Origin of the sequence: Shinella oryzae, from assembly GCF_023038235.1 — a bacterium.
Taxonomy (GTDB): domain Bacteria; phylum Pseudomonadota; class Alphaproteobacteria; order Rhizobiales; family Rhizobiaceae; genus Shinella; species Shinella sumterensis.
The window spans coordinates 688,533-801,451 of the sequence record NZ_CP081988.1; the positions used below are offsets into that span (position 1 = coordinate 688,533).

112 protein-coding genes (2 of these 112 cut by a window edge) are annotated in these 112,919 nt (G+C 61.1%); 42 read left to right on the forward strand and 70 right to left on the reverse strand.

Annotation, left to right across the window (positions count from 1 at the left end; genetic code table 11):
• Positions 1 to 723 carry the 5' portion of an S-methyl-5-thioribose-1-phosphate isomerase gene (mtnA, locus tag K6301_RS19350; RefSeq protein WP_247222179.1) on the reverse strand. It extends 372 nt beyond the left edge of the window, so the window shows 723 of its 1,095 coding nt (coding positions 1-723); its start codon is at positions 721 to 723; its stop codon lies beyond the left edge, outside the window.
• Positions 720 to 1,991 (reverse strand): S-methyl-5-thioribose kinase, encoded by a 1,272-nt coding sequence (gene mtnK / locus K6301_RS19355; protein ID WP_247222180.1) that lies wholly within the window; start codon positions 1,989 to 1,991, stop codon positions 720 to 722. Before mtnK ends, mtnA begins: the two co-directional genes overlap by 4 nt.
• Positions 1,992 to 2,137: 146 nt before the next feature.
• Between mtnK and K6301_RS19360 the strand changes: the two genes are divergently transcribed.
• From K6301_RS19360 to K6301_RS19380, 5 genes are all read left to right on the forward strand, one after another.
• Positions 2,138 to 3,652 carry a sugar ABC transporter ATP-binding protein gene (locus K6301_RS19360; protein WP_247222182.1) on the forward strand — a complete coding sequence of 505 codons (1,515 nt, stop codon included), beginning with the start codon at positions 2,138 to 2,140 and terminating at the stop codon, positions 3,650 to 3,652.
• A complete protein-coding gene (locus K6301_RS19365; protein WP_370340774.1) occupies positions 3,649 to 4,695 on the forward strand; it encodes an ABC transporter permease in 1,047 nt (348 codons plus the stop codon). The genes K6301_RS19360 and K6301_RS19365 overlap by 4 nt, the downstream gene beginning before the upstream one ends.
• A 51-nt stretch (positions 4,696 to 4,746) precedes the next feature.
• A complete protein-coding gene (locus tag K6301_RS19370; protein WP_247222183.1) occupies positions 4,747 to 5,790 on the forward strand; it encodes a substrate-binding domain-containing protein in 1,044 nt (347 codons plus the stop codon).
• A 97-nt stretch (positions 5,791 to 5,887) separates the two neighbouring features.
• Positions 5,888 to 6,163: a type II toxin-antitoxin system Phd/YefM family antitoxin gene (locus K6301_RS19375; RefSeq protein ID WP_247222184.1), complete on the forward strand. Its 276-nt coding sequence runs from the start codon at positions 5,888 to 5,890 to the stop codon at positions 6,161 to 6,163.
• Positions 6,163 to 6,486, forward strand: a complete 324-nt coding sequence (locus K6301_RS19380) for a type II toxin-antitoxin system RelE/ParE family toxin (RefSeq protein WP_247222185.1) — start codon at positions 6,163 to 6,165, stop codon at positions 6,484 to 6,486. Before K6301_RS19375 ends, K6301_RS19380 begins: the two co-directional genes overlap by 1 nt.
• A 36-nt stretch (positions 6,487 to 6,522) precedes the next feature.
• Here K6301_RS19380 and K6301_RS19385 read toward each other — a convergent pair whose 3' ends face one another.
• The 6 genes from K6301_RS19385 to K6301_RS19410 all read right to left on the reverse strand — a co-directional run bounded on the left by K6301_RS19385 (position 6,523) and on the right by K6301_RS19410 (position 13,709).
• The gene (locus tag K6301_RS19385; RefSeq protein ID WP_247222186.1) at positions 6,523 to 8,577 is read right to left on the reverse strand and encodes a bifunctional aldolase/short-chain dehydrogenase; all 2,055 of its coding nucleotides are present in this window, start codon (positions 8,575 to 8,577) and stop codon (positions 6,523 to 6,525) included.
• A gap of 54 nt (positions 8,578 to 8,631) precedes the next feature.
• Positions 8,632 to 9,627 carry a sugar-binding transcriptional regulator gene (locus K6301_RS19390; RefSeq protein ID WP_247222187.1) on the reverse strand — a complete coding sequence of 332 codons (996 nt, stop codon included), beginning with the start codon at positions 9,625 to 9,627 and terminating at the stop codon, positions 8,632 to 8,634.
• 107 nt (positions 9,628 to 9,734) lie between these two features.
• Positions 9,735 to 10,535, reverse strand: a complete 801-nt coding sequence (locus tag K6301_RS19395) for an ABC transporter permease (RefSeq protein ID WP_247222188.1) — start codon at positions 10,533 to 10,535, stop codon at positions 9,735 to 9,737.
• A 1-nt stretch (position 10,536) separates the two neighbouring features.
• Positions 10,537 to 11,400, reverse strand: coding sequence for an ABC transporter permease (locus tag K6301_RS19400; protein ID WP_247222189.1), 864 nt, complete (start codon positions 11,398 to 11,400; stop codon positions 10,537 to 10,539).
• Complete coding sequence (locus K6301_RS19405) at positions 11,387 to 12,478, reverse strand: ABC transporter ATP-binding protein (protein WP_247222190.1); 1,092 nt, start codon at positions 12,476 to 12,478, stop codon at positions 11,387 to 11,389. Before K6301_RS19405 ends, K6301_RS19400 begins: the two co-directional genes overlap by 14 nt.
• 79 nt (positions 12,479 to 12,557) lie before the next feature.
• Complete coding sequence (locus tag K6301_RS19410; protein ID WP_247222191.1) at positions 12,558 to 13,709, reverse strand: ABC transporter substrate-binding protein; 1,152 nt, start codon at positions 13,707 to 13,709, stop codon at positions 12,558 to 12,560.
• 365 nt (positions 13,710 to 14,074) lie between these two features.
• Between K6301_RS19410 and K6301_RS19415 the strand changes: the two genes are divergently transcribed.
• Positions 14,075 to 15,010, forward strand: a complete 936-nt coding sequence (locus K6301_RS19415; RefSeq protein WP_247222192.1) for a LysR family transcriptional regulator — start codon at positions 14,075 to 14,077, stop codon at positions 15,008 to 15,010.
• On the opposite strand, the gene K6301_RS19420 is transcribed toward K6301_RS19415, so the two are convergent.
• The 5 genes from K6301_RS19420 to K6301_RS19440 all read right to left on the reverse strand — a co-directional run bounded on the left by K6301_RS19420 (position 14,999) and on the right by K6301_RS19440 (position 19,426).
• A complete protein-coding gene (locus tag K6301_RS19420) occupies positions 14,999 to 16,486 on the reverse strand; it encodes an FGGY-family carbohydrate kinase (RefSeq protein WP_247222193.1) in 1,488 nt (495 codons plus the stop codon). The genes K6301_RS19415 and K6301_RS19420 overlap by 12 nt on opposite strands.
• Positions 16,487 to 16,574: 88 nt before the next feature.
• Positions 16,575 to 17,072: a secondary thiamine-phosphate synthase enzyme YjbQ gene (locus K6301_RS19425; protein WP_247222194.1), complete on the reverse strand. Its 498-nt coding sequence runs from the start codon at positions 17,070 to 17,072 to the stop codon at positions 16,575 to 16,577.
• A gap of 13 nt (positions 17,073 to 17,085) precedes the next feature.
• Positions 17,086 to 17,796, reverse strand: a complete 711-nt coding sequence (locus K6301_RS19430; RefSeq protein WP_247222195.1) for a triose-phosphate isomerase — start codon at positions 17,794 to 17,796, stop codon at positions 17,086 to 17,088.
• A 5-nt stretch (positions 17,797 to 17,801) separates the two neighbouring features.
• Positions 17,802 to 18,611 carry a sugar phosphate isomerase/epimerase family protein gene (locus K6301_RS19435; protein ID WP_247222197.1) on the reverse strand — a complete coding sequence of 270 codons (810 nt, stop codon included), beginning with the start codon at positions 18,609 to 18,611 and terminating at the stop codon, positions 17,802 to 17,804.
• Positions 18,612 to 18,649: 38 nt separating this feature from the next.
• Positions 18,650 to 19,426 carry an SDR family oxidoreductase gene (locus K6301_RS19440; RefSeq protein ID WP_134646532.1) on the reverse strand — a complete coding sequence of 259 codons (777 nt, stop codon included), beginning with the start codon at positions 19,424 to 19,426 and terminating at the stop codon, positions 18,650 to 18,652.
• A gap of 459 nt (positions 19,427 to 19,885) precedes the next feature.
• Between K6301_RS19440 and K6301_RS19445 the strand changes: the two genes are divergently transcribed.
• The 4 genes from K6301_RS19445 (at position 19,886) to dhaL (ending at position 25,161) form a co-directional block, all read left to right on the forward strand.
• The gene (locus tag K6301_RS19445) at positions 19,886 to 20,833 is read left to right on the forward strand and encodes a substrate-binding domain-containing protein (protein WP_247222198.1); all 948 of its coding nucleotides are present in this window, start codon (positions 19,886 to 19,888) and stop codon (positions 20,831 to 20,833) included.
• Positions 20,834 to 20,906: 73 nt separating this feature from the next.
• Complete coding sequence (locus K6301_RS19450; protein ID WP_134646524.1) at positions 20,907 to 22,406, forward strand: sugar ABC transporter ATP-binding protein; 1,500 nt, start codon at positions 20,907 to 20,909, stop codon at positions 22,404 to 22,406.
• Positions 22,396 to 23,358 carry an ABC transporter permease gene (locus K6301_RS19455; RefSeq protein WP_134646522.1) on the forward strand — a complete coding sequence of 321 codons (963 nt, stop codon included), beginning with the start codon at positions 22,396 to 22,398 and terminating at the stop codon, positions 23,356 to 23,358. The genes K6301_RS19450 and K6301_RS19455 overlap by 11 nt, the downstream gene beginning before the upstream one ends.
• Before the next feature lie 36 nt (positions 23,359 to 23,394).
• On the forward strand, positions 23,395 to 25,161 hold the full coding sequence (gene dhaL / locus K6301_RS19460; RefSeq protein ID WP_247222199.1) for a dihydroxyacetone kinase subunit DhaL: 1,767 nt from the start codon (positions 23,395 to 23,397) through the stop codon (positions 25,159 to 25,161).
• A gap of 6 nt (positions 25,162 to 25,167) precedes the next feature.
• Here dhaL and K6301_RS19465 read toward each other — a convergent pair whose 3' ends face one another.
• The 7 genes from K6301_RS19465 to K6301_RS19495 all read right to left on the reverse strand — a co-directional run bounded on the left by K6301_RS19465 (position 25,168) and on the right by K6301_RS19495 (position 31,415).
• Positions 25,168 to 26,169, reverse strand: a complete 1,002-nt coding sequence (locus K6301_RS19465) for a sugar-binding transcriptional regulator (protein ID WP_247222200.1) — start codon at positions 26,167 to 26,169, stop codon at positions 25,168 to 25,170.
• A 110-nt stretch (positions 26,170 to 26,279) separates the two neighbouring features.
• Positions 26,280 to 26,591, reverse strand: coding sequence for a hypothetical protein (locus K6301_RS19470; RefSeq protein ID WP_247222201.1), 312 nt, complete (start codon positions 26,589 to 26,591; stop codon positions 26,280 to 26,282).
• 88 nt (positions 26,592 to 26,679) lie between these two features.
• Positions 26,680 to 27,693, reverse strand: coding sequence for a proline racemase family protein (locus K6301_RS19475; protein ID WP_247222202.1), 1,014 nt, complete (start codon positions 27,691 to 27,693; stop codon positions 26,680 to 26,682).
• A gap of 34 nt (positions 27,694 to 27,727) precedes the next feature.
• Entirely contained in the window at positions 27,728 to 28,501 is a 774-nt protein-coding gene (locus K6301_RS19480) for an ABC transporter permease (protein WP_134646514.1), read from the reverse strand.
• Between the two features lies 1 nt (position 28,502).
• Positions 28,503 to 29,351 carry an ABC transporter permease gene (locus K6301_RS19485; protein WP_247222203.1) on the reverse strand — a complete coding sequence of 283 codons (849 nt, stop codon included), beginning with the start codon at positions 29,349 to 29,351 and terminating at the stop codon, positions 28,503 to 28,505.
• A 5-nt stretch (positions 29,352 to 29,356) separates the two neighbouring features.
• A complete protein-coding gene (locus K6301_RS19490; protein ID WP_247222205.1) occupies positions 29,357 to 30,370 on the reverse strand; it encodes an ABC transporter ATP-binding protein in 1,014 nt (337 codons plus the stop codon).
• A gap of 4 nt (positions 30,371 to 30,374) precedes the next feature.
• Positions 30,375 to 31,415 carry an ABC transporter substrate-binding protein gene (locus tag K6301_RS19495; protein ID WP_247222206.1) on the reverse strand — a complete coding sequence of 347 codons (1,041 nt, stop codon included), beginning with the start codon at positions 31,413 to 31,415 and terminating at the stop codon, positions 30,375 to 30,377.
• Positions 31,416 to 31,554: 139 nt separating this feature from the next.
• On the opposite strand from K6301_RS19495, the gene K6301_RS19500 reads away from it, so the two are divergent.
• Positions 31,555 to 32,553: a GlxA family transcriptional regulator gene (locus K6301_RS19500; RefSeq protein WP_247222207.1), complete on the forward strand. Its 999-nt coding sequence runs from the start codon at positions 31,555 to 31,557 to the stop codon at positions 32,551 to 32,553.
• A gap of 34 nt (positions 32,554 to 32,587) precedes the next feature.
• On the opposite strand, the gene K6301_RS19505 is transcribed toward K6301_RS19500, so the two are convergent.
• Positions 32,588 to 33,463, reverse strand: a complete 876-nt coding sequence (locus K6301_RS19505) for an AraC family transcriptional regulator (protein WP_160870364.1) — start codon at positions 33,461 to 33,463, stop codon at positions 32,588 to 32,590.
• A 170-nt stretch (positions 33,464 to 33,633) separates the two neighbouring features.
• Between K6301_RS19505 and K6301_RS19510 the strand changes: the two genes are divergently transcribed.
• A complete protein-coding gene (locus K6301_RS19510) occupies positions 33,634 to 34,389 on the forward strand; it encodes an SDR family NAD(P)-dependent oxidoreductase (protein WP_247222208.1) in 756 nt (251 codons plus the stop codon).
• Positions 34,390 to 34,474: 85 nt separating this feature from the next.
• Here K6301_RS19510 and K6301_RS19515 read toward each other — a convergent pair whose 3' ends face one another.
• From K6301_RS19515 to K6301_RS19540, 6 genes are all read right to left on the reverse strand, one after another.
• A complete protein-coding gene (locus tag K6301_RS19515) occupies positions 34,475 to 35,527 on the reverse strand; it encodes a carbohydrate kinase family protein (protein ID WP_247222209.1) in 1,053 nt (350 codons plus the stop codon).
• Entirely contained in the window at positions 35,524 to 36,555 is a 1,032-nt protein-coding gene (locus K6301_RS19520; protein ID WP_247222210.1) for a beta/alpha barrel domain-containing protein, read from the reverse strand. The genes K6301_RS19515 and K6301_RS19520 overlap by 4 nt, the downstream gene beginning before the upstream one ends.
• A gap of 49 nt (positions 36,556 to 36,604) precedes the next feature.
• The gene (locus K6301_RS19525) at positions 36,605 to 37,399 is read right to left on the reverse strand and encodes an ATP-binding cassette domain-containing protein (RefSeq protein WP_247222211.1); all 795 of its coding nucleotides are present in this window, start codon (positions 37,397 to 37,399) and stop codon (positions 36,605 to 36,607) included.
• Entirely contained in the window at positions 37,399 to 38,385 is a 987-nt protein-coding gene (locus K6301_RS19530) for an ABC transporter permease (protein WP_247222212.1), read from the reverse strand. Before K6301_RS19530 ends, K6301_RS19525 begins: the two co-directional genes overlap by 1 nt.
• A 150-nt stretch (positions 38,386 to 38,535) precedes the next feature.
• A complete protein-coding gene (locus tag K6301_RS19535) occupies positions 38,536 to 39,537 on the reverse strand; it encodes a substrate-binding domain-containing protein (protein ID WP_247222214.1) in 1,002 nt (333 codons plus the stop codon).
• A 174-nt stretch (positions 39,538 to 39,711) separates the two neighbouring features.
• A complete protein-coding gene (locus tag K6301_RS19540; RefSeq protein WP_247222215.1) occupies positions 39,712 to 41,259 on the reverse strand; it encodes an FGGY-family carbohydrate kinase in 1,548 nt (515 codons plus the stop codon).
• Positions 41,260 to 41,415: 156 nt separating this feature from the next.
• On the opposite strand from K6301_RS19540, the gene K6301_RS19545 reads away from it, so the two are divergent.
• The gene (locus K6301_RS19545; protein ID WP_247222216.1) at positions 41,416 to 42,645 is read left to right on the forward strand and encodes an ROK family transcriptional regulator; all 1,230 of its coding nucleotides are present in this window, start codon (positions 41,416 to 41,418) and stop codon (positions 42,643 to 42,645) included.
• Between the two features lie 60 nt (positions 42,646 to 42,705).
• Here K6301_RS19545 and K6301_RS19550 read toward each other — a convergent pair whose 3' ends face one another.
• From K6301_RS19550 to K6301_RS19565, 4 genes are all read right to left on the reverse strand, one after another.
• Entirely contained in the window at positions 42,706 to 43,596 is an 891-nt protein-coding gene (locus K6301_RS19550) for a LysR family transcriptional regulator (protein ID WP_247222217.1), read from the reverse strand.
• Positions 43,597 to 43,650: 54 nt separating this feature from the next.
• Positions 43,651 to 44,886: a M24 family metallopeptidase gene (locus K6301_RS19555; RefSeq protein WP_425475428.1), complete on the reverse strand. Its 1,236-nt coding sequence runs from the start codon at positions 44,884 to 44,886 to the stop codon at positions 43,651 to 43,653.
• A 293-nt stretch (positions 44,887 to 45,179) separates the two neighbouring features.
• Complete coding sequence (locus K6301_RS19560; protein ID WP_247222218.1) at positions 45,180 to 45,692, reverse strand: hypothetical protein; 513 nt, start codon at positions 45,690 to 45,692, stop codon at positions 45,180 to 45,182.
• 118 nt (positions 45,693 to 45,810) lie between these two features.
• Positions 45,811 to 46,476 (reverse strand): transcriptional regulator, encoded by a 666-nt coding sequence (locus K6301_RS19565; RefSeq protein ID WP_247222219.1) that lies wholly within the window; start codon positions 46,474 to 46,476, stop codon positions 45,811 to 45,813.
• A 307-nt stretch (positions 46,477 to 46,783) separates the two neighbouring features.
• Here K6301_RS19565 and K6301_RS19570 point away from each other — a divergent pair, with 307 nt between their 5' ends.
• Positions 46,784 to 47,665 (forward strand): alpha/beta hydrolase family protein, encoded by an 882-nt coding sequence (locus tag K6301_RS19570; RefSeq protein WP_247222220.1) that lies wholly within the window; start codon positions 46,784 to 46,786, stop codon positions 47,663 to 47,665.
• A gap of 87 nt (positions 47,666 to 47,752) precedes the next feature.
• Here K6301_RS19570 and K6301_RS19575 read toward each other — a convergent pair whose 3' ends face one another.
• From K6301_RS19575 to K6301_RS19635, 13 genes are all read right to left on the reverse strand, one after another.
• Positions 47,753 to 48,961, reverse strand: a complete 1,209-nt coding sequence (locus K6301_RS19575) for an MFS transporter (protein WP_247222222.1) — start codon at positions 48,959 to 48,961, stop codon at positions 47,753 to 47,755.
• A gap of 1 nt (position 48,962) precedes the next feature.
• Entirely contained in the window at positions 48,963 to 49,970 is a 1,008-nt protein-coding gene (locus K6301_RS19580) for a glycoside hydrolase family 3 N-terminal domain-containing protein (RefSeq protein WP_247222223.1), read from the reverse strand.
• Between the two features lie 14 nt (positions 49,971 to 49,984).
• Entirely contained in the window at positions 49,985 to 50,767 is a 783-nt protein-coding gene (locus K6301_RS19585; protein ID WP_247222224.1) for a DeoR/GlpR family DNA-binding transcription regulator, read from the reverse strand.
• A complete protein-coding gene (locus tag K6301_RS19590) occupies positions 50,764 to 51,393 on the reverse strand; it encodes an HAD family hydrolase (protein ID WP_247222225.1) in 630 nt (209 codons plus the stop codon). Before K6301_RS19590 ends, K6301_RS19585 begins: the two co-directional genes overlap by 4 nt.
• Positions 51,394 to 51,476: 83 nt before the next feature.
• Entirely contained in the window at positions 51,477 to 53,108 is a 1,632-nt protein-coding gene (locus K6301_RS19595; RefSeq protein ID WP_247222447.1) for a GMC family oxidoreductase, read from the reverse strand.
• Positions 53,109 to 53,122: 14 nt separating this feature from the next.
• The gene (locus tag K6301_RS19600) at positions 53,123 to 54,625 is read right to left on the reverse strand and encodes a GMC oxidoreductase (RefSeq protein WP_247222226.1); all 1,503 of its coding nucleotides are present in this window, start codon (positions 54,623 to 54,625) and stop codon (positions 53,123 to 53,125) included.
• A gap of 10 nt (positions 54,626 to 54,635) precedes the next feature.
• A complete protein-coding gene (locus tag K6301_RS19605) occupies positions 54,636 to 55,730 on the reverse strand; it encodes an ABC transporter ATP-binding protein (RefSeq protein ID WP_247222227.1) in 1,095 nt (364 codons plus the stop codon).
• Positions 55,731 to 55,734: 4 nt separating this feature from the next.
• Entirely contained in the window at positions 55,735 to 56,613 is an 879-nt protein-coding gene (locus tag K6301_RS19610) for a carbohydrate ABC transporter permease (protein WP_247222228.1), read from the reverse strand.
• Positions 56,603 to 57,499 carry a carbohydrate ABC transporter permease gene (locus tag K6301_RS19615; protein WP_247222230.1) on the reverse strand — a complete coding sequence of 299 codons (897 nt, stop codon included), beginning with the start codon at positions 57,497 to 57,499 and terminating at the stop codon, positions 56,603 to 56,605. The genes K6301_RS19610 and K6301_RS19615 overlap by 11 nt, the downstream gene beginning before the upstream one ends.
• Positions 57,500 to 57,580: 81 nt before the next feature.
• Positions 57,581 to 58,831, reverse strand: coding sequence for an ABC transporter substrate-binding protein (locus K6301_RS19620; RefSeq protein ID WP_247222232.1), 1,251 nt, complete (start codon positions 58,829 to 58,831; stop codon positions 57,581 to 57,583).
• Between the two features lie 73 nt (positions 58,832 to 58,904).
• Entirely contained in the window at positions 58,905 to 60,224 is a 1,320-nt protein-coding gene (gene hisD, locus K6301_RS19625; protein WP_247222233.1) for a histidinol dehydrogenase, read from the reverse strand.
• Positions 60,225 to 60,318: 94 nt separating this feature from the next.
• Positions 60,319 to 62,121, reverse strand: a complete 1,803-nt coding sequence (locus tag K6301_RS19630; RefSeq protein ID WP_247222234.1) for a thiamine pyrophosphate-binding protein — start codon at positions 62,119 to 62,121, stop codon at positions 60,319 to 60,321.
• A gap of 32 nt (positions 62,122 to 62,153) precedes the next feature.
• Positions 62,154 to 62,399, reverse strand: a complete 246-nt coding sequence (locus K6301_RS19635; RefSeq protein WP_247222235.1) for a hypothetical protein — start codon at positions 62,397 to 62,399, stop codon at positions 62,154 to 62,156.
• Positions 62,400 to 62,488: 89 nt separating this feature from the next.
• Between K6301_RS19635 and K6301_RS19640 the strand changes: the two genes are divergently transcribed.
• Positions 62,489 to 63,178 carry a hypothetical protein gene (locus K6301_RS19640; protein ID WP_247222236.1) on the forward strand — a complete coding sequence of 230 codons (690 nt, stop codon included), beginning with the start codon at positions 62,489 to 62,491 and terminating at the stop codon, positions 63,176 to 63,178.
• 12 nt (positions 63,179 to 63,190) lie between these two features.
• On the opposite strand, the gene K6301_RS19645 is transcribed toward K6301_RS19640, so the two are convergent.
• On the reverse strand, positions 63,191 to 64,018 hold the full coding sequence (locus K6301_RS19645) for a helix-turn-helix domain-containing protein (protein WP_134646457.1): 828 nt from the start codon (positions 64,016 to 64,018) through the stop codon (positions 63,191 to 63,193).
• A gap of 160 nt (positions 64,019 to 64,178) precedes the next feature.
• Between K6301_RS19645 and K6301_RS19650 the strand changes: the two genes are divergently transcribed.
• A complete protein-coding gene (locus K6301_RS19650) occupies positions 64,179 to 65,126 on the forward strand; it encodes a Gfo/Idh/MocA family protein (RefSeq protein WP_247222237.1) in 948 nt (315 codons plus the stop codon).
• A 21-nt stretch (positions 65,127 to 65,147) separates the two neighbouring features.
• Positions 65,148 to 66,032, forward strand: a complete 885-nt coding sequence (locus K6301_RS19655) for a sugar phosphate isomerase/epimerase family protein (protein ID WP_343298960.1) — start codon at positions 65,148 to 65,150, stop codon at positions 66,030 to 66,032.
• Between the two features lie 100 nt (positions 66,033 to 66,132).
• Here the strand turns inward: K6301_RS19655 and paoC are convergent, their stop codons facing one another.
• Genes paoC through paoA form a run of 3 tightly spaced genes read right to left on the reverse strand, consistent with a single transcriptional unit; the run spans position 66,133 to position 69,827 of the window.
• On the reverse strand, positions 66,133 to 68,331 hold the full coding sequence (gene paoC / locus K6301_RS19660) for an aldehyde oxidoreductase molybdenum-binding subunit PaoC (RefSeq protein ID WP_247222238.1): 2,199 nt from the start codon (positions 68,329 to 68,331) through the stop codon (positions 66,133 to 66,135).
• A 3-nt stretch (positions 68,332 to 68,334) separates the two neighbouring features.
• The gene (locus K6301_RS19665; protein WP_247222239.1) at positions 68,335 to 69,285 is read right to left on the reverse strand and encodes an FAD binding domain-containing protein; all 951 of its coding nucleotides are present in this window, start codon (positions 69,283 to 69,285) and stop codon (positions 68,335 to 68,337) included.
• Positions 69,282 to 69,827: an aldehyde dehydrogenase iron-sulfur subunit PaoA gene (gene paoA / locus K6301_RS19670; RefSeq protein WP_425475433.1), complete on the reverse strand. Its 546-nt coding sequence runs from the start codon at positions 69,825 to 69,827 to the stop codon at positions 69,282 to 69,284. The genes K6301_RS19665 and paoA overlap by 4 nt, the downstream gene beginning before the upstream one ends.
• Positions 69,828 to 70,053: 226 nt before the next feature.
• Here paoA and K6301_RS19675 point away from each other — a divergent pair, with 226 nt between their 5' ends.
• Both K6301_RS19675 and K6301_RS19680 read left to right on the forward strand, forming a co-directional pair.
• On the forward strand, positions 70,054 to 70,242 hold the full coding sequence (locus K6301_RS19675; protein ID WP_134646449.1) for a KGG domain-containing protein: 189 nt from the start codon (positions 70,054 to 70,056) through the stop codon (positions 70,240 to 70,242).
• A gap of 116 nt (positions 70,243 to 70,358) precedes the next feature.
• Positions 70,359 to 70,622 carry a DUF6894 family protein gene (locus tag K6301_RS19680; RefSeq protein WP_134646447.1) on the forward strand — a complete coding sequence of 88 codons (264 nt, stop codon included), beginning with the start codon at positions 70,359 to 70,361 and terminating at the stop codon, positions 70,620 to 70,622.
• Between the two features lie 153 nt (positions 70,623 to 70,775).
• On the opposite strand, the gene K6301_RS19685 is transcribed toward K6301_RS19680, so the two are convergent.
• Positions 70,776 to 72,035, reverse strand: a complete 1,260-nt coding sequence (locus tag K6301_RS19685; protein ID WP_247222241.1) for a diguanylate cyclase domain-containing protein — start codon at positions 72,033 to 72,035, stop codon at positions 70,776 to 70,778.
• 323 nt (positions 72,036 to 72,358) lie between these two features.
• Between K6301_RS19685 and K6301_RS19690 the strand changes: the two genes are divergently transcribed.
• The 3 genes from K6301_RS19690 (at position 72,359) to K6301_RS19700 (ending at position 73,748) form a co-directional block, all read left to right on the forward strand.
• Positions 72,359 to 72,598 (forward strand): DUF982 domain-containing protein, encoded by a 240-nt coding sequence (locus tag K6301_RS19690; protein ID WP_247222242.1) that lies wholly within the window; start codon positions 72,359 to 72,361, stop codon positions 72,596 to 72,598.
• 133 nt (positions 72,599 to 72,731) lie between these two features.
• Positions 72,732 to 73,127, forward strand: coding sequence for a DUF4142 domain-containing protein (locus tag K6301_RS19695; RefSeq protein ID WP_247222243.1), 396 nt, complete (start codon positions 72,732 to 72,734; stop codon positions 73,125 to 73,127).
• Between the two features lie 99 nt (positions 73,128 to 73,226).
• Complete coding sequence (locus K6301_RS19700) at positions 73,227 to 73,748, forward strand: sigma-70 family RNA polymerase sigma factor (RefSeq protein WP_247222244.1); 522 nt, start codon at positions 73,227 to 73,229, stop codon at positions 73,746 to 73,748.
• A gap of 173 nt (positions 73,749 to 73,921) precedes the next feature.
• Here the strand turns inward: K6301_RS19700 and K6301_RS25035 are convergent, their stop codons facing one another.
• A complete protein-coding gene (locus tag K6301_RS25035; RefSeq protein WP_281505906.1) occupies positions 73,922 to 74,053 on the reverse strand; it encodes a hypothetical protein in 132 nt (43 codons plus the stop codon).
• 218 nt (positions 74,054 to 74,271) lie between these two features.
• Complete coding sequence (locus K6301_RS19705) at positions 74,272 to 74,523, reverse strand: glycine zipper domain-containing protein (protein ID WP_134646443.1); 252 nt, start codon at positions 74,521 to 74,523, stop codon at positions 74,272 to 74,274.
• A 305-nt stretch (positions 74,524 to 74,828) separates the two neighbouring features.
• Between K6301_RS19705 and K6301_RS19710 the strand changes: the two genes are divergently transcribed.
• On the forward strand, positions 74,829 to 75,362 hold the full coding sequence (locus tag K6301_RS19710; RefSeq protein WP_247222246.1) for a DUF4142 domain-containing protein: 534 nt from the start codon (positions 74,829 to 74,831) through the stop codon (positions 75,360 to 75,362).
• Positions 75,363 to 75,609: 247 nt separating this feature from the next.
• On the opposite strand, the gene K6301_RS19715 is transcribed toward K6301_RS19710, so the two are convergent.
• Genes K6301_RS19715 through K6301_RS19755 form a run of 9 tightly spaced genes read right to left on the reverse strand, consistent with a single transcriptional unit; the run spans position 75,610 to position 86,126 of the window.
• Positions 75,610 to 76,746 carry a fumarylacetoacetate hydrolase family protein gene (locus K6301_RS19715; protein WP_247222247.1) on the reverse strand — a complete coding sequence of 379 codons (1,137 nt, stop codon included), beginning with the start codon at positions 76,744 to 76,746 and terminating at the stop codon, positions 75,610 to 75,612.
• Positions 76,733 to 77,212, reverse strand: a complete 480-nt coding sequence (locus K6301_RS19720; protein WP_247222248.1) for a RidA family protein — start codon at positions 77,210 to 77,212, stop codon at positions 76,733 to 76,735. The genes K6301_RS19715 and K6301_RS19720 overlap by 14 nt, the downstream gene beginning before the upstream one ends.
• Complete coding sequence (locus K6301_RS19725) at positions 77,209 to 78,783, reverse strand: GMC family oxidoreductase (RefSeq protein WP_247222249.1); 1,575 nt, start codon at positions 78,781 to 78,783, stop codon at positions 77,209 to 77,211. The genes K6301_RS19720 and K6301_RS19725 overlap by 4 nt, the downstream gene beginning before the upstream one ends.
• A 56-nt stretch (positions 78,784 to 78,839) precedes the next feature.
• Positions 78,840 to 79,589: an SDR family NAD(P)-dependent oxidoreductase gene (locus K6301_RS19730; RefSeq protein ID WP_247222250.1), complete on the reverse strand. Its 750-nt coding sequence runs from the start codon at positions 79,587 to 79,589 to the stop codon at positions 78,840 to 78,842.
• A gap of 15 nt (positions 79,590 to 79,604) precedes the next feature.
• Entirely contained in the window at positions 79,605 to 80,354 is a 750-nt protein-coding gene (locus K6301_RS19735) for an MBL fold metallo-hydrolase (protein ID WP_247222251.1), read from the reverse strand.
• 17 nt (positions 80,355 to 80,371) lie between these two features.
• Positions 80,372 to 81,577 carry an acetylornithine deacetylase gene (argE, locus tag K6301_RS19740; protein ID WP_247222449.1) on the reverse strand — a complete coding sequence of 402 codons (1,206 nt, stop codon included), beginning with the start codon at positions 81,575 to 81,577 and terminating at the stop codon, positions 80,372 to 80,374.
• Positions 81,578 to 81,579: 2 nt separating this feature from the next.
• A complete protein-coding gene (locus tag K6301_RS19745; protein WP_247222252.1) occupies positions 81,580 to 82,545 on the reverse strand; it encodes an ABC transporter permease in 966 nt (321 codons plus the stop codon).
• A complete protein-coding gene (locus K6301_RS19750; RefSeq protein ID WP_247222253.1) occupies positions 82,542 to 85,076 on the reverse strand; it encodes an ATP-binding cassette domain-containing protein in 2,535 nt (844 codons plus the stop codon). The genes K6301_RS19745 and K6301_RS19750 overlap by 4 nt, the downstream gene beginning before the upstream one ends.
• A gap of 15 nt (positions 85,077 to 85,091) precedes the next feature.
• A complete protein-coding gene (locus tag K6301_RS19755) occupies positions 85,092 to 86,126 on the reverse strand; it encodes a sugar ABC transporter substrate-binding protein (protein WP_247222254.1) in 1,035 nt (344 codons plus the stop codon).
• A 162-nt stretch (positions 86,127 to 86,288) separates the two neighbouring features.
• Between K6301_RS19755 and K6301_RS19760 the strand changes: the two genes are divergently transcribed.
• The 3 genes from K6301_RS19760 (at position 86,289) to K6301_RS19770 (ending at position 89,474) form a co-directional block, all read left to right on the forward strand.
• Complete coding sequence (locus K6301_RS19760) at positions 86,289 to 87,056, forward strand: IclR family transcriptional regulator (protein WP_247222255.1); 768 nt, start codon at positions 86,289 to 86,291, stop codon at positions 87,054 to 87,056.
• Between the two features lie 23 nt (positions 87,057 to 87,079).
• Positions 87,080 to 88,348, forward strand: coding sequence for an alanine racemase (locus K6301_RS19765; RefSeq protein ID WP_247222257.1), 1,269 nt, complete (start codon positions 87,080 to 87,082; stop codon positions 88,346 to 88,348).
• 79 nt (positions 88,349 to 88,427) lie between these two features.
• Positions 88,428 to 89,474, forward strand: coding sequence for an aldose epimerase family protein (locus tag K6301_RS19770; protein ID WP_247222259.1), 1,047 nt, complete (start codon positions 88,428 to 88,430; stop codon positions 89,472 to 89,474).
• Positions 89,475 to 89,833: 359 nt separating this feature from the next.
• Here K6301_RS19770 and K6301_RS19775 read toward each other — a convergent pair whose 3' ends face one another.
• Positions 89,834 to 90,778 (reverse strand): AraC family transcriptional regulator, encoded by a 945-nt coding sequence (locus K6301_RS19775; RefSeq protein WP_425475434.1) that lies wholly within the window; start codon positions 90,776 to 90,778, stop codon positions 89,834 to 89,836.
• A 141-nt stretch (positions 90,779 to 90,919) separates the two neighbouring features.
• On the opposite strand from K6301_RS19775, the gene K6301_RS19780 reads away from it, so the two are divergent.
• From K6301_RS19780 to K6301_RS19800, 5 genes are all read left to right on the forward strand, one after another.
• Positions 90,920 to 92,245 (forward strand): MFS transporter, encoded by a 1,326-nt coding sequence (locus K6301_RS19780; protein ID WP_247222260.1) that lies wholly within the window; start codon positions 90,920 to 90,922, stop codon positions 92,243 to 92,245.
• A gap of 21 nt (positions 92,246 to 92,266) precedes the next feature.
• Positions 92,267 to 93,316, forward strand: coding sequence for an aldo/keto reductase (locus K6301_RS19785; RefSeq protein WP_247222261.1), 1,050 nt, complete (start codon positions 92,267 to 92,269; stop codon positions 93,314 to 93,316).
• Between the two features lie 130 nt (positions 93,317 to 93,446).
• Complete coding sequence (locus K6301_RS19790) at positions 93,447 to 94,430, forward strand: SDR family oxidoreductase (RefSeq protein WP_247222262.1); 984 nt, start codon at positions 93,447 to 93,449, stop codon at positions 94,428 to 94,430.
• Between the two features lie 3 nt (positions 94,431 to 94,433).
• Positions 94,434 to 95,072, forward strand: a complete 639-nt coding sequence (locus K6301_RS19795) for a DedA family protein (protein WP_247222263.1) — start codon at positions 94,434 to 94,436, stop codon at positions 95,070 to 95,072.
• Positions 95,069 to 95,701, forward strand: a complete 633-nt coding sequence (locus K6301_RS19800) for a class I SAM-dependent methyltransferase (protein ID WP_247222264.1) — start codon at positions 95,069 to 95,071, stop codon at positions 95,699 to 95,701. The genes K6301_RS19795 and K6301_RS19800 overlap by 4 nt, the downstream gene beginning before the upstream one ends.
• Positions 95,702 to 95,732: 31 nt before the next feature.
• Here the strand turns inward: K6301_RS19800 and K6301_RS19805 are convergent, their stop codons facing one another.
• On the reverse strand, positions 95,733 to 96,398 hold the full coding sequence (locus tag K6301_RS19805; RefSeq protein ID WP_247222452.1) for a TetR/AcrR family transcriptional regulator: 666 nt from the start codon (positions 96,396 to 96,398) through the stop codon (positions 95,733 to 95,735).
• Between the two features lie 79 nt (positions 96,399 to 96,477).
• On the opposite strand from K6301_RS19805, the gene K6301_RS19810 reads away from it, so the two are divergent.
• Positions 96,478 to 97,218, forward strand: coding sequence for an SDR family oxidoreductase (locus K6301_RS19810; protein ID WP_247222453.1), 741 nt, complete (start codon positions 96,478 to 96,480; stop codon positions 97,216 to 97,218).
• A gap of 95 nt (positions 97,219 to 97,313) precedes the next feature.
• On the opposite strand, the gene K6301_RS19815 is transcribed toward K6301_RS19810, so the two are convergent.
• From K6301_RS19815 to K6301_RS19825, 3 genes are read right to left on the reverse strand one after another with little or no spacing between them, the layout of a single operon-like run.
• A complete protein-coding gene (locus K6301_RS19815) occupies positions 97,314 to 97,898 on the reverse strand; it encodes a dioxygenase family protein (RefSeq protein ID WP_247222265.1) in 585 nt (194 codons plus the stop codon).
• 41 nt (positions 97,899 to 97,939) lie between these two features.
• Complete coding sequence (locus K6301_RS19820) at positions 97,940 to 99,025, reverse strand: aldo/keto reductase (protein ID WP_247222266.1); 1,086 nt, start codon at positions 99,023 to 99,025, stop codon at positions 97,940 to 97,942.
• A 25-nt stretch (positions 99,026 to 99,050) separates the two neighbouring features.
• Positions 99,051 to 100,043: an MBL fold metallo-hydrolase gene (locus K6301_RS19825; RefSeq protein ID WP_247222268.1), complete on the reverse strand. Its 993-nt coding sequence runs from the start codon at positions 100,041 to 100,043 to the stop codon at positions 99,051 to 99,053.
• 168 nt (positions 100,044 to 100,211) lie between these two features.
• Between K6301_RS19825 and K6301_RS19830 the strand changes: the two genes are divergently transcribed.
• Positions 100,212 to 101,117 (forward strand): LysR family transcriptional regulator, encoded by a 906-nt coding sequence (locus K6301_RS19830; protein WP_247222270.1) that lies wholly within the window; start codon positions 100,212 to 100,214, stop codon positions 101,115 to 101,117.
• 47 nt (positions 101,118 to 101,164) lie between these two features.
• Here the strand turns inward: K6301_RS19830 and K6301_RS19835 are convergent, their stop codons facing one another.
• Both K6301_RS19835 and K6301_RS19840 read right to left on the reverse strand, forming a co-directional pair.
• The gene (locus tag K6301_RS19835; RefSeq protein WP_102761913.1) at positions 101,165 to 101,659 is read right to left on the reverse strand and encodes a lipocalin-like domain-containing protein; all 495 of its coding nucleotides are present in this window, start codon (positions 101,657 to 101,659) and stop codon (positions 101,165 to 101,167) included.
• A gap of 48 nt (positions 101,660 to 101,707) precedes the next feature.
• Positions 101,708 to 102,541, reverse strand: a complete 834-nt coding sequence (locus K6301_RS19840) for an SDR family oxidoreductase (protein WP_247222271.1) — start codon at positions 102,539 to 102,541, stop codon at positions 101,708 to 101,710.
• Positions 102,542 to 102,635: 94 nt separating this feature from the next.
• Between K6301_RS19840 and K6301_RS19845 the strand changes: the two genes are divergently transcribed.
• Entirely contained in the window at positions 102,636 to 103,535 is a 900-nt protein-coding gene (locus K6301_RS19845; RefSeq protein ID WP_247222272.1) for a LysR family transcriptional regulator, read from the forward strand.
• 103 nt (positions 103,536 to 103,638) lie between these two features.
• Here the strand turns inward: K6301_RS19845 and K6301_RS19850 are convergent, their stop codons facing one another.
• The 3 genes from K6301_RS19850 to K6301_RS19860 all read right to left on the reverse strand — a co-directional run bounded on the left by K6301_RS19850 (position 103,639) and on the right by K6301_RS19860 (position 105,776).
• The gene (locus tag K6301_RS19850; RefSeq protein ID WP_134646417.1) at positions 103,639 to 103,965 is read right to left on the reverse strand and encodes an Atu4866 domain-containing protein; all 327 of its coding nucleotides are present in this window, start codon (positions 103,963 to 103,965) and stop codon (positions 103,639 to 103,641) included.
• Positions 103,966 to 104,069: 104 nt separating this feature from the next.
• A complete protein-coding gene (locus K6301_RS19855; protein ID WP_247222273.1) occupies positions 104,070 to 104,624 on the reverse strand; it encodes a nuclear transport factor 2 family protein in 555 nt (184 codons plus the stop codon).
• Between the two features lie 93 nt (positions 104,625 to 104,717).
• Positions 104,718 to 105,776, reverse strand: a complete 1,059-nt coding sequence (locus tag K6301_RS19860) for an aldo/keto reductase (RefSeq protein ID WP_247222274.1) — start codon at positions 105,774 to 105,776, stop codon at positions 104,718 to 104,720.
• Positions 105,777 to 105,872: 96 nt separating this feature from the next.
• Here K6301_RS19860 and K6301_RS19865 point away from each other — a divergent pair, with 96 nt between their 5' ends.
• From K6301_RS19865 to K6301_RS19900, 8 genes are all read left to right on the forward strand, one after another.
• Positions 105,873 to 106,763: a LysR family transcriptional regulator gene (locus tag K6301_RS19865; protein WP_247222275.1), complete on the forward strand. Its 891-nt coding sequence runs from the start codon at positions 105,873 to 105,875 to the stop codon at positions 106,761 to 106,763.
• A gap of 100 nt (positions 106,764 to 106,863) precedes the next feature.
• Complete coding sequence (locus tag K6301_RS19870) at positions 106,864 to 107,313, forward strand: MarR family winged helix-turn-helix transcriptional regulator (protein ID WP_247222276.1); 450 nt, start codon at positions 106,864 to 106,866, stop codon at positions 107,311 to 107,313.
• Between the two features lie 4 nt (positions 107,314 to 107,317).
• The gene (locus tag K6301_RS19875) at positions 107,318 to 108,127 is read left to right on the forward strand and encodes an NAD-dependent epimerase/dehydratase family protein (RefSeq protein WP_247222277.1); all 810 of its coding nucleotides are present in this window, start codon (positions 107,318 to 107,320) and stop codon (positions 108,125 to 108,127) included.
• Between the two features lie 132 nt (positions 108,128 to 108,259).
• Positions 108,260 to 109,279 (forward strand): ABC transporter substrate-binding protein, encoded by a 1,020-nt coding sequence (locus K6301_RS19880; protein ID WP_247222454.1) that lies wholly within the window; start codon positions 108,260 to 108,262, stop codon positions 109,277 to 109,279.
• 62 nt (positions 109,280 to 109,341) lie between these two features.
• Complete coding sequence (locus tag K6301_RS19885; protein WP_247222455.1) at positions 109,342 to 110,334, forward strand: FecCD family ABC transporter permease; 993 nt, start codon at positions 109,342 to 109,344, stop codon at positions 110,332 to 110,334.
• Complete coding sequence (locus tag K6301_RS19890; protein ID WP_247222278.1) at positions 110,331 to 111,092, forward strand: ABC transporter ATP-binding protein; 762 nt, start codon at positions 110,331 to 110,333, stop codon at positions 111,090 to 111,092. Before K6301_RS19885 ends, K6301_RS19890 begins: the two co-directional genes overlap by 4 nt.
• 115 nt (positions 111,093 to 111,207) lie before the next feature.
• On the forward strand, positions 111,208 to 111,825 hold the full coding sequence (locus K6301_RS19895) for a helix-turn-helix domain-containing protein (RefSeq protein WP_247222279.1): 618 nt from the start codon (positions 111,208 to 111,210) through the stop codon (positions 111,823 to 111,825).
• 78 nt (positions 111,826 to 111,903) lie between these two features.
• Positions 111,904 to 112,919, forward strand: the 5' portion of a protein-coding gene (locus K6301_RS19900; protein WP_425475429.1) for an extracellular solute-binding protein. 22 nt of this gene lie beyond the right edge of the window; the window shows 1,016 of its 1,038 coding nt (coding positions 1-1,016); its start codon is at positions 111,904 to 111,906; its stop codon lies beyond the right edge, outside the window.

Sequence of the window (112,919 nt, forward strand, 5' to 3'; positions counted from 1 at the left end):
GACGATCACCATGTCGATATCGCCATGCTGCATCAGATGGCCGCCGGCATTGTCGACGATCAGCGTGTGCGGAACGCCGTGTCCATTCATTTCCCAGGCGGTGAGATAGGCGCCCTGGTTGCGCGGGCGGGTCTCATCAACATAGACGTGGACGGGGATGCCCGCCTCGACGGCCATGTAGATCGGCGCGGTCGCCGTGCCGTAGTCGACCGTTGCGAGCCAGCCGGCATTGCAATGGGTAAGGATGCGCACGGGCTCGCCCGGCTTCTTGTTGGCCGCGATCTTGCGGATGACATCGAGGCCGTTGGCGCCAATGGCGCGGTTGAGCTCGATATCCTCTTCGGCAATCTCGGCGGCGCGCACATAGGCGGCACCGGCGCGCTGGTCTTCCGGCAGCGGGGCGAGATGATCACGCATCGCATTGAGCGCCCAGCGAAGGTTGATGGCAGTCGGGCGGGTCTCGTTCAATTCTTCCCAGACAGCATCGAGATGCGCATCGGACGGATCCTGCGCCATGGCGATGGCGACGCCATAGGCCGCGGTGACGCCGATCAGCGGCGCGCCGCGCACCCACATATCCCGGATGGCGACGGCGACATCGGCAACCGTCTGGAGCGTGACGACACGGAATTCATGCGGCAGCCAGCGCTGGTCGATGATGTCGACGGAGCGGCCATCCTCGTTAAGCCAGATCGTACGGTAATGGCGTTCTTCGACTTTCACGCGATGATCTCCTTTTCAAGCCGCTCCACCGTCTCGCGGATATCGCGAAGACCGTGGATGCGCTGCCGGTTGACGGCGAGGTGACGCCCGAGCTTCAGGGCCTTGCTTTCGCCGGACGCGCGGCGGTCGGGGTCGGCGATGGTTTCGAAATCGGCATTGTGGGCAAGGCCGAGGATACGGCGGTGGATCTCGATGCCGGCAAAGCCCAGCATCTCGCACCAGATCTCATCGATGACGATGGTAAGCGCCTGTTCGGCGGCGAGTTGGTCGTTGCGATCCTCGAAGAGGCTGGCCTGATAGAGGATGCCCTTGCGCTCGGTGCGCCAGAGATGGGAAAATTCCGCGCGAAACGTCTCCCACAGCGTATCGATCGTATCGAGCAGGTAGGCGCGCATGCCGTCGCGCGCACCGGGGGATGCCTCGTGGCCGGCCTGCGAAAAATAGCTCATCCAGAAATTGGCGATCAGCATGCCGACGTCGAAGCTGATCGGGCCGTAGAAGGCGAACTCCGGATCGATGACGCGGGTCTCGTCGTCGGTCACCATGACGGAACCGGTGTGCAGGTCGCCATGGCAGAGCGTCTCGGCCTTGGCGGCGAACAGATGCTTCAGCCGCTGTGCTTCGACCTTGAGGTCACGGTCGGCGCGCAGTTCGGCGACTAGCGGATCGAGCTGCGGCGTTGTGTGGCGATTCAGTTCAGCTTCGAAATAGGGATCGGAAAAGACGAGGTTTTCCGTGATGTCGCAGAGCTCGACATTGTCGGAAAACAGCGCGACATCCGCCTTCTTCTCGCGTGTGACCATGGAAAGATCGGAGCCGCGGAACAGCGTGCGGGCGACGAACAGGCCGAGGTCCCGGCCGATCTTCGGCAGGGCGCGCCCGTCGATCAGCGCGCGGCGCAGGATGACATGCGGCGTCAGGAACTCCATGACGATGATGGCCTGCGCCTCGTCGAAGAACAGGATCTCCGGCACCATGCCGGGGTCGCGTGCGCCCTGGCGCTTCAACGCGTGATATTCGAAGAAGGAGCGCTTCAGCGGCAGCGGCCAGCTCTCGCCGACGAGGCGCACATAGGGCAGCGCCTGCTTGACGATGACAGCGCCCGTCTCTCCCGTGACGATGAAGACCAGATTGAGGTTGCCGTCGCCGACTTCCTTGATCGTCCAGCGCGACGAATCGTTGCCGATCCTCTCTTTCAGGGCGGCGTTGCCGCCAAGCCTTTCCGGCAATGTCTCGGCGCTCAGCGCCTCGAAGACGGGACTGTCCATGATGTTCTCCTCCTGCGCACGGGGCTGCCTCCATTGCCTGCCGCCATGCCGTCTGTGCCCACAGCTAAGGCATCATTCTGTCAATTGTCAACGGCCTTGACATTTGATGAGAGCCTATCCTAACGTGGCGTCAATGGGAGGATTGAATGAGCGAACAGGCAGTGTTTCGCATTGAGGGCGTGCGCAAATCCTTTGGCCCGGTTCCGGTGCTTCAGGGTGTGGACCTCGACCTCAAGGCAGGCGCAGTGACGGTTTTGATGGGCGCCAACGGCGCCGGCAAATCCACGCTCGTGCGCATCGTTTCGGGCGTCTACACAAAGGACGCCGGCACGATCACGCTGGCCGGTGCCGCCTTTGAACCGGCAACGCCGGCCGAGGCGATTCGCGCCGGTGTCGTCACCGTGCACCAGAATATCAATGACGGTGTGGTCGCCGATCTCGATGTCGCGACCAACCTGACGCTCGACCGGCTGAACGGGCGCGGCGCGCGGCTGTTCTTCAACCCGCGCCGGGTGCGCCGCGAGGCCGCCGCCGTCGCCTCCCGCATGGGCCTGTCGATCGACCTTGCCGCCAACATCAACGACCTGACGCTGGCCGACCGCCAGATGGTGGCGATCGCGCGCGCCATGGCGCATGAGCCGAAGGTGCTGATCCTCGACGAGCCGACCTCGTCGCTGTCGAGCGCGGAAGCAGACCGCCTGTTCGACCTCGTCGACCGCCTGAAGGCGCGCGGCGTCGCCATTCTCTATATCTCGCACCGCATGTCGGATATCCGCCGCCTTTCCGACAGCATCCTCGCATTGCGTGACGGCCGCATCACCGGCCGCTTCGAGGGGCCGGAACTCGACTACGAAGGCGCGGTCAATGCCATGCTCGGCCGCAAGGTCTCGGCCGGTGCCGTCGCGGTGCGCGAGGCGGGCCGTCCGGTCTTCAGCGTACGTGGCCTTAAACTGTCCGAGCAGACACGCCCCTTCGATTTCGATCTCGGTGACGGCGAGATCGTCGCCGTCACCGGCCTTGTCGGCGTCGGCAAGACGGCACTTGCGGAAACGCTTTTCGGCGTCCGCGCGCCAGCAGCCGGCGAGATGACGCTGGACGGCAAACGCTATGCGCCGAAGACGACAGGCCAGGCGATTGCCCAGGGCGTCTTCCTTGTCGCCAAGGACCGCGCGATCAGCGGCATCGTGCCGGACTTCAATATCTACGAGAATATCAGCCTGCCGTTCCTGCGCCGTCTCTCGTCCTTCGGCATCGCCAGCCGGCGCGCGGAAAAGACCAAGGCGCGCCAACAGATCTCGGCGCTCGGCGTCGTCTGCCGCAGCGAGCGCGATGAAATGCAGACGCTATCGGGCGGCAACCAGCAGAAGGTCATGGTCGGCCGGTGGCTGTCCGAACCGTCGCGTCTCTTGATCCTCGACGAGCCTTTCCAGGGTGTCGACATCGCCGCACGCCGGGATATCGGCGAAAAGCTGCGCGCCTCTGCCGCCGGGCGCTCCACCATTCTTTTCCTGACGGAACTCGACGAAGCCTTCGAGGTCGCCGACCGCATCTTCGTCATGTCTGAACAGACCATCGTGGGGGAGCATCGCAATGCCGACATCGATGTCGAGCGGCTGCTCTCCGAGATCGCCGGACAATTCTATCAACAGGTCAGTGCATGATGACGAGCCAACAGAGCAATTCCACCGGCGCCGTCCCGCCGGCTGCCTTCAACTTCCGGGAAACCGCGATCAAGTACGGCTTCCTCGTGCTGCTCGCCGGCATGGTGTTGTATTTCTCTCTCGTCACCGGCGGCTTCGCCTCGCCGCAAAGCGCGGTGTTCATCCTGCAATCCGTGTCGATCACGGGTATTCTGGCGCTCGGAGTCACCGCCACACTCGTGGTCGGCGGCTTCGACCTGTCGATCGGATCGGTTGCCACGACGGCCATGATGGCATCGTCCTATGTGATGGTCGTGATGGGCGGCGACGCCTTGACGGCGACGCTCGTCTGCCTTGCCGTCGGCGTGCTCGTCGGCCTCGTCAACGGCATCATCATCGTCTACATGCGCGTGCCGGATCTGCTGGCGACGCTCGGCATGATGTTCCTGCTGCTCGGACTGCAACGTATCCCGACCGAAGGGCGTTCGATCGCGACAGGCATGACACTGCCGGACGGTTCGACGGCGACCGGCGCCTTCAGCCCGGCCTTCCTGGCGCTCGGCCGCCACCGTTTCGATCTCATCCTGCCCAATCTCGTGCCGGTTTCGGTGGTCGTGCTGATCGTGCTCGCCATCGTCATCTGGTTCTTCCTCGAATACACCCGCTTCGGCCGCATGATGTATGCCGTCGGCTCCAACGAGCGGGCGGCGAGCCTCGCCGGCGCGCCGGTCAATGCCTACAAGATCTCGGCCTATATCATTTCCGGCGTCTTCGCTTCGATCGGCGGCATCCTACTCGCCGCCCGCCTCGGCCGCGGCGATATCGCCTCAGGCAACAACCTGCTGCTCGATGCCGTCGCCGCCGCGCTGATCGGTTTCGCCGTGCTTGGATCCGCCAAGCCGAATGCCTTCGGCACGGCCGTAGGCGCCCTCTTCGTCGGCATCCTGCTGCAGGGCCTGACGATGATGAACGCACCCTACTACACACAGGATTTCATCAAGGGCGCCGTGCTCGTCATCGCCCTGATCTTTACCTTTGCGCTCTCGAAAAGAGGCAAACGCTGAGGCGGGAGGCCTTGGCGGATAACCAAAGTTCACCAGTGGAGGAGACTGACCATGAATTTTACGCGTAGAACCCTGGGCAAGATGACGCTCGGGCTGATGGCAGCAGCGTCGTTCGCCGTGCCGTCCTTTGCGGCGGACATGCCCAAGCCGTTCGACAAGCCGGGCGACGTGAAGATCGCGCTCGTACGTTATCTCTCGACCGGCGACTTCTTCCAGTCCTACCTCGCCGGTGTGGAAGCGCAGGCCAAGGCGCTCGGCGTTCAGCTCCAGGTTTTCGACAGCCGCCAGGACGCGGCACTCCAGGCCGACATGGTCGATCAGGCCATCGCACTCGGCGTGCAGGGTATCATCATCCAGCATGGCCTGACGGAATCCATGAAGGAAGCCGCCCAGCGCGCGGTCGATGCCGGCATCAAGGTCGTCGCCTTCGACGTCAATGTCGAAAACGACAAGATACCGCAGGTCGAGCAGTCCGATCGTGACCTCGCCCGTCTCGCGCTGGAGCAGGCGATCAACGACAATGGCGAGAGCTTCAAAGCCGGTTACGTCTATGTCGCTGGCATCGCGCCGCTCGACCGCCGCGACGAGACCTGGAAGGAGTTCAAGAAGAAGTATCCTGGCATCAACGAGGCCGCCCAGTTCGGCACGATGGACAATCCAATCGCCAACTCGGTCGCCAATCAGGCGCGGTCGGTGATTTCAGCCAACCCCGACATCACCGTGATGTTCGCCCCCTATGACGAATTCGCCAAGGGCGTGAAGATCGCTGTCGATGAGGCCGGCCTTTCTTCCAGCGTCAAGATCTACTCGGCCGACATCTCGACCTCCGACATCGCGGCCATGCGCGAATCCGGCTCGGCCTGGGCCGCGACGGCCGCCACGAACCCGGCCGTGGTCGGCCAGGTCTCGGTACGCTCGCTCGCCATGCTGCTTGCCGGCGAAGACCCGGGCAAGCAGGTCATCGTGCCGCCGACCCTGATCACCCAGAAAGACCTGAACGATCAGGATATCAAGAACATGGAAGAGCTCGGCGCAAAGCTGCCGCAGTTCGCCCATGCCGACGTCGCCATGCCGGCATGGATGCCGAAGCCCTGATTTCGGCATTTGGGATGACAAAGGGGCGGCCCATCGGGCCGCCCTTTTTGTTGTGCTCGGGCTTTTAAAGGACTATATTTGGCCCGAAGGAGTTCTCATGAAGCTTTCCGAACAGGTCAGGCCGATCAGCTATCTCAAGGCGCATGCGCCGGAAGTCGTGCGTGCGCTCTCCGAAAACCGCCAGCCAGTGGTGTTGACCGTTCACGGCGAGGCCAAGGCTGTCCTTCAGGATGTTGGCCAATACGAGGAGACGCAGGAGACACTTGCGCTCCTGAAAGTGCTGGCACTGACGACACGCCAGATCGAGGACGGTAAGCTACGCCCTGCCGGTGAGGCTTTTGCTGGAATCCGCAAGCGTCTGTCGGCGGACTGATGAACTGGCGTGTTCTTCTCTCGCAAGACGCTGAAGGAGACATTGAGGATCTCTATCACTTCATTGCCCAGCGGGATGGAACAGGCACCGCAGAGCGTATCCTCGGTGAGATTGAAGCAGCGATCATGTGCCTCAATGAATTCCCCGAGCGCGGAAATGTCCCTAAAGAACTCGTCTCCATAGGTCTTAGCGAATATCGCGAGATCCATCACAAGCCGTGGCGTGTGATCTACCGCATCATGGGAAAGGATGTGGTGATCTATTGCGTTGTTGATGGAAGGCGAGACATGCAGTCGTTTCTGGAGCGCCGTCTTCTGCGCTAGAGCGGGTCGGCCAGTAGGCCAACCCGCATGTCAGCATCACCGCATTGCCGCTGCGATATTGCCGCCATCGACGGTGGTGACATCGGCGGTCGTGCGTTCGGCGAGCGCATGGTGCACGAAGGCGCGCGCCACGTCTTCCGCCGTGACCTCGAGGCCGAGCAGGTTGCCGCCCATATATTCCTTCACGGAAAGCCCACGCGCAGCAGCGCGGTTGGCGATCATCTCGTCATTCAGCAGGCCGGAACGGATGCGGTCGGCGTTGACGGCGTTGACGCGAATATTGTCGGCACCGTGCTCCAGCGCATATTGCCGCGACAGGAAGAGCGTTGCGGCCTTCGGCAGGCCATAGGCGCCGAATTTCGCACCGGGATTGACGGCCTGCTTGGAGGCATTGAACAGCAGCACGCCGCCGGTCTTCTGCGCCTTCATGATCCTTACGGCATTCTGCGCCACCGTCTGGTGAGCGAAGAAGTTCAACTCGAAACTCTTGCGCAGCAGCGCGTCGTCCATCGTGGCGATCGGGCTTTCCCAGGCTGCACCCGCATTGGAAACAACGATATCGACACCGCCGAAGGTGGCAACGGCTTTGTCGAACGCCATGCGGACGGAGACGGGGTCGGTGATATCGCAGGCGATGCCGATCGAGTTGTTGCCGGCCGCCTTGGCGACGGCCGCCGCCTTCTCGCCGTCGAGATCGAGGGCCACGACATGGGCGCCCTCGGCCGCGAAAGCCTTGACCACCGCGGCGCCGATGGCACCCGCCCCACCGGTAACGACCGCCACCTGACCGGTAAACGGCTTTGGCTTGGCGCCGGCGAGCTTCGCCTGTTCCAGCGACCAATACTCAAGATCGAAGAGATCGGGACGGCTGACCGGCTCGAAGCGGCCGACGGACTCTGCGTCACGCGCGGCTTCGATCCACATCTCGCCGACATCGACGGCAATGGTCGCATCCTTGAGCGTCCGACCGTGGCCGAACATGCCGAGGCCGGGCACCAGCGTCAGCCGCGGCATGGGATCGAGCATGATGCGCTTGACGTTGTCGCGGGCGTTGTTGCTGCGGAAATACTCGGTGTAGTCGGCGGCGAAGGCGGCGACGTGCTGATCGATGACAGCGCGGTAGCCGGCGAGATCATCGCTGGGGGGTGCCAGCAGCACCATTGGTCCGGTCTTGATGCGGATGGAGAGGTCGGGCGTCGAGACGCCGCGCGCCGCCATGTCCTGGACTTCCGCTGCGTTGACAAAATCGAGGATGGCCGGCGACGCGCGAAAGACGCTGACCATACGGTCGTAGCGGCCCTCGCCCTTGTCGACGGCGACGGCGCCGCGCAACATCGGGGCGATGTCGGCGGGGCTTGCGAGCTTTGCGGGCAGGGTGGCCGGCTTGAAGGGGTTGCGGCCGTTTTTCCTGACGTGATCCTCCGCGACTGTGACGTAATGGATCATCCGATCATAGGCTTCTTTGGCGGTGTCGCCGAAGGTGAAGATACCGTGTTTGTCGAGGATCAGGCCCTCGACCGTCGGGTCTTGCTCGAACACCTCGGCAGCGGCTTTGGCGAGCGCGAAACCGGGCATGATATAGGGCACGAAACCCATCTTCTTGCCGAAGAGTTCGAAGCTCATCTCGCGGCTCTTCGCCTGGTCGGCGATGGCGAGGATGGCGGTCGAGTGGGTGTGATCGACGAATTTGTGCGGCAGGAATGCATGCAGCAGCGCTTCAACGGAAGGATTTGGCGCACCGGGATCGATGAGATTGGCACGCAGCAACGTCACCATGTCCTCATCCGACAACCTGTCGAGCTTGCGGCTTTTGAGAAGCGGGGCGATCTTCACGGCGGGCAGGCCGGGCGGCTCGATTACGCCCATGTCCCAGCCGCTGCCCTTCACACAGAGCACCGCATGGGTGTCGCCGACGAGATCGGTCACTTCGGTCTTCACGGATGTATTGCCGCCGCCGTGCAGCACCAGCCGCGGCTCACCGCCCAGCAGCCGGGTCGTGTAGGTGCGCAGTGCCAGGTCGCGGTTCACGCCCTTGGATGCGTAGCCGGCGACGACTTTTTCCGCTTCGTCGTCGCGCCATAGATTTTCCATGTTCATCCTCCCGATAACCGGTCCAGCCGGCACCGGCGGACCTCCAAACCTTCTTCAGACCTCGCTCGACCCGCTGTCGGCCAAGCCCCTCCGGCCACGTCCTTCCTTGGACCAGCGCTCCAGAATGCGACGCGCCATCGAGGTGGTCACGACCAGATGCGAGGCAAACCCTCCCTTCAGCGCTGCCATCAACGGCTCGAACTTGTTGTCTTCCTGCACAACAAGCATGCGCTTTTCGATCGAGCGGATGGAATCGAGGTCGGCGGAAATGCAGCGGCGGTTATGGTTGCAGTCCAGCCACTGGCCGTCATGATCGATGAGTTGGCCAGCGATGACGCCGGCTGCTCCGTTCTCTCCCAAGGCATGCATGTCGGCGGCAGACAACGCACCGCATTTGACGAGGTGGCTGTCATCCTCGATGCCGCCGACGGAATAGAGCGCAAGATTGCAGTCCGAGATCGTCGCAAGCTGATCCTCGATGACGGGCTCCCTTCGCAGCTCCTCGGCGAGACGTTCGGAAGACAGGACGAGCGGTGCGTAAAAATTGATGCCTTCGGCATTCAGGCGCCGGGCGATTTCCGTCGTGCACTGGTCCGGGCGATAGGAATAGGGTGCGCCGAGATTGCCGCAGAGCTGCACGACGGTGACGCCGCGTAGGTCCGCAAACGGCATGACATCGGCGATATGATAGACCGTGCGGCCCCAGGCAACACCCACCCTGTCGCCCTTGCTGAGCAATTCCAGAAAGACGGATGCCGCAACGACCGGCATCTCCGATGCGGGGTCCATTGCCTGACGGTCCTCAGGCACAAGCCAGGCCGTGCTCAGGCCCGTGGCATCCTCCAGCTCCCGCGCGAGGACATCATCGGAGAACAGCTCCGAAGATGTCGAGATGGTGACGATGCCCATCTCGCGTGCCTTGCGGAGATACATGGCTATGGATGCGCGGGAAATCCCGAGCCGCTGCGCCACCTCATCCTGCCGCAGGCCGTGCGTGTAGTATAGCCAGGCGGCCTTATGGATGATCTGGTCGTTGACTCGGATTGGCATCGGGGCTCCATCAGTGGAGCCCTGACATTAGTCAACATGGCTGACAAAAGTCAACACATGGCTTCATTTTCATGGTGTCAGCTGAGCGCGCATCGCAATGTCTTGTGCTAAACTGCCTTTCGTTTCAGCCTGATCGCAACAAGCAATCCGATGATCATGGCAAACACGATGATGTTGATGAGGCTTGAGAGGGCATAGAGTTCCGGTTTGACGCCATATCGGAGCGCACCCCATGCGACGGACGGCATGGTCGGCGTCGCCCCCAAAAGATAGAACGACACATCGAGACCGTTCAGGGAAAGCACGAATGCGGTGATCAGGCTTCCCATGATGCCCGGCCACGTGATCGGCAGCATGACCTCGAAGAAGGAACGCAAGGGCGAAGCACCGCAGACGATCGCCGCCTCATTCATGCGCCAGTCGTACTTGTAGAGCATCGCCGCCATGATCAGGAAGCAGAAGCTGAAACAATGCACGGCGTTCGCGATGATCGCAGTCAGCATGTTCCCCTGAAGTTCGAACAGCATGTAGTAGAGCGCCATACTCGATATCCCCAGGAGGATTTCGGAGACGAACAGCGGCGCGGCGAAGAATATGGCGTAAATCAACGCCCGCTTTCCAGCGAACCGCAGGACGCCGACTGTGGCGAGAAAGCCGAGCACGGTGGACAGTACAGCCGTGCAGGAGGCGAGAAGAAGACTGTTGAGGAAGGCGCTTTGGTAGACGGTGTTGGTCGAGAGGCGGACATAGCTCGCGACGTTGAATTCCGGCGGATAGGGAAAATTCGGCCGTGTCGAAAGCGATGCGAACAAGATGTGCACGATCGGCATATAGAGGAAGGCGAAGACCAGGACGAGGAAGGCTGCCAGCGTCCATTTGATGAGCGAATCTGTAAAGCTCGGGCTCATGCTACTGCCTCCCCAATCCCGTAAAGCCAGTGCGGCGAAGATCCACGCCATAACTCAGGATCGCGAGCGCGATCGCCGAGAACAAGAACAGGACGACGCCCATGGCGGCTCCAAGAGCCCATGTGCCCGACTCGCCGAATTGCTGCGCCATGGACATGCCATAAAGCGTGCCGTTCGGTCCGCCGAGGAAGCGCGGTACCAATGACGCCGAGAGCGTCGGAATGAAGGCGAGCATGAAGCCGACGATCGTGCCCGAAAGATTGAGCGGCCAGACCACCTCGGTGAAGATTCGGAACCGGTTGGCGCCACAGGCGCTGGCGGCATGCGCCAGCCTGAAGTCGAAGTTGATCAGCGACAGGTACACCGTCGTCACAACGAGTGGCAGATACAGATAAATAAAGGCGATGAAGGACGCGGCATTGGAATACATGATCATCCTGAGCGGCGCGGCCCCCATGCGGATCAGCGCGCCGTTGACCAGGCCGGCCGGTCCAAGCATGCCCTGCAGCGCGATGAGGCGGAGAACCTCGCCCGACAGAAAGGGAATGACGAGAAGAAGCGAGAAGATGATGCGGTAGCGCCCACCGTAACGAACGATGAAATAGGCGATCGGCCACGACAGGGCCACCAGCGTGACGGACACGCCGACCGCCATGACAAGCGAGCGGACAAAGAAGGTGATGTAAGCCCCCTCCGTCGCGAGCGTGGTGTAGTTCATCAATGTCCAATCATGGACGATCTTGTAGTTCTCGGTTTTCCAGAAGCTCAGGACCACCAGTGCGGTCAGCGGCATGACGAAGAAGAGCAGCAGGAAGGCCGTCGGGATATTGAGGATGAGGCGGCGCTGGAGATTAGCGTCTTGCATCGTCAGCTCCGTCTTTGAAGATGTGACAATCGGCCGGGTTCCATGACAGCAGCACCCGCTCCTGAAGCGGGATCGGATCGTTCCGCTTCGGTTTGACGGCGATCACCGTATCGCCGCGATCGGTCTCGAGCACATATTCGAGGAAGGGTCCACGCAGCACGACGTCCACCACCTTGGATGGAATGCCCGCTCCGCCATCCTGTGTAAGCGTAATGTCAAACCGCTCGTTCTTGACGAAAATTTCAACCGCGTCACCCGGCTTGAATGTCTTGTCGGACGGCAACGCGAATTCGTAATCGTGTCGGGTCAGGCGCACTGTCGCACCGTCCGGTTCGACGACACCCTGGAATTTGCTCGATTTTCCGACGAAACGAGCGACGAACGGTGTCTGCGGGTGATCGTAGATCGCCTGCCGCTCACCCAGGGCTTCGAGGCGCCCATTGTTGATGACGGCGATCCGATCGCTCATCGAGAGCGCTTCTTCCTGGTTATGCGTCACATAGATGAAGGGAATGCCGAGCTGTTTCTGGTACCGCCGGATTTCGATTTCCATTTCCTGCCGGAGCTCGCGATCGAGATTGGCAAGCGGTTCATCGAGAAGCAGGAGCGTTGGACGTGCCACAAGGCCGCGGCCAAGGGCGACACGCTGTTGCTGGCCGCCCGAAAGCTGGCTGGGATAGCGGTCCAGCATCGTGCTCAGTGACAGGATGCCGGCCACCCATTCGACCCGTTCCTCGATCTCGGCCTTGGCCTCGTTGCGCATTCTCAAGGGAAAGGCGAGATTTTCGCGCACCGTTCTGTGCGGAAAGAGCAGGAACTCTTGGAACACCATGCCGATCCCGCGTTTGTGTGGTGCGAGCTCGGTGACGTCCTTTCCCTCGAAATGGATGCGGCCTTCCGTCGGGCGATCGAGGCCGGCGATGAGGCGCAGCAACGTGCTCTTCCCCGACCCGCTTGGCCCCAGGATGGCGATGAATTCTTCCTTGGAGATGTCCAGACTAACATCGTCCAGTGCTTTGAAGGCGCCATAACGCCGCGACACGTTGTCGATCCGGATGTAGGAACTTGCGTTGCTCATGAGATTTCCTGCGTTGCAGGCGGCCAGGGCAACAGAGTGCCCCGAAGCCGCCCTACCCCCGTGAGGACGAACCGATCGCTCAGGCGGCCTGAACGTTCGACCAGACGCGTTCCCACTTCTCGGGCGAGGAAGGCTGATCAAACATGAAGAGGTCGGCGATCTCGTTCGAGCGATCCATCAGGAACAGTTTTCGCTCGGTTTCATTCGAGATCGCACGCAGATCGACTGTCGTCGAGCATCCCGCCACCTCGCCGATCTTCTTCATGACCGCAGGCGAGATCATGAGATCGATGAAGCTGTTGCAGAGATCGAACTTCGCACCGTCCTGCACGCCCGAGGTCACCAGCCAGGTATCAACCCAGCCGAGACCGCCTTCCTTCATCTTCAGCGCATGCCGGAAATCGACTGGCGCGGCGCCTTGCGCTTCGGCCGTCAGCAACTGCCGGAAGACCTGTGCGAACTCGGTCGCGGCGACGACTGCGCCGCTTTGCAGAAGCTGGAACAGCGTCGGATTGTCCTGGTAGCGGGTGAGAAGCAGGCTCTTCTGCTGGATCAGAAGCTTCTCGACCTCCGCAAGCTCTTCATCGGACAGGACATACGGATTGAACGGCTTTCCGTCCGGACGCGGCTTGTCCCGGCTGCCGAGGCGATCCGTAACCAGGAGTGCCGCAAGCGCGATGTTCTCCTCGAAGCGCGCGCTGGTCGACAGCATGCCCGAGTAGTCGGAACTGAACATGCATTCGAGCGTCTCGGTTCGTTCCGGCGGGACCTTGCCGGCATCATAGGTAATACCGTACGCGCCCCAGCAGAACGGGAAGCCGATCTTCTTGCCGGATTGGGGATCGGAAAGGACCTTGAACGCTTCGGCTTCAAATTCCGGCAGATAACCGGAGGCGTTCGGGACCTTGGAATAATCCACCGCCCGCAACAGCCCCTCACGGAAATACAGTTGCGGCCAAAATCCGTCGGCCTGCACGAGATCGAATTCCTTCGAACCGCCGACGCGAAGCTTGTTGTAGGCTTCCGAATTGCCGTCGAAGAAGGAAGGGACGAACTTGACCTTGTTTGCCTCCTCGAAGGCCGTGATCTGGTCGGGAAGCAGATAGGCTTCCCACATCAACGCACGAACCGTATCCGGGGCTGCCCAGGACGGGCGCACAAAAGGCATAGCGAGCGCTGTAGTGGCGCCGGCGACAAGAACGCTTCTGCGCGTAAGCTTGGTGTCAAACATGTAGGAATTCCCCTTCGTTGTTCTGGTTCGACATGTTGCTTGCATTTAAAGAATGATGTGCCGTTGCCACTTGGATGGCGGCGCCGCAACGTTGACCTGCGCCGATGGCTCCGATGACGTCATAGGCACGGAAATCCGTTGCACCGGCGACATATGGCGGGCGCCAAGACAAAGCCTCCAATATCCTGACAGACCGTCATTTTTCCAGCACGCCCCAGGCCAATCCTCGACGCAATTAAGAACCAGAAAGCCGCTGGCAACAAGGACGATTGACGAATTGATTAATTCACCGAAATTATTAATTCGTCGACTCTTGTCGCCAACGTCACGATGCCACCTCGACCTGCTTTTATGGCCGGTTCGGCATGACGACAATTGACAAGGAAGGGTTCGCAAATTTATCGTCCCTGCTTATGAATATTCAATTGCGGCATATAAAGTCGTTCATCGTCGTTGCGCAGGAGAAGAGCTTCTGTCGGGCGGCGGAGCTTCTCAACGTGTCGCAGCCGGCCCTTTCCCAGACCATCATTCAACTCGAGACGAACGCCGGTTTCCCATTGTTCACGCGCACGACGCGCGCGGTCAGCCTCACCCCTTTTGGCGAACAGATGCTGACAAAAGCGCTGGCCGTCAGCCGGTCCATGGACCTGTTCCAGGAGGAGGCGCGGCGGGTCCAGCTGGCCCTCAAGAGCGAGCTGCGCGTCGGCTTCATGATCGGGACGGCGGTGGAGTTCATACCGGCGATCGTCAAGGAATTCGAGCGGGTTCGGCCCGATGCAATCCTCAAGCTGAAGGAATACGACTTTTCGGATCCGACCGCCGGCCTGATTTCAGGCGAGGTCGACTGCGGCATCATCCGCCCTCCGATTGGAGACGAAGACATCAACATCGTCGAAATAACGCGCGAGAAGTGTGTCGTGTGCCTGCCGACAGGACATCCGCTGGCGGCAAAGGAAACCGTTGTTCTCGCGGACATTCTGGACGAGCCGTTGATCGGCGCGCCGACGCCCGGACAATGGCGCGACTATTGGCTGGCCGGAGAATACCGGGATGCACAACATCCCGCGCAAGTCGTGCTCGAGGTCGCAACCGTGGAGTCGGAACTGCAGGCCGTCGCAATGGGCCGCGCCATCAGCATCACGGCAGACAGCACGGCGCGTTACTACGCCCGGCCGGGTGTCGTCTTCCGCGACATCACCGACATGCGCGAATGCATCATCGGAATTGGCCACCGCGGTTCTCCCACGGCACTCATGGCTGACTTCATCGACGTCGTCAGGCGGATTTCGTCATCCATTTGACGGAAATTCAGAGAAGAACGGCCCGAGTGAATCGTACAATCGGCAGAACAGGCGATATTGCCGCTCGGCTTGGGAATTTGCCGGATCCGGATAGTGAATCGTCTTCATCCGGACACAGTCCTCGGCCGCCGCCTCATAGGTCGCATAGTACCCGCACGACACCGCGCCGATGATGGCCGCACCGAGACTGGGAGCCTCTTCCTCGGCCGGGACTGCGACCGGCAGACCGCAGATGTCGGCCTTGATCTGTGACCACAGGGCCGATTTGGCGCCGCCGCCTGTCGAGATGATTTTCTCGAAGGCGATGCCCGACGACTGAAGGTTCTCGATGTTCTTCCGCAGAAGACAGGCGACGCCGCACATGATGGCCAAGGCGAAATCATAGGCGTCGTGGGCAATGGTCGCGCCGAAGAATACGCCCGTCGCATTGGGGTCGAACTCGGGTGGGTTCACGCCTGTCAGATAGGGCAGGAACGTCAGGCGGGGATCGATCGCCTTTTGGCTGCATCGCGCATCCAGGTCCGCGAAGGAGGTCTCCGGCAGAAATGCGTTCTTGAACCATTCAAGGCTGATGCCGCCGGATTCACATACCGGCAGATAGATGTAGCTGCCTTTGAAAGGCCCGCAGTAGACCGGCACATGCGTGGCTGCCGAAAACGGGTTTTCGACGAGGGTCGCGATCGAGGACACTGTTCCCGCCGACTCGCTTACGATACCTTGCACAGTATTGCCGGTACCGATCATGGCAGCGAAGTGATCCAGCGTGCCGGCGTTGACGAGACAGGCCGGTGGCAGGCCCGTCATTGCGCGGATATCGGGCAGGATTTCTCCGATCACGGAACAAGGCTCCACGAGCTTGGGTAAGCGGGAGACATCGACCCCGCAATGTTCCAGCGGCGCTTCCCAATAGGTTTTGTAGACGATGTCAAAATAATGGGAGAACGGATAGATCGAATGCTCGCCGACGAAACTACCGGTCAGGAGGAAGATGATATAGTCTTTCAGCAGAAGAAATTTTGCAGCGTTCTGGAAGCATCCCGGCTCATGGTGCTTGAGCCACAGGATCTTGGTCAGAGGCCAGGTGGGGATGATCTCCGGCTGACCTGTGATCCGATAGCAGGTGTCCTTGTCGAATATTGCCGACAGCTCGTCGCATTCGCTTCGGGAGCGCATGTCCAGCCACGAAATACCGTTGCGCAGCGGCTCCCCATGCGCGTCGGTAACAACCAGCGATTCCGCCTGCCCGGTAATGACCAGTTGATCCGGATGCCAGTTTGGAAAAGCAGCTGATTTTTGGACGCAGGATCGGATGAGGCCAATGATTTCGTTGAAATACTTCTTTGCATCGAATTCGACAAAGCCGTTCGCATGGATATAGGCCACCGCCTTGCTTTCCATGGCAATCGGCCTCAGGTCGCGCGTGTAACAGGCGACCTTTGTGTTTGTTGTTCCCAGATCGAGGGTGATGATCCCCATCGGCGGTACAACTCCTTCTTCCACCGTATCGTCGTTGTCAGCCGGCGGCGCATTGCCGACGTCATCGCGAGAGCAGGCTGTGGCTCGGCTATTCGCCGACGATCTGCACCCGGACGGTGCGCTCCCTCGGTCGGGTCTGATCCAGATCGGCGAAGTAGATCCGGCCGAACTCACCCAGGGTCATTTTCCCGTCCAGCAAGGGGATACTTTCCGAGCGGCCAAGCAGGGAAGATCGAATATGACCATCGGTGTTCAGGCACCAGGCATTGAGCTCGCCGCGAAGTTCGAGGGCCTGTTTGGTGTGGAAGGCGCCAGGGTGAAGATACTGCCCTTCATATTTGCAATCAGGGATGATCTTCTCCAGGCAATTGATCGTGTCCTGCAGGATGAGCGGGATCTTTGCATATGTCTCCGCCTCCGAATCTTCTTGGATCAGCACGCTGCAGCTGGTGTGCTGGCTGAACACGACGACGATGCCATCCTTCATGCCGGCCTCTGCGACGATCGAAGCGACCTTGTCGGTGACGTCCTCAAAATAGATGCCATGGGGCGAATTGACCGGGATCGTTTTATGAAACACGGGCATCCATCCAACTCCTTTAATCTGTGGTTCTTTCGCGATACGCTCGGCTCATGGCTTCGATCATGCGCGAAAGCATATCCTTCGGGTCCGCGGCACGCATGATGGCGCTCGTCGAGCCCGTGCCGTCGGCACCGGAACGAATGATCTGGTAGACGTCATGCTCGTCGCTGATGCCGGCCCCGTGCAGAACGAGAATGTCGTTCCCGACAGCCTGCACGGCGGCATTTATCCTTGCGACTTCCAGTGCATCGTCCTCGCCGCGCTTGCCGCCGCCGATAAGGGCCGGAGATTCCGCCAGCACCATGTTGGGCCGCAGCATCGCCACCGCCGCGCTCTCCTCGACCGTGGCGGCGCAAACGAGGGTGGCAAGGCCGACATCGTCCGCGCGACGGATTGTCTCGTTGAGAACCGAAAGGCTCAGCGGTTTTTCCGCGTGGTTTAAGAGAACGCCGACAGCACCCGCCTGCTTGAGGGCTTCCGGCAACACCGCGCCAACGCCCCGGCCAACCGGATTGGCATCCATGTGCTGGGCAAAGACCTTCAAATGCGTGGTGGCGTGCGCGATCCTCGAAATGTCGGTGTACTGCGCCGTAAAAATAATATCGACGTCGAACTTTCGGCACAGCGCATCCGCCTTGATCGCCAGATCAAGCGCCTCATCGCCATACATGTAGACCTTGGGGCCGATCTCGAAATACGGCGCTTTCAGCTTGAACGGCCTGAACATGACCGTCAGATCCTGGCGAGAATTCTGTTCAGGTAGTCGGCAGCTTCCGGCAAGGTCACATCAGGCTGCCCCATCGTACTGCATTCGAGGCTGATGAACTTGTCGTAACCCGTCGCCTTGAGGGCCTTCAGGCCACGCTCCCAATCAATACTGCCCCTGCCCGGCGTGCACCGGTTGTTGTCGCCCAGATGGACATGCCGGATCGAGCCGGCAACCGCATCGATGGCGTCCGCGATATCGACCTCCTCGATCGACATGTGGAAGAAGTCAGGCAGGACGCCGACCTCTTTCATGTCGAGCTTCGCGGCAACGCGGGCGCAATCGACGATACTGTTCATATAAGGGCTTTCGTAGCGGTTGATGCCTTCCAGCAGAACGGCCGCTTCGGTACCGGCAACGGTTTGCGCAATCTCCCTGTATGCGGCAAGGAAGCCCTCTTCCTGCTCCGGCGTCATCTGCTTGTAGACGTCAAACAGGGGCAAAGGGTCCTGGGGGCCCAGGAGATATTCGATTTCGGTAATCGCACCGATCCTGGCGCAGACTTCCGCCGCTTCGATGTAGAGCGCTTTCGTCGCGGCCCGCTCATCGGCATTCTCGCTCATCAGCTTGCCGGCTGCGGGCGACATGAAGAGGAACTCGCAGGGAACGACACCCGTGTTGTTTTCGAGCGTCAGCAGCTCCTCAAGTTTCTCGTCATTCCAGCCTGCGCGGTCCGCGAAGACGGTCACGCCGCTATAGCCCCAACGCCGCAGAAGATGCGCCTTCTCGGTCAGCGTCTTTCCCGGAACCATGATATTGGTGCACGATAAAATCATTTCATTTCCTTCGGGATATCGCTTCCCATGCAGCGCGCTCAAAAACAGGTGTAGGCGCCATCCACGATGAAGTCGGAACCTGTCGTGAAGGAGCTGGTGTCTCCCGCCAGATAAACCGCGATCGATTGCAGTTCCTCCGGATTGCCCATGCGCTTGATGGGCGAAAGTTCGTTCCATTGATCGATGAGCGGAACGAGCGCCGGCGAGTTGAGGGTCATTTCCGTCGCCATATAGCCGGGGCTGATCGTGTTGACGCGGACATTTCGCGTTGCCCATTCCACAGCCATTGCCTTGCACATCTGAATGACCCCGGCCTTGGACGCCGCATAGGACGCCTCCCGCTGCGGAACATTGACGATGTGCGCGGACATCGACGCCGTGCAGATGATCGACCCCTTGCCCTGCTTCAGCATGACACGACCGGCGGCTTGCGCGGTCAGGAACGTGCCGTTGAGATTGACCTCGATGATCTTCTTCCAGTCATCGTATGTGTCGTCCTCGACGGCGACTTCGTTAGAGATGCCGGCATTGCAGAATGCGATATCGAGCCTGCCGAGTTCCGACAGGATGCGATCGATCATTTCGTTCACCTGCTGCGGGCTGGTAATATCCGTCCTGATCGCGATCAGCCTGTTCGAGGTCGCCGACGATATCTCGGCGCATGTTCTTTGCGCCTCGTCCAGATCGAGGTCGACAATGGCGACCTGCGCGCCCGCTTCCGACAAGGCCGTCGCAATGGATTTTCCGATGCCCCTGGCCCCACCGGTGACGAACGCGACCTTTCCGTCCAGCCGCATTTTTTCGAGAATACCCACAGTGAACCTTTCCCGCAGTGATTTTGCCGTCTGCCCATCAGCAGAAGGCTTGAGAATGATGCCGCGCGATAGTCCGGACTCGGAAATCGGCGGGTCTGATGGTGGACGACAGCCGCACTGCGCCTTCGGTCAGCGCGCCATCAATGAACGCGCATGCCGCTCAGACGCTATCGCCGGGCACAGAGACCAACTGCCCTTTGACCTGGTCAAATTATGCATGCGGCCAGAATGGCAACAATGACGAAGAGTGGAATGATTGATTGGCCTGGATTATTAATCGGGCGCCGCGCTGGCGGGACTGCCAGCCTGCCGTCCTCGCAGGCAGATGCCCAGAATTTACTCTTGTATTTTTAAACTTACATGTGTATCTGATAATGCGGAGGCTGAGGGTTACGGATTCGAGGCCGCCATGCACCATTCAGGCGGGAGGAGATTTCGCCTGATCCAAGGGAGATCATCATGAAGAGAATCGCCATACTGTTGGCTTGCGCGACCGCGCTTGCCCTGCCCTTCACCGCGACCGCACAGGACGCGGAAGGCACCACCAAGAAGGATGCCTACCGCTTCGTCGTCGTGCCGAAGGTTGTGCATCCCTGGTTCGACAAGGTAAACGAAGGCGCCCAAGCTGCCGCTGCGGCCATCAAGGCCCAGACCGGCTCCAACGTCGAAGTCATCTATTCCGCACCGCAGGCCGCCGACGTGGTTCAGCAGAACCAGATCATCGACAGCGCGCTTGCGACCCAGCCTGATGGCCTGGCGCTCGACCTGCTCGATCCCTCGGGCAACCGCGCCTCGCTCGAAGAAGCGCAGAACCAGAAGATTCCGCTGGTCATCTTCGATTCCGTTCCGCCGGAAGGCATGGCCATCCCTTACATCGGTTCGGATTTCTGCGAGCAGGCGAAGATCGCGGCCCGCCGCCTCGTCGAGGTTCTCGGCGGCGAAGGCGAAGTCGCCATCATGCAGGGTGTTCCCACGGCGCCGAACCACTCGATCCGTGCCGAATGCCACCGCCAAGTCTTTGCCGAACATCCGGGCATCAAGGTCGTCGCCGAAGGCATCGACAATGACAGCATCGAGACGGCCCAGCAGCAGGCTGCAGCCATCATGCAGGCAAATCCGAACCTCAAGGGCTGGGTTGCTTCGGACGCCGCCGGCCCGATCGGCATCGGCCAGGCTATCGTCGAAGCCGGCAAGCAGGGCAAGGTCACGCTCGTCGGTCTCGACAATCTGCCGGAAATGCTCGACATGATCCGTGACGGCGTCGCCGACAGCTCGTCTGCGTCGCAGCCGGAGCTGCAGGGCTATTGGTCCGTCATGCTGCTTTGGGCGCAGGCGACCGGCGCCAAGGTGCCCGGCTATCTCGACACCGGCAACGCCTTCCTGACCAAAGAAAATGTGGGCGGCTGATCCGGGAGGATCGGATGCCTGAGGCGCGGGATTCCCGCGCCTCCTCCATTTCTTACAGGCGCTGAGGTGCCCCATGGCTTATCTTGAAACCCGCGGCCTCGGCCGGGATTTTCCCGGTGTGACCGCGTTGAACGGGGTCGATCTTTCGATCGAACTCGGCCGTACGCATATTCTCGCGGGCGAGAACGGTGCGGGCAAATCCACCCTCGTGAAGATCCTGACCGGTACCGACCGGGCCTCCCGCGGCGATATCCTCATCGACGGCCGCAACCCCGTCGAGGATCCCTCGCTTTACAAGAATGTCGCCTACGTTCCCCAGGAGCTCAATCTGTTTGCGCAGATGAGCGTTGCCGAGAACCTGTTCATGCCGTTCAGCCGGACAGGACATGGCGGCCTCCTGGTCAACCGCGGCGCCCTGGTCGAGGAAGCGCGCGGCTATCTCGAACGCTTCGGCATCGAGGCCGATCCGCGCGAGCTCGTGGCCAACATCTCCGTTTCGGACCAGCAGCTTCTCCAGATTGCCCGCGCCTGCACAAACGCAGACATGAAAGTGCTGATCCTCGACGAACCCACGTCATCCCTGACGCGCGTCGAGGTCGACAGGGTCTTCCGGGTGATCCGTGGCCTGCTCGACCGCGATCACGCCATCGTCTTCATCAGCCACAAGATGGACGAGGTCTTCTCGATCGGTGACGACTACACGGTCCTGCGCAACGGCGAAAAAATCGAAAGCGGAAAGATTGCCGACATTTCCGAAGCCGACCTGATCCGCGCCATGTCCGGCCGCGACATCGCGTTCGAGGAGCACTTCCGTCCGCAGGTGCCGGTCAGCGATACGATCATGACCGTGCGCGGACTTGCCGGGCCGCGCTTCCAGGACATCGACTTCGAACTGCGCCGTGGCGAAATCCTGGGGTTTGCCGGGCTCGTGGGCGCCGGCCGGTCGGAGGTCATGCAGACGATCTTCGGCTTCCTCAAGGCCAAGGCGGGCACGGTCACCGTCGAAGGCAAGCCGTGGGCACTGAACGACACGGCCGCCTCGGTTGATGGCGGCATGCTCTATCTCTCGGAAGAGCGCAAGCATCACGGCATCTTCCCGCTGCTGTCGCTGCGCGAGAACATCGGCATCTCCATCCTGTCGCTGACGAAAGGTACGCTCGGCATCAGCAGCGGACGCGAGCGTGAGGCCGTGCAGAAGATCATCGACGAATACGGTATCCGCACTTCGGGCATGGGCAAGCGCATATCGCAGCTTTCCGGCGGAAACCAGCAGAAGGCCATCATCGGCCGGGCGATGGCGACGCGGCCCCGCGTGCTGATCTTCGACGAGCCGACGAAGGGCATCGACATCCGCACGAAGACCGAGATCTATCGGATCATGAAGGGCCTTGCGGAAGAGGGCGTGGGCGTCATCCTCGTCTCGTCGGAACTGGACGAACTCAAGAAGTGCGCAAGCCGCATCATCACGATGCACCATGGCCGCATCACCGGCGCGTTCGACACCGCCGAAACGAACAATGAAACACTCGTAGGCGCCATCTTTGGCACGGAGGCGAAAGCCGATGCAAACTAAACCCCTGGCACTTCTGACGCGCAGCCCGCTTGCCGGCGTTTTCGTCGCGCTGGCCGTCATCTTCACGCTTTCGGCGCTGATCTCCCCCTATTTCCTGACGCCCTATAACCTGTCCGTCATCGCGCGCGGCCTCGCCTTCGTCGGTCTCATCACGATCGCACAGTCGATGCTGATGGTTCTCGGTGAACTCGATCTCTCGCTCGGCGTGATCGGCGGCCTGTGCGGCGTCATCTCCGGCATCCTCATGGTGCGGCTGGGTGTTGAACCCTATTCTGCGATGCTTCTGGCCGTTCTGCTCGGCGCCACGCTCGGTCTCGTGAACGGCCTGCTCGTAACCATGCTCAGGCTGCATTCCCTGGTACTGACCATCGGCACGGCCGGCATCTTCGGGGGCGCGAACCTGGTGCTGACGCGCGGCGTGGCAATCACGGGCATCCCGAAGGACGTCCAGTATCTCGGCCGCGGTGATGTGCTTGGCATGCCCGTCCCCTTCGTCATCATGCTCGCGGCGCTCGCTGTCGCCACCTTCGTGATGCTGAAGACGCCCTTTGGCCGCTACATGTATGCGATCGGCAACAACCAGGCCGGCGCGCGCATGCTCGGCATCAAGGTCGACAAGGTCCGTCTCCTCGTGTTCGTCGTCGCCGGCGCGATCGCCGCCCTGGCCGGCGTGCTCATGGTCGCCCGTCTCGGCACGGCGCAGCCATCGATCGGCGAGACATGGGTGCTCGCGCCCATCGCGGCCTCCGTCATTGGCGGCGTTGCCACGACCGGCGGCGTCGGCAGCCCGATCGGCGCCATCTTCGGTGCAGGTATTATCGCCATCATCGAGAACATCATCGTATTGTTCGGCGTCTCGCCCTACTGGCAGGGTATCGTCTCTGGCGCGATCGTCGTACTCGCCATTTCCTTCGACGCCATTTCCCGCCGCTATCTGCGTCGCGACGCCTGACGCATCGGCTGCATCGATCTGACGAAAGACAAGAGAATGATTCAGGAAGTCAAAACCAAGAAACTGATCAACGCACCGGAAAACATCATCGCCGAGATGATCGAGGGCATGGTCGGCGCGCATCCCGACATGCTGCGGGTGGAGGGTGAAACCGGACGCGCCGTTGTTGCGGTCGATGGTCCGCGCGACGGCAAGGTCGGCATCGTCGTGGGGGGAGGTTCGGGCCACGAACCGGCTTTCGCGGGCTATGTCGGACGCGGCCTCGCCGATGCCGCCGCCGTCGGCAACGTCTTCGCATCCCCCTCACCGTCGCACATCGTCGAAGCGGCCCGCGCGGTGGATGGCGGTGTGGGCGTGGTGATGCTCTACGGCAATTATACCGGAGACGTCCTCAACTTCACCATGGCCGCGGAAGAGCTGGAGCAGGCCGGCATCGCGGTGCGTCATGTGGCAGTCGCCGATGACGTCGCCTCCGCGCCGATCGAACGCAAATCCGAACGGCGCGGCATCGCCGGCGACTTCTTCGTGTTCAAGATCGCAGGCGCCGCCGCCGATCTGGGCGAGCCGCTGGCCCGCGTCGAGGCGCTCGCGCAGGCAGCAAACGACGCAACCCGTTCGATGGGTGTGGCGCTCAGCCCGTGCTCGCTGCCACAGACGGGCAAACCGAACTTCACGATCGGCGACGATGAGATGGAAATCGGCATGGGGCTTCACGGCGAGCCCGGCATTCGCCGCCAGAAGCTCGCGACGGCGGACGAGGTGACGGACGAACTTGTCGACGCCATCCTCGGGGAACTCCAGGTCGAGGCCGGTCAGCGCGTCGCTGTTCTGGTCAACGGGCTGGGCGCCACCTCACAGATCGAACTCTACGTGATCTTCCGCCGCGTCAAGCAGCGCCTGGACGCGCTTGGCGTCGAAATTCACGCCTCCTGGGTCGGTGAGTACGCCACATCGCTGGAGATGGCCGGCGCATCGGTCACGATGATAAAGCTCGACGATACGCTCCAGGCCCTGCTGGATCATCCGTGCCGCACCCCCGCCCTTGTCGTCGGTACCTTCGAAAAGACGAGCGGTGTCGCATTGCGCACCCGCCAGAGCGCCAAACTGGTCGAAAGCGCGGCCCCTTCTGAAGGAAAACCCGGCGTTCTCGTGACAGAAGGCGACGTGACGCCCGCCATCTTCAAGGCGATGATGGATGCGGTAGGCGAGCAGATCATCGCGGAGAAAAACTGGCTCTCCGAACTCGACGGCGTGATTGGCGACGGTGACCACGGCGTGACGATGGAAATCGGCTGGAGAGCGGTCCAACTGGCGCTCAAGGATGCCCAGGACGACGAAACGATCGAATCCATCTGCAAGCGAATGGCCAAGGCATTTCTCGACGCAGTCGGCGCATCCTCCGGCCCGCTCTATGCCACCGCGTTTCTGCGCGCCGGCACAGCCGTCAGCAACCGTCTCAATCTCGACGGCGCCGGCATGGCCGAATGGCTGATTGCCGCCTGCCAGGGCATTCGCGACCGAGGAAGGGCCGAACCCGGCGACAAGACCATGGTCGATGCATGGGTGCCGGCCGTGGAGGCGGCCGCAAAGGCGGCGGCCAATGGCGGCTCGTCGCTTGACGTGCTGGTCGCGGCAAGAGATGGCAGCGAGGCCGGAATGAAGGCGACCGCCGCGCTGGAATCGCGCCGGGGCCGCTCCGCCAAGCTCGGCGAACGCTCCGTCGGCCATATCGACCCAGGCGCGGCATCGACCTACGTCACCCTGCGCGCCATGACCGCCGCCCTCGAAAAGGCGCGCGGCTGATCGATATCAGCGCGGGCCTTGGAGAAGGGCCCGCGCGACCCCCTCATTCGTGACGAGCCGATTGACATAGCCGGCGCGCAGAATGGCGCGGATGATCGGGATCTTGCGGATACCACCCGACACCAGCACGGAAATCGGCTTGAGCTTGAGCTTCTCCGGCGGGAGCGCAATGATCGACTCGTTCAGGAAGTGATCGATGGGCCGACCTTGAGCATCCAGAAACCAGCCCATGAACTCCCCCACCGCGCCACGTTTCAGGACGGTATCGAGATTATCCTTCACGACTCGAATCTGGGTGAGCGATGTATCCTGCGTCAAAGCCCCGCACGAAACGATGCCCACATCCGCAATCTCCGTTCGCGCGAGGACGTCGGTGAGTTCATCGTTCAACAGGACGGCATCGCGGCTTTCCGGGTTGGCGCAGTAGATGGGCGCGGTCAGATAATGACATTCGATGCCGAGCGCGCGCGCAAACGCCGTCGCGACCTCGAATGTATTCGTCGACGAGCCACTCGTCACACCGCCGGTCAGCCCCACGACCCAGCTTTCGGATCGCGGACGCGCCCGAAGCGCACGGACAGCAAAACTCAGGGTTCGTCCCGACCCGATGCCGACACCCATGTCGCGATCTTCGATGAGCTCGCTGGCAAGCGTCCCGGCCGCCTCGCCGATGACGCGTTTCTGCTCGATGTAGTCGTCGAGGTCCGGCACCACGACCGCGTCGGCGAGACCATAGCGATGGGACACTTCCTCAGCGAGTTCGATGCAATCCGTCAGGGGCAGCGAAACGCTCACCTGAACCGCACCGGAATCACGAACATGGCCGATGATCTTGTTGACCTTCAACCGCGTGATATTCATCCGCTGAGCGATTTCCTGCTGGGTCTGCCCGCCTATGAAGTAGAGCCAGGCGACGCGCGCACGCTCGAGGTCCTCATCCAGAAATCCCGGTTCATTTGGCATTGAGCGGCACACTCCATATCGCGCCTCCTCAAATAACCACTTCACTCTACGCGGGCAACCGTGGTGCGAACAGCAAGCAGGATCAGAAACTTGAAGTGCGCGGGGCAGTCGCAGACGGTTCGCGCAGAATTGCTGGCAAGACGTGTTATGTGACCTTAACGACCGTGCTTGCCCCCAACGAGCCCGTCGTAGGACCAGTGAAACTCAACATCGGGCAATGACGCGGCAAAGTCAGCTTCGACAGCTGGCATTTTTTCGTCGGCAATCCAGTCATCCGACAAGAAGATGCGCCGAATCGATGGTAGCCGTGCGATCCAGTCGAACAGTTCCTCGCGCGTAACCTCCGCATGCAGCCTGGCCCCAAGGTAGACGGTGTGGACGTGCTCCAATTTGGCCGGATCGGGCAACGTGCGAAGCACCTCTTCCGTGTTTACCAGCAGCGTCGAGGCCGCATCATGACGTTCCATTTGTGATGACAAACTCGACCCTCACGAAATTTGGCGTGACCACAGTTTTCGGAACGCCGGCGGACTTGCCGCCGGCATCCTATTCACATTAGAGCACGAGAAAACCCGCGTCGACCGGATCATCGCGGTTTATGGTCCAGGCGGCCGTGCCCAGCATGCCGGCGGTGCCCTTGACGGTGGGGCGCACGGCGCGGACTTCGCCGAGCTTTGTCTCTCCGATCAGGCAGCCTTCGAACACGCCCGATCCCAGCAGGCCTTCAGACGTGATCGTCTGGTTGAGGCTGATCACGCCACGCTTTTCGAAATACGCCATCATTGCCGACGTGCCGGTCCCACCGGGCGAACGGTCGAGCTGGCCTGCCGAGAAAACGTGGACATTCTTGTAGAGGCAGCCCTCGATCGTCGGCTCGTGCCAGAAGGTCACGAAGTTCAGATTGTTGATGTGCGCTTCGGTCGGGTGCTGCACCTTGACCTTCTCGCGGATGGCTTCGCGTGCGATCAGGCCCATGCGCGAGAGCTCGGAACCGTTCTCCGGCGCGATACGCAACGTCGTGTTGCGAAGATCGATGATGCCGAAGTAGTTCCCGCCCCAGACCAGATCGGCCTTGAGGGGGCCGTAGCCCGGCAATTCGAATTCGATGTCCTGCTCGGCAACATAGGCCGGAACGTTCTCGAAACGGGTCCAGAGCACGCGATCACCTTCGTGCGCGACTTCGGCCACGACCAGGCCCGCCGTCGTCTCGAAGCGGATCTTGGTAAGCCCGTCCGGCGAGCGCCGCACCAGGCCGTTTGCGACCATCGCCATTGCGACTGCAATGGTTCCATGCCCGCACATATGCGAATATTCCTTGCCGTCGATATAGATCAGCCCGGCATCGAATTCGGGCGACGACGGCGGTGTAAGAAAGACGCCGAACATATCCGCATGGCCGCGCGGCTCGCGCATCAGCGCCTTGCGCAGCCAGTCGTAGTTCTCTTCAAGAAAAGTACGCTTCTCAAGGATGCTCGAATTGGCCGGATAGGGAATCCCACTGTAGATGATGCACAGCGGCTCGCCTTCCGTGTGGGTATAGATCACGTTATACACGTCCTGAACGCGCATTTTTCTTCTCCTGACGATGTTTGGGTGAATACGTTTAACTTCCGGACAGGAAGTCCAAGCCAATCAGCCAGTCGATCAATATGATCGCTATGGCTGCTGCCAAGATGGTCAGCGACGAGACCGCCGCGATGGAGGGATCGACCGAGTACTGCACGTAGTTGAACAGTTGAACCGGGATCGTGTTCAGGGTCGACGTCGTATTGAAGATCGATAGCTCGACATTGATGAACGACGTGATGAAAGCGAATATTCCACCCGACACCAGTCCCGCCTTGATCTGCGGAAGCGTGACCAGAAAGAAGGTGGACCACGCTGATGCGCCGAGATCACGCGATGCTTCTTCCTGTGACAGCTGGTCGTGGGAAAACAACGGCAGAAGCGTGCGCAACACGAAGGGGGTCACGATGATGACGTGCCCGACCAGCAGTGCCGGAAAGTTCCTTACCAGCCCGATCGACGCACCGAATTGCAGCAAGGCCGCGCCGATCACGATATGCGGCAGGACAAGCGGCGACAGGAGGACGGCGGAAAGCGCTGATTTGCCTGGAAAGGTGTAGCGGGTCATCGCGATTGCGGCCGGTAGAGCCACAAGCATCGCCGCCATCGTCGCCAGGGCGGCAAGACCGGCACTGGTGAGGAAAGAGCGAATGTAGGTCGGGTTCTCCAGGATCACCGCATACCAGGAGAGCGTCAGCCCCTGAGGCGGAAAGGCGAGGAATTTGGTCTCGGTGAGCGACACGCCGATCACCACCACCAACGGCAGCACGAGATAGGCCAGCGTGGTCAGCGCTATGAGACGAATGATCATCTCAGTTTCCCTTCTTTTCGTGCACGCCGATGCGCGTCATCCAGGACGAAATGCCGATAAGGGCCATGGTGAACGTAAGCAGCGTGATGGAAAGCGCGCCGCCATAGTTGAAATCGAAGACAGTCGAGTATTGCTGAAAGGCGAGCATGGCGAGCACGGTGACCTTGCCACCTGAAAGGAGCGCGGGCGTCACATAGGCGCTGATTGCCATCGAAAAGACGATGATGCCCCCGGCCATGACCCCATGCATCGTCAGCGGAAACGTGATGCTGCAGAAGGTGCGGAGGGGTCCGGCCCCCAAATCGCGCGAGGCGTGCTCGAGCGATGGTTCGACGCGGGCGAGCGCGTTGCCGATCGTCAGCACCGTAAACGGCAGAAGGATGTAGACCAGGCCGATGAGGATGCCGGTCTCCGTTCCGAGGAAACGAATGGGACGTTCGATCAGGCCAACTCCCAGCAAGGCGTCGTTGACCAGTCCCGTCCGTCCGAGGAGGACCATCCAGCCGAACGAGCGAACGATGTTGGACGTGAAAAGCGGAAGGATCAGCATGATGACGCATGCCCTGCGCCAGCTGCGCCATTTGACGATGCGCACGAGGTACCATGCCAGCGGATAACCGAGCACGACGCAGATGATCGTGGAGAGAATTGCCAGCCGGAAGGTGACGGCAATGACCTGCCAGTGGTAACCATCCAAGAGCACGCGCCCGTATTGGGAAAGCGTGAACTGCCCGTCCTGCGTCGTCAGCGATGCGACGAAGACGACGCCGAGAGGTATGAGGAAAAAGGCGGTGAAGACGCAGAGCGGAAGCGCCAGCAACCAGAGAAGGGTGAGACGGGAGGTAAACATCTGCCCTACCCTTCCAGGATATGGATGTCGGCCGGATCGAATCCCGCGATGATCTCGACGCCTTCGCGGATGTCGCCGGGCAGGACGCCGTAGCTGCGCGCATGCAACGACCGGTCGCCGGAGACCATATAGATGTTGGACGTGCCGCCAACATATGTGCTCGCCGAAACGGTCGCCGGAAGCGAAAGCCAGCCGTCCGGCAGGCCGTCGGCGCGCGTAAAGACACGAAGGTTCTCCGGACGCAACACGCCATCGAAAGCAGCGTCGCGCGCGAGCGAACGCCCGTCTTTCTGCATTGGCAAGATGTTCGCCTCGCCGATAAAATCGGCGACGAAACGGGTGCGCGGCCGACGGTATATGGTCTCGGGCTCGTCGATCTGTTCGATACGGCCGGCAGACATCACTGCGATCCGGTCGGACATGGCCATCGCCTCATCCTGATCGTGTGTCACGAAGATGAATGTGATGCCGAGCTGGACCTGCAGCTGTTTGAGTTCGATCTGCATCCGTTTGCGCAGCTGCAGGTCCAGTGCAGACAGCGGCTCGTCAAGCAGCAGGAGCTTGGGCTTGTTGACGATGGCGCGGGCGAGCGCAACGCGTTGCTGCTGACCACCCGACATCGCACGCGGGCTGCGCGGTGCCATTGCGGCCAGGCCAACCATTTCCAGCGCCTCTTGCGCCCGCACTTCCGCTTCCTTGCGAGAAGCGCCGGCACGCCGCGGGCCATACGAGACATTCTCCAGAACCGTCATGTGCGGGAACAGCGCATAGTTCTGGAAAACAGTGTTGAGTGGCCGCCGCTCCGGCGGCAACGACGACACATCCTGCCCATCGATGATGATGCGCCCACCGTCGGCCGACATGAAGCCGCCAATAACGCGCAGAAGTGTCGTCTTGCCGCAGCCGGACGGACCGAGCAGAGAAATGAACTCGCCCTGCATGACATCCAGCGACACGCGATCGAGCGCTCGGTGGCTTGAGAAGGACTTCGAGACGTCGTGGATGGCAAGCAGGGTCATTGGCTCAGTTCGCGATTTCGCGGTTCCAACGGTCGGTGACTGCGGGACGCTTGGTGTTGACGTCCGACCAGTCGAAGAGGCGCAGACTTTCGATCGATCCGCCGGCACCCCAAGGCAGCTTTTTCTCCACGTCGGGTGAAAGCGTCACGCCGGTGACAGCCGGACCAAGATAGAGCTTTTCGGCAAGGCAGCTCGCCGCCTCGGCGGTCAATGCGGTGTCGATAAATTGTGCGGCAGCATCGGCATTTTTCGTTCCCTTGACGATATGCATGCGAGCGTCCGTTGCCCACACGCCCTCCTTGGGAACGGTGAAGCCGATCGGAAGGCCGGCGTCGATGAGGTCCCATGCGCCGACGTTGAAATGGGCGCCAATGACGACTTCGTTGCTTTGAAACGCGTTCGATGCCGCGCCCGACGTATCATAGAGCAGACCGGTGTCGAGCGCCTTCAGTTTGGCGAAAGTGGCATCCATGGTTTCGGATTTGTCGCCGAAAGCCCCGGCCAGGAAAATCACGAACGGGACGCCGGCCGAATTGTTGGGCGAAGGGATGGCAACGGCGCCCGCATAGCTCTCGTTCCAAAGCTCTTCCCAGCTCTGGGGCACGTCGCTGACCTCGGACGTGTTGTAGATGAGGCCGAGCGAATAGTAGCCCGCGCTGACAGCGAACGCGTGGTCACCGTTCTTGTAGATCGCCTGCGGCTGAAGGGCGCCGGCATTGGAGAGCTTTTCCAGATCGATCGGCGCCAGAACGCCAGCGGCCTCGGCGATCTCGCTGATCCCGCCATCCATATAGGCGACGTCGATGACCGCTTCGCCAGTCTGCTGCTGCAGCTTGGAAAGCGTCGTCGTGGAATTGCCGATCTCGGCGACGACCTTGATTCCGGTTGCTTTCGTGAAAGGCTGGGCGACACACGCGTCGAATGCTTCACCCCAGTTGCCACCGTAGTAGGCGACCGTAATCGATTGCGGCGTCGTCTGGGCATGGGCTGCATGCGACAGACCGACAAGTGCCGCCGCCGTGCTCATCAATACTTTATTCCACATCTCGTTCTCCGTCTCTGGGGTGGCGCGTTTTGCGCTTGGGATCATTGTCCGGGGAGGACCATAGCAGTAAGAAGACGATCTCTATTGAATAATATGGCCACATGGTTGAACATTATCGACAAAGCTGGACGGACGAGCCTTGACGAAAACACCGGAAAATAGCTTGGAGCTGCGTATCGCCTTCGTCTTGCAGGACAAGTTCACGCTGGCGGCCTTTTCCGGCTTCATAGACGCGCTTCGGCTGGCGGCGGACGACGCGGCCAAAAGCCGGCAGATCCGTGTCGGCTGGAGCGTATACTCGCTGAAGGGGGGCCAGGTTCACGCCAGTTGCGGTCTGTCTGTAACAACGCTGCCAGCCCCGCGCGATCCCACCGGTTATGATTACGTAGCGATTTGCGGTGGCAACAGTTTCGACGATGATACCCCGTCGCCTCAACTGCTCCACCTCATCCGGTCGGCCCACAATCTCGGTATCGGCCTGCTTGGAGTCTGCACGGGAAGTTTCGCGCTTGCCCGAGCAGGCCTGATCGACGCCCGGAGATATTGCATCCACTGGAACGTTCTTGAGGCCTTCAAGAGCCGGTTTCCACGGGCGCAGATCTCCATGGACAGGATTTTTGTCGACGAAGGCGATGTCATCACCTGCGCCGGATCGACCGCGGCCATCGATCTGGCGCTTTATCTCATCGTGCGGCACTGCGGATCGGAACGCGCGCGGCAGGTCATGCGCCACATGATGCTCACATCGATGCGACCGGCAAGCGTACCGCAGGCGCACTTCTTCCAGTTGCCGCCCGATGGAACCGACAGCCGCGTGCGCAAAGCGTTGCATTTCATGGAGCAGCAACTCGACCAGCCGCCGAACAGCCTTGCGATTGCACGGTACTGCGCGATTTCCCACCGCCAGCTTGAGCGCCTGTTCCGTGCAAATCTCAATCAGACGATAGGACAAGCGTTCAGAAGCATGCGGCTAAACTATGGGCGCTACCTTCTATCGGGCGGCTCACTCTCGGTGATGGAGATCGCAAACATCACGGGCTTCGCCGACACGGCGCATTTTTCGCGCGAGTTTCGCAAGGCGTTCGGACAGACGCCCAGCACTTTCCGGGCGTCGTCGAGCCCAAGCAGTGCAGCCTGAAATCGGGCCCCGAGACGTCCCGTTCTGCGCGGCGTCATGCACCCAGCCTCGCCTCACGCATATCACGGCCGGGTGGCATGCCGAACAGCCGCGCGTAATCCCGCGTGAACTGCGGCACGCTTTCATAGCCGACGAAGTGGGCGGCGTGGGCGATGCCGGCACGGTCCATGAGCATTATCCGGCGCGCCTCGATCAGCCGCAGCTGCTTCTGGAACTGAAGCGGCGACAGCGTGGTGACAGCGCGGAAATGCTGATGAAAGGACGATTCGCTCATCCCCGCCTCTGCTGCGAGATCCCCAACGCGCAGCGTGCCTGCATAGTCCTGGCGGATCAGTGCCACCGCCCGTGCTATACGATCGGCGTGGGTATCGGCCCTGCCAAGCGAACGGATCGCGGCACCATGCTGGCCTGTCAGCAGCCAGTAATGCATCTCGCGTATCAACGCGTCACCCAGCACCGGCAGAGCGGAGGGCCTCTCCATCAGTCGCAGCAACCGCTGCGCCGCATCCATCACGTCGGCGTCCGCCGGCTCGACATGGATCGGGCCGGCATCGACCGGACGCAGATCGGCCTCGGTGGTCAGCGCGCGTAGGAGTGCGGCATCGAGTTCGAGCGCGACTGCATAATACGGAGCTGACGGGCTTGCATCGAGAATCTGGCTTATCGTCGGCACATCGGCCGTGATGACCAGGGCTTCGCCTGCGCCATATTCGAAGCTCTTCGTGCCCATGGTCACGCGTTTGCGGCCCTGAAGACAGATCGCTATCAATGGCTTTTGCACCGCGACCTGCAATTCGCCCGGATGCAGCACACGAACCGCACCCAAACCACGAAAGGGCGTGGGCGCAAAACCGGACCGGTCGGAATGGCCATTGGTATGACGGCGAACAAGGTCGAGAAGAGTGTGCATGAGAAGGTCTTATAAAAATTTCGTTGCCGTATCAGGCAAGGATATTAGCTCATTTGCAAGCCATATCATCGAAATTCGCAGAAACAGGCAAAACTCGGCGAGGAACAGGCAACTCTTCGAGGCCCCTCCGCGCCATCTTGGGCTCACCCCAACGACGGAAGGAACATTCCATGAGTAAAATCGCACTGATCACCGGCGCCAATCGCGGCCTTGGCCGCAACACAGCCATCGCGATTGCCCGCCACGGCGGTGATGTCATCGTGGCCTATCGTGGCAACGCCACCCAGGCAAGCGAGGTCGTCGCGGAAATAGAAGCCATGGGCCGCAAGGCCGTCGCTCTCCAGCTCGATGTTGCAGACATAGCAAGCTTTCCGGCTTTTGCAGATGCGCTGCGTGGCAGCCTGCGGGAAATCTGGAACCGGGAAACGTTCGATCATCTGATCAACAATGCAGGCCATGGCGAATTCGCTCCGTTCCAGCAGACGACCGAGGCACAGTTCGACGGGCTGTTCAACGTGCACGTGAAGGGCGTATTCTTCCTGACCCAGGCGCTTTTGCCACTGATCGCCGATGGCGGCAGGATCGTCAATTTCTCGACCGGGCTCACACGCTTCTCCTATGAAGGATTCTCGGCCTACGCGTCCGCCAAGGGCGCGGTCGAAACGCTCACACGGTATATGGCGAAAGAACTGGGCCCGCGCGGCATCGCCGTAAACGCCGTCGCTCCGGGCGCCATCGAGACCGATTTCGGCGGTGGGGTCGTGCGCGATAACAGGGATCTGAACGCACAGTTCGCCCAGCTGACGGCACTCGGTCGCGTCGGCCTGCCCGACGATATCGGTCCGATGGTCGCGAGCCTGCTCTCCGATGACAACCGCTGGGTGACCGCACAGCGCATCGAGGTTTCCGGCGGCCAGGCTATCTGACCTCGGCCGGAGCGGTGAGCGAGCCAAGCGGCGCGCCCACCGCTCTGTTGGCCATGCTGGCAAAGGCGGCGCTGTCCCATTTCGTTCAGTGAGCGCCGGCAGGCAACAGGCCGTCACCTCCGGGAGCGCGAACGCCCCACGTTTTCGCGAGGGACAGGCACTCACGCCATGGCACGATCGCACCGGTCGTGGAGATGCTGCGAAGGGACGCCGCGGCGGCGGCATGAGCAAGTTGCAGTGATTGTGAGATTGTCCATTCCTCGTGGAGGCCATAGATCATGCCGGCGGCAAAAGCATCGCCGGCGCCGTTTGCGCCCTTGATCTCGCTCTCGGGAATGGCAACGGAGGGCAGGACCGTATGCTCCCCGTCAAGCGTCACGGCGATCGCGAAGCCCGGGCAATGCACGGCAACGAGCTTCATCGCGCCCCGCTGCGTGACCGCCTGCGCCGCCCGGATACAGGCGTCCCTGTCCGGCGTACCGGCCAGAGCGGTCTCGATCCCGGCAATCGCCCCGATCTCCACGTCATTGACAATGAGATAATCGAGATGCGGCAGGCATGGCGCGACAAGCGCGGCCATCAGGTTCGGCTCGATGCTCGCCAGTTCCATATTGGTCAGCAGGCCCGCCGCGCGCGCTTTCTTCAGGACGGCCACCCAGCCATTCGGCTCGTCCTGCCAGGGTGAATCGAGAATTCGATGCACGCCGGGCAGACCGAGATGCAGAATGCGCATTCGTGTTTCGGAAAAGTCGAAGTGCTCGGGCGTGAGCAGTGCACCTGTTCCGGCATGGAAGATATGGGTGCGCCTGTGCGTTGCGCGCGACACGAAGGCATCGCAGAACTGCGTAGCAGCACCTCCCGTCGTCCTCATCTGCCGCGTATCGATCCCGGCGGCCGTGGCGGTCGCCATGAGGAAGCGGCCGTCGTCATCGTCTCCCACAAGAGCGATCGTCTCGACGGGGATGGCAGGATCGAGCAGCTTGATGTCGACGGCGAGATTGCAGCCCGATCCTCCGCCGTGACGCTCTTCCTCGAACAGTTCGGCAAGGCCATCCTCGCCGGGCCAGTGGCTGACCGTGCGATTATAATCGACACACCACGTGCCGGCTGTGAGAATACCCCGCCGGCCGCTGGTCATTTCGACTGTTCCGCCTTGAGAACCGCTTCGGTGACGACGTTATCCTCGGCAAGTGCTCGAATAGGCGTGATCCCGTCCTTCGAAAGGCTGGCATGGTAGGCTTTTACGGCCTCGGACGGGGTAATCGTGCCCGAAGCGACTTCGCGCATGAAACGCACCATCTCCAGCGGATTTTCGGCAAGGTTGATCTTGCGGCCGAACAAGGCCACCCGCGCGCCGAAACGTTCGGCCTGGTGCAGGAGTTCGAAGCAATCCCGCGTCGTTCCCGCTCCGCCGCCCAGAACGCCGACGATGACGCTCGGGTCATAGGAGGCGAGTTCCTCCATTGCCTTGGCCCCGTTGAATGGGATTTTGAGGAACTGCGGCCGGTCCGCCTTCGTCACACCGGCAAGGCAGCGCATCATGACGTCGTTGACATAGTGCGGCACCACGTCAGGCGCGATACCGGAATCGACATTCGGATTGAAGACTTCGAGGAAGTATTTGAAATTGTTGCGCGCAGCGTCCTCCCGGAACGCATGGAACGCCTCCAGCGCCTGGTAGTCATGGTCGAGATCGTTGTTGAACGTGATGGAATAAAGCCCGAGGTCCGTGCCGGTGATCGGAGCGCCCAGCGCCGCGTCGATGGTGCCGGTGGCAACGCGCGAAAGGGATGCCGTCCGGAAAGGCCGCGACGGCCGTTTCGAATAGGTCGCGCCGCGGCAGACCCACACATCGGTCGTGTCGTTGGCGCGGATTGCAGGCTTCACAGCGCTGTTACGGTAGACGCCCATATCGATCAGCGCCTCCATGTTGGAGGCTGATGTCAACATGATATCAACGAGGTCCTGCTCGACCACGGCACGGATGTTTTCCAGGAATTCTGGCCGGGTGTAGTGGCGCGACCAAGTACCGTCCTTGGCGCGCTTGGGGCCGCACGACGTCATGCTCGGCCCCATATCACCGTCCTTGGCATCGGCGATGATGAAGTCGTTTCGCGTGTATTGGCCGGCGCGGATGCGCGCGAGCTTCTGATCGAGGCGGTACATGAGGCTATTTCCTTTCGTTGCGGCCCGGCCCGAAGGCGGGCGGGAAGACTTAGGCCGTCGCAGCACCGGTCATGATGGCGACGACATCGTTCATGGTATGGGTTTTCGGCGACACGACTGCCGCACGCCGGCCAAGCCGCATGATGTGAATGCGATCGGCAATGTCGAAGACATTGGGCATGTTGTGGCTGATCAGCACCACCGGCAGGCCGCGATCGCGGATCGAGCGGATGAGTTCCAGCACCTGCCCGGTTTCGCGCACGCCGAGCGCGGCGGTCGGCTCATCCATGATGACCAGCTTGCGGGCAAAGAGCGCCGCACGCGCAACCGCCACCCCTTGTCGCTGGCCGCCAGAGAGTGACTCGACAGGATTGTCGATTGCCGGCAGGCGGAACTTCAACTCGTTCATTGCGCGCCGGGCTTCCTCGCGCATCCGTTTCTTATCAAGGCGACGGAAAAGGCTTCCCAACAGGCCGGGCGCACGCAGTTCACGGCCAAGGAAGAGATTGGAGGCGATGTCGAGCGCCGGGGCGACGGCCAGATCCTGATACACCGTCTCGATACCGGCATGACGCGCATCGAGCGGACCCTTGAAATGGATGGGAACACCATCCAGCAGGATTTCCCCGCTGGTCGGGTGCAGCGCGCCTGTCAGCGCCTTGATCAGCGTGCTCTTGCCGGCGCCATTGTCGCCGACGACGGCCAGGATTTCCCCGGCGCGCAGTTCGAAGTCGACGCCGTCGAGTGCGGTGACATGGCCGTAGGTTTTCACCACGTTGCGTGCTTCGAGCACGATATGGGGCTTTGTACCGGTAGCCTGAAGGGGCGTGGTCTCGGCAGACATCAGCTTTTCCTCCGGGACATCTGATCGAGTGCGACAGCGATGATGACGAGGATGCCCGTGACCAGGTCCTGCCAGAGCGGATCGATGCCGGCGAGCGTGAGGCCGTTGCGCAGCACACCGACGATCAGGGCACCGATCAGGGTGCCGATCAGGCCGCCGCGCCCACCGAAAAGGCTGGTGCCGCCGATCACCACGGCGGTGATCGAATCGAGATTGGCGCTCTGCATCGCGTTCGGATCGGCGTTTGGAATGCGCCCGAGCGCGAGCCAGGCGGCAATGCCATAGATCAGTCCGGCGAGCAGGTAGACCGAAAGCAGATGCCGCCGCACCGGAATGCCGACAAGGCGCGCTGCCTCGGTATTGTTGCCGATGGCATAGACGTGGCGGCCCCATTTCGTCTGGTTCAGCAGATACCAGACGATGGCGTAGAGCGCGAACATGATCAGCACGCCATAGGTCAGCACGAAGCCGCCGAGCTTCATCGTGTTGCCCGTCCACGCGAGAAAGGGATCGCGCACCGGAAACGCGCCACCTTCCGAGATCAGCCGCAAGGCGGCGGTCAGAATGCCGAGCATGCCGAGCGTGACGATGAAAGGCGGCAGCCTGAGTCCGCTGACGAGGCCGCCAGCGGCAAGGCCGGCTGCCGTGCAAAGCAGGATGGCAAAGCCCATCGATAGAACGGGATCATAGCCGAGGTTGACCAGCTTGCCCGCAACGATCGTGCCGAGAACGCAGATGGCGCCCACTGCCAGATCGATGCCGGCCGTCAGGATGACAAGCGTCTGGCCGATGGCAAGCACGCCGATAATGACGGTCTGCTGCAGGATAATCGACAGGTTGTGCGTTGCCAGGAAGCGCGGATTGCTGAGCGCGAAGATCAGGCAGAAGCCGATCAACACCAGCAGCGGTCCCGCCGAGGGCGCTCCAAGGATGCGCGATTTCAGGCTTCGCGGCGTCTCAACTGGAGAAACGGTGGCTGTTGTCATGGCGATCTCATGCTGATGGTCATCTTGCGCGGCGTGCCCACCCGGGAAACGTCCGCTGGAGGCAGCCGGCGGCGCGCTCACGGGTGCAGCAATCTCCGAACGGGGCCACGCTCGGCATAAGCCTCACATGGCCCCACCGGGAGAAAGCGTTCAGTCACCCCAGCAGTTTTCGAGACCCCAGGCGGTATCCTTCGATTCCAGCCCCTCGACCGGCTTGTCCGTGATCAGGAAGGAACCGGTATTGACGAAACCGCTCGGCTTTTTGCCGGTGGCTGCATATTCAACAACCGCGTCGACACCCATAGCGGCCATCTTGTAGGGGAACTGCATGACGGTCGCCGCGATCTTGCCGTCCTTGACGTCGCGCACACCGGCGCAGCCGCCGTCGATCGATGTCAGCATGACATCGCCTTCCTTGCCGAACGACTTGAGCGCTGCATAGGCGCCAGCGGCGGCAGGTTCGTTGATCGTATAAACGGCGTTGATGTCGCCGTTCTTGGAGAGCAGGTTCTCCATGCCGATCTGGCCCTTGTCCTGCGCGCCGTTTGTGATCGCCGCGCCGGCAATCGACGGATCGCCTTCCGCGATGCCGAAGCCCTTCAGGTAACCGTCGTGACGAAACGTGTCGACGGTGCCGCCGGGCGTGCCGTCAAGCATGGCGACGACGGCCTTCTTGTCACCGAGCGCCTTGCGGGCATAGGTGCCCTGCTGCACGCCGGCCTCGAAATTGTCGGTCGCGAAGGTGGCATCGACCGCATCCGCCGGGTCCGTTGCCGTGTCGAGTGCGATGACAAGCACGCCGGCCTCGCGTGCCTTCTTGATGACATCGAGCATGCCGGAGGAATTGTTCGGGGTGACCAGGATGCCCTTGGCGCCCGCGCTGATCAGGTCCTCGATGGCCGCAACCTGGCCTTCGTTGTCGCCGTCGAACTTGCCGGCGCGCGCGATCAGCTTGACGCCCTTTTCCTTGGCGCGGGCGTCGGCCGCCTGCCGCATCTTGACGAAGAATGGATTAACCTCGGTTTTCGTAACGAGACCGACGATGACGTCTTCCGCTGAAGCGGACCCAGCGGCAAAAGTCAGGCCCAGCGCAAGGCCGAGCACGCCGAAAGCCGTCGAACGCGCGGATGTGCGAATGCTATGAAGCGACATGAAACCCTCCCAAATTTAATGACGCCGCCGAGCCTTCTGGCTCTCACGGCCGGCACGACCTCTCCTCAAAGGCCGAGGGAATTTGCGCATCTCTTTTGGATAAAGTCAAATGCTAAAAACTTATGTTTTGTATATTTTTATGCAAAATCAACGGGCAGCCGAAATCGTGCCTGGTCACAAATCACGAAGCGCATGCATCGCCGAGTGAACGGTTCCACCCGATGTCAGGCCTCGGTAAATTTCATAAACGGATCGATAGCGCGATGCCTTCATCGGTTGCGGCTCGATATGTGTAAAACGTTGGGCACCGAAACGCGCGGCGCCTTCGGCATACGTCTCGACAGCGCCGCTGGCCACAGCGCCATGGATGGCAGCACCAACGGCCGTGGCATTTTCGATGTCGGGGACTTCGACGCGGCAATCGAGCACGTCTGCCATCATCTGAATCAACAAAGGATTTGCGCGCGCCAGGCCGCTTGCCATCAACACGCGGTCCACCGGCAATCCACCTGACGGAAAAAGATCGAAGATCGTCCGCGCGCCAAAGCACAGGCCCTCCATCAGGGCGAGATAGATTTCACCAGCCGTTGTGTGGCGCGTCAGGCCGGCAAGCAGGCCGGTCAGGTTGCCATCAGCGAACGGGACACGGTTGCCGCCCAGCCAGTCGATCGCCACAAGACGGCCGGCCGCAGGCGCAAGCCCGGACACCTCTTCGTTGTAGGCAAGGAAGCTTGCCTGCGTGTCCCTGCCGCGCGGAAACGTCCGCACGAACCACGCGAGCGTGTCGCCGAAACTCGGCTGGCCTGCCTCGTAGCACCAGAGCTGGCGCATCGAGCCATCGAAGGCGACACCTTCGATGCCCGGAGGCAGTGGCCTGTACGCGTCGCCGAGATAAAGATAGGCGGCGGATGTCCCCAGCGCGCCGACAAAACAGCGCGGTGAGACAGCACCGATGGCCGGCAGCAAAACATGCGAATCGATGACCGCGACGGCGACGACTGCAGCGCCCTTGATACCCGTCACGTCGCGCCATTCCGCCGATAACGTTCCCGCTGCCGACCCGACGGGCAGCGGGGCTGAAAGCCGCTCGTGGAGGCCCTCCACTATACCCGCGGGATAACCGGCTTCGACCGAAAACTGCGCCTTGAAGGCGGCAAAGCCCAGGCCTCGCGCCTCCTGCCCGGTCAATTGCCAAACAAGCCAGTCGCCACTTTCGATGTACCGGTCCGTCGCTGCCCACAGCGCCGGCGCTTCCGCCGCAATCTGCGCGGCCTTCGCCAGCAGCCATTCGCCGGAGACACGTCCCCCGAAATTGTCGAGAAAAGGAGCCGGTCGGGCATTGATGCTGTCCGCGTAGGCCTGCGCGTTGTGCTTCCAGAGCTTTACATAGGCGTGCGGATCGCCAGGGTACAGTCGTGACAGCGGCACGCCGTCGGCGCTGGCGGGAAGCGGCGAACTGGCGGTAAAACCGAGGCCGATGCCGTGGATCGCGCGCCCGCGTCCTAACCGCGAGAGAATGTTGGCTGCAGCCTCCGTGTAATCATTGGCATTCTGCAGCGTGAAGCCGGAAGGGATACTGCTTCCTTCAGGCAGCACAGTCGTCATGATCCCGTGCCGATAGGGATGGACGTGATGGGCCACCTGTTGCCCGCTTTCCGCATCGATCAGCACGCCCCGCGCAGACTCGGAACCGTAGTCCAACCCGATAAGATATGTACGCACGAACGATCTCTCCACCCACAATCACCCGATACATACAAAATAATACATAAATAGCAATCTTATGTATTTTATTATACATAATTGGCCGTTGCACAGAAATTCCTCGCTTTATTTCGCCGGCCTTTCCCGCTAGAGCGGGGATGACGGGAGCTTTGCATGAAAAAACCGAACCAGAGTATCGACGCGACGATGATCGACGGGGCGGGAAGCCTGCTGTCCCTGATCGCCTCGGGAGCGGCGACATCACGCGCCGAATTGCTTGAGGCGTCGGGCCTGTCGCGGGCCACGGTCACGCAGCGGTTGAACGGGCTTTTAGCAAGCGGGCTCGTATGCGAGACGCAGGACACGCTGCCGAGCGGCGGACGTCCCACGCGCGTCCTCGCGATCAACGCGGAAAGCGGGTTCCTGATCGTCGCCAACATCGGCGAAACGCACATTCATCTTGCAGCCATGGACTTGCAGCCGGCTATCCTTGCCGAGACGACGCTGCCCTTTTCGATTAGCAGCGGGCCGGATGTAACGCTGGCACAAATCGGAGATGCGATTTCTGCATTGGCGAAAGATGCGCAGAAGACGAACGGCCTTTTTGTCGGCATCGGACTCAGCCTGCCCGCGCCGGTCGATTTCAAGCGCGGCTGCGTCGTCGGCCCGTCGGTCCTGCCCGGGTGGGATGAGTTCGATATCATCGGCTGGCTGAAGCGCCGTTTTGCCGTGCCGGTTTATGTCGAGAACGACGTGAACCTGATGACCATCTGCGAACACAAGCGCCGTTTTCCGGCCATCGACGACATGGTCTTCGTCAAGATCGGCACGGGTATCGGAAGTGGCATGATTGCCGGTGGCCGGCTTTTTCGCGGCGCACAGGGCGCTGCAGGCGATATCGGCCATATCCAGTTCCTGTCGGACGATGCACCGCTCTGCCGCTGCGGAAAATTCGGCTGCATAGAGGCGCGCGCTGCCGGTTGGGCAATCGCGCGCGATCTGTCCGCACGTGGTTTTCACGCGGAAACCGCCCGCGATGTCATCGACCATGTCGATCAGCGCAAACCGGAGGCGCTCATGCTACTGCGGGCGGCCGGTCGAACCATTGGCGAGGTCGTTTCCGATGTCGTCAGCATCCTCAATCCCAGCCTGATCGTCATCGGCGGCACGCTGGCGCGCGGTGGAGACTTGCTGCTCTCGGGCATTCGCGAGCTCGTCTATCAGCGCTGCCTGCCGCTGGCGACGCGTAACCTCTCGATTGTGCTGTCGACGGCGCAAGAAGACAGCGCCCTGTTCGGGGCGGCGTATCTCATCTTGGATGACCTTTTTGGTGTCGCGAAAGTCGAGCAATTGCTCGAGCGATACTCCAATTCGGACGGCGTGCGCATGAGAGCGGACGGTTGAAACGCGCGGATTGATCGACAAGCGAAGCGTCCAGATCTCACGCGCACGAAGGACAACCAATCAAGCCGCGCGATTGCCGGCAACAAACGCATCGGCAAAATGCGCGGCGAAGCTTTCAGCAACGGGTGAACGTTTTTGGTCGGAGCCGAGATAGATGCCGACGACCACATCGGCAAGCCGTGGAAGGCTAGCTACATCGTCAAGCGTTGCAAGCCTGGCAGGCACGATACGGCGAGCTAGGACGGTGTTGCCGTATCCAGATCCGATCGCGGCTTCCAAACCCGATAGGCTGGGGCTCGTGTAAACAAGCTCGTAGCCGCGGCCATCGCGTTGCAAAGCGGTGAGCATCGCACGCCGGTAGAGACACCCTTCGGGAAAACAGACGACGCGCAAATTCGCATTGGCGTCGGTGATAACCGAGGTCTTGGTCTCGCCAACCCAGACGAGCGGCTCCCTCCACGTCATGAAAGCGCCTTCAGCAGGTCCGTCCGGCGTCATCGCGACGACCATGTCATATAGTCCCTTTCGCAAGCCTTGCAGCAAAGCATGGGAGAGGTCGCAGACGACTTCAAAGCGGAAGTCGTGGCCGTTGCGTGCAAGTTGCGGCATAAGTTTCGGCAGGAAGTGGTCGGCGTAGTCGTTCGGAATACCGAGGCGAATCTTGCCGTGATGGTCGCGTCTGGAAAGACGCAGCACCATCTCGTCGTTCAGCGTCAGCATCTGGCGAGCATAGCTTGCAACAAGTTCTCCTGCCTCGGTCGGCTGTGCACCGGCATCCTTGGCAAAGAGCGGCACGCCGAGCAGCTCCTGCAATTTTTTCATCTGCAAGCTGATCGCCGGCTGCGTGCGGCCAAGCTGTTCGGCGGCGCGCGTATGGCTGCGCAAGTCGATAACCGCGAGGAAGGTCCGAAGGACATCGGTTGGAATGTTTCTCACGGCGACGGCACTCACATAAAATCGAAACGAGCCGCGGGAACGGCCCGTTTCATATTGCCCGCGGACAGATCAGGCCGGCAGGATATTATGCTCGGGCCCGAAGGGAAAGCCGGTGATGTTCTCGCTGCCACTTTCCGTCATCACGAGGATATCGTGCTCGCGATAGCCACCGGCGCCAGGCATTCCCTCCGGGATAGACAGCATCGGCTCCATGGATACGACCATACCCGGCTGGAGCACAGTGTTGACATCCTCGCGCAATTCGACGCCGGCCTCACGCCCATAATAATGCGACATCACGCCGAAGGAGTGGCCATAGCCGAAGGAGCGGTAGCCGAGCAGCCCATGGCTGCGGTAGATGTCGTTTAGCTCCGTGGCGATATCGCCGCAGCGCGCGCCGGGCTTCAGCAGTTCGAGACCACGACGATGGACGGCGCAGTTGACTTCCCATATCCGCAGATGTTCGTCACTGGCATGATCGAGAAAGAGTGTCCGCTCCAATGCAGTGTAGTAGCCCGCGATCATCGGGAAGCAGTTGAGCGACAGGATGTCGCCCTTCTCCATCCGGCGCGATGTCACTGCGTTGTGTGCGCCGTCCGTGTTAGGACCGGACTGAAACCAGACCCAGGTATCCTTTAGTTCCGATGAAGGAAAGCGCGCGGCAATATGGCGGACCATGGCCTGGGTGCCGGCGAGGGCCACCTCATACTCCGGTACGCCTTCGCCAATGGCTGATACCACCGCGCCACCGCCGAGGTCCGCCGTCGCTGTTCCCTCCCTGATCAGGGCGATTTCCTCATCGGACTTGATCGTCCTCAACCACATGGTCGGTCCGGCTATATCGACGAACTCCACGTCGGGGAACGCCTCCTCAAGCAAGCGCCGCAGCTCCAGCGTAACCTGGTCAAACTCGATGCCAAGACGTACAGCGCCCGGAAGCAATGTTTGCAGCGCATGAAAGAAATTGTCGCGCTGCCAATCGGTGTAGGTCAGGTTGTCACCGAAGGTGCGGCGATAAGGTTGGCCGGCATCGATACCGGCGGTGACCGACGTCGCCTTTTCGGATGTGATAACGAAGGCGTAACGACGACCAAAGGCGCAGTAGAGGAAGTCGGAGAAGTAGCAGATATTGTGATACGAGGTCAGGACGGCTGCATCGAGCTTCAGCTCCTCAAGAATCCCGCGCATGGCATTCTGTCGTCGCTCCATCTCATCGGCAGAAAATGTCGGCTGCGCCTTCTCGCCATGGTGCATCTTTTGCAGGCGCAAAAGCTGGTTCAGCAGGCCGGTGGCAAGCATATCCATTCGAAAACTCCTTCACCCGCGGCCAACCAGGCCGTTCGACAAGGCCAAAGGTAGAAGCCTTCGCCGCCGGAAGAAAATTAGAAGTTTCAATGAACGCATAAGAGATCCAATGGGGGATCAAAGCGCAGGGACGAATTCGCATTCGACCTCGTCACGGAGAATTGCGAGAAAATAAGCCACGCCCTCCCCGAGCGCCTTTGCTCGATACAAGTTCGCTCTTCCTATCCCACGGTGAAAGCGATTTGATCGGCATCTCTCCGATATACGCCAAACCGGCGGACCAGGCGGGCAGCTTAACGTTCGTAACGTTCCAGCATCGTCCTCAGCTGTGCGTTCTGGAGGCGAAGCTTGCTCGCCAATTGCTCGCGGAAAGTCCTGATCTCTTCGTCCAGACTGGTCATCTGCTCGGAGACGGTAGGAGGAACTTGCGGAGGCTGCGCGGCAGCAGCGGGCGGCTCCACGTTTCCGGCACGGCCTTTTCGCTTAGCCGATGCGGGTTTGGCAGTGTTTCTGGCTTTGTTTGGTTTTCGGGTTTTGTTTGGAGAAACATCGGCAAAGGAACTACCGACGTCTTTCGGGACATCGGCGTTATCGTTCTCCACCGTCCCGTCAGAAACGGTGCCGCCGGCAGCATCTTCAGGCTGCGAGCGGGCGGTGGAAGGGCCGTCGGGTTGATCGACGGCCGCCGGCTTTTCTGTCGAATCCGCAATCGCCGGAACGTTCGGCTTTTCGACCGGGTCATCTTCCTGCCGTTGCTGGCGTCGCGGCGACACAAGCCGGGCAAGGATGTTCCAAGGAGACGCCATTTATCGACCCCGCGTTATCCGCCTGCAGACTGCGAGTTCACACGCTGACGCGGTCAAACGTCATCAGAACACTCGTCAACACATGAACCCGCGGCCGATCATCGGCCGACTGCCGGCATTAATCGAGCTTGAGCCGCTTGCGCAGGTCGGCGTTTTCGGTGCGAAGCTTTTCAGCAAGCAGCTTGCGCAGCTTCTGGTTTTCTTCCTCAAGCTGCAACAGATCCGAGATATCGTCGGTCGCCTTGGAGACGGCAGGCGTCTTCTTCACGGGCTTCGGAACACGCTTCACGGGCTTGGGCTTTGCGGGAACGACAGCTTCGACCGGTTTCGCCTTGCGTCCCCGCTTCTGCTTTCCAGCCGTGTCGTTCGAAACGACCGCTGTTTCCGATGCGGTGCCGGCGGAAGCCGCTTCGGCAGCCACCTTCTTGGCGCGCGGTCGGCGCTGCTTCTTCGCCGCGGTGGGCGTATCAACAACAGCCGGTGCATCTACAGTGGTCGTCGTTTCGCTTTCGTCAGCCATGGTCGTCTCCTCGTTGGTTGCTCCAGTTGTGTGCTGCCGAACCGGTTCTGTCAAGAACGGTTCAACTGCCTCAGCTTTCGAGGCAAGCACATCGCCGGCGGATCTGCCGTCCGATTGATTGCCTGGAGCATATGGCACCGCCTCTTCCTCAACATCGCGGGCAACAGATTTGAGATCAATGCCGCCCCAGATCGAGTTGGACTTGGGGTCCGGCTTGCGTCGACCCTTGTATTCGACTGCAAAACTACGTTGCGTTTTTTTCAAAGTTGGAAGCCCTACATATCCAAGGAAATGTTCGACGGCACATCAGCGCAGCCGCAGGCCTACTCCATAATGATTACGCATCCCTCAGTCCAGTCTGTTATACATCTCGTGTCGGGGCCGTGGGGGACTTGTCATCCCACACCGACATGATTGTCGCGGCTGCGCCCCGTCGAGACGGCAGACATCTGATCGACAACAATCCTCGGGTCATGCTTCTGTTCGCGTCACCTTTCTCATCAACGCGAAATTGGCATGAAAGCACACTTTGCGAAGATTGCTCAAAGCCAACAACAAGAGGTGAACTGTGATGAATGTCTGCTCTGTGGCGGCAACGCTGCTTCTCGCCCTCGTATCAACCGCCGGTCATGCTGCGGAAACGGCGGTGAGAATTGAAAGTGGCGGAAGAGGGCTCGCCGGCATCCTGAACCTACCGGACAATGAGAAGAACCCGCCCGTCGTCCTCATGCTCCATGGCTTCACCGGCCAGAAGAACGAATTTCCCATCGCAGGAGGCACAACGGGACTTTTCGCCTATACCGCTGCACGGCTTGCGGATAGCGGTATCGCCAGCCTGCGCATCGACTTCAACGGATCGGGAGAGAGCGACGGAAATTGGGAAGACACCACGTTCTCAGGACAGATCAAGGACGCTGTTTTCGCATTCGATTACCTGCAAGCCCTTCCGACCGTTGACGTTTCGAAGATCGGCATTCTCGGCTATAGCCAGGGCGGTCTTGTCGGTGGGCATCTGGCCGCTCTGAGGCCGGAGGCATCCGCCGTCGTCCTCTGGGCACCCGTAACCAATCCCGTCGCGACCTATAGCACCATCATGGGTGCTGATACCGTGAAGAACGCAATGTCCGGGCCGGCGGAAACCGTTACGACGGCGAAGCTGTCGTGGGGAGGCGAAACGAAGCTCAAGGGCGCCTTTTTCAGCGAACTTCCAAAAGTGACGCCGGTGGGCGCGATTGGTCGCTATCCCGGTCCCTTGCGGGTCATCGTCGGGCTGAAGGAGACGGTCGTGACACCGCAGCCGGCGGCCGGGCAGATTTTGCTCGATTATCACGAAGGTCCCGATGATCTCATCACGGTCGATTCCGACCATGACTGGAACGCCGGAACTACGGCGAAGACCGTCGACGAGGTCCTGCTTCCCGCGACGATCGAATGGTTCAAGACCAATTTCTAGGAATCATGAACGTGCCCGTCGAGAAACGTTGCACCTCCCGCGCGGGCGCGTGCTCATGGCAGGTCGCTCCTGCCATGAGCGCCGAACTCAGTGCTCCGTTCGGGAGCGCTTGAGACGACGATCAAGTGGCACCGTCATGCCGGCTATTACCAGAAAAGCGATCAGGATCACCACGAAGCTCACTACGAGCGTGGTTGCCTGCGCAAGAAAGCCCAGCACGGCGGGCCCGAGCAACAGGCCAGTGTAGCCCATGGTCGTTACGATGGAGATGGCCCGGCCGGCAGCCCTCCCGCCGACACGTCCTGCACTGGCGAAAACCGCCGGCACCATGTTCGCAACGCCGAAGCCGCACAAGGCAAGTGATGCGAAGGACAGAAATGCATGGTCGACAAACAGCAGGATGGCGATCGCGAAAGCACAGATCAGCCCGCCTGCCCGGATGATGATCCCATGGCCCAGCCGGCGCGCGAGGCCATCGCCGGCGAAACGACCAACGGCCATGGCCGCGGCAAAGGCCGCAAATGCATAGGCGCCATGGCTTTCTGGCCGGCCGAGCACATCGATCATGTAGATCGCTGTCCAATCCATCACGCCGCCCTCGGCAAGCATGGCCAGAAACCCGATCGCGCCCAGCAGAAGGATCAAAGCTCGCTGTGCGGCACCGAGACCGGCCGCAGGCTCGCTTCTGCCCACCCCGAAAGAAACCGCCGAATACTCCACCCGACCTGCGATCAGGCGGGAGACGAAGGAAAACGACAGAACCAGCAGACCGGCAATGCCCAGGCATGCGAGCAGGCCGCCGCCGTACCCGATCAGCTGGCCGACGAGAAGCGCGCCGACAAGGTTGCCGACGCTGAATACCGCGTGGAAGGACGACATCAGATGCCTTCCCGTTTCCTGCTCGATCCGCGAGGCGCCCGTATTCATGGCGACGTCGAGTGTGCCGAAAGCTGCACCGGCGACGACAACGGCTCCACCGAGCGCAACCGGATTTTCGATGAACGGAATGGCGAGGAAAGTCGCACCGAACACCGCGCCGCCGCAAAGGCTGAGTGTTTCATTGCTGATCACCCGATCGATGTAGCGGCCAATCGTCATCATGAGAACGATCGCACCAAGGGCGAAGCACAGCAGGACAAGCCCGAGTTGCCCCTTGTCGAGCCCGACACCCGCTGCCAGGAGCGGCAGGCTGGACGCCCAGGCACCGATGCCGAGGCCGGCGGCGAGAAAGAAGAGCGTGCATTGCAGCCGGCTTGAAGACCGCCATGTCGATGGAACAGCCTGATTGGAGGTCATGTCACACACCGGTCGCGTTCTGCCTGACGCGGGCTGCTGCATCACCGACACGCTCCCGCATGATGCGCCCTGCCCGCGTCGCAGCTGCTATGCCCTCACATAGCGTGTCGAGATGCGGACCACCGCCGACAAGCAGCAGGTCAGCACCGGCATTAAGGGACGCAATCGCGGTTTCCAGCAGTGTGCGGCCGCGCAGGGTTGCGGGTGCATCGAGATCATCGCTGACGACCAGCCCCTTGAAGCCGAAGTCGTTCCGCAGCATCGCCATGACCGCCGGCGACGTGCTCGCGGCGTTGTCTGGGTCAATCACGGCCACCGGCGCCGGCCCCGTCATAATCGCCTTTGTGCCGGCTTCAATGGCGGCGGTGAACGGGAGTGCATTTTGGAGAATGCGTTCGCGCGGCGACAACAGCGAAACGTCGACGAGCGCCGGATCTTCAGCAAGATCGTTGAAGCCGGGGAAGTGCTTCGTTACCGCCGTGACGCCTGCCGACTGGATACCCTTCACGAAGGCAGACACGACCCGTGCCACATCTTGCGGCTCGACACCCATCGTGCGGGCGCGCAGCCAGAGGTTCTGGCCATCGACGATATCGGCAACGGGGGCAAGGAACATTGTAACGTCGAGTTCGCGCGCCGCGGCCGCAGTGACCCGGCAATGCTCTGCCAACGCCTCGTCGTCCAAGGCCTGCGCTTCCTCAAGGGTGGGAAGTGCCGGCACCAAGCCCTGTAACCGCTGGATACCGCCGAGTTCCTGATCGACAGCGACGATAAGATGAGGCGTCACGGCTTTCAATGCAGCGATGCAGGCATGAAATCGCTTCGGCGTTTCTCTCGCCAATCGGTCCGGTGACATGGCGCGGGCGACATATTCCGCCCGGTTTTCCCCGATCAGCACGGAGCAGCCGCCCCGCTCGACAAAGGGAAGCATGACCTCCGCAAAATCGAGTGTGTCGAAAGCGGGGAGGATGACCGCCCTTGCGTCCTGATCGACTAAAAAATCCGTCATCGTCTCATACTCCGTCAAACCGCTTCCACATCGATGCCAACGTCACGTATGGCCTTGAGGATCGCTGTATTCTTGCTGCTGGTGAACAGCGTTGAAATCATGGATACCGGCGCCACCTCATAGGTCGCCGTCTGTCCGAGCTTTTCGGCAGTGGCCAGAAGCAGGGTCTTGTTCGCTGCGCGGATCATCGCTGATTTCAGGAGCGCGTCCTCATAATCGTCGGCGCGCAATGTCATGTCCTCGGCAACGCCGCAGGTGCCGAGAATGCAGTAGTCGACGCGCAGGGCGCGGATCGCATCGATCGCCGCGACGCCTGTGGCGCTACGCGTCAACCGGCCGAGACGCCCGCCGAGCATGATCACCTCGGCGGATGGATGGTCCAGCGCCGCGGCGGCTACATCGACGGCCGTCGTGATGACGCGCACGTCAAGCGTCGGCGAAAGGGCGCGCACGAAACGCACGATGGTCGTGCTGGAATCCACCAGGAGCGTCGCGCCTTGGGGGATGGAGGCCGCGGCCGCGCCGCCAATCGCCTGTTTCTCTTCGGAATGGAGCGTTTCACGGCGATGAAAATCAAGTGCCGGCGTGACAAGCCGTGCCGCGCCACCGTGGAACCGTTGCACGAGGCCTGCATCCGAAAGGTCGCGCAGATCGCGGCGGATCGAATCCTCGGAGACACCGAACTCCTGCGCCAATGGCGCGGCGAGCACGCGCCCCGCGGTATTGATCCTCTCGAGAATGACAGCCTGCCGCTCCTCCGGAGAAAGCGCCGCCAGTTCTTTTTTGTCTGCGTTCACCCCATCGCCTCCGCTTCGCTCGCCAAAAGGCCAAGCGATATCAAACGCGCTTCAAGCACCTCTGCGCTTCGGAAATGCTCCGTGTGAAATCCCAGCGCCGCTGCCGTGGCGATGTTCGCAACGTTGTCATCGATGAACAGGCATTGTTCCGCACGAACGCCTGCGCGCTTCAGAAAGCGCTCGAAGATCGGCGCATGCGGCTTGACAAGTTTTTCCATACCCGAGACGACAAGAACCTCGAACGCATCCAGGAACGGGAAAATCTTCCTGGCGCGCGGGAAAGTTTCGGCCGACCAGTTCGAGATCGCATGCACGGGAACGCCACCCGCCTTCAGGCGACCGAGCAACTCCGCGGTTCCAGCGATCTCGCCGCCCAGCATTTCATGCCAACGCAGCCAGTAGGCCTCGATCAACTCGGCCTGTTCGGGATGGCGCGCCGAAAGTTCGGCAATACCGTCGGCGAAGGGGCGGCCAGCGTCGAATTGCTCGTTCCAAGCGCCCGTGCAGATATCGCTCAGGAACGCCGAAACCGCCACGTCATCCGAAAGGAGCTTGCGATAGAGATAGGCCGGGTTCCAGTCGATCAACACACCGCCGATATCGAAAACCACGATGCTGGGATTCATTTTCTTGCCTCTTCGTGCACAAAGTTGATTCGCTTATGCACGAATAGGCGCATTTACGCAATAAAACGCAGCGCTATTTTTGTTCAATTCCGCAAGAAATCCGCGGCGCGCTCGCCGATCATGATGCAGACGGAATTGGGGTTTCCGGAATTCAACGTCGGCATGACGGACGCATCGGCGATGCGAAGGCGCTCGACGCCGTGCACACGAAGCTTTGTATCGACCACGGCCATGTCGTCGCGGCCTATCCGGCAGGTTCCCGCCGGATGCAGGGCGGCATGCGCGTCCTTGAGACAGAATGCGCGGATTTCGTCACGGGTACGAAGCGAGGGCCCGGGCGTGTGGCGTGCCGCCACGAATTTCGCGATGGCGGGCTGTTCCATGATATCGATCGCCGCCATCGTTCCGTCGGTGATGGCTTCGAGATCGTAAGCCTCGGAGAAATAGCGAGGCGCCACGCGCGGGTTCGCCGCCGGATCGGCGCTCAGTAGCGTCACCTCACCGCGCGACCGCGGCCGGATCTGGCCGAGATTGACCGTGCAGCCATTGCCGCCCGGCACCGCATCGACCCCCTCCTCGATGCCGGCGCCAACGACCATGAAATACTGGATGTCCGGCGTCGACTGTGTTTTGTCACCCCACCAGAAGGCCCCTCCCTCGATGAGGTTGGATGCCGCAGGTCCGTTGCGGAAAAGCGCATAGTTCAGGCCGGCAGCAGCCTTCCAGTGCAGCTTCTTGTACTTGTCGTAGCTGTGCGGTCCGTTCAGTTGGTAGACGAGGGAAATCTCGATATGGTCCTGCAGGTTTTGACCGACGCCGGGCAGGTCGGCGTGGACCTGGATGCCGTGCTTTTGAAGTTGCTCCGCAGGACCGATACCGGACAGCATCAGAAGCTTCGGCGTGGCGATCGCGCCGGTCGAGACGATGACCTCCTGATCCGCGCGGTAGACGATGCTGCGCCTTCCCTTCACGCACTCGACGCCGACGGCCCGTCCGTTCTCGATGATAAGGCGGGTGACAGTGGTTCCCGTCTCGATGCGCAGATTGCGCCGTTTGCGGGCCGGTCCGAGATAGGCGACGGCAGCGGAACTGCGCCGGCCGTTCTTCGCCGTGATCTGATAGAGGCCGCAACCGGCCGGGTCGCCCGAATTGAAATCCGGATTGTATGGCAGTCCCGCCTGCTGGCAGGCCTGCAACCACGCGCGGGTCAGCGGGTGGATGTACTCGATATCGGAAACGCCGAGCGGCCCGCCGACGCCATGCGCCTCGTTGCAGAAGCGGTTGTTGTCCTCGGCACGCTTGAAGAACGGCAGCACATCCCGATAGCCCCATCCCTCCGCACCAAGCTCCACCCACTGCTCGTAGTCTTCAGGCACGCCACGGATGTAGATCATCGCGTTGACCGAGCTGCCGCCGCCCAGCACACGCGCCTGCACCATGGTCGGCGCCTCCGTCCGTTCCTGCTCGGGCATCGGCTCCCAGGGAATGCGCTTCAGCAGATCGCCCTGCGCCGTTTTGTAGTAGGCGCCGGGAATGTGGATATAGGGACTGAGGTCGCGCGGCCCCTCCTCGATCAGGAGAACACGCGTATCCGGGTCCTCCGACAGCCGCGCAGCGACGACGCAGCCCGTCGAACCGCCGCCGACGACGATGTAGTCGAATGCATGGAGTTCTCCCGACCGGCGGGAAGAACTACCGTCGCGTATCGATCCCATGTTCCGAATGGTCATCATTTCGCACCCGTGATGGCAGCGCCGGCCCTGATGGCGAGTGCAGCGATGGTCAGCGCCGGGTTGACGGCAGCCGACGTGGGCAACACCGAGGCATCCGTGATGTAGAGGTTCTCCACATCGTGGCTGCGGCAGTTCACATCGACGACCGAGCTCTCCGGATCGTCCCCCATCCGCGCGGTACCGCATTGATGCGACGTCGTCTTGCGGCCGAAGGTATGCGTCAGCACGATCGGGAAGCCGGCTTTGCGCATCACTGCTCGGGTCTTGCGAATGAGCGCCTCATGCGCGCGCATGTTCGATCGGATCCAGTGCATGACGATCCGCCCATCGCGAACCATGACCCGGCTTTCAGGATTGGGCAGATCCTCGCTCGTCAGGAACCAGCCATAGGCGTAGCGCGCCATGAGCCGCGCAAACCATGCCGGCGCCGGCATCGGCAGATTGGCCTTGAGGATGTTGCCGGTGATGTGGCCAAGAAGCTGCACATTCCCGAGAGGAAAGCCGTACTCGTTGTCTTCGTTATAGAAATCATTGAAGGCAATGGTCTTCTGATAAACGCAGCTGTTGGCGGCGAAGGGATCGATAGTCAGCATCGCCGTCGTGTTGTGGTTCATGAAATTACGGCCGAGCTGGTCGGAGCCATTGGCGAGGCCTGACAGATGCGCCTTGCCGGCCGAGCGCAGAAGGAGCGCCGCGGTCTGAACGGCACCGGCCGCCACGGCAAAGCGATCCGCCGAAATACGATGCTCGACGCCGTCCTTCACATAGACGGCGGCAACGACACGACGCCCGCTCGGATCGGTCTCGAGGCGGCTGACGCTGGCATCGGTGACGAGGCTGACATTCGGATGCGCAAGCGCGCCGGCGAGCGGGCCGACCTCCGCATCGATTTTGCCTATTCCGGTGTTCGGAAAGGCGTCCCAGCCGGTCTTGGCCCGCTTCAGCCAAGCCTCGATATCGATCGACAGGGGCAGGGACGCGGGATGAACCCCCGCCTTTTCAAGCCTGCGGCGGACCGCGGCCATGGCCGGTTCGTCGGGAACCGGCGGATAATCGTAAGGCTTTTCGTGCGCCGGCTCCGTCGGGTCGCCGGAGGCGGAGCCGCGCACCTTGAAGATCGCCTCGGCAGCATCATACCACGGCGACAGATCATCATAGGTGAGCGGCCAGCCCGGCGATGCACCGTCCATATGACGGCGCGGGGAAAAATCCTCTCGGCGGTAACGGTACATGACGGCACCGAAGAACTTCGAATTGCCGCCGACATAGTAGTAGTTGCCGGGCAGGAAGCTCTCACCGTCCGTCCCCAGCCACTCCTCGGACGACCGGTAAAAGCCCTTCTGGAAGATGGCGACATCGTCGCGCGCCTCCGGACTGTCCGTCAGGTGCCCTCCCCGTTCGAGAATGACGATCCTGAGGCCCGAGGGCGCAAGGCTGTAGGCCAAGGAGGCTCCGCCGATACCGGAGCCGATGATGACGATGTCTGCCGTCTCGGTCATGAAAGGTCTTTCAGTCGATGCGCGTTTCGGTTTCACTGTCGAACAGCACGATCTTCGAGGTATCGACCGCCAGCGCGGCTTCGCGACCCGCATGGGCCTGCCGTGGCGGGAGACGGGCGGTCACTTCCACGCCGCCAAGCTGGAAGACGGCCAGCGTATCCGGCCCGGTCGGCTCGACGACGTCGAAATCGATGGTCATCGAGGGAGCGGTACTGCCGGTTGGAGCAATGGAGAAATTCTCCGGACGGATGCCAACCAGCACCCTCTTTCCGGCATAGCGATGCAAGGCATCCGCCGAAAGCGCGATCCCGCCGACGCGCGCCGCCGGCCGGCGCGCGATCTCGATCACCGCCGTGCCGTCGGCTTCCAATAGGGCCGGCACGATATTCATGGCGGGCGAGCCGACGAAACGCGCGACATAGACGTTGGCCGGACGGTCATAGACAGCCTGCGGCTCGTCGAGCTGCTGCACCACGCCGTCCTTCATCACGGCGACGCGGGTGGCGAGCGTCATCGCTTCGATCTGGTCATGCGTGACATAGACGATCGTCGTACCGAGACGCGCATGCAGGCGCTTGATTTCGGTGCGCATGTCGACGCGCAGCTTGGCATCGAGGTTCGACAGGGGTTCGTCGAACAGGAAGAGCTTCGGCTCGCGCACGATGGCGCGCCCCATGGCGACGCGCTGGCGCTGGCCGCCGGAGAGCTGCGACGGTTTGCGATCGAGCAGATGGGTGATCTGCAGCAGATCGGAGGCTGTTTTCACGGCCTTGTCGCGGTCGGCCTGCGCGACCTTGCGGATCTTCATGCCGAATTCGATGTTCTGCCGCACGGTCATGGTCGGGTAGAGCGCGTAGGACTGGAACACCATGGCGATGTCTCGATCTTTCGGCGACAGGTCGTTGACGGTCCTGCCGGCGATACGGATCTCGCCGCCGGTGACCGTCTCCAGTCCGGCGATCATATTGAGCAGCGTGGACTTGCCGCAGCCGGAAGGCCCGAGCAGCACGAGAAAGTCCCCGGTTCCGATGGAGATAGAGACCTCCTTCAGAACCTCCAGATTGCCGTAGGCCTTGCGGACGCGATCGATTTCAAGAGTGGACATGGGCTCAGCCTTTCACGGCGCCGGCCGTCAGCCCGCGGACGAAATAGCGGCCCGCGACGATGTAGACGACCAAGGTTGGGATGGCGGCGATCATGGCGGCGGCCATGTCGACATTGTACTGCTTGCGGCCCATCGTGACGTTGACGATGTTGTTGAGCGCAACGGTGATCGGGGAGGACTGGCCGGCCGTGAAGGACACGCCGAACAGGAAGTCGTTCCAGATCTGGGTAAACTGCCAGATGCACGACACGACGATGATGGGCAGGGCCGTCGGCAGCATGACGGAGAAGAAGATGCGGAAGAACCCTGCCCCGTCGATCTGCGCCGCCCGCGTCAGTTCATCGGGAATGGTAATGAAGTAGTTGCGGAAGAACAGCGTGGTGAAGCTGACGCCGTAAACCGTGTGCACCAGCACGAGACCGGGGATCGTGCCCGACAGACGCAGGCTGCCCAGAAGCTGGGCCATCGGCAGGATGACGGCCTGAAACGGCAGGAAACAGCCGAACAGCATCAGGCCGAAGACGAAGTTCGCCCCGGGGAAGCGCCATTTCGTCAGGATATAGCCGTTGATCGCGCCGATCGCGGTGGACAGCGCAACCGCCGGAATGACCATCAGCAGCGAGTTGACGAAATAGGGGCGCAGGCCATCGCAGGCCGTACCGATACAGGCCTGCCCCCAAGCCTTCTCCCACGCCTCGAAAGTGATCGCCTGCGGCAAGCCGATAAAGGAGCCTGAATAGATTTCGTCGAGCGACTTAAGCGAGGTGACGATCATCACCCAGAGCGGCATCAGATAGAAGATGGCGAGCGCGATCAGCGATCCGTAGATGAAAAGGCGGCCGAACTGATGCGCGCGGCGCGCGGAGCGAGCCTCAGTGCTCATTGCGCGCCTCCTTCAGCTCCGAATAGAGATAGGGAATGATGATGGCGGCGACCGTCATGAGCATCATCATGGCGCTTGCAGCCCCGACACCCATCTGGTTGCGCCGGAAGGTGGCGGAGAACATGAACGTGGACGGCATCTCCGTCGCATTGCCGGGGCCGCCGCCGGTCAGCGCCAGCACAAGATCGAAGCTCTTGATCGAGATGTAGCTCAAGAGGACGATGACGCTGAGGAAGGCCGGGCGCAGCATCGGCACGATGATGTTGAGATAGATGCGCGGCAGGCTCGCGCCTTCGATCTGTGCGGCCTTGATGATCGACGTGTCGATGCCGCGCAGGCCGGCAAGGAAGATGGCCATGGCAAAGCCGGTCGATTGCCAGACAGCGGCAATGACGACGCAGTAGATGGCGTATTCCGGCCGAGTGATCCAGTCGAAGACGAAACCGGTCCAGCCGAGATCGTTGACGACCTTCTCTATGCCGAGATCCGGGTTGAGGATCCACTTCCAGGCCGTTCCCGTCACGATGAAGGACAGCGCCATCGGGTAGAGATAGACGGCGCGCAAAAACCCCTCGGCGCGGATCTGCTGATCGAGCAGGATGGCGATCAGAAGGCCGATCGCGATCGTGATCGCCAGGAACAGCACGGTGAACACGAAGAGATTGGCGACCGCCGTTTCCCAGCGTGGCGTCGACCACAGGCGAATATATTGCTCCAGTCCGACAAAGTCGTATTTCGGAACCATTTTCGACGACGACAGGGAAATCCAGCCTGTCCAGGCAATGAAGAGATAGACGCCGACGATGATGGCGACGAGGCTTGGCGACAGGACCAGCCGCGGCAGCCATCGCGAGAATCTATCCTTCAGCGAAAGTGTACTGCGCATGACAGTCATCCCACCGTTTTCATAATATTCATGCCCGAAATGCCCGCCGGAATTGTCCGGCGGGCATTTCGGAACGAGCGATCAGCGCGCGTTGTTGATACCGTCGACCAAAGCCTGGACGGCGTCCTTCGAGGACATGTCGGTGACGAAGAACTTACCCACGACGTCGCTGAACACGCCGGAGAACTGCGGAGGGGCTGCGAAGCCCTCCGTCAGGCCGCCAACCATGTTGCCGCTGGCAACCGCCGCTTCACGATCGGCGAAGCTGCGCTTGGCGCAGGCGTCGAAATCCTCGACCGAGACATCCGACCGGGCCGGAATTGAGCCCTTGATCTTGTTGAAGTTCTTCTGGACCTCCGGGTCCATGATCGATTCCGCCCAGGCATCCTGCGCGGCGATGACGGCCGGATCGTCGTTATTGAACACACCGAAGGCGTCGATGATGAACTTGAAGTTCGCGGTTGCGGCCGGCGTCGGGAAGCACAGGAAATCTTCGCCGGGCTTCATGCCCTTGGCCAGGAACTCACCCTTGGCCCAGTCGCCCATGATCTGCATGCCGGCCTTGCCGCTTGCGACCATACCCGTCGCCACCGCCCAGTCGCGGCCGGTGAAACCGTCGTCGACGAGACCGCGCACCTTGCGCAGCTTATCGAAGGCGTCGACCATCTGGTCGCTGGAAAGAGCGGCTTCATCGAGATCGATTACCGCCTTCTTGTAGAACTCCGTGCCATTCACATCGGTCACGATCGCTTCGAAGACTTCGAGGATCTGCCAGGGTTCGTCGCCGATGGCCAGCGGCACGACGCCGGCTGCCTTGAGCTTGTCACCGGCGGCGATCAGTTCGTCCCAGCTCTTCGGTTCGGCAATGCCCGCCTTGTCGAAAACGGCCTTGTTGGCCCAGACCCAGTTCTGGCGATGCATGTTGATCGGCAGCGAGATGAAGGTGTCGTCGCTCTTGACGAAGGCGAGCAGCTGCGGCGCCAACGCCTTGTCCCAGCCGTTCTTGGCATAGAGATCGTTGAGGGAGCGCAGGACGCCTTCCTTCGCCCAGTCCAGGCCTTCGTAGCCGAGGAACTGCATGGTTGTCGGCGGATTGCCCGCGGCAAGGCGCGTCCTGAGCGCCTGCAAGGCGTTCGCACCGGAAAGGCCGCCGACGGCGCTGTCCTGCCAGGTGTAACCCTTCGAAGCGAGCTTGTCGGTAATCACTTTCAACGCGTTGACTTCGCTTTCGGAAACCCAGTGATGGATGCCTTCCACAGTTCCCTTGCTCTCGGCCATTGCAGCGACCGGAAGAAGCGAGATCGAGGCGGCAAGAAGCGTAATCAGTTTCATTATGTTCCCCTGTATTTGCTCTGGTGGTTGAACGTGGATGGCAGGTGCGAACTCCCGGCACCTGCCGCATGGACTATGCGTCGGCCGGTTCGACCGCCGCCGCATAAGGCACGTTGCGGCCGCCATAGCGGCGGACGCGAATGTTGGCCTGCTCGGCATGGCCGGCGAAACCTTCCATGAGGCAAAGCCGCGAGCCGTAGGCTCCGATCATGGCGGAAGCCTCGTCGGTCAGGATCTTCTGGTAGGTGCAGGTCTTCAGGAATTTTCCGACCCACAGGCCGCCGGTGTAGCGGGCCGCCTTGTTGGTCGGCAGCGTGTGATTGGTGCCGATCACCTTGTCGCCGAAGGCGACATTGGTGCGTGCGCCAAGGAACAGCGCACCGTAGTTGCGCATGTTGTCGAGGAAATAGTCAGGATCGCGGGTCATGACCTGGACATGCTCGGAGGCGACGCGGTCGGCTTCCGACAGCATCTCTTCGAACGTGTCGCAAAGGATGATCTCTCCGAAGTCTTCCCAGGCCTTGCCGGCAACGGCCGCTGTCGGCAGGATTTTCAACAGCCGCTCGATCTGCGCGAGCGTGTCGCGCGCCAGCTTTTCCGAATTGGTGATGAGCACCGCCGGAGAGTTGACGCCGTGCTCGGCCTGACCGAGCAGGTCCGTTGCCACGAGCTCTCCATCAACGCTGTCATCAGCGATTACAAGCGTTTCCGTCGGGCCGGCGAAAAGGTCGATGCCGACGCGGCCGAAAAGCAGACGCTTGGCTTCCGCCACATAGGCGTTACCGGGGCCGGCCAGCATATCGACGGGCTCGATCGTCTCGGTGCCGTACGCCATGGCAGCAATCGCCTGCACGCCGCCGAGGCAATAAATCTCGTCGGCGCCGGCAAGCGCCTGCGCGGCGACAATCTTCTCCGCGATCTTTCCCTGGAATGGCGGCGCGCAGGTGATGACGCGTTCGCAGCCGGCAACCCTCGCCGTCAGCACGGTCATGTGGGCGGAGGCGAGCAGCGGATATTTGCCGCCCGGAACATAGCAGCCGACATTCTGGATCGGCACGTTCTTGTGCCCCAGCACGACGCCGGGCAGGGTCTCGATTTCGATATCCTTCAGCGCCGCCTTTTGCGCCTCCGCGAAGCGTCGGATCTGCTCCTGGGCGAAATCGAGGTCTTCGCGTTCGCGGATCGTCAGCGCATCGATGCAGGCTGTGATTTCCTGATTGGTCAGGCGATAGGAGTCCCGGTCGAACTTGTCGAACCGGACGGAGAGCTCCCGAACCGCCTTGTCGCCACCGTCCCTGACCTTTGCCAGAAGGGCTTCGACTGCCTTGGTGACCGCGCTGTCGGTGCCGCCGTCTTCGATGGTGGCCGTGGCCGTTTTGATGTGCCAAATCATGACAAAGTCTCTTCGTTCGCGGCCACCGGTGGCGCCGCGTCATCAATGGTCTTGGGAGGGTTGCAGGGAGGCTGTCGCCTCCCCGCTCAAACAATCAGAGGTGCTGCTCGCGGGCGCGCATCTCTGCGTAGGCCGCCTGTTCCTTCTCGTAGTAGGCCGGCGACGGGAAATCCCACCAACCGGTTGCGAAGGGGCCGGCCGCGTCTCGCGAGACGATGACCTCTACAAGCGCGGGGCCGCCGCATTCGAGCGCCGCCTTCAGGCTACTTTCGAGATCCTCGTCCTTTTCGACCTTCCAGGCCGGCAGACCAAACGCCCGGGCAGAGGCCGCGATATCCGCCGAATAGGGGGCGCCATTGCCCGCGTGATGGTTGAATTCGGAGGCGATGTGACGGCCCATGAACTTGCGCATGCCGCCGCGGATCGACATGTAGCCCTGGTTGTTCAGGACGAGGAAGACGACGTTGATGCCGTTCATGACCGCCGTTCCCATTTCCGGCAACGACATCATGAAATCGCCGTCGCCCACGATTGAAACGACCTGACGGTCCGGGCAGGCGAGCTTGGCGCCGAGTGCCGCCGGAACCGCCCAGCCCATCGGCGAATAGGAGCCGGACGTAATATGGGTACGCGGCTCGTAGACCGGGAAGCTCTGCTTGACGGAACCCTGGGTGTTGCCCGAGCCGACGACGACGATACCGTCGCGGTCGAGCACCTTGCGCAACGCCACGAGCGGACGCTGCGAGGTGAAAGGCGTCTCACGGCTGTTTTCGCGCGGCTCGACCAGGGTGCGCCACTCGGCCTTGGCCTTCTGTACGTCGGCGAGGAACGGTTCGCGACGTGCCTGCATTTTCTGCGCATCCGCGTCCGAGATCAGCGACAGGATCGCCTCCAGCGTCGCCTTCGCATCTGCGACGATGCCGACTTCCGTCTCGTAGTTCTTGCCGATCTCACGCGGATCAAGGTCGATGTGAATGAGCTTGGCCGAGGGGATCGAGAACGAGACGCCCTTGGCATAGGAGGACGCCGACCAATCGGTGAATCGGCAGCCGACGGAAACGACCACGTCGGCGGACGCGGTGATCTTGTTGCCGCAGGTCGTGCCCGTCTGCCCGACTGCGCCGATGAACAGCGCATGGTCTTCGGAAATCGCGCCCTTGCCGTTCCAGGTGATCGAGACGGCCGCACCGAGCTTTTCGGCAAGACGCGTCAGCTCGGCCGAGGCGTTTGCCGTGATCGCGCCGCCGCCGGCGACGATAACCGGGCGTTCGGCGGAAAGAAGAACCTTCAACGCTGCTTCGACGGCCTTGGGATCCGGATATGCGACGCCGACCGGCAGGCGCTTGCCAAGCGGATGGATGGTCACATCCGCCGCTTCGACCTGCACGTCCATCGGGACTTCGACATGGACCGGACCCGGTCGGCCTGTCAGCAATTCGCTGAAGGCACGGTGCATAATGCTTGGGAGGACCTGCACCGAATTGGCTTGCCAGGCGCGCTTCGTCACCTGTTCGGTGATGCGCGGAAAGGCGTTGTCCTGCTGGCGCTCCAGTTCCTGCATGGTGCCGTGGCCGTGCATGTAGGTCTGGGGCGAACCGGAAACGTAAAAGAGCGAGGTCGAGTCGCAATAGGCAGTTGCAAGGCCGATTATGGTGTTTGCAGCACCTGGGCCGACAGAGGTCGAGCACGCCATCGGCTTGCCCGAAGCGCGATAGTAGCCATCGGCCATGTGAACCGCGCTCTGCTCATGCATGACCTGGATGAAGGGTATTTCCGATCCCTCCTGCAGGAACGCGTCGAACAGCGACCAGATGCCATGGCCCGGCACGCCCGCGACATATTCGACGCCGTATTCCTTCAAAGCCTTCGCGACGACTTGGCCACCTGTCAGTTTCATGTGATCGACCCTCTGAAATATCGTTAAGGTGCTTACAGGAAGATCAGCAGCTCGGGGCGTCTTCCGATGAGAGCCGCATTCTTCGGCGGAGCGTGACGCATCGCAAGTTCGCAGCAATCGAAACGCTGACGCAAGGTGACGCACATTGAGCGCAGCTTTGCATAATTCGACTGGCTGATATCGACCGGATGTCGCGTCATGCCGCCACGGAAGAACGCCAGCAGCCGGCAGGCGGGCGGCTGCTGACTCTTCGCAAGCTGAAGCGGATTTCGCGTCATGATGCGAAGAAATAAGTTGCGCCGCGAACTTCTTTGACGCCATCCGGTGTGGCTTGTTTACGGCACAGAAAGAGACGAGAGGCATTGCAGTGCAGAACCTGAGCAGAGACCTGGCTTTCGCGGACGCGTTCATCACGGCGACGCTTGTGGAAAATGTGGTCGACTACGATGTGGCCGACGCGATCGTCGTCAATATCAGCCCCTCCCCCATGGTGACGGGCGATGAACACCCCGCCATCGTCCCGGCCTGGAAATCCACCTGGCTGAAGGGCGGGCGCATCCTTTCAGCCGAGCGAGCCGCCGTCATCAAGGTCGTCAACCCGACCAATCTGGGCGGCTGCATGTTCCGGGGCTGGGATTGGCTGGGAAATCGTATCCGCAGCTTTCCGCGCGATACGCCGCTTTACATCTCGGCGCAGGATACGATCGGCACAGTGACACTCGATCCGCGGGTCTTTACCAATGAACGTGCGAACACCGAGGCGCCGCAAACCTTCACATTGAAGCTCAATCTCTGGTGGTCGCCGGGCGATACGGATTGTTTCATCCACAACGAGCACCCGTTCCTGGAAACCCATACGCAGATCCATGGCTCGGGCCGCATGCAGAAGTTCAAGACACGGGATGCCGCTGAGATCTACGAGGACGTCGTCATGCCGATCGGCTATTCGCACGACCCGTTCTGCCGGGTGACAGGCGAAAATCAATGGACCTATCCCTGGCACCGCTATTATGCGGATACCGACAGCGTCTGGCTTGCGGTCGAACTCCATCCCTAGGGTGGCGGGACGTCAGCTCATCTGGATCATGTCCGAGCCATCGCCGAGATATTGCAGGGCCTCGCGGGGAATGGCCGGGTCGTTGCGATCGAGAACTGTCAGGTCCTTGAGCTGATCGCGACCCAGCAGACCCGGGCCGCGATAGTGCAAGGCCACCTTCGTGGAATATGGCTGGCGAAAGACGGTCGCCGCGATGCCGCTGGAGATGCCGAACATGAACCGCTTGGCATTGCGCTTGACCTGAGCATAGACGCCGAACGTCAGCTCGTTGGACTGGATGCCCTCGAAGTCGGCTGTGAACAAACGGTCGGCGACGGGAAAGCAGAAACCGTAATATTTGAAGACGTACTCCGTCTTCTTCGGATTATCGAAGCTCGGGAAGCGCTCGACGTAATAGTGCTGGAGGAACTCGTTGTTGCGGTAGATGCAGAAGGCAGAGCGCAACACGAAGCCCTTGTAGATCGAGGAGAACTGGTAGCGATCGTAGACACCGACGATGTCGTCGTGATCCGCCCTGTTGTTCTCCACGATCATGTCGGAAACGAAACGCGTGAATTCGGGCATCTGACGGGCCGTCGCCATGGCGTGGAAGAAATTGCCTTCCACAAGGGTGCGGAATTCGTCGGGATCGGCAAACAGCATCGGCACGCTGAGCCCGAAATAGTTTGCGATGATCCGAAGGTTGGCTGCCGATGGGACATGGGCGCCGGAGAGGTACTTGTTGAATTGCTGCCGGTTGACATTGATCTTGCGGCAGACCGCAGCGACGGAGCCGTGCTGCCCGCAGAGTGTCCTGAGATTTGCCGCGAAAGCATTACCGTCTCTACCCAGATGATCCATTCCGGCCCCTCAAAGTGACGCATTATGACGCTCAAAATACGTCATATCGCTAAAGGAATCAATCATCTGCGAAGTTGTGCCGCAAGACGTCCCGGATCAATCTCAAGGCGATAAGAGGAGGATTTTAGTGCACCCTACGCAAGCCACCGGCTGGTCCGTCATGGGCACAGGCACGATTGCAACGGAGCACATGGTTGCGGCGATCCGCGCGGCAGGCCACCAGCCGCTTTGGGTCGTCAGCCGTAACGAAAGATATGCCGCGCATTTTTCGCAGGACATGGAAATACCCGGCATCACCATCGACGCACGCGAAGCCCTGCGCGATAAACGTGTCGGCTTCGCCTATGTCAGCGCGGCCAGGAGCCGACGAAAACATTACATCCTGGCTGCCGCCGCGGAGGGCAAGCATCTCTTGTGCGACGGCCCGATCGCAGGCGGCAGCCGCGTCGCCGCAGAGCTGACCGATGCCTGCGCGAAGGCCGGCGTGATCCTCGCGATCAACCAGCCGCTTCGTGCCCTGTCGCCGCACCAGACGATGCGCCGCCTGCTGCAAGAGGGCGAAATCGGCACCTTGCAATCCCTGCTGATCGCGCGTGGTGCGCCATTTCACCCTCCACCGAACCGACATATCGACGACGTCGTCGATCACGAACAGGCCCTGCTCGACATCACTTTGGAGGACATCGATCTCGCCCGGTTTCTGACCGGGCAGGAAGCAGTTGCCGCATCTGCGCTCATCGCCGCGGATCAACGCGCCTATGCAATCGAGATGTCCGGCGGCGCGATCCTGCAGGCGTATGAGAGTTTCACGGCAGCGGAATTCGAAAGCGTCGTGATGCTTGCAGGCGATCGCGGGACGCTCGTTGCCCATGGGACGCTCAGCGGAAAGGGGTCAGGAACCCTCGTGCGGCGCCTGAACGGCCGAAACGAATTGATTCCCGTGCGGGACAGAGACCAGCACATGTCGACACTGGAGGCTTTTCTGGCCCTTCCGCAAAAAAATGGCGGGATCTGGCTTTCGCTCGGCGAAGACAATGTGATCGCCCTTCAGGTCGCAGAAGCCGTTCAGGCCGCGCAGAAACGGCGGCCGGTTGTCGTCAGCCAGTAAACGGACCATCGGAGCCCGACCGTGATCAGATCCCACAACCAACTCGTTTTTCATTCCATGGCGTCGAAACCGAATTCGCTGGCGATCGACATCGAGATCGCCAAAAGCGTTGGCTTCGACGGACTGGAGACGTCCGGCGCCAAGATCTCCGCCTATCTCGACGCCGGTCACGACGAACAGGCGCTCAAAGCCCGGCTTGACGGCCTCTTCCTTCCCGGTATCGGCTTCCTGATCGATCTCGAACGGCAGGGAGAGGCTCGAAAGCAAATGCTGCAGGAGGCGGAAGCCTTGTGTGTGCTCGCCAGCGCCGCCGGCGCCAGGGGGATCGAAGCGATCACCGGGCCGCTGGATATCAGGGTTTTTGAAGCCGATGCCAAAAAACGCTACCCCGATCTGTACCGGGGCCTGATCGACCTGCCGGAAACGGAGCAACTTGAACGCACGGCGTCTAATCTCCGGGCGGTCGCCGATATAGCGGCGACCTATGGGCTTATAGTCTACCTCGAATCTCTTTCCTGGACCCCTCTGAATAGCCTGGATGCGCAAATGCGGATTCTCGATCTGTGCAAACGGGACAATGTGCGCCTCGTGATCGACTTTTGGCACGCTTATACGTCGGGCGACAGTCCGGAGCGTGTCGCTCGCCTCGACAAGGACCTGATCTACGGCGTGCATCTTTGTGATTCCCTTGCCTATAGCGGCGGTGTACCCAACGAGGCAGTGCTGCGGGATGTGCCCACCGGCGCGGGCGTTCTCGACCTCCAAAGCTGGGTCGATGCGGTAAAATCGACGGGCTACGAAGGCTGGTGGAGCTGCGAACTGTTTTGCCGGCGTCAACACCAGGAGAACAGCTTCGATGTCGCCAGGGAGCTCAAGGCGTTGATGGAGAAACTGATATTCGAGTGATAAAGCAATCGCTCCCTCGGTCCCAGCGTGGCGTGCTTGATGCGCCCCGCAGAAAGGCAAGGACGATATCAAACCCGGACAGTCTTTCATCATGCTCACCCTACGCGACCTCGGGCAACCCGCCGATCAGCTTGTCGAGCGTGATCGGATAGTCCCTCACCCGGACACCGGTGGCATTGTAGATCGCATTGGCGATGGCTGCTGCGACACCGCAAAGGCCCAGTTCTCCCACGCCCTTCGCTTTCATCGGCGATGAGAACGGATCGGTTTCATCCATGAAGATCACGTCCTGATGCGGGATATCCGCGTGAACAGGCACCTCGTAACCGGCGAGATCGTGATTGACGAAGAAGCCGCGGCGCGTATCGACCACCAGTTCTTCGGACAGGGCCGCCCCCGCGCCCATCGTCATGGCCCCGACGACCTGGCTGCGTGCGGTGAGCGGGTTGAGGATACGGCCCGCCGCACAGACGGCCAGCATTCGGCGGATACGCGTCTCGCCGGTAACGATATCGACCCCGACTTCGACAAAATGCGCGCCGAAGGTGGATTGCTGGTGGGTTTTGTCGAGATCCCCCCATGTCATCGTGTCTTCGCCGATCAGCCCGTCCGCACCGGCTGCCTGGGAGAGCGGCACCGCCCGGTCGCCGGAGCGGACCTGGCCACCTTCGAAAACAACATCCTGCGTGTTGAAGCCGAGCCTGGCGGCGACCGCCGCGCGCAACTTCACACAGGCGGCGTAGACGCCCGATGTCGACGAGTTTCCGCCGAACTGACCGCCGGAACCGGACGAAACGGGAAACCGCGAATCGCCAAGACGCACCGTCACCCGGTCGATATCGACCCCCATCATTTCCGCCGCCGTCTGGGCGATGATCGTGTAACTGCCCGTGCCGATATCGGTCATGTCGGTTTCAACCGTGATCATGCCGTCGCCATCGAGGCGAACGCGCGCACCAGAAGGCATCAGAAGATTGTTGCGGAAAGCAGCGGCGACGCCGACGCCGACGAGGACGCCGTCCTCCCGCCGCGTTGCGGGCGCGCCGCGCTTCTGCCAACCAAAACGCTCCGCACCCAGCCGGAGACACCCGATCAGGTTGCGATGCGAAAAGGGGCGCTCCGGCTTTTCGGGATCGACCTGCGTATCGTTGAGAATACGGAACTCGACGGGATCCATTTGCAGCTTTTCCGCCATTTCGTCGATGGCGATTTCAAGCGCCATCATGCCCGGCGCTTCGCCCGGCGCGCGCATGGAATTGCCTTCCGGCAGGTCGAGTGTGGCGAGCCGCATCGCCGTCTTGCGGTTTGCCCCGGCATAAAGGAGACGCGTCTGGTTGACGGCGAGCTCCGGCTGGCCGCCGGGAAGGTCGCCGGACCAGCTTTGATGGCCGATCGCCGTAATCCGGCCATCACGTTCCGCGCCGATGCGTATGCGCTGGACAGTCGCCGGACGGTGGGTGGTGTTGTTGGCCACCAGCGGCCTCGGCAACGCCACTTTGACGGGTCGTCCGGCCGCCTTGGCGGCGAAGGCCGCCAGAACGGCATCCGCACGCAGGAAGAGCTTGCCGCCGAAGCCGCCGCCAATGAAGGGCGACATCAGATGAACCCGTTCCTTATCGATGCCCAACGTGGTCGCGAGATCGCTGCGCCACCAATCGATCATCTGGCTGGATGTCCAGATCGTGAGATCGTCGTATTTCCAGGCGGCGATGGAGGCGTGCGGTTCCATCATGGCATGTGACTGGTCGGGCGTCCTGTAAACGGCGTCGAGCGTCACCGGCGCATCGGTGAAGGCCCGCTCGAAATCACCGACGGCGGTATCGGGCTCGTCCGAATCGTCAGGTTTCACCGCACCATCCATTGCCTCTTCGAGATCGTAGGCGCCGTCCTCAGGCGCGTACTCGACCTTGACGAGAGCGCCTGCGGCGCGGGCCTCCTCGAAAGAGCGCGCCACGACGACGGCCACGGCCTGGTGGTAATGCTGGATCTTGTCGCCGCCGAACACCGTCGCGGTGTTGTACTCGCCCTTCTTGCGCTCGCCGACGTCGAGTGTCGTCACCACAGCCAGCACACCCGGCGCCTTTTTTGCGGCCTCCGTATCGATCGATCGTATACGGCCCTTGGCGATGGCGGCGCCGACAGGGTGGCCGTAGGCATAATCCATCTGTGGATCATGCCATTCATAGGCATAGCGGGCGTTGCCGGTCGTCTTCAGCTCACCGTCGACGCGCGGAACAGGTCGTCCAACAACGTTGAGCCGATCAATGGGATTTGTGGTCGCTGGCTTGTCGAACTGCATGTCTTACCCCCTCGCTTCCGTGAAGATCGCAGCGACCATGCGCTCGACCAGATCGACCTTGAAACGGTTCTGTTCTGTCGGACGGGCATCGGCCATCAGGACCGCAGCGGCACGATCCGGACCGTTCGCAAGCTCCGCCTCGGCATCTTCCGAACGCCATGGCTTGTGCGCCACGCCGCCGACAGCGATGCGGCCCGTGCCGTCGGACTGGACCACCGCGCCGATTGAAACGAGCGCGAAGGCATAGGAGGCGCGGTCACGCACCTTCCGGTAGATATGCCTTCCGCCGACCGGCGGCGGCAGAACCACCGCGGTGATGATCTCGCCGTGCTCGAGGACGGTTTCGATATGTGGCGTCTCGCCGGGCAGGCGGTAAAAATCGGCGATGGGTATCGTGCGCCTGGTGCCATCGCCCTTCACGGTTTCGATGGTCGCGTCGAGCGCGCGCATGGCGATTGCCATGTCGCTCGGATGGGTGGCGATACAGGCGTCGCTCACGCCCACTACGGCATGCTGGCGGCTAAAACCATCGATCGCGGCACAGCCGCTGCCGGGGTTGCGCTTGTTACAGGGCTGGTTGGTGTCGTAAAAATACGGGCAACGCGTGCGCTGAAGCAGGTTTCCCGCCGTGGTGGCTCGGTTGCGCAATTGTCCGGATGCCCCTGCCAGCAGCGCACGGGACAGCAAGCCGTAATCGCGCCGAACCGTGTCATGCGCCGCAAGGTCGGTGTTGCGGACCAGCGCGCCGATGCGCAAACCGCCTTCAGGTGTGGCTTCGATCCGGTCAAGTCCCAGACCGTTGACATCGATCAATCGCGCCGGCCTTTCGATTTCCAGCTTCATCAGGTCCAGGAGATTGGTACCTCCGGCAATGAACTTTGCATCTGGATAAGCGGCCACCAGATTGGCCGCTTCCTGGACGGACGTGGCCCGCTCATAGGTAAAGGCTCTCATGGCGTGCCCTCCGCAACCTCAAATATGGCGTCGAGAATGTTGGAATAGGCACCGCATCGACAGATATTGCCGCTCATCCGCTCGCGAACTTCTTCCGGCGTAAGCGCGATCGCGCCCGTCAAATCCTCGGTGACGTGGCTGGGGATCCCGGCGGCGATTTCCTGAAGAACCGCCACGGAGGAACAGATCTGCCCGGGCGTACAGTAGCCGCACTGAAAGCCATCATGTCGAACGAAGGCAGACTGCATTGCATGCATGTTTTCCGGCTGGCCCAGCCCTTCGATGGTGGTGATCTCGTCGCCCTCGTGCATCAGCGCCAGCGACAGGCAAGAATTGATGCGGCGACCATCGGCGATAACCGTACAGGCGCCGCACTGGCCATGATCGCAACCCTTCTTCGTTCCGGTGAGGTGCAAATGCTCGCGCAAGGCGTCGAGCAGCGTGGTGCGATTGTCCAGCGTGAGTTGGTAGGGCTGGCCGTTGACCTTAAGGGAAACCGTCGAGGTGAAATCCATTTTTTCTTCCAGAGCTTGCGCTTTGATGTGACCGACTGCTGTCCTTGTCAGTCGTGGGCGGATTTAAGAGAAACGGATTCCGCTGAAAAAGTTCCATCGCCGCGATATGCAACTGCGTCGCCGCCCTTAGACTCGTGGCCCGATCGCTACCGCCAATCACGAAATATTTCATCAGGGAACGACGGACGCAGATCGTGGTTGACTTGGCGCAGGCGAATGAACGCCTGCCTTTCTAAACCCAAGGAGAAGCATAATGCCGAACCAAGGCGGAACTCATGAACAGCACGTAAAGGCTGGTCAGCAGAGCCACAAGAACGATGATCAAAAACGTCAGGCTGCCGGAAGTCGCGACCAGAGCGGCGGTGAACGCGGCGGCAAGGGCAATTTCGCGAACGATCGCGAGAAAGCGTCCGAAGCCGGACGCAAGGGCGGAAAACACTAAACAGCCCAAAGATGGGACGGAGCCTGCCACGGATGTGGCAGGCGAAAGCCCATTTTCCCTCGGGAACGTTGCCCCTTTTTAATCGTTGAGGGCCGAACCGCATAACGGAGGATTAGGTGGCCAGGTTCTATTTCAAGATTCAAGACCAGGAAGGCGTACTCCTCCCGGACAGGGCCTTCGAATTTGAATCCGTCGCGGACGCGACGGAGCAAGCGAAAACCCTCTTGGCGGAAATGGCCCTCGACGGACTGCCCAAAGAACCGGTCGACAGCATTTCAGTCGAGTTGCAGGATGAGGACTTCAGGCCCTTGCTCACATTGCGTCTCCTGATGGAGACCCTCCCGCACGGCCAGTCGACTTTGCCATCGCATTCGCCGTAGTCGATTTCAGCCGGAGAATTATGTCTGTCCGACACGGCAGTCGACGCGGACTATAGCATTTCCGGTGAACTCCGGTTCACCGGAAATGCTATAGATTCCTGTTTTTACCGCATTATCCGACGCCGAAGCGACTTCGCTTCGGCTGGAAATGCTCTAGAACCGCATGGCGTCTTTACCGGCCGCTTTCGCATCATAGAGCAACGCGTCCGCCTCGTTGATCAGCTCGCTTATATCGCGCTTGGAAGAGCTCCACGTGCCGCCAATGCTCGTGCGAACGTCGGCGATGTTACCGCCGATAGGGATAGGCTCCCTCATACGCTCCATGATGCGTTTGGCCGCGGCCTCCCCTGTCGCGCGGCTTCCGGCGATAACCACGACGAACTCATCCCCACCGATCCGCGCGACGAGATCGTTTTCTCTGACAGCGGAGGTGAGGCGGGTTGCGGCGGTTTGCAGGACGATATCTCCCATGGCATGGCCATGAACGTCATTCACCTTCTTGAAGCCATCCAGGTCGAGCGCAAGAACGACGAAGCCGTCAGCCGACTGTAGAGTAGAGAATGCGATCGAAAGGCCACGGCGATTCAAGAGCCCGGTCAGCGCGTCCGTGCGCGCCGTCTCCTCCAGCATCTCGATCCTTCGCCGCTCCTCCGTGAAGTCGATCGCCATTCCAACGATCTTGACCGGCCTGCCTTCGCTGTCACGCAGCAGCCTCCTGTCGCAGCGCATCCAGCGTTCGCCATGGATGGTATCGAGACGATATTCAGCGACATTCTGATCGAGTTCTCCCGCGATCAGTGGCGTGAGGTCCGCCTGAGCGCCATCGTTCACATTCACCCTGTTGACGTAGCACTCAAGATCAAGCCGTGCAGCGGTTGGACCGCCGATAAACTGAGCCAGCCGGTCCGATGTCTCGAATTTTCCGGTGAGAATGTCCATTTGCCAGAAGCCGCCACGGATGGCTTCGAGCGCCAGTTCAAGTTGCGCCGCACGCTCGGCAAGCTGTCGCTCATGCTCCTTATGGCGGGTGATGTCTTCGATTTGCGATATGAAGCGCACGACCTTGCCGTGGACGTCGCGCATGGCCGCGATATGAATGAGGACGTGAACAATGTCGCCGAACGGCCGAACGTATCGCTTTTCGATCGTATAGCCGTCCCGCCTTCCCTGCAGCACCTGTTTGAACAGAATGAGATCCGCCTCGATGTCATCAGGATGGGTGAACTCCTTAAAGTGCATCCCGAGTATTTCTGCGACAGGAAGACCTAACAGCTTGGCGAATGCAGCATTGCTGCGGATAATCCGCCCCTCAAGATCCACCAGGGCGATCCCGATCGGAGCGTTTTCGAACGCAAAGTCGAAAAGCGCCAGACGGGTCCGGGGATCATCGGTGATATGGGGTTCCGCTGCCATCTTTCCTCCGAAGAACAAACATCACCAGAATAGATGTATCGCGCCTGGGGAAGGACAAGCGCGAAATCCTGTAACGCATGCACTTGCTGCGACGTTCGTTAACGCGCAGCTACCGCGTCCCGGTTCCATTTCACCAGCCGCGAGCTTGGATTGCTGGCAGTGCCCCGTGGATTTCCGATTTGGAGTGCCTACGAGGCCATCTCGGTCCAATATCGCGCAATTCCCCCTCGCGCGGACGCGAAATTTGCTTGGATTTATCGTTTTTGTCGAGGAACATTCCCGATTTTTATTGGTTTGCGCACGAAAACCGAGGAGGTCGTGAAATGCCAATCAAAGCGTGGAGCCAGCCTATCAAGATTCAAATCGGCTTCGGAAGCCGTCGTGTCGAAGGGCCTTTCCAGGCCTTGATCCACCTTGCAGAACACTGGCCACGACGCACCGGACCGCGATTTGTGCGGGCCGGAATCGCCTGTAAGGCCGCAGTCGAGGGGCGGATAGACGCGGAAGATGCGCGACATGAGTTCCTCGAGGCGGCGAAAGAGGTGGGTCTTTATCTTCACTGAATGCGCAAGGGATTGACTACAGACGTGTGCTCAGAAAAAGCGTAGCCCGACAGCGATGGCGGCAATGAAAATTGCCGTCCCGCACAGTCCAAGAGTGATCGCCACGACAGGAAACCGAGACTGAGGCGAATGGTTGGCTTGGAAGATCGGTCGCATTGCAGAGCCTTCATCACCCGAAACGTCAGGACGCTTCCCGTCTCGCTGTGTACTGCGAGCGGTCTCGATCTGCTCGCTCGTCATGGGCGTACCCGCGGCTTCCGCGTCCGTTTCGAGCGGGGCAAGGGCCGGGTCGAAGCAAAAGCTTTCGGCACTGAAAGACGCACCCGCATCCGATTTCGGTGCCGCCTACGTGTCGGCGCAGGTCAGGGCGTATGCCGCGGTCGGCGGACTTTACCAGGACTTCATCAAGACGGGAGAGGCCGGCGAGATCCGCGCCTTTGCAGAAAAACTCTATCCAGAAATGCACATGATGGAAACAAGGGTCAATTCTACATCTGCGCGGAATGTGGTCACGGACGGTGAAGACTGATGCTGCAATGATTTTAATAGAAGAAATGATCGCTCATGATCGCAACCTCTGCTCCGGCGTTGCGCTGTTCGTTTTTAAACCCCAGCAAAGATCGAACCAATGGCCCTCTCCCGACGCCTGCCGGATGCCAACCCTGATACGATCAAGGAACAGGTTGCAAGCCTCATTCCTGCGCTGCGTGCATTCGCGCGCACGTTCACGGTTAATCCAACGGACGGAGACGATCTCGTTCAGGAGACACTCGTTCGCGCCTTGCGCAGCCTGGAGAGCTTTCGAGCCGGAACGAGCCTCAAATCCTGGCTCTTCACCATCATGCGCAACACCTACTGCACGCAATATCGCAAGCGCGTCCGAGAAAGTCCTGGCGCAACGGACTGCGTGTCTCTCCAGCTTGTCACGGCCGCCGGGCAAGAATGGTCGATCGCCGAAAGCGAGGTGAAGGCCGCCCTTTGCCGATTAAGCGAAGACCAGCAGCAAATTCTCATCATGGTGGCAGGCTTCGGTTTCAGTTATGAAGAAGCCGCTTGCGTAACGGATTGTGCAGTCGGAACGGTCAAAAGCCGCCTCAATCGGGCGCGCGAAGCACTTGCGCAGGAAATGGGCGGCAACCCTCTCAGATGATTTCGTCGTCGCACTTCTTGGGCTTTTGATAAATTCGGAGAGGCGGTCCCGAGAATGGCGGGCGTCCATGACGCGGAACTTCGCAGACTGACTTGACGGGATGTCATCCGCTCGCAGGTCCACTGTCGAAGTCGATGATTGGTGTTCGGATGAAGCACGCCTGCACCATCACTTCATTCTCCTTGATCAATGGCATGGGGCGATGGTTGCTGCGTCGCGTTATCGCTTCCGCCCTTCATGAGGGCGATGGCGGCGATGGCTCCAATGACCAGAACCACGAGAATCACGGCGAGGAATGTACGCATGCCGGCCCTTCTTTTTAGGTACCTAACCACCATGAAGGCGGAACGTTCCCTGTTGCACCGGCGTGATCGCGAAGAAACGGCGTGCTGCCGGGCTGACAGCCCCTCGCTGAAAGAAAAGAAATCCTCCGATTTCATCGCTGACGATCAAGTCACCAAACCAGCCAGCCCGGCCGACGAATATACCTCGCCGGGCCGGCAGTCGTTGGATTTGGCTTGCCTCAGCAACGATCGATATAGCGGCGGCCGTAGCGGTCGCGGTAGTAGCACTGGCCGGGCTGATCCTGGACGTTGCCGATCAGCGCGCCTGCGACACCGCCGACGGCTGCACCCACAGCCGCACCACGGACGTTACCGGTTGCGACCCCGCCCACGACGGCTCCAGTTGCAGCACCGACACCGGCACCGCGTTCGGTGGCAGTGCAGGCACCGAGCGACAGGCCGATGCAGGCGATAAGGATCATCTTCTTCATTGTCACCTCCATGTTTAGACATCAGCCTAACCCCCGCAAGACGCTCAGGTTCCACAACGGCGTGGGCCGCGTCACAATTTTTCGAAAGACGGGAACAAAAGAGCGCCAATAAAGTCGGCCCGACCCGTCGCTGTCGGCGTTTCGTTCGGTCCGGGTGCGCGATCCCGCAATACAGCCTTCTGTTCACCTGAAATGAAGCGAAGGAATGCCGGCATCCAACCGGCCTGCCGGCAATTCGTTCCGCCGAAACCCCACGGGAACAAACGACGCTTGTCCAGGTTCGGACGGTTTAAAGGAGATCACCGATGAAAAAAATTCTGGCGACATTCACTCTGCTTACGATTTCCACCGCCGCCTTCGCGCAGTCGACGGCAGAAACCACGGGTGTGAATTCCACGCTGGGCATCCCGCCCACGACCGAGGACTTCGTGAAGGAGGCTTCGATGAGCGACATGTTCGAGATCGAATCGAGCAAACTCGCGCTTCAGAAGGGCGGAGATGCCACCAAGGCCTTCGCTCAGCAAATGATCGACGCGCACCAAAAGACGACAAGCGAATTAAAAGCCCTGCTCGACGGCGGCAAAGTGAAGGCCGTGCCTGCGACCGCCATGTCCGACGCCCAAACGAAATCGCTGGAGGAACTCAGAGGCCTTTCCGGAAACGACTTCGATGAAGCCTACCAGGATGAACAGGAAGACGCGCATGAAGACGCTGTCGATCTTTTCAAGCGCTACGGCTCGGAAGGTGATAACCCGGATTTGAAAGCCTGGGCTGCCAAGACGGTTCCCGCCTTGGAGCACCACTTGAAAATGGCCGAGGATCTCGAAGAGAAACAATAACGTCAGCGACATAAAATCGGTTATGGCAAGGCCCTAACGCTCTTCCGGCGGCGGAAGCGCTGGCGGAGTCCGGACCGTACGGCCAATCGACGTTCAGAATTCCCAAATCGCTTAATCGCTGCTTCGTAGAGCAGCGCGTTTGGTCATGGAGGCAGCCAATGGCGATTAAGCGGTATGAACTGAGCGCGGCTCAGTGGACAAAGATTTACTGGCAATCAGCTTGTGGTGAAGCGTGATCGATGACTTCCTAGAGAAGATCGCGCGCGGCGAGGTTGCGCATCAGGTGTGACGCGCCATAGGTCCAAGGCGCGCATTCTGTCGAAAGCATCACCCGGTTCACGAGTGAGCCGAGCTTTTCGTTGGAAATCGTTACCACGTCGCCGGCCTTGTGCGTGAAGCCATGGCCCGGCGTATCGCGATCCTGGACAGGCGCGAACAGCGTTCCAAGGAAAAGCACGAAGCCATCCGGATATTGATGGTGCCGGCCACATGTCTGCGCAACGAGGTCCAGCGGATCGCGGCTGATCTCCCGCATGGAACTCTTGCCGCGCATAACAAAACCGTCCTGTCCCGTGACGTGCAGATCGAGTTCGGCGTTGCGCACGTCATCGATCGAATAGGTGCGGTCGAAAAGGCGGATGAAGGGGCCGATGGCGCAGGACGCATTGTTGTCCTTCGCCTTGCCGAGCAGAAGAGCCGAACGGCCTTCGATATCGCGCAGGTTGACGTCATTGCCGATCGTCGCGCCCTTGACGACGCCCCCGCTATCGACCGCGAGCACGATTTCCGGTTCGGGATTGTTCCAGCGGGAACTCGGATGCAGACCGACATCGGCACCCGTCCCGACCGAGGACAAGACCTGCGCCTTCGTGAAGACCTCAGCGTCCGGACCGATGCCAACCTCCAGGTATTGGGACCAGAGGTTTTCCTCGATCAGCGCAACCTTGACCGCCTGAGCAGCCTCCGAGCCCGCCTTGAGATCGCGCAGGCTCATCCCGATAATGCCGGCCACCTTGTCGCGAATGCTTAAAGCCCGTGCGGGGTCTCCCCCAGCGCGTTCCTCGATGACGCGCTCGATCATGGAACGGGCAAAGGTGACGCCGCATGCCTTGACCGCCTGGAGATCGACAGGCGCGAGCAAATGAACATGCGAACGGTCAGGCTGCCGGATGGCGAGAAAGTCTTCGAGAGCGCCAACGTCCCGCCCCATAAGATCGCGCAGGACAGCCGCGGGATCGTCGCGCTGGAGAAGATCGCGAACCGTCGGGAGCTCTTTTGACGTGACGTCCAATACGCGCCCCTCGCGGATGGTCACCAGGATCGGGCCTCCCGCTTCCGGCGACCACGCCCGGCCAACGAAGCAACCTTCTTCATGCCAGGCCATGGCTATCCTCCGGAAGAATGCGCATGACGCCTTCGATCTCCACGGTCATCCCGTTCGGAAGAGAGCCCATGCCGACGGCCGACCGGGCGTGCTTGCCACGCTCACCGAGCACGCGCACGAGCAGGTCCGAGCACCCGTTGATGACATCTGCATGCCGTACGAAATCGCTCTTCGCCCGAACCATCCCGAAGATCTTCACGACCTCGATCCGCTCCAGACCGCCCGCCGCCTTGTCGGCGGCGGCCAGAAGAGCAAGCCCGATACCCCGGGCATGCTCATAGGCCTGGTCGATCGTGACATCCTCTCCCACCGTCCCGGTGATCCAGTCACCGGAGGTGGTTCTCGGCCCCTGCCCTGAAAAGTAGAGGACATCGCCACACTGGCGGAACGGGATATAGTTTCCGCCAGGGCTGAACTCCTGCGGAAATTCGAGCCCCAGTTCCTTCAAGCGATCGACAGCGCTCATCTTTCGTTTCTCCGACGAAGGCCGTCGGCGATCTTCTCGCCGATCATGATAATGGAAAGATTGGTGTTCGCCTGGCAATCGAGCGGCATGACCGAAGCATCTGCAACGAATAATCCGCGTACGCCGCGCACCTTGCCGGTCACGTCGACAACGCTTGCGGGGTCACCGTCCGCACCCATGCAGCAGCCACCCGCCCCGTGCTGGGCATCGGAGGACTGTTCGAGCAGGAAATCGTCGACCTCGTCGTCCGTCGCGGTGTTCAGCCAGTCCAGCGGCAGATCGGAATTCCCGAGCAGCATCCGCTGGGCGATGGTTTGCAGCGGCTGCTGTTTGCCGATCTCGCCGAGATGGCGATAGGCGACACGCATACGCTCCAGATCGTTCGGGTGGTCCAGCATGTTCTCGTCGATGATCGGCTGGTCGAGCACATGTGGCGAGGAGAGCTGCACGGTGCCCCGGCTTTTCGCCTCCATCAGGATCAGATTGATCATGGACTCGCCGAACTGCGCGCGATCGGACTCGACGCCAACACCGCCGTGGTTCATCGCATTATAGAGGATATCCTGCGGTGTGCCGCCGGCAACGCCGGAACTCATCTTGACGCAGCAATTCGTGTGGCGGGCATTGACGTCCACCGCCTTGTATTCCGGCTTCAGCTTCAGTTCGATGCGGCAATAGGGGTGATCAAAGAAGCTCTCTCCGACCGGCAGATCGGCGCGAACGTCTATGCCGTGCCGGGCAAGCAGAGCCGCCGGACCGATCCCGGACCGCTGGAGAATGGCAGGGCTGTGAATGGCACCCGCCGAAAGCACGACGAGCGGCGCCGAAAATTCACGTCTTTCATTGCCGACAATCGCCACGACACCCGTCGCCGCCGGGCCAGAAAACAGCACCGTATCGACCAGCGCTTCGCCGATGATGGTGAGATTGGGCCTGCCCCGCGCAGGCTCCAGATAACCGTCGCTAACGGCGACACGTTTGCCGTCACGGCTGTTGATCGCGAAGGTGCAGACACCCTCAGCATCTGGCGCGTTCAAGTCATCGCACCACGGATGCCCCAATGCCATCGCGCTGTCACGCATTGCCTTGTCCACATTGCCCCAGCTCTGGAGCGGAGCCCTGTAGATCGGGATCGGGCCATCATGACCGTGATAGTCGGCGTCGATGGGATCGTCTTCCAGCTTTTTGAAATAGGGCAGCACGTCGCGACCCGACCAGCCTTCGCAACCCATTTCCGCCCAACGATCGAAGGCATGCAGCGGTCCACGAATGGCAATCTGCGCGTTTACCGCGGACGACCCTCCTATCCCCTTGCCACGCCAGTAGATGCGGTGTTCCTGCTTCTTGGTTCGCCGCGCCATGAGGTCGGTGTACATGTACCGGTCCTGAAAGTGCTTCGGCAGGATCAGGTTGAAGGGATTGGCGCTCTGCATCTCTACGGGTTGCTCGGCGCTGCGATAGTTCGGTCCCGCTTCCAGCAACAGAACCCTGCGATCCGCGTCCTCGCTGAGGCGAGCGGCGAGGACAGCGCCGGCTGACCCGGCGCCGACGACGATGACGTCATAATGCATTGTGATATCCTCTCGGGTGTGGCCGCCTGTTCCACTTCTGGCGGGGCATTGTCAGATCAATTTAGAATTTGCGCGAACATGCCACCGTCCACGACAAGGTCGGTTCCGGTGATGAAGCGGCTTTCTTTCGTCGCCAGGAAAAGAATGGCAGCGGCGACATCTTGCGGCTGCCCGGGACCGCCTGCAGGCAGCACTCGAGCGAAAATCCCTTTTGTCTCATCGCTTTCGAAATTTGCAGCCGTTGCGGGTGTGGTGATCGGCCCTGGCGCCACCATGTTGACGGTGATGCCGAACCGCGCCACGTCGACAGCCGCCGCGCGCGCCAGAAGACGTATCCCGCCCTTGGTCGCGGCATAAGGCGCCGCTTCACGTTCTGCGGCGAAAGAATTAACGGACCCGACCAGAATGATCCGCCCCTCGATGCCACATGCGATCATGCGGTTGGCCGCCGCGCGTGACACGAGAAAAGACCCCGTGAGGTTGGTGTCGACATACTTTTGCCAAGTCGCGAGCGAGACTTTATGAAACGGCGCACTCGCCCCGAGCGTGGCTGCCGCATGGACGACCACGTCGACAGCACCCCAACGCTCCATTATGTTGTCGAATGCCGCTTCGACATCACCTTCCTGCGAGACGTCGCAGGCGACCTCCCAGAGTGTATCGGTCGCCCTCTGAAGGGTCGCGTCGAACGCGCGGTCGAGAACGGCCACACGGGCGCCTTCGCTCAGAAATGCCTCAGCAGTCGCGGCGCCAATACCACTTGCACCGCCCGTTACGACCACGACCTTGCCGTTGAACCTCTTCATTTCAGCATCTCCGGATTATAGTTTCACAAGCTGCAGCGGCGCCGGCGGGCTCATCGCCTCGATGAGGTCGAGCGCGGCGTGTACATGACGCTGGCCGGCCGAAACCGTGAACATGCCATGGCCGGGAAGCAGACCGTCGAATGGCTGCGCGGCGATGGTCCGCATGCTCTCGCAGGATTGGGCGATGTCGAAATCGTGGGTCGCTTGGTAGATGATGCGACCCGAATGAAACAGCGCGTCGCCCGAGGCAAGAAATCCGGTATCCGCAAACCTCACCAGGTAGGACATGTGATCGGCGCTGTGTCCCGGTGTTGGCAGTGCGGTGATACGCAGCCTGCCGATTTCGAGTATCGAACCGGGATCGACGATGTGGTCCGGAACCGGGGGCGTGTAGCGGTAGTCTGCAGGATAGACACCGGCTCTGCGCGCGGCATCCAGGCTGATGCCAGCCTCGCCCATGGCAAGCGCATCGGCAGTCCCGTCGCCACAGACGATATGCGCTTCGCACAAGGCACGTATCGCCGCTGCCCCACCGGAATGGTCCGCATGGCCGTGCGTCAGAAAGACGTGCGTGATGTCGTCGAATGACAGCCCGTCTGCTTCCATGACCGCGCGTATCCGGGCGATGTCGCGACCAGCGCCCGTATCGAACAGCACGAGACCCGCGCCGGAATTGAAGAGGTAGCAGTTGCAGTCCAGATCGTCGCTCAGGGCGCAACCCTGTATTCCGGATGCGACGAGATGAACATGTTCGGCTATTCGCATGTGTTGGCTCCCGACCGCTATTGACTGGGCTCGGTTACATAGTGTGCGAGGCGGCGCATGAAGTTGAGGCACTGCTCCAACTGGTCCACCGCGATCCACTCGTCAGCGGCATGTGCCTGCTGAATATCGCCTGGTCCGCACACGACTGTGCTGAAGCCAGCTTCCTGATAAATGCCCGCTTCCGTGCCGTAGGATACGGCAGACGAACGGTTGTGGTCCGCAAAATTCATCGCCAGCGACACGGCATCCGATACCGGGACCCCGACCAGCGGCGGTGTATCATAGGCAACGGTCGTTGTGATCGACGGAACCAGCCCGCCCGCATCAGCGTATCGCTTCATCTTCTCCGCAACATGCCGGTCGAAGGCGCGCCGGATATCCAAAAGTTGCTGCGGGAGGATCGGCCGGATCTCCCAATCGAACACGCAGCTTGCCGCGACGATGTTCCGGACCTGCCCTCCCCTGATGGCACCGACGTTGATGGACGGATAGGGGTACGGAAAAGCGGCATCGGAGGCACCCTGCGTCAGCTGCTCGCCAATCGAGGCAAGTTCACTTACAAGCTCGCTGGCGATCTTGATGGCACTCTGCCCCAGATGAACCTGCGACGAATGGGCGGGCGTGCCAACGATTTCCGTCGTGAAGCCAACAGATCCTTTGTGACGATCGACGACGGCCATGGATGTCGGTTCGCCCACGATGATGGCCGCCGGCCGGATGTCGGTCCGTTTCAGGAAGTCGACAAGTTCCCGCGCACCATGGCAACCGACCTCCTCATCGAACGTGACGGCAATATGCACAGGGCGGCGCAGTTTTCCCTGGCGAAAAAGCTGGCTTGCAGCCATGACACACGCGAGAAAGCCCTTCATGTCGGTCGTTCCGCGGCCGTAGACGCGCGTCGTATCGCGAGTCAGCGAAAACGGCGGTCGCGCCCAATTCTGTCCTGCCACCGGCACGACGTCGACATGCCCGGAGAGCACGAGGCCTCCGCTGTCACCGTCACCGAACGTCGCCCAGAGGTTTTCCTTCGGCTGATCCGGACTGTGCAGCCGTTCGACACGCGCACCGTTTTCGGAAAGGAAGTCGCTGATGAATTTGATGACCTCCCCATTCGGTTCGGAGCTTACCGATGGGAAGGACACCAGCTTCGCCAGAATGTCGATCGCGGCGCCGAGAAGCGGCTCCTTTCCGGGAAGATCATGGTCGCGCATGGCGGGTGTCACGTTCAATTTGCATGTTCCTTAAATACTTTGCGACGAACCGACAGCATGCCGGCGTCACAGAGAAGCGCCGCAATGACGAGTGTTCCCTTCATCAAGTCCAGGCTGGACGGGTCGATCCCGACCACGCGCAGGGCATTCGAAAACAGACCCACGATCAGCGTTCCCATAACGACACCCATGACAGCGCCACGGCCACCGAAAATGCTCGTACCCCCGAGAACACAGGCGGCGATGGCGTCGAGGAGAAGCGACTGCCCGCCGAGATTCGGCGTGACGATCGGCGTCCGGGCAATCAGGGTGACGACCGACATGAAGGTGAAGCCAGCAGCGACCACATAGGTCAGGAGATAAATCCGGCCGGTCGGGACATTTGCAAGCGCGGCGGCCGCCGGATCGGATCCGGTTGCATAGACGCGAAGGCCGAACCGCGTATGGTGCATCAGCACATAGGCGACCAGAACGACGAGCGCCGCGAAGATCAAGAGCACCGGGACGTTCCCAAGACGGGTAATGCCGAGGAATTTCAAGGTCGGATCGCTGAGCACATAGACCCCACGCTTGGCCATCAGCAGGCTGAGCCCCTGAATGCAAGACATTGTCGCAAGGGTCGAGACAAAGGCCGGAATGCGCAGGATGCTGACAAGGGCACCGTTCACAAACCCGATCGCCAGGACGGAAAGAAGACCGCCGCCCAGGGCAACCGGCAGATCGACACCCGCCGTCAGCAGGCTGGCGACCACGATGCTTCCGAGGGTGACGGCAACACCTGCCGACAAGTCGATCCCCGCAGTCACCAGCACGATGAACGCACCAAGGGCCAGCATGAGCACCGGCACGCTCTGTGCTAGCACGTTGATCAGGTTCTCGGGTGCCAGGATGCGCGGGTCGATCAGGCCGCAGACCAGAACGGTCACCACCAGGAGCGCAAGTGGCCCTATATTGCTGAAAAGCTTACCGGGCGCATTCATATCCGGGCGTCCTCTCTTGCGGGTTCAGCGGAGCCGAAAGCAAGCTCCATGACAGACTCTTCACTGGCACCCCGGGGCAGCTCACCCACGCTCACGCCGTTGCGAATGACCACGATGCGATCGGACACGCCAAGCAGCTCGGGCAGTTCGCTCGAGACCAGCAGGATCGCGGCGCCTCGGGCCTTCAAATCGCCGATGACCTTGTGGATTTCGGACTTCGCGCCGACATCGACGCCGCTCGTCGGTTCGTCCAGCAGGACGATCGCCGGATTGACGGCCAGCCATTTCCCGATGACGACTTTCTGCTGGTTTCCGCCGGAGAGGTTGGCGACCGCCTTGCCCGGCGCCGGCGGCCGAATGTCCAGCTGCCGGATCATTGACTGCGCGACTTCGCGCACGCCGCGTCTTGAAACAACGCCGAACCGCGCCTGACGCTGCATCCAGAGGAGACCAAGATTATCCGCGATGCTGAGGCATCCGACGATCCCTTCAACATGACGGTCTTCCGGGATCAAGGCGACGCCCCGCTCCGCAGACATGCGCTGATGACCGGGCACCAAGGGCTCGCCGCCAAGCAATATCTCGCCCGAAACGTGACGGTCCATACCTGCGATGCAGCGCAGGATATCCGAGCGGCCACTTCCCATCAGTCCCGCCAGACCGACGACTTCACCCCGCCGAACGGTCAGAGACACGTCTTTCGCCAGACCGCCCGCCATGGCGCGCAACCGTATCATGTCCGCACCAAGATCTGCGGGGCTCCATGGGAAGACATTTTCCAGGTCGCGTCCCACCATCATGTGGACCAGTTGACGCTCCGATGTTTCGGAAAGTGCAACATAGCCGACGAGATGGCCGTCGCGTAGGACGATGGCACGGGAAGCCAGCGTCTTTACCTCCTCCATCTTGTGGGAGATGTACAGGACAGCGCAACCCTTCGCACGCAGCGTGGCGATGATCCCGTAGAGCTGATCGCGTTCGCGATTGCTGAGCGCACTTGTCGGCTCGTCCATCACGACCAGCCACGCTGATGCCATCAGGGCCTTTGCGACTTCGAGCATCTGCCGCTGACCGACAGTGAGGCTGCGTACCGGCGCATCCACGTCGCAGTCGAGGCCTACTTCGCCCAGCACCTGCTCCGCCCTTCGCCGCATCACCGATCTGCGAAGCCAGAAGCCGGAAACGGGCTCTCGTCCCAGCGAGAGACTTTCAGCGACTGTGAGATCGGGTACGAGACTGAAATGCTGATGGATGACGGCAACGTCCTTGCGCGCATCGCTCTTACCATCTTCGCCGCCGATAAAGGCGATAACGCCGCCATCCGTCTTGTGCACGCCGCACAGGCATTTGATGAGGGTCGACTTGCCGGCGCCGTTCTCGCCCATCAACGCGACCACTTCGCCGCTTTTGAGCGCGAAGGAGATATTGTGCAGCACCTTCACGCCGCCGAAGGATTTGGAAACGCCGGAGACATCCAGGCGGCGTTCGCTTGTGATGGCAGCGTCCGAGCGTGCAGTGGAAGCTCCTTCGACCTTGGCGAAAATCTGCCGCTTCCAGGCTAGGTCACCGCGGGCGAGAACGGCACCGAGGATCATGAGGCCTGAAACCATGTAGATGATCTGCTGGGAAACCTGGAGGAAGGACAGCCCGGCATTGATCGTACCGATTGCGATCGCACCGAGCATCGTTCCGGTTACGGAACCCTTGCCACCAGCGAGACTTGCCCCGCCGACCACGGCGGCGGTGATGGCGGCAAATTCCAGGCCAGTGCCGGCGAGCGGCTGGGCGGAACCGAGCCGCCCGATACCGATCACGGCCGCGAGACCGGCGGAGACGCCGCACAGCACGTATGTGGCAGTCTGCGTCCAGCGAACGTTGATGAGCGACGCGCGCGCGGCCGCGGCGTTGCCGCCGACAGCATATATGGATCGCCCCAGCACCGTCCTGCTCAACAGAAAGCTCCAGCCAATGCAAAGCACGATCGCGACAAGGAAACCGGCTGGAATGCCGAGCACGGTCGCCTGACCGGCCCAGAGCATGGTGTCATTCGTTACGAGGATGCTGGACGCCTGAGAGACGCTGAGCGCAGCACCCTTCGCAAGCGCCATCGTTCCGAGACTTGCGATGAACGGGCTGATGCCTATCACGGCGATCAGAACGGAATTAATTGCGCCGAAGAATGCGCCGGCGAGGCAGGCGGCAAGAATGCCAAGCAGGCCCGAGCCTGTGGCCTCCACAGTCATGGCGGCGACTATGCCCGCAGAAGCCATGATGCCACCTACCGAAATGTCGATACCGCGTGCGATGATAACGGCAGTCATGCCGAAGGCGACGATCGCCACGATCGCACTCTGCTGGCCGATGTTGAGAAGGTTTGCCACCGACAGGAAGGCCGGATGCGCAAGGGCGAACCCGGCAACAGCGAGGCCGATCAGCGCGACGAGCAAAAGCTCGTCGCGCATTTCCGTGAAGGTTGACGGTCGTTCAACCTTGCCCGGGCCAAAGTCGCGCTTTTCTTGCACCTTGGTCACGTTTTTGTCCTCGCGTCAGTTTTCGACGCTCATGGCCGATGTCGGCTGCTGCGGGCCGAATTCGCTGGAGTAGTCGACACTGACCTCATGGGCCCTCTGCGGAGTGATGTAGTCGAGTTTCTGCCCGGCCTTCGCCAGTTCCGCCGCCGACGCGTCCGTCGCGATGAAGTGGGTCGGCATGTAGAGATCCCTGGGAAGCTCTTCCTTGTTGGCAAGACGTGCGGCGACAGCAACGTTCCAGTAGCCGACGCGATAGGCACCGGTGAGAACGTCAAGCGACATGGCACCGCTCTCCATCAGGGGCGCCATTTCCGCGTCGCCGTCATAGCCGGCGATCTTCAGGCTTTTGCCCATCGTTTCCGCAACGGAGTTGGCGCCGAGGCACATCGTGTCGGAGATGCAGGAGAGACCCTTGAGGTCAGGGTAGGTGGTCAGCCAGGTCTGCGCGATGTCCGCGGCCTTCGACGGATCCCAGCCGGCAGGCTGGATCCCGACGACTTTGACGTCCGGGAACTCCTTGGCAAGCGTATCGGTGAAGCCCTTTTCGCGTGTATCCGAGACATAGTTGCCGCGCGCGCCAATCAGGAGCGTCACTTCACCCTTGCCGCCGATCGAATGAGCAAGGGCGCGTGCGACTTCCGCCATATTGCCGTAGTCGGGATAAAGCGTCGCATAGTTGCCGGCGCCTTCGACCTTGTTGCCCATCGTGATGACATTGATACCGGCATCCTGCGCCTTCTTGATCACCGGAACAAGGGCGTTCTTGTCGAGCGGATCGATCAGGATCGCGCTGACCTTCTGGTTGATGAAGTTCTCAATGAGCGAGACCTGCTTTTCCGGGCTTCCCTCGGCACTCTGCCAGGCGGTCGAGACACCATAGTCAGCGGCAGCCTTGTCACCGGCCTCCTGCATGCGAACGAAAAATGAACTCTGAAGGTCGATCGCGACGATACCGATCGTTGCCTTGTCCTGCGCCGCCGCAGGTGAAACATAGAGACCGAAACCAAGCGCGGAGGCGAGGAATGCCTGGGTGAATTTTGCGATTGCCATAATAGTTCCCTCTGGCTGACAAACGATTGCGGCGGATGATTTTTATGTGACATCTCCAAGCCGCCAAGCTTGAGATGATGACAAATGGCACCACATTTGGTTTCATATGTAAAGCTCATTTCTTATATGAAACGCTAATTGCGAAAAAATGGAGACGTGATAATGTCTGAGGAAACCACCGGCGGCGACAAATCGTATTCGGCCCCGGCCTTGGAAAAGGGGCTCGATATCCTTGAAAGCCTTGCGGAAAAGGAATCTGCCGTTTCACTGCGCGAACTTGCGGAGCGTCTTGGCAAGAGCAAGAACGAGATATTCCGGATGATCCACGTTCTGATCGCGAGAGGGTATGTGCAGCGCGACAGCGATACGGACGAGCTGACCCTCAGTCCCAAGCTCTTCGGCCTCGGCCTGCGCACGCCGCAATCGCGCACGCTCCTGGAGGTCGCGCTACCCGAGATGCGGGTTCTGGCGGAAGAGGTGAACCAGGCGCCCCATCTCGTGGTGATCTACAAGGGTCGCACGGTGATCGTCGGCTCCATTCCGACCACGTCGGACGTCACGTTCAACCTTCACCTCGGATACGGACGCATCGCTTCCGAAGCCGCCAGCGGCAGGGTCATCATGGCGTTCCAGCCGCAGGAAAAGCGGGCGCTGATGCTGAAGGATTGCAGGAGCCACGGTGGAAAACCGTTCGACGACGGCTCGATGAACGCCATTCTGGACGACATCCGGCAACAGGGCCACATCCTAGGTAAAAGTACGGATTTCCTTGGAATTACCGATATCTGCGGCGCGATCACAAATGCTGACGGCGATGCGGTGGCCAGCATCATCGTCCCCCATGTCGACCGCGTCTCGGACACGGACGACCTCTCGCAGGTTCTGAAAGCCGTGAAGCAGACCTGCAAACGCATATCGCAAAAACTGTAGCAGAACATGGAGCTCGCAGAACAATGACGGATGCCGCCACGCACAGCACCAATGTCTTCGACGCGCGGTTCCGCGGCATCCCGCCAGGCGAGGTTCTGTCTGCAGCATCCATCAAATCGAAGAACTGGTCGCCCGCCCGGGGTGACATGCCACTGCCCGTCCTTACGCTCGATACCCCGGCATTGCGCGCAAACGCGACCGGCTTTCTCGATTATGCCAACGAGGCCGGTGTGCTCCTCGCGCCCCATGCGAAGACACCCATGATGCCGACCTTTGCGAAGATGCTGATCGAACAGGGCGCCTGGGGCGCGACGGTTGCCAATATACAGCAGCTCCAGACGCTGCTGGAGGCGGGCATCACGCGTCTTGTCTATGCCAGCCCGCCCGGCGGCGCATCGGGAGCCCGCCATCTCATCAACGCTTTGAAAGCATTTCCGGCGGCCGAAGTCTTCATCTTCCTGGATTCGGTCGAGGGCGTGGCAGCGTTGGACGCCGCCATGAGGAATATCGGCAACGCAAGAGTCTCCGGGCTCGTTGAGCTAGGCTTCGGGCGTACGGGAGCGCGGACGCTGGAAACGGCGATCGCGATTCGCGATGCGATCCTTGCGACGGAAGGACAGATAGAGCTCGCTGGTGTGGCGACCTATGAAGCCGCGGCCGTGGACGGGAGCGATTATCGGCATGCATTTGATGAACTCTTCCAACTGGTGAGCCACGCGTTCAGTGCCATCCGTGATGTCGTTGGTTCGGAAAAGACGATGACGATCACGGCCGGCGGCTCGATGTATTTCGACGAGGTCGTCTCCAGGCTCGGGCCAATCGCGCGCGAAGGCAATGCCCGCCTCGTGCTGCGCTCGGGCGCCATCTTTTTTTCGGATGACGGGCTTTACAAGCGGGCGCTGGAAGCCGTCGCGGCGCGAGGCATCACCGGACAGGTGGCGCGATCGATCAAGCCCGTCCTTTCGCTGTGGACAGAGGTGCTTTCACAGCCGGAACCGGACCTCACGATCTGCGGCTTCGGGATGCGTGATGCACCCAACGATCAGGGCGTGCCGATTATCCGCAGAGCCTTTCGCGATGGCCAACAAATCGACCTTTCAGACCCGGCGCCGGTCGTCGAAAAACTGAACGACCAGCATGCCTTCGTTCGTGGAAGCGCGGCATTGCGCGTCGGTGATGTTCTGGAACTGGGAATCTCGCACCCATGCACCGCACTCCAGCGCTGGCGCCTCGTCTATGGCATCGACGAACAGGGCCTCATCGTCGACATCCTGACGACCCATTTCGGCTGAGGCATTTCGGAAATGACAACCCTTCAGGACAGTTTCACCCTCTCGGCGATCGGCATCAACGTGACGGTCGATATGACCGTTGGGCATATATCGCAGTTCGAAGTCACGCGGGCTGGACGCCTTTTTTTCCCCCTTCCACCGGGCACCCTGGATCGGCGAGCCGCTGGCCACGGACATTCCTGACCACCTGAGACGCCTTTCCATCGATTTCTTCTGCGCGCCTTTTGGCCTGTCGGATGTCGAGCCGGCGCCCGCCCATGGATGGTCCGCGAATGCGCGATGGGCCGTGCGGGATGTCGAACATCTGCCGGATGGCATGCGCGTGCGGTTCACGCTCTCGGAAAAAATCCTGTCAGCGACACTGACGAAGACGTTGACTGTCCGCGACCATCACCCCTTTCTCTATCAGTCCCATCGCTTTGAGGGCGGCGATGGCCGCATGCCGGTCGCCTATCACGCGATGATCGATCTGCCCAACGGCGGGGTCGTATCCGTTTCGCCCAAAATGCGCGCGGAAACCATGGCCGAACCACTGGAAACGGAACCGGCCAGGGGACGCTCGATCCTCGCGTATCCCGCCGCTTCAAAGGACCTTGGAAGGTTTCCCCGTGCCGATGGCGGGTTTTCCAATCTCCTGCGCTATCCACTGGATGAAGGGCATGTCGACCTCGTCATGCTTCACGAGCAGCCGGCAAATCTGCTTGGATGGGCTGTCGCCGCGCGGCCGGTGGAAATGGACATGGCACTGATCCTTAAACCGCCTCATATGCTGCCAAGTACGGTCCTTTGGTACTCGAACGGCGGTCGCTTCTACGAGCCGTGGTCCGGCCGACATAGAGGCGTTCTTGGCATTGAAGAGGCTGCAACATTTTTTGGATACGGCCATCGGGCATCGATCGCCCCGAATACCCTCTCTCAGTCGGGGATCCCGACGTCCATAGATGTCAGCGGAGCCGAGATCAGAACCATCATCGGCGCCTGCGATCTTCTTGGAAGCGGCGTAATCCAGTCCATCGCTTGTGACGAGACCAGCCTTTCGCTCGTGTCATCAGACGGCTTGACGCATCAGCTCGCATTCGACGGCCATTTTCTCGCGCACGAGAGGTCCCCGCGAAGCTCGCGATAGGAATAAGCGCACGGCAAGCTGCTATCACCATAAGACCATCCCGGTGACGCTATGGAAGCTGATTGGCTCTAAAAGCCAGTAGGCGCCGAGACCGACGACAATGACGACCGCGACGAACGCTAAACTCAGGGCGCACGGGGCTCCATGTCCCTTACGAGCTGTACTTAGATCCTATCTCCGATCAGGGAGCTAAAGATCTTCAGGAAAAGCCGACCAGCGATCGCTTGCCAGGTCCATATCTTAGCATCTCGGACCGCGCGTCCGGCTCGCGGGCGAAGGAGGCCGAACCGCTGCAGTCATATGGCTACGATAGATGTCGATTGGCCCTACTGCTCTGTGCAAATCCGATCGTTATAGGGTCAGGCTGAGCGGACGGTTCGGCTTGCATAGGCGGTGCGGAGGCGCTGCTGGTTCAACGCATCCTGCTTGGGCGCAATGCCGAAGGTCCTCGAATATTCCCGACTGAACTGCGACGCGCTTTCGTAGCCGACCTTGTAGGCGGCCTCGGCAACATTGACCGCCTGCGTGACCATGAGCCGGCGCGCCTCCAACAGACGCAGCTGCTTTTGAAACTGGAGCGGCGTCATCGAGGTCAATGCCTTGAAGTGCTGGTGGAAGGACGACGGGCTCATCCGCGCAATTTCCGCCAGATGCTCGACGCGAAGCGTGTCTGCAAAGTTCGTGTGCAACGTCGATACGGCCCTGACGACGCGCTCGATATTCGATTCCGGCAAGGCCAGTTTGCAGAGCTCACCGCCATGGGGGCCGCTCAACAGCCAAAAGCAGATTTCGCGCACGATCGAAGGCGCCAGGACAGGGATTGCTTTCGGTGTCGCCAGCATTCGGACCAGACGAAGAATGCAGTCTGCCAACGGTTGATCCACTTTGGCGACAAAGGCACAGGGGCCCGACTCTTCTACCTGCGCCGGCGGCGTGTCCAGTTGCTCGAGAACCTCCCGCAACGTGGCGACGTCGAAATCGATCATGACGCCGACATATGGAGCCTCTTCGCTTGCCTCCACGATCTGGCCTGTCGCGGGAACCCCGACGCTGACGACAAGGCACTCCATCGTTCCATAGCTGAGACGCTGATCTCCGAGATGCAGTTCCTTGCCGCCTTCCAGCACCACGCAAAGCGACGGCCGATAGATGTTGCGCATCGGCATCATCGACTGAAAGGACCGCACGATATTGAAGCCTTCGATCGCGGTCGGAAACAGCCCCTGGCCACCTCCCTGCTCGTCGATATACGCCATTACGGCATCCAGCAATGGCCTGTTCACGTTTGGCTCCCGACCCTTCATGGGCCAGGAAAACACCTGACCCCGCGCCGGCATTGTCACGCCTTTTGCAGGAATAGGCAAGTTTCTTGAGGGTTCAGGCATTCTGGTCATGGGACACTCCATCTAGCTTATGGGTGCAACCAAGCGAGGAGTAGTCTCAAGATGGCAGAAATCGCCGCAGGGTCAAGAGATCCTTCCACGAAAAGGGTGTTCTCTGAAGCATCAAGCCGTGAATACGCAAGCAGATGGCGGATCGTCGCCATCTGCGCCGTGCTCCTCCTGATCAATGCATTGTCGCAGATCGATCGAATACTTCCCTTCATCCTCTCGGAAAAGATCAAGGCCGACTTATCTCTCACGGATACCCAGATGGGACTGCTGACCGGTCTCGCCTTTGCAGTCTGTTATGCCCTTCTCTCATTACCGCTTGCGCGCGCTGCGGATAGAGGATCACCGCGACTTGTGCTGGTGTCCTGCATCCTGCTCTGGAGCGTCATGACCACACTCGGCGGCTTCGCAGCAAGTTTCGCTTTTCTCGCGCTGACCCGCTTCGGTGTCGCGTTCGGAGAGGCGGGAGCGGTTCCGGCGGGCCACGCATTGATCGCGCGCAAGATCGAACCGGAACGACGCGGCCTTGCGATCGGCCTTTTCGCAATGGGCATCCCGCTTGGAACGATGGTGGGTTTTGCAGCGGGCGGCGCCATTGCGGACATCTTCGGCTGGCGCGTCGTGTTGATGGGCGCCGGCGTCATCGGCATCCTGGTCGGCCTGTTGACGGCGCTTGTCGCAGGCCCGACGCCGCGCTTGCCGCTTACGACCACCCGCAGCGAACCTTTCCTGCGGACAAGCCTCGATCTCTTGTCGTCTCCGGCTTTTCGCTGGCTGTTCCTGGGCACGGTTTTCCTCGGCTTTGCCGGTGCGCCCTTCTACGCCTTTTCCATACCCTTCCTGATACGGACCTATGGCTTTACCGCAACCGAGGTCGGCGTGTCCTTTGGCATGCTGCAGGGGCTGATGGGCATCATCGGCACGCTGGGCGGTGGGCGCTGGTTCGATCACGCGGTTCGCTCGGGCTCCGGCAGGGTGCTGGGCCCTCCGGCAGTTCTCTTCCTGCTCGCCAGCCTGACAACGACGGCGGCGCTGTTTGCTCCGGCCGGCTGGATGTCGATCGCATTGTTCGTCCCGGGAATGCTGTCGTTCTCCTTCATGCTGCCCTGGGGATTTGGCGCCGCGCACCTCGTCGCCGGGCCGGGCCGGCAGGCCCAGGCGTCCAGCCTCGTGATGATCGGGAGCGGCCTTGCCGGTCCGGCGCTTGGACCACTCTTCGTGGGCATTATCAGCGATGCCGCAAGTGCAGCCGGCATTTCCAACGGTCTGGGACTGGGGCTCTTGATCGTGCCCCTCGCCAGCGTCCTGTCGGGCATCACCCTGCTCATCGCAAGTCGCCGCATCGGCATCTTCCTTCGCCAGCACCCAACTGAAACTTAAAACAGCGTTCAGGAGCCTCCCATGAAATACAAAACCCTGGGCAATACAGGTCTATTCGTCTCGGAGCTTTGCCTCGGCACGATGACGTTCGGAGGCAAAGGCCTCTGGTCCAACATGGGCAACGTCCAGCAGGGCGACGCCCAGGCTTTGATCGCGCGTGCTCTCGAGCACGGCATCAATTTCATCGACACTGCGGATATATATTCGAATGGCGTCTCCGAGGAGATGATAGGCCAGTCGCTCAAGAACCTTGGCGTCAGGCGGGAAGACGTGGTCATCGCCACCAAGGTCTGCGGTCCGATGGGCCCCGGACCGAACGAAGCGGGCAATTCACGGGCTCATATCTTCGACAGCATCAAAGCCAGCCTGAAGAGGCTCCAGCACGATTACATCGATCTATACCAGCTTCACAATTTTGACGACGTGACGCCGATCGAAGAGAGCCTTGAGGCGCTCGACAGTCTCGTCAGGCAGGGCCTGGTTCGCTATGTCGGCGTTTCGAACTGGTCGGCGTGGCAGATGGCCAGGGCGGTAGGCCACAGCGAACGCCTCAATGCCGTGAAGATCGCAACGTCGCAGAATTACTATACGCTTGCCGGCCGCGATATCGAGCGCGAGATCGTACCATTCCTCGATGCCGAGAAGCTTGGGCTTCTGGTGTGGAGCCCGCTGGCCGGCGGTCTGCTCAGCGGCAAGTTCGGCCGTGGCCGGCAAGTCGAAGAAGGCAGCCGCCGCAGCACCTTCGATTTTCCGCCGGTCGCCATGGATCGGGCATATGACATAATCGAGACCATGGAGCGTATTGGCGCGAGGAAGGGCGTGAGCGCCGCGCGGATTGCGCTCGCCTGGCTCTTGCATCAGTCCCGTGTCACGAGCGTGATCATCGGCGCGAAAACCGTCAACCAGCTCGACGACAGTATCGGCTCCACGGAGGTCGCGTTGAATTCCGACGAGATGGCCGAACTCGACAAGGTCAGTAGGCTCCCACCCGAATATCCAGCCTGGATGCAGCGAAGCCGTCACGTGCCGGCAAGGCCACCGCTCGGCAAGATCGTCGACGCGGCTCAGTAAGCCCGGCTTTTCGCTCCGCAATTCAGGATTCATGAGGTCGCGTCCCCCCCTACAGCGACCTTTGTCCGCCGCAGGGCCCCTCCCCGCCGGCCCTGCGGCGGACACACCCGCCCGAAAGAAGGAACTGACAATGTCGAAATACTGGACGCTTGATGACATGCCATCACAGACAGGCCGCACGATCCTCGTCACCGGAACGGGTGGCTTGGCTTTCGAGGACGCCATCGCATTGGCCGGCGCCGGTGGTGACGTGATCCTCGCAGGCCGCAATCCGGCGAAAGGCGCCAGCGCCATCCGCCGTATCAAGGAAAACGTGCCTGGTGCTGCGGTAACGTTCGAGCAGGTCGATCTCGGCAACCTCGCGTCGATCGAGGCACTTGCCGCAAGACTGAGAGGCAGTCGCGCTCATCTGGATGTGCTCATCAACAATGCGGGCGTCATGACGCCTCCCATCCGCAAGACGACGGACGACGGCTTCGAATTGCAGTTCGGCACCAACTATCTCGGCCACTTCGCCCTGACAGCCGGATTGCTGCCGCTTCTGATCAATGGCCGGGAGCCGCGGGTCGTGACATTGTCCAGCATCGCGGCAAGCACGGCCGATGCCGCAATCAACTTCGACGACCTGCAGGCAGAGCACGATTACAAACCGATGCCGGTCTACAGCCAGTCGAAGCTGGCGTGCCTGATGTTCGCTCTGGAACTCCAGCGGCGCAGCGAGAAGGCCGGTTGGGGTATCTCGTCCATTGCGGCCCATCCCGGGATATCCCGCACCGACCTTCTGCACAACGCACCGGGCCGGCGCAGCGCTCAAGGCCTCCTGCGGTCGCTGTTGTGGTTTTTGTTCCAGCCGGCGTCCCAGGGGGCGCTGCCGACCCTGTTTGCAGCGACATCACCGGATGCACGTGGCGGCAGCTACTACGGTCCCGACAAGCTTCAGGAGACACGCGGCCACCCAACGGAAGCTCGGATACCAAGGCAGGCAATGGAAAACCATGTCGCGCAAAGGCTCTGGGAAATCTCGGAGAGGCTGACCGGCGTTTCATTCGAAGAGCCGCGGGTGTCGTCGACAACCGTCGAACCGGTTACGCAATCCCTCGCTCGGGAAGGCTAAGGGATGGACCCGCTCGCAAATCTCGTCGATTGGATAGCGCTGTATGGGATCATTGGCCTTCTTACGGTCGGCCTTGCGGAGCGCTTCGTTCCTGCACTTCCGTCCCACGGCATCCTTGTGACCATCGGCATCGCATCCCATGATGATGCCTGGTCCATCCACACCGCTGTTGCCGGCACGACCGTCGGCAGCTTTCTAGGCGCCTTCGCACTCTATTTCCTTGTCCGCGCGCTTGGAAAATCGAAGTCCGCCGCGATTCTCTACACAGTCGGCAAATGGGTCGGCCTTTCACGAGAACGCATCGACCGAATAGTGTCATCCCTGCGCGGCCGGGAACGGTTGATCATCACGACGTCACAACTCATCCCGACCATACGTCTGATTTCGCCATTGGCCGCGGGGCTCCTGGGAGCGAGTGCCATGAGGTTCGCCTTCGGCCTGGCGGCCGGCATCGTGTTGTGGAACGGGCTGTTCATCGCCGCCGGCTATCTGGCCGGACTCGTACTGCCCAGCATCAACTCATCAGCATTCGCACTCAAGACCATGGTGCTTCTCGTTGCCGTGGAGGTGATCGTCGCCCTGATATTCCGTCTGCAGTTTCGGCTCACGAAGCAGCTTCGTCGAGAGGGAAATGCCCGATGACCGGCAAAGCGGCAGACGCAGTCCTCTTTTTTCGCGCCTGGCTCTCCGCGCCGCTGCAGGTCGCCTCGGTGACACCCTCCGGGCGGGCACTCTCATCGCTGATGACCTCCGAGATCTCGGCCGATACAGGAACCGTCATTGAACTCGGGCCGGGGACAGGCGTATTCACAGAGGCGCTGCTCGATCGCGGTGTTGCGGAATCCGATCTTGTTCTCGTCGAATACGGCATGGAATTCGCCGCCAAGCTCAGCCTGCGCTTTCCCGCAGCCAGAACCATCCAGATGGACGCTGCGCACCTGCGCAAGGTAACGGTGCTGCCCTCGGCATCGGTCGGCGCTGTCCTGAGCGGTCTGCCTCTCCTATCAATGCCGATGCGGAAAGTGATCGCGATTCTCGAAGGTGCTTTCTCGCATCTTCGCCAGGAGGGCGCGCTTTATCAGTTCACATATGGCCCGCGATGCCCGATACCGAGACCGCTCCTCGACCGGCTCGGCTTAAAGGCGACGTTTGTTGGACGGACGTTCGCGAACATCCCGCCCGCGGCCGTCTATCGTATAAGCAGGCGAAAGCCGCGCCCCCAACACGTTTGGACAAGCGTGCCGCAAACGCCAGATAACGGGACAACCTAGAATCCAGCTGTCGTCATGATCAGCCATCACCCTAACGGGGATCGATGCCGCCGGTGACGTTGTCCCAGCCGGAAAGTGCAATTTCCGCCACGGCTTGCAGCTCGGCGCGATCCGCGCCGTCACGGGCGCGGATGGCCATGCCGCTTTGGACCGTCTGCACAAATCTCGCCAGTTTGGCCGTGTCAGCCGTGGCCTTGAGGTCACCGTCGCTTTTCGCTCTGTCGAAGCGCGCCTTGAGGAGATCGAAACCGCCCGCGCGCGTCGCGCGCATGAGTTCGGCCAGTTCGGCGTGTCCTTCGCTGCCCACGGCTGCAAGCGTCGCCATGCAGCCGTGCGGCAGATCGCGGTCTCCACCAGTCATGGCGAACGCGGAATCCTGGAGAAACGCCAGAGCCGCCTCTCTTGCGGTCGACGCAGCCCTGAAGCGGGTCCAGACCAGCCCTTCATACGTGGTGTAGTAATATTTAAGCGCCTCCGCATAGAGCGCATCCTTCGAACCGAAAGCCGCATAAAGGCTCTTGGTCCCGATCCCCATCGCTTCCGTGAGATCAACGATCGACGTCGCCTCATAACCCTTGACCCAGAACAGTCTGGTTGCGGCGGCGAGTGCGGCAACGCGATCGAATTCGCGCGGCCGGCCTCGCGGGCGCAGGGTCGGTTCTGAATGGTCGGCACAGGGTGAAACGTTATTCTGCATCGACCACTGTATAAATTGATTGACGGCCATTTGCAATGCCGCTAACGATTTATGCATCGATCACTGCATAAAGGAAACGATCATGGAATTGCTTGGAAAGCGCGCACTGGTAAACGGCGGCTCCCGGGGCATAGGGGCCGCGATCGCAATTGCGCTCGCCGAGAAGGGCGCAGATGTCGCGTTCACCTATCAGCGCTCGGCCGACAGGGCTGCATCGGTGGTTCAGGCGATCGAGGAAACGGGCCGGCACGGGCTTGCCATCCAGGCCGACAGCGCCGATGCGGACGCCATCCGTCGCGCCGTCGGCCAGACGGTCGACACGCTTGGAGGGCTTGATATCCTCGTCAATAGCGCGGGCGTCGGGACCGCCGGCATGACTGTGGATCTGGCACTCGCCGACCTGCAGGCCATGCTTGACGTCAACGTTCGCGCGCCGTTCCTGTTCGCACAGGCGGCGATCCCGCACCTGTCCTCCGGCGGCCGGATCATCTCGATCGGTTCGTCTCTGGCGGAGCGTGTGCCCTTTCCGGGTGTGACGGCTTACGCGATGTCGAAGTCCGCGCTCTTGTCGTTTACGCGAGGCCTTTCGCGCGAACTTGGGCCTCAGGGCATCACCGTCAATCTCGTCCTCCCCGGTTCAACGGATACGGACATGAACCCCGCCAATGGGGAGAACGCGGATTATCAACGGAGCCTCACATCGCTCGGCCGCTTTGGCGAGCCCCGCGAAGTTGCCAGCGCCGTCGCGTTCCTGGCCGGTCCAGGGGCAGATCTGATCACGGGTGCGGTTCTCAGTGTGGATGCAGGCTTCAACGCGTGATTTGGCCCCGCATCGTCCGGACGCCGTGTTTTACGGCGTCCGGCTTCCAACGCGTCGCGCGACTAAACCCTGTCCTTTCTGGCAGCGTTTCTTCGTCATGTCACGAAATCAAACCGCCCGAACCTTCCGTCACCGGTCTGCCTGATGTCGAGGAGCAGCGCCTCGTCAAACAACCAGTCTCCGGCATTTTTGGGCTCTCCGGGGAAATAGAGCTGGGTGGTGAGAACGCGCCCACCCGGACGCTGGACCTTGAAATGGAAATGGCGCGTTCGGCCGGGATAAAGCGCGGGGACGATGGTGTTGAACCACCACCGCCCCTGCGTGTCGGTGAACTGGTGTCCGCGCAGGCGGAACCCCACGCTGTCATAGTCGCCTTTCTCATCGGCTTGCCAGATCTCGACGAGGCTGCCGGCCAGAGGCCGGCAGCGATTGTCGAAGACGAAGCCGGCGACGGTTATTCGCTCGCCTCCGGGTGCATCCGGATAGAGATCCCGATTGAGCGGCGAGTTCGGCCTGAAGAAGGGACCGGCTTCCCGCTCCAGGGTCGGTTCGTCTCCATCGTCACATGCGGGGGTAAGCGGCAGCTCGGGAGCGGCCTGCGCATACGCCCTTGTTCTTGCCGCCTCGATGAAAGGCAGCGTCAGAAAGGCAGTCAGAAGCGAGCGTCTGGTGGAGGACAAGACCGGTCTCCCAGTGTGATGGCGGGTTAATCGGCGCGCCGTCAAGGCTGAAGGCGTTGCGCGGCGTTCGCCTGCGCCTCCCGGATAAGGCCTTCATACATATTCTCCTTGCCGGGATACCACGGCATCGTGCCGATGGACCCAAAGCCGGGAATCGTTTCCATATGCGCGACCATGCGGGCACGCATCCGCTCATCGGGAAGCGGGCCCTTCAGCGCCTGGACATTGTCGCTCATATGGTCGGGGTTGGACGTGCCGCAGAGCACGCTCGTGACGGCAGGATGCGCCATGACCCATTTCAGGAAGAACTGCGCCCAGCTCGTCGCTCCGAACTCGGCTGCAAAACCGGGAAGCTCATGGCCCTCGACCACCTTCATCAGGCGGGCCTTTTCGAGCGGCAGATTGATGAGAACGCCGACGCCCTTGTCGGCCGCAGCGGGAAGAAGACGACGTTCGGCGTCGCGGTTGAAGATCGAGTAGTTCGTCTGGATGAAGTCGACATCATCACGCTGGACGATCGCCAGGAGCTGGTCCTGCGCCGCCGACTCGTGGTGGGTCACGCCGACATGGCGTATGAGGCCTTCTTTCTTCCAGGCTTTCATGAGCGGGACGACGACCGGCGCATTGGTAATGCTGTGGCATTGCATGAGATTGATCGTGTCGCGCCATGTGCGCATGCGCGATTGGCGGAAGCTTTCCATCGCGTGGCTTTCGTCGCCGAGATATTCTCCCGTCGACCAGACCTTGTTGGCGAGGAAGATCTCGTCCGAACCGTCGAACTCTCCCATGAACTGGCCGACGCTGACCTCGGCGGAGCCGTAAAGCGGCGACGTATCGACCACACGGCCGCCCGCGGCGACGTACCGCTCGAAGACCTGACGCAAGGCGTCGCGCCGGTCACCGGGCTTCAGGTCGAAGGTGAGGAAGGTGCCGAGACCCAGCGCCGTGACCCTTTCGCCGGTCCGCGGCAAGGTGCGGGTAAGGACGTCCGGGTTTGATCCAGCGGTTGGCGACGCCGCATTCGTTTCCTGGGTTTGCGCCGCCGCGTGGCTGGCAAGCGCCAGTCCTGTCGCCGCCGCGCCCATCGTGCCGAGGAAACCGCGCCTGTTGATCTTTGACTGGTCCATGAGAGTTCTCCTGTTTCCTTAATCGTCAAAACTGCCAGTTGGCGGGGACCCAGGCGTAACCGCCGTCGGTTTTCAGCATCCGGCCGAGGCCGGGGAAGGGAAAATGGAAGCCGAGAACCGGGAGACGATCGGCGGCCGCCCTGTCAAAGATGCGCCGGCGGGAGGCAAGAGCGGTTTCCTTGTCGCGGTCCGGGCCTGGAAGCCACGGCCTGTCGACGTTGACGACGGGGTGATAGGCCAGGTCCGCCGTCAGCAGCAACTGGTCGTTTCCGGAATGGACGAGGAAGGTGGCCATGCCCGGCGTGTGGCCGGATGCGACGATCGTCGTCAGGCCCGGCACGATCTCGGCGCCGGCTTCGTAAAGCTCCACATCGTTCATGAACGGCGCGAGGCTGTTCTTGATGTTTGCGGCGAAGCGCAGGCGGAACTCCTCCGGCACCGGCATGTAGGAGAGATCCGGATCGGTACGGACGAAGAAGTCCCAGTCCGCCTTCGGGACGAAGACCGTGGCGCGGGGAAAGGCCTTGCCGCCATCCGCGGTTCTCAAGTTACCCACGTGGTCAGGGTGCGTGTGGGAGATAACGATCGCGTCGATGTCCGCTGGCGCGAGGCCGACAGCCGCGAGGTTATCAAAGATCTGGCCACCGTTCGGGCCCATGGTCTTGCCGGCTCCGGCTTCGATCAGAATGCGCCGGCCGCCGGTTTCGATCAGCAGCGTGTTGAGGTTGAGTGTCATGTGATCGGCCGGAAGAAAGGCCTGCCGCAGGACCTCCTGAAGCTCGGCTTCCGGCGCATCGCTCGCATAGACACGCGGCGGGCCACCGATCACGCCGTCGCTCAACACTGTCGCGCTGATGTCCCCGACGCGGAAGCGGTAATGCCCGGCATTGCCTGCGAAGGCGGGCGTGGCCTGGGCGTGGGCTGTGCCGGAACCGGCCAGGCCGGGTATGAGCATGCTTGATGCGCCTGCGACGGCGGACAGCATGACAGCGCGTCTGTTGAGGGTGAAGGCATTCATCGGTCTTCCCTTTCGCATTGGCCACGCCCGGCTTCGCTACGCAGGGCCTAAATGACCGGCAAAGGAACCGGATGGAGCGCGGCGTTGAACTCTACGCCAACCATGACATCGGACAATTGATCTGATAAGCTGCATTAAGTTTATCAGCTTGATTAGAAATGCTTCTCAATGAACCCTCTTCGTCTGGACAGCTTCGACGTTTTCGTGGCCATCGTGCGTTGCGGCGGTTTCCGCGCGGCAGCGCTGGAGCGAGGGGTCTCTTCATCGGCCTTGAGCCAAACGATGAATGCCCTGGAAGAGGCTCTGGGTATCCGGCTCCTCAATCGAACGACGAGGAGCGTGTTCCCCACGGAGGCAGGCCAGCGCCTTCTTGAACGCCTGGCACCTGCATTGGGCGATATCAGGCTCGCCATCGCCGAGGTCGATGAACTGCGGGACAGCCCATCCGGCACGCTCAGGATCAACGCGCCCGCGCCTGCCGTCGATCATTTTCTCTGTCCGCTGGTGTTCGATTTCATGGACGCCTATCAGGAGGTGAAGATCGAGATCATCAGCGATGCGGCCGTCATCGATATCGTGGAGCAGGGTTTCGATGCCGGCGTCAGGTTCGGCAAGCAGCTGGCGCAAGACATGATCGCGCTGCCGCTTGGCCCTGCGCTTCGCTACGCCATCGTCGCTTCACCGGATTATATCGGAAGGTGGGGACAGCCGCAGACACCGCACGAACTTGTGGATCACGACTGCATAAGACGCCGGTTCCCGGGCGGCACGCTCGTCACCTGGCAGTTCGACGAGGCGGGCGAAGAGATTGAAGTCACGCCAACGGGCCGATTGACGGTTAGCTCCGCACATAACGAACTGCAAGCTGCGCTGGCAGGCAGAGGGATTGCCCATGTCTTGGATGACTACGCCAAGCCGCATATCCAAACCGGCCGGCTGGTGGAGCTTCTCTTAGACTGGAGCCCCACCCTGCCGCACTGGTTCTTATACTATCCCAGCCGACGCCTTCCAAGCGCCGCCATGCGCGCCTTTCTCGACTACATGAGGAACTATGACTGGCAGGCCAAGACCTGATGCCGTTCCAGCCAGCATTGCGGCAGGAACGGCTTGTCGGCGATGCCTTATTTGACCCGCTGCCATTCGATCCTGATTTCGGTGCCTTCCGGCCGTCGGAATTGCTCGGTCATACGATCGCCATCAACGATAAGCGTGAGATCAGCACGCGTCCGCACGCTGCCGACCCAGTTCGGGAATGTCGACCCTTCGACACGGTTTCCACTGAACTCTCCGTTCTCATCGACGGTGTAGGTTCCGAAAAACCCGATGCTGCGTGACATGGCCGTGCGGTTTTCATCATCCGTTCCCTCGCCGCGCGTGTTGGAAGCAAACGGCGGGATTTCGGCGTCGGTCAAGACCTCCACGAAATGCATGTCAGGCGTGAAGACGAGAAGCCCGTTGGGTTTCTCTCCATAGGCGGCGATATTTTCCCCGCCGGGGTCGATTGTCGCCGATATCATGCGCCAGGTGCCTGCGACCTGATTTTCGGTTGCAGTCTGCGCGAAGGCAGCCGACGAAATGCTGACGGCGACAGCCAATGTGATCGGTCGAATGAACATGTCGTTTCCTCTGCTGTTATGAATGATAGGGTCCCGCCGCTGCGGGGTTCACAGATCCTGCCGATCGGCGGAATTCGCGACATCCCGCTGCGCCTCGAGTGCCGACAGGCGTATGGAAAGCGCCTGCGAGATGGAGGCGTAGGCCGTGCTGCCCAGCGCCAATCGCAGTGGTGGCTCCTCGCTTTCGGCAGCCGACAGGATTGCGGCCACGGTGCGCGCCGCATCCCCCCTGATCTCGAAACTGCCATCGCTGATTGCGCGGCGAACGGCGCCCGCAGGCGTTTCATCATAGGCAGCCATGGGATCCGCACAGACCAGATTGGCTCCGAAGTTCGTGCCCGTCGGTCCCGGCTCGGCGATGATGAAGTCGATGCCGAAAGGCGCCACCTCCTGTGCCACGGCTTCGATGAAGCCCTCGATGCCCCATTTGGTCGCGTGATAGAGGCTGAAGCCCGGATAGGCGATCTGCCCGCCTTCGGACGACACCTGGACGATGCGCCCGCCGCCTTGCTTTCGAAGAAGCGGCAGTGCTGCGCGGATCAAATGAATGGACCCCGTGAGATTTGTGGCGATCTGTCGATCGATCTCGTCGTTCGTCAGCTCTTCCGCCGCACCGAACGATCCGTAGCCAGCATTGCTGACAATGACCTCTATCCGGCCGTGCCTTTGGAAGGCATCTCCGATTGCGAGGCTTATGCTTTCCGGCTCGACCAGATCGAGCTGAACCACGTCCAGGCGTCCGCGGTACGTCTGTTCGAGTTGCGTCAGCGCCCCGCGACGGCGCACGGTTGCGACGACCGTGTGACCCTGCGCAAGCAGTCGCTGCGTCATCTCGAAACCGAGTCCCGAAGAAGCGCCGGTTATGAACCATGTCTTTGGCATGTGATCTCCTTATCTTCCATTCGCAAATGTAGATCCGCCGGATTGGTGATATAAGATTGGCAATTTGAGATGAGATAGTGAGGAAAATTCACGAATGGTGCGCCCCAGACTAAGCGATTTGGCTGCCTTTTCGGCAGTGGCCGATCACCAGAGCTTTCGTAAAGCGGCCGACGTCATGGGTGTTTCGCGTTCCGCCCTCAGCCACGCGATCATCGGTCTTGAGGCGAAACTCGGCGTTCGGCTCTTCAACAGGACGACGCGCAGCGTTTCGCTGACACAAGCCGGCTCACGCCTGCTTGGCCGCGTCAATCCGCTTCTTCAGGATCTCGATCAGGCGCTCGATACGCTTTCGGAGGAACGCGGCACGCCAAGTGGCACGCTACGGATCAATGCGAACAAGAGCGGCGCACGCATCCTTCTCGCCGACGTCGTTCCGCGCTTTCTCGATCTCTATCCCGACGTCGAGCTTGATCTCGTGTCGGAAGGCCGCCTTGTCGACATTGTGGAACAGGGTTTCGACGCCGGAATACGCCTGTTGGAAGCCGTTCCGAAAGACATGATCGCGGTAAGATTCGGCGGCGACGTACGTTTCATCACCGTCGCAGCGCCGTCTTATCTGGACGGCAAGGCCAAACTGCAAACACCCGATGATCTTCATCAGCATTGCTGCATCCGCCAACGTCTGCCGAGCGGCAAGCGCTATCGCTGGGAGTTTTCCAGACGCGGCGCCGAAATCTCTGTCGACGTGCCTGGTAACCTCACCCTCGATGACAGTGATCTTCTCGTGCAGGCGGCGGCGGACGGCCGTGGAATTGCTTATGTGCCGGAACACTTCGCGCGGCCGCTCGTCGGATCGGGCCGGTTGGTGACCGTGCTGGATGACTGGTGCCCGCCCATGCCCGGCCTGGCGCTCTATTACCCGCGCAGCCGGCATGTACCATCACCGCTGCGAGCCTTCATCGACCTCCTGCGGGAGGTGGACAGGTCACGATAATGGGGCGACGCCCGCGTGGCGTCTGCCCCTCTCAGATAGATCGAGAAGAACCTCCCCCGCGATCGCTCTGGCCTGATCGCGCAGCAAAGGCTCGTTCGATATGTCAGGGTGTCGCCGGCTTTCGACGCAAGATCATGCCGCCATGGTGCAAGGTGTTGGCATCGACGAAATCGCCGTCGGCGGTAAAGCCCGTATCGTCCCAGTACTCGATATGCGTTCCGTCGACTTCATAGCGGCCTTCATAGGCTCGTTCGCGCTGGCCGCGCGCTTCGACGTAGCGTCCGTTCGGCAGAAGTTCGTGGCGGACACGGTTGTCGTCGGTGACCCACATGCCGGCGTAGGGATGGTTCGGCTGCAAATTTGTTTCCTGTGCTTCTACGGATTGAAACGAAAGGGTGGCAGTGACGAGGGCTGCGAATGCCGGTCGCATGGTCTGGCTCCTTTAGGCGTTGCTGTTGGCGGTCTGGTGAGGGCGCGAATACGCGCGCGGTGCCGGTCCGGCAGACGCGCAGGTCTGCCGAACCGCAGCATCGGTCATTGGGAACGCGGGGCGTTGTTATCCACGACCTGCTGATAGGCAACAAGGTCCAGGAAGGCTTCCGCATTGACCACGAGGCCGTCCTTCATCTTGAGAATCCAGACGAACTGGTTGCGGTAAGGTGCGCCGGACGTCGTCGTCGCCGTCCCATCGAAGCGGATGATGACGGTGTCGCCGTCGGCAAAGATGTTGTGCACGTGCGGCATGATCGGCGTCGCAAGGCGGCTGGTCAGGGGAAGAGAGGCCTGTTCGACGAAATCCTTCTGGTTTCGATAGGTGCCGGCCACCGGGCCCGAGCCATGAATTGTCCAGACGACGTCGGGGGCGAGGAGTTCCGCAAAGACATAGGTGCCTCCGCGCCATTTTTCGAAGGCGGCCTCGACGATCGCCTTGTTCCGTTGCTCGACCGCGGCGCTGTCCGCAGTTTGCACCTGCGTTGCCGTGGTGTTGGCGATGGCTGGACCCGGCAGGGCGAGCGACAACAATGCCACTGTGATCAGAGCCGTATGGCTCGCGCCGGCCACCCGCTGGCGTGTCGGAAAAATGGTCATGGTATCGATCCTTTCTGTTGCTGGGGACTTGGCGGGGCCTATCGACGAGCAATGAAACCGGATGCACCGTCGATGGGACTCGCGTTTCAACGATCAGTCACGGCGTTCGACCGCCGCACCGCCGAAGATCAGTTGCTGGACAAGGGGACGTTGCGTGAAGCGAGCGGGAAAGACGGGGACCGGCGCGCTGATACGGTCCAGTCGATCCAGTTGCTCCGGCGTCAGCGCCAGATCCAGAGCCTTGAGATTGTCCTCGGCCTGGGCAAGCGTGCGCGCGCCGATGATGGGGGAGACAACGGCCGGGTTGGCCAGCGTCCAGGCAAGCGCCACGCGCGACGGCGTGGAATCGGCCTCTTCCGCGACGGTGCGAACCTCGTTCGCTATGTCGATCGCACGCCGGTTCAGATGCCCGGACGACGCGATCACCCCCTTACGGGTGGCAGACACGGCTGCCTCTTGCGAATCCTCGACATCGGCAAGGGAGTACTTGCCTGTGAGCACGCCTCCGCCGAGCGGCGACCATGGAAGGACGCCGAGCCCCAGAGCCGCTGCCGCCGGCAGAAGCTCGTGCTCGACGGTCCGCTCGACGAGGCTGTACTCGATCTGTAGCGCCACGAAGGAAGACCAGCCTCTGATGTCGGCGAGTGTCTGCATCTGTGCAACGCGCCATGCAGGTGTGTTGCATATGCCGAGATAGAGCACTTTCCCGGAGCGAACGAGGTCATCGAGTGCCCTCATCACCTCGTCCGGCCGGGTCGTCATGTCCCATGCGTGAAGATAAAGAAGGTCGATGCGATCCGTGCCGAGCTGCTTCAGGCTCTGCTCGACGGAGCGAACCATGTTCAGGCGGTGGTTTCCGCCCGAATTCGGGTTGCCCGGGTCGCGTGCCATGGTAAATTTCGTTGCAAGAACGATCCGCTCGCGCTTGTCGGCGATGAAGGTTCCAAGCAGGCGTTCGGCGCCGCCATCTGTGTAGTTAACCGCCGTGTCGACGAAGTTACCGCCCCGGTCGACATATAGATCGAAAATGCGGCGCGCCTCGTTGCCGTCGGCACCCCAGCCCCACTCGGAACCAAAGGTCATCGTTCCCAAGCTCAACGGTGAAACGCGCAAGCCCGACCGTCCAAGAAGTTTATAATCATCAAGCGCCATGTCAGCTCTCTCCTGGTTGCGAGAACCAAGGTAGGCGGCTCGATAAGATCAAACAACTTGCCCAATGATGACCACGCTGGTAAATCTACCTAACCAATGGCGATCGATCTGAACGGCATTTCTGTTTTCCTGGCAATCGCGGAAGCGCGCAGCTTTCGTGTGGCCGCGGAGAATCTGGGCGTCACGCGGCCAGCCATCAGCCAGGCCATCCGTCGTCTCGAAGATCGGCTTGGCGTGGCGCTCGTGCGTCGCACGACGCGCAGCGTCAGCCTAACAGAGGCCGGCGAACAACTGTACCAGCGTGTGGCGCCGGCGATTTCCGAAGTCGGACTGGCGCTCGACGCGACGGTAGACCGCAACAGCGCACCAAGCGGGCTCTTGCGGCTGGCCGTGTCGTCCATCGCCGAACAATTCATTTCCGGGCCGCTTCTGGCGCGTTTCGCGGATGCCTGTCCCGCCGTTCAGATCGACGTGACGGTCACGGACGAGGAGTTCGACATCGTCGCGGAAGGCTATGACGCGGGGGTACGGCTGGGCGAAGTCATCGATCAGGACATGATTGCCGTTCCCGTCTCGGGCGATCAGCGCCAGGGCGCTTTCGCCGCGCCATCCTACATCGAACGTTTCGGCATGCCCGCGCATCCTTCGGAGCTTTCAGCGCATCGCTGTATCGGCTGGCGCCCGGCACCGCACAGCGCACCCTACCGCTGGGAGTTCGGACAGAATGGGCGCGATTTCGATGTGGCAGTCGATCCCCAGATCACCACCAACGACATGTGGCTTATGATCCGCACAGCCTGTGCCGGCGGAGGCATCACCTTTGGCATGGAGGACACCTTCAAGCCCTATGTCGAATCCGGCCAGTTGGTTCCCCTCCTTCAGGACTATTGTCCATCCTTCGCCGGGTTTTTTCTCTATTACCCCAGCCGGCGCAATCTCGCTCCGAAACTGCGTGCGCTCGTCGACCATGTGAAGCGGTGGCGATAGCGCCCATCGTGAAATCGCTGTCGTCTTACCTGGCGCGCTCTCCTTGACATTCGTTCGCTACCTTGCAATTATCGTTAGGTAGCGAACGAATGAGGTTTCAATGCACGATCAGGCGGACACCAAAAATCTCTCCGTGGGCGCCTGGACCAAGCGGTGCTATTTCGCCGGCCGGGCCCTCATGGACGAGCGCCTAAGACCCTTCGATCTGGGGTCCACGCAGTGGTATGTCCTCTGGTATCTCGTCAACAACGGCCCGTCCGTCCAGCGCGACCTCGGTCGCGCTCTGGAACTCGAACGCGCCACCTTGAGCGGAATCATCGCAACGCTCGTCCGCAAGGATCTGGTTGCGCAGACCGCGGATGGCGGCGATCAGCGACAACGTCTGCTGACATTGACGGCGACGGGAGAGGCGCTATGGCGACGGCTCCCTGATCTTTTTTTCATTCACGACGCTGCTTTCGGCGGAATTAACGAGGCTGATCTGGCCACGACCATACGTGTCCTCAAATCGGCGACAGAACGACTGCAGACCCTGTTGAGAAAGGATTGAGCAGATGACCGTACTGATTACCGGGGCCACCGGGCTCGTGGGTGAACGACTTGTCCCGCGGCTGGCCGAGGCCGGCTTTGCCTGCCGCGTGCTGCTTCGGCCAGGCAAGGATTGCCCCGCGGGCGCAACAGGCGTTACGGGCGACATTCTCGACCCTTCGAGCTTGGCGAAAGCCGTCACGAAGATTTCCGCCGTCGTGCATCTTGCGGCCGTCTTCCGCACGCAGGACACCGATCTCATCTGGAAAAGCAATCTCGATGGGACGCGCAACCTGATCGCCGCCGTCAAGGCCCATGCTCCCGATGCGCGCTTCATTATGTCGAGCACCAGCCATGTCTACAACAAGGACAACCCGCATCCGGGACGGGAAGACGATCCGGTCGATCCACAACACGCCTACCCTGCAAGCAAGGTTGCAGCAGAACGGGAGCTGCGTGAAAGCGGGTTGAATTGGTCGATCCTTCGCTTTCCCTTCGTCTATGGTGATGGGGACGGACATCTCGAATCCCTGCCCGATCACGTCGGCACTTGGCATCCGGCACAGCGCATGAGCACGATCCACCATCGCGACATCGCACAGGCGGTCACGCTGGCGCTCAGGGGTGCTTTCGACCAGCGCGTCGTAAACATCGCGGACGAAGCCCCCTCCTCCATCTACGAACTCGCGGGCATCGTCGGGTCCCCCATGAAATCAAGCGCCGAGCCTCTTGCAAATCCATGGTACCTGCATGTCGACACGTCCCTCGCCCGCAGCCTCGGTTTCCGCCCCGGCATAAGGACAGTGTATCAGGCGTGGCAGGAGGGTATTTCGTAAAGGTGATCGCGGTGGCAAACCCATGTGCCACGCGCAGGGGAAAGGTGAGGGAAACACTCTTGTTTTCCTCGGCGCTGAGGATTACAGAGCGCTCATATTTGGTCCCGACCGGAAACAAGGATGAGCGAGACGATGAACACGGTGTTTGTGAGTGCGGCTATCTGCGGCGTTATTGGCATGCTGGCGACACCGGGTTCTGCAGCCTCTACTACCTATCCGCTGACAATCGAGAACTGCGGCGCGACGGTGACCTTCGATAAGGCTCCGGAACGCGCCGTCGGACTTGGCCAGAACAGCGCGGAAATCATGTTACTCCTTGGCCTTGAAGACAAGATGGTCGGCACCGCCTTCTGGCCGAACAAGGTTCTTCCGCAACTCGCAGAAGCCAATGCGAAGGTCAAAGTTCTGACGGTCGAGTTTCCGACCTTCGAAGCCATTCTGGCGCAAACGCCGGATTTCGTGGCAGCCGCCCTGCCCAGCCTGCTTGGCCCGTCAAGCAAGGTCGCCAAGCGCGAGGACTTTGAAAAGGTCGGCGTGCCGAGCTATATCTCGCCGAGCACATGCGTTGCTGAGGGCGTCCGCACGGACAAGTCCGGCTATGGTGATCGCTCGAAGCTCTGGAACCCGGACACGCTTTACCGGGAGATCGACGAGATCGCCCAGATTTTCGACGTGCGCGATCGGGGCGATGCGCTCATTGCCGACCTGAAGAAGCGTGAGGCCGCGCTGCGCGCCGATGCACCGAAGGACGGGAAGAAGCTGTCCTACGTCTTCTGGTTCTCCAGCCCTTCGCCGTCCGCCGACGCCTATCTCGGCGGCAAGAACAGCGCCTCCGGTTATATCGCCGATGTGCTGGGCGGAACGAACGCCATCACCTCCGAGGCCGAATCGCCTGCGCTCGGATGGGAGAGCATCATCGCCAGCAATCCCGATGTCATCGTGGTCGCGCAGGTCGATCGTAACCGCTGGGACCTGGACAAGTCGGAGGCCAAGATCAAGTTCCTGACGACGGATCCCGGCACGAGCCAGATGCCCGCCGTCAAGAACAAGGCGATCGTGGTCATGGACGGCCAGGCCATGAACCCGACCGTACGGACGATCTACGGCGCCGAACAGATCGCCCAACAGCTGAAAACGCTTGGCCTGAAGTGACGACCGAAACCATCCGCAGTTCGTCGGGACGACAACCTCGATACCTCACGGTCGTCGCGGGCATGATCCTGGGCTCGCTCGTGGCCATAGGGCTGGTCGTCGGGATCAGCGTGGGGATCGGTGACATGCCCATCCCGTTGTCGACCACCTATTCGGCCATCACGAACAGGCTGGGCTGGACGATGGTCCAGCTCAACCCCATCCACGAGACCGTGATCTGGGAGTATCGGCTGAGCCGCGCGCTGGTCGCGGTCTTCTGCGGCGCGGGTCTGGCGATGTGCGGCGCGATCATGCAGGCGATGCTGCGCAATCCTTTGGCAGAGCCCTACGTGCTCGGCATCTCCGCCGGTGCCTCGACCGGCGCCGTGGCGGTCGTCATCCTCGGCATTGGCGCGGGCGCCTTCTCGCTTTCGGCAGGCGCATTTGCCGGAGCCTTCGCCGCATTTCTGTTTGTGGCACTTCTGTCCAACGGAGCACGCGGCGGAGCGGACAGAACGATCCTGGCGGGCGTTGCGACATCGCAGCTCTTCAATGCGGCAACGTCTTACATCGTCACCACCTCAGGTAATGCCCAGCAAGCCCGCGACGTGATGTTCTGGCTGCTTGGCAGCTTCGGCGGCGTTCGCTGGCCGGAATTCTGGCTGGTCTCCATCGTTGTTGGATTGGGATTGATCGTCTGCCTCTTTTACGCTCGCGTGCTTGACGCCTTCGCCTTCGGTGACGAAGCTGCCTCCTCCCTCGGGATCGACGTTGGTCGAACGCGGATCATTCTCTTCGCGCTGACGGCAATCATGACTTCGACCATCGTCAGCATGGTCGGAACGATCGGCTTCGTCGGGCTGGTCGTTCCGCATGCCGCCCGCTTCGTGGTGGGTCCCCTTCACGCGCGGCTCCTGCCTGCCTGCGCGGTCACGGGTGCGGTGTTCATGGTTTTGGCCGATATTGCCTCGCGTACGCTCATTCCCCAGCAGGTGCTGCCGATCGGCGTCGTCACCGCACTGGTGGGCGTCCCCTTCTTCTCGATCATTCTCTACAAGCTCCAGCGGGCATCATGAGCATCAGGGCGGAAAATCTGGTCTGGAAGGTCGGCGCGAAGACGATCGTCGACGATGTCTCGCTCATTACCAAGCCCGGTGAAATGCTGGGATTGCTGGGGCCGAACGGCTCGGGCAAGACCTCGCTGCTGCGGCTGCTGGCGGGACTGAAGCGGCCTTTTTCGGGGCAAGTCATGCTCGACGGGCAAAACATCGGCAGGATCCGCCGACGCGCGATCGCACAGCGCGTGGCCTTTATCGAGCAACACGCAACAACCAACGCCAATCTCAAGGTCGTGGATGTCGTCAAGCTTGGCCGTTTCCCGCATCGATCGATGTTCTCCGGGTGGACCAGCGATGACGATGCTGCCGTCAACAATGCGCTTGATCGAACGGAGCTGACCGCGAAACGGAACGACACCTGGCAGAGCCTGTCGGGTGGGGAAAAGCAACGCGCCCACCTTGCCCGGGCGCTTGCCCAGTCCCCGAAAGAGCTCATCCTGGACGAGCCGACGAACCATCTGGACGTCCATCACCAGATCAGCCTCTTGCGGCTCGTTTCCCAGCTTGAGGTGACCAGCATCATCGCGCTGCATGACCTGAACCATGCCGCCATGTTCTGTGATCGGCTGCTTGTCATGAAGGCGGGAAAGATCGTTGCGTCCGGGGCGCCTGAAGACGTGCTGACCCGCGAGCTGCTCGGCGACGTCTTCTCCGTGGAGGCGCACGTATCGCCCTCCCCCTATCATGCCAGGCCGCACATCCATTTCGTGCGGTGATCGACGCGGTTTGCCAGCCGCCGACGGTCGTCCAAATTAAAAATCAGAATCACGCATTTCGATATTGCTAATCTTCACCCTTCACTTAATATGGCGTTAAGTGAAGGGTGAGGCCGTGAACGAGATTTCGGTAACCGCGGACAATCAGTCGGGAATCGGCGAGAAGGTGAAGGCCTTCCGTACCGCCCGGCGCATGTCGCTTCGGGCCCTTGGCGACGCGACGGGCACCACGGCGAGTTTTCTCAGCCAGCTCGAACGGGGCCTGAGCGGCGTCAACATCAGCACGCTGATGCGCATCGCCGGCGCGCTCGGCATCAGCCTGACCGATCTTTTCGACGACGGCTCACCGGCTGTCGGCCGCGTACTGCGCAAGGCGGAACGTCCGGCGCTGCCGCCGGCGGAAGGGTATCGCAAGATGCTGCTGTCCCGGCGCCCGATCCGCGACATGGAAGTCTATATCGGCGAGTTCGATCCGGGTGGCTCGACGGGTGACAAACCCTATAGCCACGGGGATTCGCAGGAACTCTTCTTCGTTATCCGCGGCGAGGTGGAACTCACCCTCGGCGAGGAGCGCCATATGCTGTCATCCGGTGACAGCATTGAATATCCAAGCTCGGTTCCGCACAAGACCGTCAATATCGGCACGGAAACCGCTGAAGTCATCTGGATGATCGCGCCGCCCACCAGCGTCGCGGATGAACTCGACCAATACCTGCCCCGGCCCGGCTCGTAGCCCCGGCAGGAACAACGTAACGCGAGCGCTACTGGGAGTATCAACATGAAAAAAATTTCGAGGGCCTTGGCCCTAACGATGACGTGCGCCCTGGCGTTGCCGGCATTCGCACAGGACAAGCCGGTCGCAGGCGAGGTCAAGGAAGGATCGCTGAAGGGCAAGACCCTGACCTTCGTGTCCTATGGTGGCATCTATCAGGATGGTCAGGTCGCCGCCCTCAAGGAATTCGTCGACAAGTCCGGCGTGACGCTGTTGAACGACGGCCCGACCGAAATCGCCAAGCTGAAGGCGCAGGTCGATGCCGGGAACGTCACCTGGGACGTGGTCGATACCGCCGACCTGCCACCCTATGTCCATTGCGGCACCCTCTTCCAGAAACTTGATCTTTCCAAGCTCGACGTCTCGAAGATCCCCCAGGGCCAGGTCGGCGAATGCTCGGTTCCGGCGATGAACTACGGCGTCGTCCTCATGTACAAGAACGAGGCCTACAAGGATAACCCGCCGAAGAGCTGGGCCGACTTCTTCGACACCGAGAAGTTCCCGGGCGTTCGCGCCATCGACGGCTCGGGCGATCCGACCGGCGGCCTGATCGAGCAGGCTTTCATGGCGGCCGGCGGCGATCCGAAGGCGATGACACCAGACGATATCGAAAAAGGCATCCAGAAACTGCGCGATCTCGGCCCCGACACGATCTACTGGAAAACCGGCGCGGAGAGCCAGCAGCTTGCCGAATCCGGCGAAGCCGACATGATCATGATGTGGACCGGCCGCGCGATGACGGCCGTCAAGAACGGCGCGGCCTATACGCCGGTCTGGCAGGATTGGCTCGTCGTCATGGACCAACTGACCATCCCGGTGGGCGTCAAGGATACGGATGCGGCCTATGCGCTCATCAACGCCTATCTCGGCGCGAACGCGCAGGCCGTGCTCACGGAAAAAACCTCCTACACGCCCATCAACATGGACGCGAAGCCGAAGGTCGACGAGGCGACGGCTGCCTTCCTCACCTCGACGCCCGAACGCAACGCGCAGGGTTATCAACAGAACATCCCGTTCTGGGTGAAGAACTTCGATCTCGCCGCCGAGAAGTGGAA

What these genes read in the sequence shown, in the direction of transcription:
- K6301_RS19420 (WP_247222193.1), bottom strand. Translation starts at nt 16,486, where the DNA reads ATGGGGATCATCACCCTCGATCTGGGAACAACAAACACAAAGGTCGCC.
- K6301_RS19360 (WP_247222182.1), top strand. Translation starts at nt 2,138, where the DNA reads ATGAGCGAACAGGCAGTGTTTCGCATTGAGGGCGTGCGCAAATCCTTT.
- K6301_RS19370 (WP_247222183.1), top strand. Translation starts at nt 4,747, where the DNA reads ATGAATTTTACGCGTAGAACCCTGGGCAAGATGACGCTCGGGCTGATG.
- K6301_RS19380 (WP_247222185.1), top strand. Translation starts at nt 6,163, where the DNA reads ATGAACTGGCGTGTTCTTCTCTCGCAAGACGCTGAAGGAGACATTGAG.
- K6301_RS19455 (WP_134646522.1), top strand. Translation starts at nt 22,396, where the DNA reads ATGCAAACTAAACCCCTGGCACTTCTGACGCGCAGCCCGCTTGCCGGC.
- K6301_RS19475 (WP_247222202.1), bottom strand. Translation starts at nt 27,693, where the DNA reads ATGCGCGTTCAGGACGTGTATAACGTGATCTATACCCACACGGAAGGC.
- K6301_RS19435 (WP_247222197.1), bottom strand. Translation starts at nt 18,611, where the DNA reads ATGATTTTATCGTGCACCAATATCATGGTTCCGGGAAAGACGCTGACC.
- K6301_RS19385 (WP_247222186.1), bottom strand. Translation starts at nt 8,577, where the DNA reads ATGGAAAATCTATGGCGCGACGACGAAGCGGAAAAAGTCGTCGCCGGC.
- K6301_RS19600 (WP_247222226.1), bottom strand. Translation starts at nt 54,625, where the DNA reads ATGACCGAGACGGCAGACATCGTCATCATCGGCTCCGGTATCGGCGGA.
- K6301_RS19410 (WP_247222191.1), bottom strand. Translation starts at nt 13,709, where the DNA reads ATGTTTGACACCAAGCTTACGCGCAGAAGCGTTCTTGTCGCCGGCGCC.
- K6301_RS19645 (WP_134646457.1), bottom strand. Translation starts at nt 64,018, where the DNA reads ATGGATCATCTGGGTAGAGACGGTAATGCTTTCGCGGCAAATCTCAGG.
- K6301_RS19490 (WP_247222205.1), bottom strand. Translation starts at nt 30,370, where the DNA reads ATGACCCTGCTTGCCATCCACGACGTCTCGAAGTCCTTCTCAAGCCAC.
- K6301_RS19375 (WP_247222184.1), top strand. Translation starts at nt 5,888, where the DNA reads ATGAAGCTTTCCGAACAGGTCAGGCCGATCAGCTATCTCAAGGCGCAT.
- K6301_RS19785 (WP_247222261.1), top strand. Translation starts at nt 92,267, where the DNA reads ATGAAATACAAAACCCTGGGCAATACAGGTCTATTCGTCTCGGAGCTT.
- K6301_RS19690 (WP_247222242.1), top strand. Translation starts at nt 72,359, where the DNA reads ATGCCAATCAAAGCGTGGAGCCAGCCTATCAAGATTCAAATCGGCTTC.
- K6301_RS19595 (WP_247222447.1), bottom strand. Translation starts at nt 53,108, where the DNA reads ATGGGATCGATACGCGACGGTAGTTCTTCCCGCCGGTCGGGAGAACTC.
- K6301_RS19885 (WP_247222455.1), top strand. Translation starts at nt 109,342, where the DNA reads ATGATCCTGGGCTCGCTCGTGGCCATAGGGCTGGTCGTCGGGATCAGC.
- mtnK (WP_247222180.1), bottom strand. Translation starts at nt 1,991, where the DNA reads ATGGACAGTCCCGTCTTCGAGGCGCTGAGCGCCGAGACATTGCCGGAA.
- K6301_RS19685 (WP_247222241.1), bottom strand. Translation starts at nt 72,035, where the DNA reads ATGGCAGCGGAACCCCATATCACCGATGATCCCCGGACCCGTCTGGCG.
- K6301_RS19570 (WP_247222220.1), top strand. Translation starts at nt 46,784, where the DNA reads ATGAATGTCTGCTCTGTGGCGGCAACGCTGCTTCTCGCCCTCGTATCA.
- K6301_RS19425 (WP_247222194.1), bottom strand. Translation starts at nt 17,072, where the DNA reads ATGCCCGTGTTTCATAAAACGATCCCGGTCAATTCGCCCCATGGCATC.
- K6301_RS19855 (WP_247222273.1), bottom strand. Translation starts at nt 104,624, where the DNA reads ATGACCATTTTTCCGACACGCCAGCGGGTGGCCGGCGCGAGCCATACG.
- K6301_RS19395 (WP_247222188.1), bottom strand. Translation starts at nt 10,535, where the DNA reads ATGAGCCCGAGCTTTACAGATTCGCTCATCAAATGGACGCTGGCAGCC.
- K6301_RS19485 (WP_247222203.1), bottom strand. Translation starts at nt 29,351, where the DNA reads ATGTTTACCTCCCGTCTCACCCTTCTCTGGTTGCTGGCGCTTCCGCTC.
- K6301_RS19390 (WP_247222187.1), bottom strand. Translation starts at nt 9,627, where the DNA reads ATGCCAATCCGAGTCAACGACCAGATCATCCATAAGGCCGCCTGGCTA.
- K6301_RS19830 (WP_247222270.1), top strand. Translation starts at nt 100,212, where the DNA reads ATGAACCCTCTTCGTCTGGACAGCTTCGACGTTTTCGTGGCCATCGTG.
- K6301_RS19365 (WP_370340774.1), top strand. Translation starts at nt 3,649, where the DNA reads ATGATGACGAGCCAACAGAGCAATTCCACCGGCGCCGTCCCGCCGGCT.
- K6301_RS19470 (WP_247222201.1), bottom strand. Translation starts at nt 26,591, where the DNA reads ATGGAACGTCATGATGCGGCCTCGACGCTGCTGGTAAACACGGAAGAG.
- K6301_RS19555 (WP_425475428.1), bottom strand. Translation starts at nt 44,886, where the DNA reads ATGGATATGCTTGCCACCGGCCTGCTGAACCAGCTTTTGCGCCTGCAA.
- K6301_RS19630 (WP_247222234.1), bottom strand. Translation starts at nt 62,121, where the DNA reads ATGAAACTGACAGGTGGCCAAGTCGTCGCGAAGGCTTTGAAGGAATAC.
- dhaL (WP_247222199.1), top strand. Translation starts at nt 23,395, where the DNA reads ATGATTCAGGAAGTCAAAACCAAGAAACTGATCAACGCACCGGAAAAC.
- K6301_RS19710 (WP_247222246.1), top strand. Translation starts at nt 74,829, where the DNA reads ATGAAAAAAATTCTGGCGACATTCACTCTGCTTACGATTTCCACCGCC.
- K6301_RS19850 (WP_134646417.1), bottom strand. Translation starts at nt 103,965, where the DNA reads ATGCGACCGGCATTCGCAGCCCTCGTCACTGCCACCCTTTCGTTTCAA.
- K6301_RS19825 (WP_247222268.1), bottom strand. Translation starts at nt 100,043, where the DNA reads ATGAATGCCTTCACCCTCAACAGACGCGCTGTCATGCTGTCCGCCGTC.
- K6301_RS19575 (WP_247222222.1), bottom strand. Translation starts at nt 48,961, where the DNA reads ATGACCTCCAATCAGGCTGTTCCATCGACATGGCGGTCTTCAAGCCGG.
- K6301_RS19430 (WP_247222195.1), bottom strand. Translation starts at nt 17,796, where the DNA reads ATGTTCAGGCCGTTCAAGCTGAAAGCGCCGTATTTCGAGATCGGCCCC.
- K6301_RS19480 (WP_134646514.1), bottom strand. Translation starts at nt 28,501, where the DNA reads ATGATCATTCGTCTCATAGCGCTGACCACGCTGGCCTATCTCGTGCTG.
- K6301_RS19450 (WP_134646524.1), top strand. Translation starts at nt 20,907, where the DNA reads ATGGCTTATCTTGAAACCCGCGGCCTCGGCCGGGATTTTCCCGGTGTG.
- K6301_RS19875 (WP_247222277.1), top strand. Translation starts at nt 107,318, where the DNA reads ATGACCGTACTGATTACCGGGGCCACCGGGCTCGTGGGTGAACGACTT.
- K6301_RS19760 (WP_247222255.1), top strand. Translation starts at nt 86,289, where the DNA reads ATGTCTGAGGAAACCACCGGCGGCGACAAATCGTATTCGGCCCCGGCC.
- K6301_RS19880 (WP_247222454.1), top strand. Translation starts at nt 108,260, where the DNA reads ATGAACACGGTGTTTGTGAGTGCGGCTATCTGCGGCGTTATTGGCATG.
- K6301_RS19675 (WP_134646449.1), top strand. Translation starts at nt 70,054, where the DNA reads ATGCCGAACCAAGGCGGAACTCATGAACAGCACGTAAAGGCTGGTCAG.
- K6301_RS19720 (WP_247222248.1), bottom strand. Translation starts at nt 77,212, where the DNA reads ATGAGCGCTGTCGATCGCTTGAAGGAACTGGGGCTCGAATTTCCGCAG.
- K6301_RS19800 (WP_247222264.1), top strand. Translation starts at nt 95,069, where the DNA reads ATGACCGGCAAAGCGGCAGACGCAGTCCTCTTTTTTCGCGCCTGGCTC.
- K6301_RS19535 (WP_247222214.1), bottom strand. Translation starts at nt 39,537, where the DNA reads ATGTCGCTTCATAGCATTCGCACATCCGCGCGTTCGACGGCTTTCGGC.
- K6301_RS19755 (WP_247222254.1), bottom strand. Translation starts at nt 86,126, where the DNA reads ATGGCAATCGCAAAATTCACCCAGGCATTCCTCGCCTCCGCGCTTGGT.
- K6301_RS19620 (WP_247222232.1), bottom strand. Translation starts at nt 58,831, where the DNA reads ATGAAACTGATTACGCTTCTTGCCGCCTCGATCTCGCTTCTTCCGGTC.
- K6301_RS19515 (WP_247222209.1), bottom strand. Translation starts at nt 35,527, where the DNA reads ATGACCAGCGGCCGGCGGGGTATTCTCACAGCCGGCACGTGGTGTGTC.
- K6301_RS19665 (WP_247222239.1), bottom strand. Translation starts at nt 69,285, where the DNA reads ATGAGAGCCTTTACCTATGAGCGGGCCACGTCCGTCCAGGAAGCGGCC.
- K6301_RS19635 (WP_247222235.1), bottom strand. Translation starts at nt 62,399, where the DNA reads ATGACGCGAAATCCGCTTCAGCTTGCGAAGAGTCAGCAGCCGCCCGCC.
- K6301_RS19445 (WP_247222198.1), top strand. Translation starts at nt 19,886, where the DNA reads ATGAAGAGAATCGCCATACTGTTGGCTTGCGCGACCGCGCTTGCCCTG.
- hisD (WP_247222233.1), bottom strand. Translation starts at nt 60,224, where the DNA reads ATGATTTGGCACATCAAAACGGCCACGGCCACCATCGAAGACGGCGGC.
- K6301_RS19560 (WP_247222218.1), bottom strand. Translation starts at nt 45,692, where the DNA reads ATGGCGTCTCCTTGGAACATCCTTGCCCGGCTTGTGTCGCCGCGACGC.
- K6301_RS19605 (WP_247222227.1), bottom strand. Translation starts at nt 55,730, where the DNA reads ATGTCCACTCTTGAAATCGATCGCGTCCGCAAGGCCTACGGCAATCTG.
- K6301_RS19795 (WP_247222263.1), top strand. Translation starts at nt 94,434, where the DNA reads ATGGACCCGCTCGCAAATCTCGTCGATTGGATAGCGCTGTATGGGATC.
- K6301_RS19545 (WP_247222216.1), top strand. Translation starts at nt 41,416, where the DNA reads ATGAAAAAACCGAACCAGAGTATCGACGCGACGATGATCGACGGGGCG.
- K6301_RS19400 (WP_247222189.1), bottom strand. Translation starts at nt 11,400, where the DNA reads ATGCAAGACGCTAATCTCCAGCGCCGCCTCATCCTCAATATCCCGACG.
- K6301_RS19890 (WP_247222278.1), top strand. Translation starts at nt 110,331, where the DNA reads ATGAGCATCAGGGCGGAAAATCTGGTCTGGAAGGTCGGCGCGAAGACG.
- K6301_RS19735 (WP_247222251.1), bottom strand. Translation starts at nt 80,354, where the DNA reads ATGCGAATAGCCGAACATGTTCATCTCGTCGCATCCGGAATACAGGGT.
- K6301_RS19845 (WP_247222272.1), top strand. Translation starts at nt 102,636, where the DNA reads ATGGTGCGCCCCAGACTAAGCGATTTGGCTGCCTTTTCGGCAGTGGCC.
- K6301_RS19860 (WP_247222274.1), bottom strand. Translation starts at nt 105,776, where the DNA reads ATGGCGCTTGATGATTATAAACTTCTTGGACGGTCGGGCTTGCGCGTT.
- K6301_RS19870 (WP_247222276.1), top strand. Translation starts at nt 106,864, where the DNA reads ATGCACGATCAGGCGGACACCAAAAATCTCTCCGTGGGCGCCTGGACC.
- K6301_RS19520 (WP_247222210.1), bottom strand. Translation starts at nt 36,555, where the DNA reads ATGTACCGCCTCGATCAGAAGCTCGCGCGCATCCGCGCCGGCCAATAC.
- K6301_RS19610 (WP_247222228.1), bottom strand. Translation starts at nt 56,613, where the DNA reads ATGAGCACTGAGGCTCGCTCCGCGCGCCGCGCGCATCAGTTCGGCCGC.
- K6301_RS19790 (WP_247222262.1), top strand. Translation starts at nt 93,447, where the DNA reads ATGTCGAAATACTGGACGCTTGATGACATGCCATCACAGACAGGCCGC.
- K6301_RS19405 (WP_247222190.1), bottom strand. Translation starts at nt 12,478, where the DNA reads ATGAGCAACGCAAGTTCCTACATCCGGATCGACAACGTGTCGCGGCGT.
- K6301_RS19495 (WP_247222206.1), bottom strand. Translation starts at nt 31,415, where the DNA reads ATGTGGAATAAAGTATTGATGAGCACGGCGGCGGCACTTGTCGGTCTG.
- K6301_RS19865 (WP_247222275.1), top strand. Translation starts at nt 105,873, where the DNA reads ATGGCGATCGATCTGAACGGCATTTCTGTTTTCCTGGCAATCGCGGAA.
- K6301_RS19715 (WP_247222247.1), bottom strand. Translation starts at nt 76,746, where the DNA reads ATGGCCTGGCATGAAGAAGGTTGCTTCGTTGGCCGGGCGTGGTCGCCG.
- K6301_RS19700 (WP_247222244.1), top strand. Translation starts at nt 73,227, where the DNA reads ATGGCCCTCTCCCGACGCCTGCCGGATGCCAACCCTGATACGATCAAG.
- paoC (WP_247222238.1), bottom strand. Translation starts at nt 68,331, where the DNA reads ATGCAGTTCGACAAGCCAGCGACCACAAATCCCATTGATCGGCTCAAC.
- K6301_RS19840 (WP_247222271.1), bottom strand. Translation starts at nt 102,541, where the DNA reads ATGCCAAAGACATGGTTCATAACCGGCGCTTCTTCGGGACTCGGTTTC.
- K6301_RS19415 (WP_247222192.1), top strand. Translation starts at nt 14,075, where the DNA reads ATGACGACAATTGACAAGGAAGGGTTCGCAAATTTATCGTCCCTGCTT.
- K6301_RS19530 (WP_247222212.1), bottom strand. Translation starts at nt 38,385, where the DNA reads ATGACAACAGCCACCGTTTCTCCAGTTGAGACGCCGCGAAGCCTGAAA.
- K6301_RS19745 (WP_247222252.1), bottom strand. Translation starts at nt 82,545, where the DNA reads ATGAATGCGCCCGGTAAGCTTTTCAGCAATATAGGGCCACTTGCGCTC.
- K6301_RS19615 (WP_247222230.1), bottom strand. Translation starts at nt 57,499, where the DNA reads ATGCGCAGTACACTTTCGCTGAAGGATAGATTCTCGCGATGGCTGCCG.
- K6301_RS19510 (WP_247222208.1), top strand. Translation starts at nt 33,634, where the DNA reads ATGAGTAAAATCGCACTGATCACCGGCGCCAATCGCGGCCTTGGCCGC.
- K6301_RS19725 (WP_247222249.1), bottom strand. Translation starts at nt 78,783, where the DNA reads ATGCATTATGACGTCATCGTCGTCGGCGCCGGGTCAGCCGGCGCTGTC.
- K6301_RS19525 (WP_247222211.1), bottom strand. Translation starts at nt 37,399, where the DNA reads ATGTCTGCCGAGACCACGCCCCTTCAGGCTACCGGTACAAAGCCCCAT.
- K6301_RS19820 (WP_247222266.1), bottom strand. Translation starts at nt 99,025, where the DNA reads ATGGACCAGTCAAAGATCAACAGGCGCGGTTTCCTCGGCACGATGGGC.
- K6301_RS19775 (WP_425475434.1), bottom strand. Translation starts at nt 90,778, where the DNA reads ATGAAGGGTCGGGAGCCAAACGTGAACAGGCCATTGCTGGATGCCGTA.
- K6301_RS19705 (WP_134646443.1), bottom strand. Translation starts at nt 74,523, where the DNA reads ATGAAGAAGATGATCCTTATCGCCTGCATCGGCCTGTCGCTCGGTGCC.
- K6301_RS19730 (WP_247222250.1), bottom strand. Translation starts at nt 79,589, where the DNA reads ATGAAGAGGTTCAACGGCAAGGTCGTGGTCGTAACGGGCGGTGCAAGT.
- K6301_RS19650 (WP_247222237.1), top strand. Translation starts at nt 64,179, where the DNA reads ATGGGCACAGGCACGATTGCAACGGAGCACATGGTTGCGGCGATCCGC.
- K6301_RS19805 (WP_247222452.1), bottom strand. Translation starts at nt 96,398, where the DNA reads ATGCAGAATAACGTTTCACCCTGTGCCGACCATTCAGAACCGACCCTG.
- K6301_RS19590 (WP_247222225.1), bottom strand. Translation starts at nt 51,393, where the DNA reads ATGAATCCCAGCATCGTGGTTTTCGATATCGGCGGTGTGTTGATCGAC.
- K6301_RS19505 (WP_160870364.1), bottom strand. Translation starts at nt 33,463, where the DNA reads ATGCACACTCTTCTCGACCTTGTTCGCCGTCATACCAATGGCCATTCC.
- K6301_RS19765 (WP_247222257.1), top strand. Translation starts at nt 87,080, where the DNA reads ATGACGGATGCCGCCACGCACAGCACCAATGTCTTCGACGCGCGGTTC.
- K6301_RS19835 (WP_102761913.1), bottom strand. Translation starts at nt 101,659, where the DNA reads ATGTTCATTCGACCGATCACATTGGCTGTCGCCGTCAGCATTTCGTCG.
- K6301_RS19580 (WP_247222223.1), bottom strand. Translation starts at nt 49,970, where the DNA reads ATGACGGATTTTTTAGTCGATCAGGACGCAAGGGCGGTCATCCTCCCC.
- K6301_RS19780 (WP_247222260.1), top strand. Translation starts at nt 90,920, where the DNA reads ATGGCAGAAATCGCCGCAGGGTCAAGAGATCCTTCCACGAAAAGGGTG.
- K6301_RS25035 (WP_281505906.1), bottom strand. Translation starts at nt 74,053, where the DNA reads ATGCGTACATTCCTCGCCGTGATTCTCGTGGTTCTGGTCATTGGAGCC.